Annotated in this window: 98 protein-coding genes and 1 pseudogene (1 of these 99 running past the window's edge); 80 read left to right on the top strand and 19 right to left on the bottom strand. The window is 41.4% G+C overall.

Annotation, left to right across the window (positions count from 1 at the left end; translation table 11 throughout):
• Positions 1-321: 321 nt before the first annotated feature.
• Together BSO02S_RS15225 and pgmB are read left to right on the top strand one after the other, a co-directional pair.
• The gene (locus BSO02S_RS15225; RefSeq protein WP_096190916.1) at positions 322-2,604 is read left to right on the top strand and encodes a glycoside hydrolase family 65 protein; all 2,283 of its coding nucleotides are present in this window, start codon (positions 322-324) and stop codon (positions 2,602-2,604) included.
• 13 nt (positions 2,605-2,617) lie between these two features.
• Positions 2,618-3,289, top strand: a complete 672-nt coding sequence (pgmB, locus tag BSO02S_RS15230) for a beta-phosphoglucomutase (protein WP_066068956.1) — start codon at positions 2,618-2,620, stop codon at positions 3,287-3,289.
• A 123-nt stretch (positions 3,290-3,412) separates the two neighbouring features.
• Here the strand turns inward: pgmB and BSO02S_RS15235 are convergent, their stop codons facing one another.
• Entirely contained in the window at positions 3,413-4,240 is an 828-nt protein-coding gene (locus BSO02S_RS15235) for a DegV family protein (RefSeq protein ID WP_066068962.1), read from the bottom strand.
• A gap of 340 nt (positions 4,241-4,580) precedes the next feature.
• Between BSO02S_RS15235 and BSO02S_RS15240 the strand changes: the two genes are divergently transcribed.
• The 20 genes from BSO02S_RS15240 (at position 4,581) to BSO02S_RS15335 (ending at position 27,724) form a co-directional block, all read left to right on the top strand.
• Complete coding sequence (locus BSO02S_RS15240; RefSeq protein WP_066068964.1) at positions 4,581-6,494, top strand: Xaa-Pro dipeptidyl-peptidase; 1,914 nt, start codon at positions 4,581-4,583, stop codon at positions 6,492-6,494.
• A gap of 172 nt (positions 6,495-6,666) precedes the next feature.
• Positions 6,667-7,047: a RidA family protein gene (locus tag BSO02S_RS15245; RefSeq protein WP_066068966.1), complete on the top strand. Its 381-nt coding sequence runs from the start codon at positions 6,667-6,669 to the stop codon at positions 7,045-7,047.
• 236 nt (positions 7,048-7,283) lie between these two features.
• Positions 7,284-8,885: an FMN-binding glutamate synthase family protein gene (locus BSO02S_RS15250; protein WP_066068971.1), complete on the top strand. Its 1,602-nt coding sequence runs from the start codon at positions 7,284-7,286 to the stop codon at positions 8,883-8,885.
• A gap of 202 nt (positions 8,886-9,087) precedes the next feature.
• Positions 9,088-9,936, top strand: a complete 849-nt coding sequence (locus BSO02S_RS15255; protein WP_066068976.1) for an MBL fold metallo-hydrolase — start codon at positions 9,088-9,090, stop codon at positions 9,934-9,936.
• A 234-nt stretch (positions 9,937-10,170) separates the two neighbouring features.
• Positions 10,171-11,169 (top strand): ornithine cyclodeaminase family protein, encoded by a 999-nt coding sequence (locus BSO02S_RS15260; protein ID WP_066068978.1) that lies wholly within the window; start codon positions 10,171-10,173, stop codon positions 11,167-11,169.
• The gene (locus tag BSO02S_RS15265) at positions 11,156-12,319 is read left to right on the top strand and encodes a dipeptidase (protein ID WP_066068981.1); all 1,164 of its coding nucleotides are present in this window, start codon (positions 11,156-11,158) and stop codon (positions 12,317-12,319) included. Before BSO02S_RS15260 ends, BSO02S_RS15265 begins: the two co-directional genes overlap by 14 nt.
• Positions 12,320-12,339: 20 nt before the next feature.
• On the top strand, positions 12,340-14,472 hold the full coding sequence (locus BSO02S_RS15270) for a CocE/NonD family hydrolase (protein WP_066068983.1): 2,133 nt from the start codon (positions 12,340-12,342) through the stop codon (positions 14,470-14,472).
• A gap of 74 nt (positions 14,473-14,546) precedes the next feature.
• Entirely contained in the window at positions 14,547-15,461 is a 915-nt protein-coding gene (locus BSO02S_RS15275) for a Gfo/Idh/MocA family protein (protein WP_066068986.1), read from the top strand.
• 81 nt (positions 15,462-15,542) lie between these two features.
• Positions 15,543-16,043, top strand: a complete 501-nt coding sequence (locus BSO02S_RS15280) for a hypothetical protein (protein ID WP_066068989.1) — start codon at positions 15,543-15,545, stop codon at positions 16,041-16,043.
• A gap of 319 nt (positions 16,044-16,362) precedes the next feature.
• Entirely contained in the window at positions 16,363-17,187 is an 825-nt protein-coding gene (gene dppA / locus BSO02S_RS15285) for a D-aminopeptidase DppA (protein WP_066068992.1), read from the top strand.
• 12 nt (positions 17,188-17,199) lie between these two features.
• Positions 17,200-18,132, top strand: coding sequence for an ABC transporter permease (locus BSO02S_RS15290; RefSeq protein ID WP_066068995.1), 933 nt, complete (start codon positions 17,200-17,202; stop codon positions 18,130-18,132).
• Positions 18,132-19,085, top strand: coding sequence for an ABC transporter permease (locus BSO02S_RS15295; protein ID WP_066068998.1), 954 nt, complete (start codon positions 18,132-18,134; stop codon positions 19,083-19,085). Before BSO02S_RS15290 ends, BSO02S_RS15295 begins: the two co-directional genes overlap by 1 nt.
• 4 nt (positions 19,086-19,089) lie before the next feature.
• Positions 19,090-20,088: an ABC transporter ATP-binding protein gene (locus BSO02S_RS15300; protein WP_066069001.1), complete on the top strand. Its 999-nt coding sequence runs from the start codon at positions 19,090-19,092 to the stop codon at positions 20,086-20,088.
• A 29-nt stretch (positions 20,089-20,117) separates the two neighbouring features.
• The gene (locus BSO02S_RS15305; protein WP_066069004.1) at positions 20,118-21,749 is read left to right on the top strand and encodes a peptide ABC transporter substrate-binding protein; all 1,632 of its coding nucleotides are present in this window, start codon (positions 20,118-20,120) and stop codon (positions 21,747-21,749) included.
• 65 nt (positions 21,750-21,814) lie between these two features.
• A complete protein-coding gene (locus BSO02S_RS15310; RefSeq protein WP_066069006.1) occupies positions 21,815-22,738 on the top strand; it encodes a S66 peptidase family protein in 924 nt (307 codons plus the stop codon).
• Positions 22,739-22,752: 14 nt separating this feature from the next.
• Positions 22,753-23,853 carry a mandelate racemase/muconate lactonizing enzyme family protein gene (locus BSO02S_RS15315; protein ID WP_066069009.1) on the top strand — a complete coding sequence of 367 codons (1,101 nt, stop codon included), beginning with the start codon at positions 22,753-22,755 and terminating at the stop codon, positions 23,851-23,853.
• Complete coding sequence (locus tag BSO02S_RS15320) at positions 23,846-24,760, top strand: C40 family peptidase (RefSeq protein WP_066069012.1); 915 nt, start codon at positions 23,846-23,848, stop codon at positions 24,758-24,760. Before BSO02S_RS15315 ends, BSO02S_RS15320 begins: the two co-directional genes overlap by 8 nt.
• Before the next feature lie 2 nt (positions 24,761-24,762).
• Positions 24,763-25,773 (top strand): ABC transporter ATP-binding protein, encoded by a 1,011-nt coding sequence (locus BSO02S_RS15325; protein WP_066069014.1) that lies wholly within the window; start codon positions 24,763-24,765, stop codon positions 25,771-25,773.
• 3 nt (positions 25,774-25,776) lie between these two features.
• Positions 25,777-26,553 (top strand): serine hydrolase, encoded by a 777-nt coding sequence (locus BSO02S_RS15330; RefSeq protein ID WP_066069016.1) that lies wholly within the window; start codon positions 25,777-25,779, stop codon positions 26,551-26,553.
• A gap of 163 nt (positions 26,554-26,716) precedes the next feature.
• The gene (locus tag BSO02S_RS15335; RefSeq protein WP_066069019.1) at positions 26,717-27,724 is read left to right on the top strand and encodes a DUF418 domain-containing protein; all 1,008 of its coding nucleotides are present in this window, start codon (positions 26,717-26,719) and stop codon (positions 27,722-27,724) included.
• A 153-nt stretch (positions 27,725-27,877) separates the two neighbouring features.
• Here the strand turns inward: BSO02S_RS15335 and BSO02S_RS15340 are convergent, their stop codons facing one another.
• Positions 27,878-28,360 (bottom strand): EVE domain-containing protein, encoded by a 483-nt coding sequence (locus BSO02S_RS15340; protein WP_066069020.1) that lies wholly within the window; start codon positions 28,358-28,360, stop codon positions 27,878-27,880.
• 176 nt (positions 28,361-28,536) lie between these two features.
• Positions 28,537-29,019, bottom strand: a complete 483-nt coding sequence (locus tag BSO02S_RS28025) for a redoxin domain-containing protein (RefSeq protein ID WP_268876009.1) — start codon at positions 29,017-29,019, stop codon at positions 28,537-28,539.
• Between the two features lie 222 nt (positions 29,020-29,241).
• On the opposite strand from BSO02S_RS28025, the gene BSO02S_RS15355 reads away from it, so the two are divergent.
• From BSO02S_RS15355 to BSO02S_RS15375, 5 genes are all read left to right on the top strand, one after another.
• On the top strand, positions 29,242-30,192 hold the full coding sequence (locus BSO02S_RS15355; RefSeq protein WP_066069028.1) for an ABC transporter permease: 951 nt from the start codon (positions 29,242-29,244) through the stop codon (positions 30,190-30,192).
• Entirely contained in the window at positions 30,185-31,135 is a 951-nt protein-coding gene (locus BSO02S_RS15360) for an iron chelate uptake ABC transporter family permease subunit (protein WP_066069031.1), read from the top strand. Before BSO02S_RS15355 ends, BSO02S_RS15360 begins: the two co-directional genes overlap by 8 nt.
• The gene (locus tag BSO02S_RS15365) at positions 31,132-31,893 is read left to right on the top strand and encodes an iron ABC transporter ATP-binding protein (RefSeq protein WP_066069034.1); all 762 of its coding nucleotides are present in this window, start codon (positions 31,132-31,134) and stop codon (positions 31,891-31,893) included. The genes BSO02S_RS15360 and BSO02S_RS15365 overlap by 4 nt, the downstream gene beginning before the upstream one ends.
• Positions 31,894-31,910: 17 nt before the next feature.
• Positions 31,911-32,867 carry a siderophore ABC transporter substrate-binding protein gene (locus tag BSO02S_RS15370; protein ID WP_066069037.1) on the top strand — a complete coding sequence of 319 codons (957 nt, stop codon included), beginning with the start codon at positions 31,911-31,913 and terminating at the stop codon, positions 32,865-32,867.
• Positions 32,868-33,080: 213 nt separating this feature from the next.
• Positions 33,081-34,553 (top strand): PAS domain-containing sensor histidine kinase, encoded by a 1,473-nt coding sequence (locus BSO02S_RS15375; RefSeq protein WP_066069040.1) that lies wholly within the window; start codon positions 33,081-33,083, stop codon positions 34,551-34,553.
• A 52-nt stretch (positions 34,554-34,605) separates the two neighbouring features.
• Here the strand turns inward: BSO02S_RS15375 and BSO02S_RS15380 are convergent, their stop codons facing one another.
• Positions 34,606-35,142: a ribonuclease H-like YkuK family protein gene (locus tag BSO02S_RS15380; RefSeq protein WP_066069314.1), complete on the bottom strand. Its 537-nt coding sequence runs from the start codon at positions 35,140-35,142 to the stop codon at positions 34,606-34,608.
• Positions 35,143-35,425: 283 nt separating this feature from the next.
• Here BSO02S_RS15380 and BSO02S_RS28720 point away from each other — a divergent pair, with 283 nt between their 5' ends.
• Positions 35,426-35,584: a hypothetical protein gene (locus tag BSO02S_RS28720; protein ID WP_501193485.1), complete on the top strand. Its 159-nt coding sequence runs from the start codon at positions 35,426-35,428 to the stop codon at positions 35,582-35,584.
• A 339-nt stretch (positions 35,585-35,923) separates the two neighbouring features.
• On the top strand, positions 35,924-38,311 hold the full coding sequence (locus tag BSO02S_RS15385; RefSeq protein WP_066069043.1) for a M14 family zinc carboxypeptidase: 2,388 nt from the start codon (positions 35,924-35,926) through the stop codon (positions 38,309-38,311).
• 142 nt (positions 38,312-38,453) lie between these two features.
• Here the strand turns inward: BSO02S_RS15385 and BSO02S_RS15390 are convergent, their stop codons facing one another.
• The 3 genes from BSO02S_RS15390 to BSO02S_RS15400 form a co-directional block, all read right to left on the bottom strand.
• The gene (locus tag BSO02S_RS15390; RefSeq protein ID WP_066069047.1) at positions 38,454-40,859 is read right to left on the bottom strand and encodes a M14 family metallopeptidase; all 2,406 of its coding nucleotides are present in this window, start codon (positions 40,857-40,859) and stop codon (positions 38,454-38,456) included.
• Positions 40,860-41,372: 513 nt separating this feature from the next.
• Positions 41,373-41,477: a methionine/alanine import family NSS transporter small subunit gene (locus BSO02S_RS26400; RefSeq protein WP_084375037.1), complete on the bottom strand. Its 105-nt coding sequence runs from the start codon at positions 41,475-41,477 to the stop codon at positions 41,373-41,375.
• A 1-nt stretch (position 41,478) separates the two neighbouring features.
• Entirely contained in the window at positions 41,479-42,984 is a 1,506-nt protein-coding gene (locus BSO02S_RS15400; RefSeq protein ID WP_066069053.1) for a sodium-dependent transporter, read from the bottom strand.
• A gap of 301 nt (positions 42,985-43,285) precedes the next feature.
• Here BSO02S_RS15400 and BSO02S_RS15405 point away from each other — a divergent pair, with 301 nt between their 5' ends.
• From BSO02S_RS15405 to BSO02S_RS15430, 6 genes and pseudogenes are all read left to right on the top strand, one after another.
• Positions 43,286-44,386, top strand: coding sequence for an amidohydrolase (locus BSO02S_RS15405; RefSeq protein WP_066069056.1), 1,101 nt, complete (start codon positions 43,286-43,288; stop codon positions 44,384-44,386).
• A 77-nt stretch (positions 44,387-44,463) separates the two neighbouring features.
• Positions 44,464-44,791, top strand: a pseudogene (locus BSO02S_RS26405) (enolase C-terminal domain-like protein); the annotation flags it as partial.
• 14 nt (positions 44,792-44,805) lie between these two features.
• Complete coding sequence (locus BSO02S_RS15410) at positions 44,806-45,525, top strand: GNAT family protein (protein WP_066069059.1); 720 nt, start codon at positions 44,806-44,808, stop codon at positions 45,523-45,525.
• A 278-nt stretch (positions 45,526-45,803) separates the two neighbouring features.
• A complete protein-coding gene (locus BSO02S_RS15420) occupies positions 45,804-46,877 on the top strand; it encodes a DUF2157 domain-containing protein (protein WP_066069063.1) in 1,074 nt (357 codons plus the stop codon).
• Entirely contained in the window at positions 46,870-47,400 is a 531-nt protein-coding gene (locus tag BSO02S_RS15425) for a GDYXXLXY domain-containing protein (protein ID WP_066069066.1), read from the top strand. Before BSO02S_RS15420 ends, BSO02S_RS15425 begins: the two co-directional genes overlap by 8 nt.
• A gap of 361 nt (positions 47,401-47,761) precedes the next feature.
• The gene (locus BSO02S_RS15430) at positions 47,762-48,358 is read left to right on the top strand and encodes a biotin transporter BioY (RefSeq protein ID WP_066069067.1); all 597 of its coding nucleotides are present in this window, start codon (positions 47,762-47,764) and stop codon (positions 48,356-48,358) included.
• Between the two features lie 63 nt (positions 48,359-48,421).
• Here BSO02S_RS15430 and BSO02S_RS15435 read toward each other — a convergent pair whose 3' ends face one another.
• Complete coding sequence (locus BSO02S_RS15435) at positions 48,422-49,033, bottom strand: TetR/AcrR family transcriptional regulator (protein WP_084375039.1); 612 nt, start codon at positions 49,031-49,033, stop codon at positions 48,422-48,424.
• A 183-nt stretch (positions 49,034-49,216) separates the two neighbouring features.
• Between BSO02S_RS15435 and kynU the strand changes: the two genes are divergently transcribed.
• The 3 genes from kynU (at position 49,217) to BSO02S_RS15450 (ending at position 52,670) form a co-directional block, all read left to right on the top strand.
• The gene (gene kynU, locus BSO02S_RS15440) at positions 49,217-50,503 is read left to right on the top strand and encodes a kynureninase (protein ID WP_066069073.1); all 1,287 of its coding nucleotides are present in this window, start codon (positions 49,217-49,219) and stop codon (positions 50,501-50,503) included.
• Between the two features lie 127 nt (positions 50,504-50,630).
• Positions 50,631-52,043, top strand: a complete 1,413-nt coding sequence (locus BSO02S_RS15445) for an amino acid permease (protein ID WP_066069075.1) — start codon at positions 50,631-50,633, stop codon at positions 52,041-52,043.
• A 156-nt stretch (positions 52,044-52,199) separates the two neighbouring features.
• Positions 52,200-52,670 (top strand): nucleoside deaminase, encoded by a 471-nt coding sequence (locus tag BSO02S_RS15450; protein WP_066069077.1) that lies wholly within the window; start codon positions 52,200-52,202, stop codon positions 52,668-52,670.
• A gap of 76 nt (positions 52,671-52,746) precedes the next feature.
• On the opposite strand, the gene BSO02S_RS15455 is transcribed toward BSO02S_RS15450, so the two are convergent.
• The gene (locus tag BSO02S_RS15455; protein WP_066069079.1) at positions 52,747-53,481 is read right to left on the bottom strand and encodes an IclR family transcriptional regulator; all 735 of its coding nucleotides are present in this window, start codon (positions 53,479-53,481) and stop codon (positions 52,747-52,749) included.
• Positions 53,482-53,661: 180 nt separating this feature from the next.
• Between BSO02S_RS15455 and BSO02S_RS15460 the strand changes: the two genes are divergently transcribed.
• The 20 genes from BSO02S_RS15460 to BSO02S_RS15555 all read left to right on the top strand — a co-directional run bounded on the left by BSO02S_RS15460 (position 53,662) and on the right by BSO02S_RS15555 (position 78,279).
• Positions 53,662-54,516 (top strand): dimethylarginine dimethylaminohydrolase family protein, encoded by an 855-nt coding sequence (locus tag BSO02S_RS15460; protein ID WP_084375046.1) that lies wholly within the window; start codon positions 53,662-53,664, stop codon positions 54,514-54,516.
• 17 nt (positions 54,517-54,533) lie between these two features.
• Positions 54,534-55,295 carry a dimethylarginine dimethylaminohydrolase family protein gene (locus BSO02S_RS15465; protein ID WP_066069085.1) on the top strand — a complete coding sequence of 254 codons (762 nt, stop codon included), beginning with the start codon at positions 54,534-54,536 and terminating at the stop codon, positions 55,293-55,295.
• A 40-nt stretch (positions 55,296-55,335) separates the two neighbouring features.
• Entirely contained in the window at positions 55,336-56,742 is a 1,407-nt protein-coding gene (locus BSO02S_RS15470; protein ID WP_066069088.1) for an amino acid permease, read from the top strand.
• Between the two features lie 150 nt (positions 56,743-56,892).
• Positions 56,893-58,500 carry a M20/M25/M40 family metallo-hydrolase gene (locus BSO02S_RS15475; protein ID WP_066069089.1) on the top strand — a complete coding sequence of 536 codons (1,608 nt, stop codon included), beginning with the start codon at positions 56,893-56,895 and terminating at the stop codon, positions 58,498-58,500.
• Positions 58,501-58,671: 171 nt separating this feature from the next.
• On the top strand, positions 58,672-59,052 hold the full coding sequence (locus BSO02S_RS15480) for a GntR family transcriptional regulator (protein WP_066069091.1): 381 nt from the start codon (positions 58,672-58,674) through the stop codon (positions 59,050-59,052).
• A complete protein-coding gene (locus BSO02S_RS15485) occupies positions 59,049-59,945 on the top strand; it encodes an ATP-binding cassette domain-containing protein (protein ID WP_066069094.1) in 897 nt (298 codons plus the stop codon). Before BSO02S_RS15480 ends, BSO02S_RS15485 begins: the two co-directional genes overlap by 4 nt.
• The gene (locus BSO02S_RS15490; RefSeq protein ID WP_066069097.1) at positions 59,932-60,678 is read left to right on the top strand and encodes a hypothetical protein; all 747 of its coding nucleotides are present in this window, start codon (positions 59,932-59,934) and stop codon (positions 60,676-60,678) included. The genes BSO02S_RS15485 and BSO02S_RS15490 overlap by 14 nt, the downstream gene beginning before the upstream one ends.
• Positions 60,675-61,388, top strand: a complete 714-nt coding sequence (locus BSO02S_RS15495; protein ID WP_066069100.1) for a hypothetical protein — start codon at positions 60,675-60,677, stop codon at positions 61,386-61,388. The genes BSO02S_RS15490 and BSO02S_RS15495 overlap by 4 nt, the downstream gene beginning before the upstream one ends.
• A gap of 247 nt (positions 61,389-61,635) precedes the next feature.
• On the top strand, positions 61,636-62,817 hold the full coding sequence (locus tag BSO02S_RS15500) for a galactokinase (RefSeq protein ID WP_066069103.1): 1,182 nt from the start codon (positions 61,636-61,638) through the stop codon (positions 62,815-62,817).
• Between the two features lie 110 nt (positions 62,818-62,927).
• Positions 62,928-64,415, top strand: a complete 1,488-nt coding sequence (gene galT / locus BSO02S_RS15505) for a UDP-glucose--hexose-1-phosphate uridylyltransferase (RefSeq protein WP_066069106.1) — start codon at positions 62,928-62,930, stop codon at positions 64,413-64,415.
• A gap of 219 nt (positions 64,416-64,634) precedes the next feature.
• Positions 64,635-65,693, top strand: a complete 1,059-nt coding sequence (locus tag BSO02S_RS15510; RefSeq protein ID WP_066069107.1) for an aldose epimerase family protein — start codon at positions 64,635-64,637, stop codon at positions 65,691-65,693.
• A 2-nt stretch (positions 65,694-65,695) separates the two neighbouring features.
• Positions 65,696-66,685, top strand: a complete 990-nt coding sequence (locus BSO02S_RS15515) for a LacI family DNA-binding transcriptional regulator (RefSeq protein WP_066069110.1) — start codon at positions 65,696-65,698, stop codon at positions 66,683-66,685.
• Positions 66,686-66,902: 217 nt separating this feature from the next.
• The gene (locus BSO02S_RS15520) at positions 66,903-67,904 is read left to right on the top strand and encodes a sugar-binding protein (protein WP_066069113.1); all 1,002 of its coding nucleotides are present in this window, start codon (positions 66,903-66,905) and stop codon (positions 67,902-67,904) included.
• Complete coding sequence (locus BSO02S_RS15525) at positions 67,904-69,382, top strand: sensor histidine kinase (protein WP_066069123.1); 1,479 nt, start codon at positions 67,904-67,906, stop codon at positions 69,380-69,382. The genes BSO02S_RS15520 and BSO02S_RS15525 overlap by 1 nt, the downstream gene beginning before the upstream one ends.
• On the top strand, positions 69,360-70,946 hold the full coding sequence (locus BSO02S_RS15530; protein ID WP_066069126.1) for a response regulator transcription factor: 1,587 nt from the start codon (positions 69,360-69,362) through the stop codon (positions 70,944-70,946). Before BSO02S_RS15525 ends, BSO02S_RS15530 begins: the two co-directional genes overlap by 23 nt.
• A 259-nt stretch (positions 70,947-71,205) precedes the next feature.
• Positions 71,206-72,267 carry a galactose/glucose ABC transporter substrate-binding protein MglB gene (mglB, locus tag BSO02S_RS15535; protein WP_066069129.1) on the top strand — a complete coding sequence of 354 codons (1,062 nt, stop codon included), beginning with the start codon at positions 71,206-71,208 and terminating at the stop codon, positions 72,265-72,267.
• Positions 72,268-72,481: 214 nt separating this feature from the next.
• Positions 72,482-73,984 (top strand): galactose/methyl galactoside ABC transporter ATP-binding protein MglA, encoded by a 1,503-nt coding sequence (gene mglA, locus BSO02S_RS15540; RefSeq protein WP_084375040.1) that lies wholly within the window; start codon positions 72,482-72,484, stop codon positions 73,982-73,984.
• Between the two features lie 12 nt (positions 73,985-73,996).
• Entirely contained in the window at positions 73,997-75,019 is a 1,023-nt protein-coding gene (gene mglC, locus BSO02S_RS15545) for a galactose/methyl galactoside ABC transporter permease MglC (RefSeq protein ID WP_066069135.1), read from the top strand.
• Between the two features lie 406 nt (positions 75,020-75,425).
• Positions 75,426-76,658, top strand: coding sequence for a Zn-dependent hydrolase (locus BSO02S_RS15550; protein WP_066069138.1), 1,233 nt, complete (start codon positions 75,426-75,428; stop codon positions 76,656-76,658).
• A 160-nt stretch (positions 76,659-76,818) separates the two neighbouring features.
• Positions 76,819-78,279, top strand: a complete 1,461-nt coding sequence (locus tag BSO02S_RS15555) for a PstS family phosphate ABC transporter substrate-binding protein (protein WP_066069140.1) — start codon at positions 76,819-76,821, stop codon at positions 78,277-78,279.
• A gap of 144 nt (positions 78,280-78,423) precedes the next feature.
• Here the strand turns inward: BSO02S_RS15555 and BSO02S_RS15560 are convergent, their stop codons facing one another.
• A complete protein-coding gene (locus BSO02S_RS15560) occupies positions 78,424-79,344 on the bottom strand; it encodes a DsbA family protein (RefSeq protein ID WP_066069142.1) in 921 nt (306 codons plus the stop codon).
• An 18-nt stretch (positions 79,345-79,362) separates the two neighbouring features.
• Entirely contained in the window at positions 79,363-79,677 is a 315-nt protein-coding gene (locus tag BSO02S_RS15565; protein WP_066069145.1) for a winged helix-turn-helix transcriptional regulator, read from the bottom strand.
• 206 nt (positions 79,678-79,883) lie between these two features.
• Here BSO02S_RS15565 and BSO02S_RS15570 point away from each other — a divergent pair, with 206 nt between their 5' ends.
• Positions 79,884-81,152, top strand: a complete 1,269-nt coding sequence (locus tag BSO02S_RS15570; RefSeq protein ID WP_066069147.1) for an MFS transporter — start codon at positions 79,884-79,886, stop codon at positions 81,150-81,152.
• Between the two features lie 93 nt (positions 81,153-81,245).
• On the opposite strand, the gene BSO02S_RS15575 is transcribed toward BSO02S_RS15570, so the two are convergent.
• On the bottom strand, positions 81,246-82,109 hold the full coding sequence (locus BSO02S_RS15575) for an RNA polymerase sigma-70 factor (protein ID WP_066069150.1): 864 nt from the start codon (positions 82,107-82,109) through the stop codon (positions 81,246-81,248).
• Positions 82,075-83,385 (bottom strand): phytoene desaturase family protein, encoded by a 1,311-nt coding sequence (locus tag BSO02S_RS15580; RefSeq protein WP_066069153.1) that lies wholly within the window; start codon positions 83,383-83,385, stop codon positions 82,075-82,077. Before BSO02S_RS15580 ends, BSO02S_RS15575 begins: the two co-directional genes overlap by 35 nt.
• A 266-nt stretch (positions 83,386-83,651) precedes the next feature.
• Here BSO02S_RS15580 and BSO02S_RS15585 point away from each other — a divergent pair, with 266 nt between their 5' ends.
• The 9 genes from BSO02S_RS15585 (at position 83,652) to BSO02S_RS15625 (ending at position 94,129) form a co-directional block, all read left to right on the top strand.
• Positions 83,652-85,280 carry an ATP-binding protein gene (locus BSO02S_RS15585; protein ID WP_235846926.1) on the top strand — a complete coding sequence of 543 codons (1,629 nt, stop codon included), beginning with the start codon at positions 83,652-83,654 and terminating at the stop codon, positions 85,278-85,280.
• Positions 85,281-85,455: 175 nt separating this feature from the next.
• Positions 85,456-86,112 carry an acetate CoA-transferase subunit alpha gene (atoD, locus tag BSO02S_RS15590; RefSeq protein WP_268876010.1) on the top strand — a complete coding sequence of 219 codons (657 nt, stop codon included), beginning with the start codon at positions 85,456-85,458 and terminating at the stop codon, positions 86,110-86,112.
• Positions 86,113-86,114: 2 nt separating this feature from the next.
• Positions 86,115-86,765: a 3-oxoacid CoA-transferase subunit B gene (locus BSO02S_RS15595; protein WP_280523554.1), complete on the top strand. Its 651-nt coding sequence runs from the start codon at positions 86,115-86,117 to the stop codon at positions 86,763-86,765.
• A 167-nt stretch (positions 86,766-86,932) separates the two neighbouring features.
• Positions 86,933-88,117 carry an acetyl-CoA C-acetyltransferase gene (locus BSO02S_RS15600; RefSeq protein ID WP_066069161.1) on the top strand — a complete coding sequence of 395 codons (1,185 nt, stop codon included), beginning with the start codon at positions 86,933-86,935 and terminating at the stop codon, positions 88,115-88,117.
• A gap of 318 nt (positions 88,118-88,435) precedes the next feature.
• Complete coding sequence (locus BSO02S_RS15605; RefSeq protein WP_066069166.1) at positions 88,436-89,875, top strand: GntP family permease; 1,440 nt, start codon at positions 88,436-88,438, stop codon at positions 89,873-89,875.
• Between the two features lie 56 nt (positions 89,876-89,931).
• On the top strand, positions 89,932-90,717 hold the full coding sequence (locus BSO02S_RS15610) for a 3-hydroxybutyrate dehydrogenase (protein ID WP_066069168.1): 786 nt from the start codon (positions 89,932-89,934) through the stop codon (positions 90,715-90,717).
• Between the two features lie 131 nt (positions 90,718-90,848).
• A complete protein-coding gene (locus tag BSO02S_RS15615) occupies positions 90,849-92,270 on the top strand; it encodes a sigma-54 interaction domain-containing protein (RefSeq protein ID WP_066069170.1) in 1,422 nt (473 codons plus the stop codon).
• A 153-nt stretch (positions 92,271-92,423) separates the two neighbouring features.
• Positions 92,424-93,098 carry a response regulator transcription factor gene (locus BSO02S_RS15620; protein ID WP_066069175.1) on the top strand — a complete coding sequence of 225 codons (675 nt, stop codon included), beginning with the start codon at positions 92,424-92,426 and terminating at the stop codon, positions 93,096-93,098.
• Positions 93,095-94,129: a sensor histidine kinase gene (locus BSO02S_RS15625; protein ID WP_066069177.1), complete on the top strand. Its 1,035-nt coding sequence runs from the start codon at positions 93,095-93,097 to the stop codon at positions 94,127-94,129. The genes BSO02S_RS15620 and BSO02S_RS15625 overlap by 4 nt, the downstream gene beginning before the upstream one ends.
• 114 nt (positions 94,130-94,243) lie before the next feature.
• On the opposite strand, the gene BSO02S_RS15630 is transcribed toward BSO02S_RS15625, so the two are convergent.
• A complete protein-coding gene (locus tag BSO02S_RS15630) occupies positions 94,244-95,305 on the bottom strand; it encodes a YeiH family protein (protein WP_066069178.1) in 1,062 nt (353 codons plus the stop codon).
• Between the two features lie 184 nt (positions 95,306-95,489).
• On the opposite strand from BSO02S_RS15630, the gene BSO02S_RS15635 reads away from it, so the two are divergent.
• From BSO02S_RS15635 to BSO02S_RS15655, 5 genes are all read left to right on the top strand, one after another.
• The gene (locus BSO02S_RS15635) at positions 95,490-96,395 is read left to right on the top strand and encodes a LysR family transcriptional regulator (protein ID WP_066069181.1); all 906 of its coding nucleotides are present in this window, start codon (positions 95,490-95,492) and stop codon (positions 96,393-96,395) included.
• Between the two features lie 200 nt (positions 96,396-96,595).
• Positions 96,596-98,788, top strand: a complete 2,193-nt coding sequence (locus BSO02S_RS15640; protein WP_066069184.1) for an alpha-galactosidase — start codon at positions 96,596-96,598, stop codon at positions 98,786-98,788.
• Between the two features lie 50 nt (positions 98,789-98,838).
• Positions 98,839-100,329 carry a glycerol kinase GlpK gene (gene glpK, locus BSO02S_RS15645; RefSeq protein WP_066069187.1) on the top strand — a complete coding sequence of 497 codons (1,491 nt, stop codon included), beginning with the start codon at positions 98,839-98,841 and terminating at the stop codon, positions 100,327-100,329.
• Positions 100,330-100,511: 182 nt separating this feature from the next.
• Positions 100,512-102,134, top strand: a complete 1,623-nt coding sequence (locus BSO02S_RS15650; protein WP_066069322.1) for a glycerol-3-phosphate dehydrogenase/oxidase — start codon at positions 100,512-100,514, stop codon at positions 102,132-102,134.
• Between the two features lie 259 nt (positions 102,135-102,393).
• The gene (locus BSO02S_RS15655) at positions 102,394-103,776 is read left to right on the top strand and encodes an L-cystine transporter (protein ID WP_066069190.1); all 1,383 of its coding nucleotides are present in this window, start codon (positions 102,394-102,396) and stop codon (positions 103,774-103,776) included.
• Positions 103,777-103,853: 77 nt separating this feature from the next.
• Here the strand turns inward: BSO02S_RS15655 and BSO02S_RS26410 are convergent, their stop codons facing one another.
• Together BSO02S_RS26410 and BSO02S_RS15660 are read right to left on the bottom strand one after the other, a co-directional pair.
• Positions 103,854-104,006 carry a DUF3934 family protein gene (locus tag BSO02S_RS26410; RefSeq protein ID WP_084375041.1) on the bottom strand — a complete coding sequence of 51 codons (153 nt, stop codon included), beginning with the start codon at positions 104,004-104,006 and terminating at the stop codon, positions 103,854-103,856.
• A gap of 93 nt (positions 104,007-104,099) precedes the next feature.
• Positions 104,100-104,336 carry a hypothetical protein gene (locus BSO02S_RS15660; RefSeq protein WP_066069193.1) on the bottom strand — a complete coding sequence of 79 codons (237 nt, stop codon included), beginning with the start codon at positions 104,334-104,336 and terminating at the stop codon, positions 104,100-104,102.
• A 204-nt stretch (positions 104,337-104,540) separates the two neighbouring features.
• Between BSO02S_RS15660 and BSO02S_RS15665 the strand changes: the two genes are divergently transcribed.
• Both BSO02S_RS15665 and BSO02S_RS15670 read left to right on the top strand, forming a co-directional pair.
• On the top strand, positions 104,541-105,071 hold the full coding sequence (locus BSO02S_RS15665; RefSeq protein WP_066069325.1) for a DinB family protein: 531 nt from the start codon (positions 104,541-104,543) through the stop codon (positions 105,069-105,071).
• An 87-nt stretch (positions 105,072-105,158) separates the two neighbouring features.
• Positions 105,159-105,920, top strand: a complete 762-nt coding sequence (locus tag BSO02S_RS15670; protein WP_066069196.1) for an NRDE family protein — start codon at positions 105,159-105,161, stop codon at positions 105,918-105,920.
• Between the two features lie 83 nt (positions 105,921-106,003).
• Here the strand turns inward: BSO02S_RS15670 and BSO02S_RS15675 are convergent, their stop codons facing one another.
• The 3 genes from BSO02S_RS15675 to BSO02S_RS15685 form a co-directional block, all read right to left on the bottom strand.
• Entirely contained in the window at positions 106,004-106,606 is a 603-nt protein-coding gene (locus tag BSO02S_RS15675; protein ID WP_066069199.1) for a DedA family protein, read from the bottom strand.
• A gap of 67 nt (positions 106,607-106,673) precedes the next feature.
• Positions 106,674-108,347, bottom strand: a complete 1,674-nt coding sequence (locus BSO02S_RS15680; protein WP_066069202.1) for a ribonuclease J — start codon at positions 108,345-108,347, stop codon at positions 106,674-106,676.
• A gap of 219 nt (positions 108,348-108,566) precedes the next feature.
• On the bottom strand, positions 108,567-109,976 hold the full coding sequence (locus BSO02S_RS15685; protein ID WP_084375042.1) for a sigma-54 interaction domain-containing protein: 1,410 nt from the start codon (positions 109,974-109,976) through the stop codon (positions 108,567-108,569).
• Between the two features lie 304 nt (positions 109,977-110,280).
• On the opposite strand from BSO02S_RS15685, the gene BSO02S_RS15690 reads away from it, so the two are divergent.
• The 5 genes from BSO02S_RS15690 to BSO02S_RS15710 form a co-directional block, all read left to right on the top strand.
• The gene (locus BSO02S_RS15690) at positions 110,281-111,606 is read left to right on the top strand and encodes a PLP-dependent aminotransferase family protein (protein WP_084375043.1); all 1,326 of its coding nucleotides are present in this window, start codon (positions 110,281-110,283) and stop codon (positions 111,604-111,606) included.
• 186 nt (positions 111,607-111,792) lie between these two features.
• The gene (locus BSO02S_RS15695; protein WP_425320408.1) at positions 111,793-112,602 is read left to right on the top strand and encodes an ABC transporter substrate-binding protein; all 810 of its coding nucleotides are present in this window, start codon (positions 111,793-111,795) and stop codon (positions 112,600-112,602) included.
• Positions 112,603-112,666: 64 nt separating this feature from the next.
• Positions 112,667-113,362, top strand: coding sequence for an amino acid ABC transporter permease (locus BSO02S_RS15700; protein WP_425320407.1), 696 nt, complete (start codon positions 112,667-112,669; stop codon positions 113,360-113,362).
• Positions 113,328-114,050: an amino acid ABC transporter ATP-binding protein gene (locus BSO02S_RS15705; protein ID WP_066069209.1), complete on the top strand. Its 723-nt coding sequence runs from the start codon at positions 113,328-113,330 to the stop codon at positions 114,048-114,050. The genes BSO02S_RS15700 and BSO02S_RS15705 overlap by 35 nt, the downstream gene beginning before the upstream one ends.
• 81 nt (positions 114,051-114,131) lie before the next feature.
• Positions 114,132-115,343: the 5' portion of a M20/M25/M40 family metallo-hydrolase gene (locus BSO02S_RS15710; protein WP_066069212.1), read on the top strand. 492 nt of this gene lie beyond the right edge of the window; 1,212 of the gene's 1,704 nt are visible here — the first part of the coding sequence; the start codon lies at positions 114,132-114,134; the stop codon falls past the right edge of the window.

Here is a 115,343-nt window from a genome sequence, read left to right on the forward strand (position 1 = left end):
CGCTCCAGTCCATAAGCCGCTAAACGGGCGCTTGCGCCTTTTGTTCTGTAGATTAGCCGAATTACCCCCTGTCCATAATCCAATGAAAAGGACAATCAGTGCAACCGTTTGCCTGAATATTCTTCCTGTCGGAGATAATATTAATTTTATATAAACTAGCATTAATAGAAGAATAGGCTGAATAACTCTTAATGTTATAGGATTTTTTGAACTTGAAATCTATGCAATTAGCAACTTTTCAGGTTTGACAAATGCAACCGTTTGCCCTACTATTTGCTTATATGATATGCTGTAATTTTTTTATGTGATGGAGGGGCCATAATGCAAATCAAACGGTTATTTGATATCAATCCATGGAAAATAACGACAACTAATTTGAATAAAGATGACAAAAGACTTCAGGAGAGTATTACAAGTATCGGAAATGGTTACATGGGAATGCGCGGTATGTTTGAAGAGATTTATTCTGGTGATAATCATCAAGGCATTTATCTAGGTGGCGTTTGGTTCCCAGATAAAACCCGGGTTGGCTGGTGGAAAAATGGCTATCCCCAATATTTTGGTAAGGTGATCAATACCGTTAATTTTATCAGCATGAACATCGCTATTGATGATCAGGTAGTGGATTTATACACGGAAGAAACCGTACAAGATTTTACTTTAGATTTAGATATGAGAAAGGGGATCCTTGAACGATCCTTTACAATCGAAAGAAATCATAAAAAGGTCCGCTTCACATTTGAACGCTTTGTTAGTTTGGCAACTAAAGAACTTTGTGCGATTCGCATGACTGTCACTAATTTAGGCGAAGAAGCGAAAATTACCGTTACCTCCTCACTTGATGGAAATGTAAAAAATGAAGACTCCAATTATGGGGAACAATTTTGGGAACTTGTTCAACAATCGGCTGGAGAAACTGGTGGCTTTCTAATGGTACGGACAATTGAAAATCCATTCGAAGTCCCACGCTTTACTGTGGGATTCGAAATGAACCATCTATTTTCTCAATTTCAAGCCGTCCATTCTGATAAAGCAGAAATGAAAGTAAGTAATCACTTTGAAGTTAATCTTGGAAAAAACGAAACAGCACAATTAGAAAAGAGAGTGGTTGTTACTACTTCTCGTGACTATCCAACAGAAGCTGAGATTATGGATTCTGCGAACCAAATCACCACTAAGGTAAAGGAAAAGTCATTTGAGGAACTAAAAAATGAACAGGCTCACGTTTGGGAAGAGCGCTGGCATCAAGCAGACGTAGAAATTTACGGGGATGCTGCGGCACAACAAGGAATTCGCTTTAATTTATTCCAGCTGTTCTCAACTTACTACGGGGAAGATAGCCGCTTAAATATTGGTCCAAAAGGATTTACAGGGGAAAAATACGGTGGTGCCACCTATTGGGATACGGAAGCGTATGCTGTCCCATTATATCTCGCTTTGGCAGATCCTTCTGTAACAAAAAATCTATTGCTTTATCGAAGGAATCAGCTGCAAGAGGCAAAGCATAACGCTCGTCAACAAGGATTGCAGGGTGCTCTTTATCCTATGGTTACCTTTACGGGTGTAGAATGCCATAATGAATGGGAAATTACCTTTGAAGAAATACATCGAAATGGCGCAATCGCCTATGCAATCTATAATTATACGAATTACACTGGTGATGATTACTATCTTAAAAATGAGGGAATTCACGTATTAGTGGAAATAAGCAGGTTCTGGGCTGATCGTGTTCATTATGCAAACTCAAAGAATGCTTATATGATTCATGGTGTAACAGGTCCAAATGAATACGAAAACAACGTAAATAATAACTGGTACACCAATAAAATGGCCGTTTGGACATTACAATACACATTACAATCACTTAATTTAGTTTCAGAAGAAAAGAAACAAGAATTACATGTAACGGAAGCTGAGCTTAACAAGTGGAATGATATCGTTGAAAAAATGTACTTCCCATATGACACTGATAGAGAAGTGTTTGTCCAGCACGATACCTTTTTAGATAAAGATATTCGTCCGGTTTCTTCTTTGCCAGCTGAGGATTTACCATTAAACCAAAATTGGTCATGGGATAAAATCCTGCGTTCACCTTTTATCAAGCAAGCTGATGTTTTGCAAGGGATCTATTTCTTTGGTAATGAATTCTCATTGGAAGAGAAACAGAGAAACTTTGATTTTTACGAGCCATTAACAGTGCATGAATCCAGCCTTTCCCCTTGTGTTCATGCGATATTGGCGGCCGAGCTTCGCAATGAACACAAGGCTGTTGAAATGTATGAACGGTCGTCACGATTAGATTTAGATAACTATAATAATGATACGGAAGACGGGTTGCATATTACGTCAATGACAGGAAGCTGGTTAGCTATTGTTCAAGGCTTCGCCGGTATGCGGACATTTGACGGACAGTTATCCTTTGCACCGTTTATCCCTGAAAAATGGGATGGATACTCTTTCCATATTAGCTATCGCGGCCGGTTAATTTATGTAGAGGCAGCAAAGAACACTGTTAGGTTAACATTGAAACAGGGAGATTCGATTGACCTTAATTTGTATGAGGAAAAAATCACCCTAAGTTCGACCTATTCGAAAAATATATAAGGAGGAACAAAGGTTGAAGGCGGTTATTTTTGATTTGGATGGCGTGATTACAGATACTGCTAGTTATCATTTTAAAGCGTGGAAACAACTAGCGGCTTCTTTAGAGATTGAGATGGATGAACAATTTAATGAACAGCTAAAAGGCATCAGCCGAATTGAATCCTTAGAAAAAATTCTTGCTAAGGGAAAGAAGTTGGACCAATATACAGAACAGGAAATCCATCAATTAGCGCAACAAAAGAATGAAGTTTATAAAGAATTAATTAATGGATTAACAAGCGCGGATATTTTACCAGGTATCCTCCCATTTTTGCAGGAATTAAAGGAAAATTCAATCAAAATAGCCATAGCATCAGCAAGTAAAAATGCACCTTTTATTCTCGAAAAGCTGGAAATAAATCAGTACTTTGATACAATTGTTGATCCTGATTCCCTTAAAAAAGGAAAGCCTGCACCAGACATTTTTTTAAAGGGGGCGGAACAATTATTTGTTCATTCTAGTGATTGTGTCGGAATAGAAGATGCCCCAGCCGGTGTGGATTCCATTAACGCTGCATCGATGGTTTCAATCGGAGTTGGCTCAAGTGACCAGCTTCGAAAGGCAGACGTAGTTTTATCATCAACAGAAAAATTAACGTATGAAATAGTGAATCAAGCGTGGAAGGACCATTGTAACAAAAGTTAATAAACATGATTGGGATAGTCTCTGTCCCCTTGTCATAACAACCTTATGGCTTATCCTTTTGGGTAAGCCATTTTTATGGCTGATGAAGAAGGAAGTGTAAAAAACCGTGCATAAAAGTATCTTTTAGAACGAGATAATCATCCCGTCTTTTCCTGCATAGGTTCCCATTGTTGCACCCATATAATTTATAATGATGTCCTTTGGATGGAATTTTTGGATAATTGCCTGTTTCATTGCTTCAACATCTTCTTTATTTCCAGTATGTGTAATTCCAAATGTTATACTAGAAAAGTCAGTTTTTCTTTCTTGAATGACTTCGAGCACTCTCTTTTGGAACCTCTTTTTCCCACGTATTTTTTCAAAAATTTCTACTTTACCTCCTTCGACCCTGTCTAAAATTACCTTGATATTTAGAATTTTTGCCAACGAGCCTTGAAATTTACTAAGTCGGCCGCCTTTGACAATATTCTCTAATGTATTTAAAAGGACAAGGATATTCATATTTTCTCTATAATCTGTAAGGTCAGCTACAATTTCATCCGCTGTATGCCCCTGTCTTGCAAGATCAGCCGCACGGATAATTTGGAGTCCATGGCCCAATGAACCAGCCAGAGTATCAAATACTGTAACATTTGCATTGGATAGTTCCTTGCCAATACAAGCTGATTGATATGTACCACTTAGTCCGGATGAGATGGTAAGACAAAGTAATTCGGTGTCTGTATCAAATTTGGAAAAAGCTTCAGCAAAAGAGGCAGGCGAGGGCTGCGAGGTCTTAGGAAGAACCTCTGTAGAAAACATTTTCGTGAAGAATTCCTGTGGTGTAAGGTCAATTTTTTCCAAATAATCGTGTTTATCAATGGTTATAGTCAATGGCACTAACGTAATTTCATAGCGCTCTATTAATTCTTTTGGCAAATCTGCTGAACTATCTGAAATAATTTTAATCATTTAGCACTCCACCTTTAGTATCTTTGAATAAATATTCTTATCTTAATTATAACAGTTCGCATTGTTTTTATATTAAATAAAGCCTAGTGAGGACGATCATTCATCGTTGTTATTATGCAGAAAGTGGTACAACAAATAAAAGAACTCAGCCTTTAGTATAAGTCCTACTTTTCAATTTTGGAAAAGTGGGACTTTTTCATTATAACCTTGTTCAAAAAAATAGTACCTTTCCCCTGGTTTTACTCATTCGACATGGTTTTACAAATTTTTCGAAAATTCGATTATATGATAAGGGATGGTGATAACAGCCAATAAAATCATGCATTAAGGGGGAAATCAAATGAGGAAAAAAATCTTGTCCATCGGTTTATGCTCTGTCCTTTCGCTTTCAATAGCAGTAGGAGTAGATACTTGGACAGTTAGGGCAGAAAGTAAGCAACATTACGCAAACACAACAGCATTGAAGTCGAACGGGAAAGTAAAGGTTCAGGAGTGGAAAGGGATTCCTTTAAATGGGCTGATCCCGGAAACAGCGTCAGACGCAACAAACATTGTACTTGAAAATGGAATGACCAAACCAATCTATTCTACCGACGAAGCAGTCATTGAAAACTTGTTCGTCGAGACAGAGATTGACAGCGACAGAGACGGTAAACGTGACCGGGTTTCCATTAAAGTATACCGTCCGAAAACGGAGCCTGGAATAAAAGTGCCTGTCATCTATGAAATGAGTCCCTATCGCTCGGGAATTCTGGATGTTCCTGTCTTTAATGTCGATGTGGATTTAATTCCGGCAAAGCACCCAGGTAACGGGAATGGACGTGGCGGAAAACCATTTGCGATAGCGGAAGGGCAAGCAGCCAATCTTGGATCGCTAGGAAATTACTATGTTCCCCGTGGATATGGTGTTATTCTTGCGGAGAGTATTGGGACAGGCAAATCAGATGGGTGTCCGACCACGGGCGACGAACGAGAAATTCTTGGTACCAAAGCGGTCATTGATTGGTTGAACGGCCGTGCAAAGGCGGTTACGGAGGAAGGTAAAGAAGTTTCTGCTGATTGGTCAACAGGGAATGTTGGAATGACGGGCACTTCCTACAATGGGACATTACCAAATGCGGTTGCCGCTACAGGTGTGGATGGACTGAAGACGATTATTCCGGTCGCCGCAATCAGCAGCTGGTACGACTATTATCGTGCCAACGGAGCGGTTATTGCCCCTGGAGGCTATCAAGGTGAGGACACAGATAATATGGCTGAAGCCGTGTTAACGCGAAAGACTCCTCAAGTATGTAAGGATGTCATTGCAGAGTTAAAAGCTGCGCAAGACCGAGATACTGGTGACTATAGCGATTTCTGGGCAGACCGTGATTATACAAAGGATGCCGAAAAGGTAAAGGCCAGTGTTCTTATTGTTCATGGGCTTAATGATTGGAACGTCAAGACAAAACAATTCGCACAGTGGTGGGAAGCATTAGGTGATAACAATGTTCCTCGAAGATTGTGGCTCCATCAGGGCGGTCATGCAAGCCCATCAGGAAATAACTGGCCGCAATTACAAAATAGATGGTTTGACTATTATCTGTACGGGATTGAAAATGGGGTAATGAATGAACCTGCCGTCGATATTCAGCGTGAGGACAAAACATGGAGCAAGGAAGCAAACTGGCCTGCACCGGGAACGGTATCGACAAAGCTTCATCTTACGGGCACAGGTAATGATTTAGGGGCATTACATCTAAAGCCTGTTCCTAATCAACCGCATAATACACAAACAATCATTGATGACCCTATGAAAAAAGCAAATACATTGATAGCTAATCCAGAATTAGATTCTTCAAACCGATTAGCTTATGTAACGCCGGATTTATCTAGTGAAGTACGGTTAAGTGGGACACCTAAATTAAGTTTACGGGCAAGCATTGACCGACCTGTTGCTAACTTAACAGCACTGCTTGTGGATTACAGCGGTTCAAATCCTGTCATTGTGTCCCGTGGCTGGGTTGATCCGCAGAATCTTCATTCAGCCAATCGTTCCGAATCCCTTGTTCCGGGTAGAGACTACACCTTCGAATGGGAGATGCAGCCTAAAGATTATGTATTTAAGGCGGGGCACCGGATTGGCGTTGTTCTCATCGCCAGTGATTACGACTATACAATTCGTCCAAAAGCCGGTACAAAAATTACTGTCACACCAACGAGAAGTGAAATTACATTGCCGATTGTTGACGGCCGAAACGCCTTTAATCAATAACCACTCAAAAAAGAAGGGTTAGTCTTTCTGGCTAGCCCTTCTTTTTACATTGTTATTTTTTCCAAAAGAAGGAGGAAGTATGAATGAAGATAAAGCTCGGTTGGTGATAAGGCTTGAATTGTTGTTTGAGTGTGGTACCATTTAACATTATAGGGAAATGGAGGGGTAAAACATGACAAGAACAACTTATAATGCAAAGGGGACTAAAGCATTAGGGCCGTATTCTCATGCAGTAGATGCGGGGGAATTAGTTTATTTATCAGGTCAAACACCGAAAAGTTCAGACTCTGAAGAAATAGTAACTGGTGGTGTTGGGGCGCAAACACAGCAATGTTTTGTTAATTTATTTGCCGTATTAGAGGAAGCAAACCTAACAGCGGATGATGTGGTCAAAGTCAATGTATATCTTACAGATATGAAAAACTTTTCTGCCATGAATGAAGTTTATGAAAGGCAATTTTCTAAACCCTATCCAGCACGGACCACGGTTGCAGTCCTAGCACTACCGCTTGGTGCAGAAGTAGAAATTGAAATGATTGCGAAAAGACCGTAGCAAGAATGTTGGAATCCATGAAAATTTTCTTTATAATATTTTTTTATTAAGCTCAGTCTTCGGACTGGGCTTTTGTTTTTAGGAAGAAAACCTTTCGGCAAAATTCGGGTGGTGCTTGCCACCGAAGGCATCTGTAATAAAAATTTTGGGTTTCTGGCAGTGACAACTGCCTTTGTATAAACTTTACCAATTCAGTCTAAATTAGAATGGAATCTATTCTATTATAGGGGGCTGTCATGAATATTGCAGATGTTTTAATCATCATCGGATTTGCCTTTTTTGCCCTTGTTATCTTAGTCGTTCTTATTTTTCTTGCCTATTTGTTTATGTTTGACCGAAATCAGAAGAGGCACTCGATTTTAAGGAATTATCCTGCATTAGGCCGGTTTCGTTACTTTTTTGAAAAGGTGGGCCCTGAATTTCGGCAATATTGGTTCAACAGTGATACGGAAGGGAAGCCGTTTTCTAGAGATGAATATGAACATATTGTAAAAGGCGCTAAATATATGCGTGATGTTGTCGCATTTGGTTCAAAACGTGATTTTGATGAAGAAGGTTTCTTTGTCCGAAATGATATGTTTCCAAAATTAACGGAAGAAATCAAAATGGATAATGAAACAATGGTTAAAACAAAAAGATACCTATTATTGAAGGATCCGCTTTTTTCACAAAGAGAGGAACAGTGGGAGGATGAGGAATCACCTGCTTATTTACTGCAAGATGACGATGCCGTTGTGATTGGTCCGAATACGAAACAACCTTTCGTTCTGCATGGTCTAATCGGCATGTCTGCGATGAGTTATGGGGCCCTTGGGAAAAAAGCTGTTACCGCATTGTCCAAAGGATTAGCGTTAGCAAAAGGGACTTGGATGAATACGGGGGAAGGCGGTTTATCTCCATACCATTTAGAAGGCGGGGTTGATATCATCATGCAGATTGGCCCAGCCCTGTTTGGCATCCGTGATAAAAATGGTGAAGTGGATTGGGATGAGCTCAAAAGGAAAAGTGAGATTCCGCAAATAAAGGCATTTGAACTGAAACTGTCCCAAGGTGCCAAAACGCGCGGCGGCCATATTGACGGCGAAAAGGTCACACCGGAAATTGCCGAAATTCGTAAAGTGGAACCATTTAAATCTGTCGATAGTCCGAATCGGTTTCACCAGTTTGGCGATGTTCCCTCGATGTGTGAGTTTATCGAAAAAATCCGCAATCATACGGGAAAACCGGTTGGGATGAAGATGGTGGTCGGTGGTAATGATAGTGTAGAAGATTTGGCCAAATATATGAAAGAAACAGGAAAAGGACCCGACTTTATAACGGTTGATGGGGGTGAAGGGGGAACGGGAGCATCCTATCAAGAACTGATTGATAGTGTCGGTTTACCGATTAAATCGGCTCTTCCTATTTTGGTTTCCACACTGCAAAAATATGGGGTCCGGGATCGCGTGAAAATCATTGCTTCAGGTAAACTGTTCACCCCTGACCGGATTGCTATTGCTCTTGCTATGGGGGCGGATCTAGTCAATATTGCCCGCGGATTCATGATTACGGTAGGATGTATTCAAACATTGAAATGTAATTCCAATGCCTGTCCGGTAGGGGTAACAACAACGGATCCTGAACTGCAAAAGGCCCTCGTTATTGACGAAAAGAAATACCGTGTGGTGAATTACCTTGTTACGTTAAGAAAAGGACTGTTTCGAATATCTGCGGCAGCTGGTTTAGATTCACCTGTTCATTTCCGGCCGAAACATATTAGTTACAAAGATGATAAGGGTGTCGTAGTCTCGCTCGAAAGAATCCTTAATGATATTCAACAGCATATAGGTGCAGGGTGAAAAGCGACTGAACCCTAAAAAGCATATGAACGACCTTTTGGGGAATGTTTCAGCAGTCTGAACAAGTGGCGGCTGTTTGTCGGTTGGAGCGAAAAATGAAGACACCAACAAAAAAGTAAGCGAAAATATATGGTTTTGCAAAAGGATTATGGCTATACTTGGTATCAATCTTATTAACAAACCAAGTTAGGAGAGTAAGGGATTGCAAAAACTACAACAAATTTCCAAGCGCATCTTATACCTACCACCGTTTCAAGAAACAGATCGGCCTATTCTAGCAGCAATCGTTGGAGAAGAGAAAACACTATTAATTGATGCTGGAAACTCTTCAAGGCATGCCAAATTATTTTTAGATCAACTAGAAAAACGTAAGATTAAAGGCGACTGGCTCGTCCTCACGCATTGGCACTGGGATCATATTTTTGGAACGAGTGAATTTCCAGTTCCGATTATTTCTCATAGCAAGACACGTGACAAAATCAAAGAATTACAGAAGTTGTCCTGGGAAGATAGGGACATAGATCTACGTGTCGATGAAGGAACAGAAATTCCATTTTGTGCAGATGCAATGAAAAAAGAGCTGGGAAATCAGCGGAATATTCTTCTTTCTGATCCCGATATTGCGTTTGAAACCCGAATGGAAATAAATTTAGGCGAATTGAATTGTGTGATCGAACATGTGGGTGGCGACCATTCAGATGACTCTAGCATCATTTATATTCGTGAGGAAAAATGTCTTTTTATTGGGGATTGTCTCTATGCAAATCTCTACTCAGAAAAATGGAATTATACCATTGAAAATATGCTTCAGCTGATTTCTCAAATTGAAAAATACGATGCGGAAGTTTTCATCCTATCCCATCACGAGGCTCCGTTAACCAAAGCGGAATTCAGGTCCTTTATCCAGCTTCTAAAAAAGACTGCTTTTCTAACAAAAAAGTATGAGGGAGACGAAGAAGCCATTTTCGGAGAAATGTCTGCGGATTTGCATAGGGGATTAAACGAATTGGAGATTGAAACGATTGGCTATTTTATAAATGGCTTTTCATGAAGTTTGATGGCATGCCCGCGGAAAGCCAAGCACCTGGAGCGGAAATCAACAGACAAGTTTAACACTGCCAAAAAATTTAAAATAAGCGATTAATTATCGCTTATTTTTTTATGCCGCTAAACACGGTTATCTAACTCCTAACCTACATAAAATTGAATTTTCATGAAATTATTCATACAATTAGTCTAATTATTAAAATAATTTTTCATAACAGCTTTTGGCAGGAGTGACACTATGTTAGTAATTAATCAAAAGGAAGTACGAGAAATGTTGCCAATGGCCTCATGTATCAGGCTAATGGAGGAGGTTTTAACGGATTTGGATGAGGGCGCGGCGGTGCACCATTTAAGGTCTGTTGTGCCCATCCAAAATCAAAATGTCCTGGGTCTCATGCCGGGATTCTTGAAGAAAGAAGAAGTAGTTGGTACAAAGGTGATTACGATCTATCCAGAAAATCAGCAAAACGGACTGCCTTCGCATCAGGGCGTTGTTTTACTTAATGAATCTAAGAATGGCAGTTTAAAAGCTGTAATCGATGGGACAGAAATCACGGCGATTCGAACCGCGGCGGTCAGTGCCGTTGCTACCAATCTTTTAGCCAGAAAAGATTCCAAGATACTTAGTTTGCTAGGTTCGGGTGAACAAGCAAGAACTCATTTAGAAGCGATTGCTTTGGTACGGCCAATCACCGAAGTGAAGGTATGGAGCCGAAATATAGACAAGGCAATCCTTTTTGAAAATGAGATGGAACAAAAATATGCAATCCCGATTGAAGTTTGTCAAACAGTGGAAAGTGCCGTGGAAGGGGCTGATATTATCTGCACCCTAACAGCTTCGACCGTGCCGATTTTAAAAGGGGAATGGGTGAAGGAGGGCGCCCATATAAATGCCGTGGGTGCTTGTCGGGCAACAGATCGAGAATTAGACTCCGAGCTTGTTAAAGGATCTTTATTATATGTAGATCGAGTGGAATCCGCTATAAATGAAGCCGGTGATTATCTGGTTCCTTTAAAGGAAGGGATGATTGAGCCAACCCATATTATTGGTGAAATTGGCGAAATCCTGACTCAGAAAATACCTGGACGCCGTTCAGATGCGGACATTACCATTTTTGAATCACTAGGATTAGCGATTGAAGACATGAAGGCAGCCAATTTTATTTTTCAAGAGGCAGCCAGGTTGAAAAAAGGTACAGATATCTCGATGGGAGGTGGCAGCGATGAGTCATTATAATGAAGGGTTATTTCCATTTAATTTAACAAAAGCAGAAGAAGAAAGAGCGAGAGTACTTCATGAAGACAGCATCATCATTGACCTTTTATTCCAAGGCCCATTGTCTCCCCGGGTCATTCCAGAGAATGTTTCTAGTAAATTGAAGGAGCTTTGTGATCCCTATAAGGATGATCCGATAGTCTATAGCGGCATGCCAAGCAAACTCCTTCGGCAAATGGTTGCAAGGGGCGAGCTAGCTGCTTTCAAGGAGGAATGGTATCAATCTGGAATTACGGCGGGTAATAGAGAACTAGAATTAACCAGCCCGGAGAGTATCATCATTAGTATGGCTGAGGTCCAGCAGCAATTCGATTCTGTTGACTGGTTAGTGAAAGCGTTAACGGCAGACGATATTCGCAACGCGAAAAGTCAGCATCTTAAAGCTGGGATTATCACAGCCCAGAACACTGTCGGATTAGGAGAAAATCTCGAGCTGCTCGAGGCATTAAATGCGTTTGGGCTCCGCGTTCTACAATTAACCTATAATCAACAAGATTATGTCGGTTCTGGATGTGCGGTCAATCCCGATAAAGGAATAACAGACTTTGGGATTCAATTGATTGAAAGGCTAAACAAGTATGGAATTGTCGTTGATACCGGACATTGCGGGAAACAAACGACATTGGATGCCTGTAAGTATTCTAAAGCCCCCGTTATTGCTTCCCATACAGGGGTCAAAGCTATTTTCAACCATATGCGCTGTAAAAGTGATGAGGAAATACAAGCGATTGCGGCGACTGGCGGTGTGATTGGTGTCTTTGCGATGCCATGGTTTATTCACGAGGATCCGAACGATACAACAATCAATCATGTGCTCAATCATATCGACTATAATATTAATCTAGTCGGAATCGACCACGTGGGGATTGGCACAGATTGGCCGATGAGTGACGTTACTTGGTCATTGGTCTATTTTAAAGAACAGATTGCCCCCCGATTAGGCTTCGCAAAAGGGAATGGTCCATCGACGGAAACCATTATTGGTCTAGAAAAATATAGTTATTTTATTAATTTTACAAGAGGGCTGATGGCAAGAGGCTATTCAGATGAAGATATTCGGAAAGTGATTGGGGGCAATTGGCTAAGGGTGTTTGAAGCTGTCTGGAAGTAAGAGAGGAGAGGAGAGATTAGATGAGTACATATTTGAATCAAACGGTTTTTCATTATTATTGTGCCGGAGTGTATGAGGGGAAGATTCAATTTACAGATCAGCAGATCATGCACCACAAAGTGGATCGGCGCAGGCGGACGCAAATGCAGGAAAATGTCCTTTCAGCCGATTTAAAAGCGAATCTCCCTTTTCAAAAAATCTATGCCAATCTTTCCGTTTACGCCAATACAGAATGGAGCGGCGATGAAGTTCGTCTTAGCAATGGAGATTGTTATCAGAAGCATCTGAACTATCAGGCGGAGATTGATGGTCAGCATATTCGCTCACAGGTTTGGGCCTATCGGAAGGAGACGGCTGTGGATGTGGTAACCGTTGATGGCCGGGTTGTCGCTTTTGTTTGCCCGAATCGTAATGGAATGGAGGTCATCGCCCAAGAGGGATATGTGACGCTGACGCCGCTTGCCCAATATGATGATCCGCTCCTTTCAAAATCCGAATATGGGATTAATGATTTAGGAACCTTTTTAGTTCCGATGCGAGATGGGGTCAAATTAGCTACCGATGTATACCTCCCTGAGGGGATGGCGAAGGGGATGAAGGTTCCGACAATCTTAATTCGAACCTGCTATGATCGGAATGGGAAAAAGGAGTCGCTGATGAGATGGGCCAATAAAGGCTATGCAGTGGTGTCCCAGGATGTAAGGGGGCGGGCCGATTCAGAAGGCGAGTTAGTTCCTTTTTATCATGAAAGAGACGATGGGTATGATACGATAGATTGGATTATTGCTCAAGAATGGGCAGATGGAAATGTCGGCATGTGGGGGGCATCGTATTTAGGGTATGTCGTTGTTGCTGCTGCCACTAGCGGTCATCCGAATCTGAAAGCCGTCGTTAATGAAGTCAATGTGGGTTCCCCTTTTGTTGATACTGTGAGAAGAGGGGGAACAGTTTGCTCCTGGCCATTGCTAAGCTGGACACTTGCTCAATCAGTAGGGACGAGAACGGACTTTGATATTTTTGCAGGCCAGACGGTAAGTGTGGAAGAGGCTGTTGATGCCAGGCCAATCAAGGATATACCGCAGCAAATGATTGGCAAGCCGTCAGGACCATGGACGCTATGGAGTGAACATCCGGAGTATAATGACTTTTGGAAAAATTGTACTTTTTCAGAACGTGGAGACCAAGTCCATGTTCCGATGTTTGTGATTTCAGGCTGGTATGATGGCGATAGCCCAGGTGTATCGGAAACATGGCGGATGTTAACCAAACACGATGTGCCGAACCGTAAAATCTGGTTAGGACCGTGGGAGCATAATCCAAACCGGGCTAGGGATTACCAAGGGGTAAGTTTTAGCAATGATGCGGTCGTGTATGATTATGATATTAAGGTTTTAAAATGGTTTGACCGCTTCCTTAAAGATATACCAAATGGAATTGACGAAGAGCCGCGCGCCGCCTATTACCTTGTGGGTGAAAATGAATGGAAAACCTCACATGATTGGACTCCTGATGAGGCGAAGGTTACGAACTTTTATCTGGCCAGTAGTGGAAAGGCAAATTCGAGTAATGGGGATGGAGTTTTACTTTCAGAACAGCTTGAAGAGTCACCATATGATACCTTCATCTATAATCCGGAGGATCCTTTCCATTACAGTGGAGAAAGAGACCCTGAGAATCTTCGGAAACATGAACTGAGAAACGATATTCTTGTGTTTACGAGTGAGGTCCTCCAAGAAGATTTGGCCATTGCGGGAGAGCTTTCTGCAGAAATATATGCAGCGAGTACGGGCGTAGATACCGATTGGGTTGTCACGTTAAGTGATGTGGATGAAAAAGGGAATTCAATTCTTCTGTCCAATTACATCGTACGAGCGAAATATCGAAAGGGCTATGATGCACCGGAACTGCTTACGCCGGGAAAAGTTGAACAATATTCCATGTTTATGCAAAATATTGCTCATACCTTCAGGAAAGGTCAGCGGGTGCGATTTTCGATTACGTCGTCAAGCAAATTTATTGCCTTTCCTAATTCAAATAGCGGCGGGGACCCTTATGAAGAAACAGAAGCAATCACTGTTACCCAGAGCATTTATCATGACCAAAAGCACCCCAGCCATGTAAAATTACCTGTTTTATATGGTAAGCTTTCTTAAGGTGAAACTTCTATCAGTGGGGGACTTACAACTAGATAAAAGGGACATTGTGAAGGAATATGGAGGGATTTTCAGTGCTTAAAATTGGAGTAATTGGGCTTGGGGATATTGCGCAAAAGGCTTATCTGCCGGTCTACAGCGGCATGAAAGATAGTGAATTTCATTTTTACACAAGAAATCAAGAGAAGCTAAGGTCAATAGGCGGGCAGCATCGCTTTGAAAATCTCCATGCTGACCTTGAGTCATTGCTAAACAGTGGAATTACGGGGGCATTCGTTCATTCCTCGACATCCTCTCATGAGGAAATTGTCGAGAAGCTACTCAATCGTAACATTCATGTTTTTGTTGATAAGCCGATTACCGATCATTACGATGGGGCAAAAAGGCTTGTGGAATTGGCCGAGCAGAAAGGTCTGATTCTAATGGCTGGTTTTAACCGAAGATATGCGCCGGCTTACAAGAAACTGAAGGAAGTTGCTGAGCCAAATATGGTCATTGTCCAGAAAAACCGTAAAGATCTTCCGGGTGAGCCAAGGACATTTATTTTTGATGATTTCATTCATGTAGTTGATACAATGAGATATTTATTCTCGCAGCCGATTGAGAAGCTGATTGTGAATGGAAGAATGGTGGATGACACCCTTTACCACGTAGTAGTTCAATTCATATCAGGCAACGGTGCAACGGCGATAGGGATGATGAACAGGGATAATGGGACGAACGAGGAAATTGCCGAAGTCATGGGGCCGTTAGAGAAGCGAACCGTTTATAATGTGTCGAAGCTGGTGATTTCTAAGGATATGGAGAATATTGAAGTCCGGGGTAGTGACTGGGAACCGACCCTAGTCAAGCGTGGTTTTGAGCAAATGGTCAGTGATTTCGTTAATGCTGTTCGAATGGGCACGAAGCCGGGAGTCTCTGCAATAGATGCACTGGAAACCCATGAAATTTGCGAAAAGATTATCAAGGAATTAGAAGGAGAGGAATAACTCATTCGATTAAAATAGGTAGTCAGCATTTTATGGTAGCAGTTGCCCATTGGAAGGGCGAAATCAGAAGGGGGAATCGCCGTGTACCATCGGCTTTGGACGTTTGGAAACATTGCTGTTATTGTCTTTTCAATAGTATATATTTGGTTTTTCCGTCCTCATGATAGTTCCTTGCTAATAACGGCTCAGCTACTGGCGCAAATGGGGGTTATTCTTTTTCTTATTAATATCAATATGTATTTCATCTTTCTAGTTATAAGAAAAACGTCAGTGCGGAAGGTCAAGATTCGCCTCGCAAAGTTTTCACGGCATTTAATGAAATGGCATATAAAAATTGCCCTCTTAGCGACAACAATCATTGTGGGACATGCAGCAATCAATTTCTATAAACTTGGTCCGCTGGTTGGATTTAATCACCTGAAATTGCTGAGCGGCTACTTATCGATTACCTTGCTTTTCTTAACCTTGATTGCGGGATATCTACGGCATAAAAAGGCATCAGGCTTTCGCCGAAAGTTCCATCTCCTAACAGCATTTACATTTCTGGGTGCATTTCTTTTGCATATGTTTGTTTTTATCTAGTTGGAAGGTGTCACATTAATGGTGTCATTAATGGTGTCAGGCACCATTCGTGGACACCTGTCCATGGTGAGCGGACAGTTAAACACTCTTATAGTAGAATAGCACCCAAGACGCTTTGAGCCTTAAACTCAAAGCGTTTTTTTTGTCTGTATTTTTCGGACATATGGCCCAAAAGGTTGTAAGATAAACGTTTTTAATGAATATTGTCGAGGAATAATAATAGAATATCAAATTCAAATATTGAGAACAATTTGAATAATATAGTTATTTATTTTATAATGTAAGAAAATCATAGTTTAGTAGTGGAAAGGAGAAAACAATGAAATTATATGTTTCCGTTGATATGGAAGGGATAACGGGTCTTGTTGACCATACCCATGTTGATTCTGATAAGCATAATTATGAACGAAGCCGTATCATTATGACGGATGAAGCGAACCACGTGATCACTGCAGCCTTTGATGAAGGGGCGTCGGAGGTCGTTGTCAATGATAGTCACTCGAAGATGAATAATCTATTAATTGAACGGCTCCATCCAGAAACACAGCTGATTACGGGTGATGTGAAGCCTTTTTCCATGGTGCAAGGTTTGGATGATTCGTTTGATGGGGCCATTTTCATTGGTTATCATGCCCGGGCTGCCTTAAAAGGGGTGATGTCCCATTCGATGATATTTGGCGTCCGAAACATGTTTATCAATGATGTTGCTGTTGGAGAATTAGGGTTTAATGCCTATGTTGCGGGCTTCTATGATGTTCCCATCTTAATGGTTGCCGGTGATGACAGTGCTGCTTTCGAGGCAGAGCAACTCATTCCGAATATTACGACAGCCATCGTCAAGGAGTCGATCTCAAGGTCAGCGGCTAAATCGTTAACGCCAGCTAAGGCCGGGCAGCTTATTCGTGAGAGAACCGCTTTTGCTATTAAAAATAATGCGGTGGTGAAACCGCTTACCCCGCCTGACAGACCGCTGCTAAGTATTGAATTTACTAATTATGGAGAAGCAGAGTGGGCAAATTTAATGCCGGGAACGGAAATGGTTCCGGGAACAACGATTGTTCGTTTTCAATCGAAAAATATCCTTGAAGCCTATCAAGCAATGCTTGTAATGACCGAGTTAGCGATGAGAACAACATTCTGTTAGGAAGTGACAAGCATGAGTACATATTTATTGAAACGTTTTATCGCCATGATCATCACGTTATGGCTCATCGTTACCGGGACATTTTTCTTAATGCACTCGGTACCTGGCTCGCCTTTCAATGAAGAAAGGACAACCAATGCGGCGATCCAAAAAAACCTGGAGTCCTATTATCACTTGGATGAACCTCTTTTAGTACAGTATGGAAATTATTTAAAGGCATTGGTCAAGATGGACTTTGGACCATCGATAAAAAAATCCTCACAAACAGTAAATGATTTGCTTGGCAGAGGGTTTCCGGTTTCCTTTGAACTCGGATTTTATACACTTATCCTTGCCATCCTATCAGGGATTACGCTTGGCGTGATCGCTGCACTTCGCCATAACGGAATCATCGATTATCTGGCAATGAGTATCGCTGTACTTGGAATATCGATTCCAAACTTTGTCATGGCCACGTTCCTAATTGAACAGCTGGCTGTAAATTTCCCGATTTTTCCCGTCGCCACCTGGTCAAGCCCTTCGCATATGGTCTTGCCAATCCTGGCCTTGGCGACTGGCCCGATGGCTATTATCGCACGGTTAACAAGGACAAGCATGCTCGAAGTTTTAACACAGGATTACATAAGGACGGCAAAGGCAAAAGGATTATCACCGGTAAAAATTGTTTTCAAGCATGCATTAAGAAATGCATTATTACCGGTTGTAACTGTACTCGGTTCCTTAGCCGCCAGTATTTTAACAGGGACCTTTGTGATCGAGAAAATATTTGCCATTCCAGGAATGGGAAAGTATTTTGTTGATAGCATCAATACCCGTGATTACCCGGTCATTATGGGTACAACTGTTTTTTATAGCGGCATTTTGATTCTGATGCTGTTTTTAGTCGACCTTGCCTATGGAGTTTTAGACCCAAGGATAAAACTGCATAAAAAGGAGGCGAAATAATGGAACTGCTTAAATATGAAGAACGAAATATTTCGCCCGAGATTCCAGATGAATGGTTTGTCCCAAAAGCCCGAAACAACCAAGCGGCGGAGGCGGTGGTAAGACCTAGCTTATCCTATTGGAAGGATTCGTGGCATAGGCTTTTAAAAAATAAATTGGCGATAGCGGGAATGGTATTCTTAGTTTTTCTAGCAATCTTGGCCATTTTCGGCCCGCTGATTTCTCCACATTCGGTAGAAACACAAAAACTAACCATGCAAAATTTACCGCCCTCTAGTGAATATTGGTTCGGGACGGATGATTTGGGGAGAGATGTGTTTACCCGAACCTGTTACGGTGCCAGAATCTCACTGTTTGTCGGATTGATGGCGGCCCTGATTGATTTTCTGATTGGCGTTGTTTATGGAGGGTTTTCCGGTTACAAGGGTGGAAGAACCGATAACCTGATGATGAGGTTTGTGGAAATATTATATGGCCTCCCTTATTTACTGGTCGTCATTTTAGTCATGGTCGTGATTGGACCGGGATTAACGACGATTATTTTAGCACTTTCGATTACAGGCTGGGTCGGGATGGCACGGATTGTCCGCGGTCAAGTCTTGCAAATCAAAAATTATGAATTTGTGCTTGCTTCCAAAACGTTTGGCACAAAGACAGCCCGGATTATCCGGAAAAATCTGCTGCCAAACACGATGGGTCCAATCATTGTCCAAATGACACTGACGATCCCATCAGCTATATTCGCAGAAGCCTTTTTAAGCTTCATTGGACTTGGAATTCAAGCCCCTCATGCCAGCTGGGGTGTGATGGCCAATGATGGCCTGTCTACGATTCTATCAGGCTACTGGTGGCGGTTGTTCTTCCCAACCTTGTTTATTTCATTAACAATGTTTGCATTTAATGTTCTAGGTGATGGGCTGCAGGACGCCTTAGATCCGAAACTGAGGAGGTAGCAGCATGGAAAAAGTACTTCAGGTTAAAGACCTTCACGTTTCCTTTTCAACGTATGGCGGTGAAGTAAAGGCCGTTCGCGGTGTAAGCTTTGATTTATACAAGGGGGAAACGCTAGCGATTGTCGGTGAATCCGGCTGTGGGAAAAGTGTAACCTCGCAGAGTATTATGAAATTAATTCCCGAGCCGCCAGGTAAGATTCGCAGCGGAGAAATTCTTTTTAAAGATATCGATTTAATCCAGTTAAAAGAACCAGAACTGCGAAAAATTCGCGGCGCCAATATTTCAATGATCTTTCAGGACCCAATGACCGCATTAAATCCCACGATTACCGTCGGGGAGCAAATTATGGAAGGGATTATCCAGCATGAGAAGTTAACAAGGAATCAGGCAAAAAGGGTGGCCCTCGAGATGCTGACACTTGTTGGTATTCCTAATCCGGAAATAAGGCTAAAGCAATATCCCCACCAGTTTAGCGGTGGAATGCGGCAGCGGATTGTCATTGCAATGGCATTAGTATGCCGACCAGATGTATTAATAGCTGACGAACCGACAACAGCTCTTGATGTGACGATTCAAGCGCAGATTTTAGAGCTGTTTCGCGATATTCAAAAGAAAACAGGGGTTTCAATTATTCTAATTACCCACGATTTGGGCGTCGTTGCACAGGTAGCCGACCGGATTGCCGTCATGTATGCCGGCCGAATCGTAGAAATAGGGACAAGGCGGGAAATCTTTTATCATCCGCAGCATCCCTATACAAAGGGACTGCTCCAATCTGTCCCACGATTGGATATGGAAAAGGGTGAGCTAATTCCGATACCCGGAACACCCCCAGATTTATTTTCACCGCCAGTTGGCTGTGCGTTTGCGGCACGTTGTCCTCATGCGATGGAAGTTTGTGAAAGAGTTTACCCGTTAAAAACACAGCTGAGCACGCAGCATCATGTCGATTGCTGGCTGCAGGACGAACGGGCTAAGAATTTGGTTCCAACATTAGTTTAACTATAAAAAATCTACTAGGGGGAAAGTGAATGAAAAAGTTTATTACCATGTTAGCCGCTGTAATGATGTTGTTTGCCTTGGCTGCCTGCACGGCAAATAAAGACGCTGGAAGCGAAACAAAAGACGATGGAAAAGGCAAGACAACCGAAAAGACGGAAAAGGTTCTTAATATGAACAATAGTCAAGAGCCGACATCGTTTGACCCGCCCATCGGTTTTGATGCCGTATCTTGGAATGCTTTGAACAATATCATGGAAGGATTAACGCGCTTGGATGAGAGCCATCAGCCCAAAGCTGCCACAGCTGAAAAATGGGATGTTTCTGCGGATGGCAAAACCTATACCTTCCATATCCGCAAGGATGCAAAATGGTCCAATGGCGATGATTTAACAGCAAAAGATTTCGTCTTTGCTTGGAAACGTTTATTAGATCCGAAAACAAGTTCTCCAGCAGCCTTTTTGGCTTACTTTATTGAAGGTGGAGAAGCTTATAACACAGAAAAGGGAACTGCCGATGATGTGAAGGTTAAGGCTGTTGATGACAAAACGTTTGAAGTAACCTTAACAAGCCCGCAATCCTATTTCTTAAGTGTTATTTCGAACCCATGTTTCTTCCCAATCAATGAAAAGGTGGCAACAAACAACCCAAACTGGTTTGCTGAAGCAAGCTCATTCGTGGGTAACGGACCTTTTACATTAGCTGAATGGAACCATGATAGCGATATGACGATGAAAAAGAATGATAAATATTGGGATGCTAAAAATGTAAAATTGGATAAAGTTCATTGGGCAATGGTGGATGATCCAAATACTGAATATCAGATGTATACAACTGGTGAGCTAGACTTTTCAGATGTGCCTTCAGATTTAGCTGATAAGCTGTTTAAAGAAGGAGATGTAAAGGTAGAAGACCAAGCAGGTGAATACTTCTATCGTTTTAATTTAACAAAAGCACCATTCCAAAATGAGAATATCCGCAAAGCATTTGCGTTGGCGGTTGACCAAAAGCAAATGGTTGAACTGGTAACAAAAAATCAAGAGAAGCCTGCCTACGGTTTTGTTTCGTACGGGTTTAAAGATCCATCGGGTAAAGACTTCCGCGAAACAGGTGGAGACCTGATTAAAACGGATGTTGAGAAGGCAAAAGATTTATTGAAAAAAGGAATGGAAGAAGAGAAATATACGAAGCTTCCTGAAGTTACCTTAACGTATAGCACAAGTGATACACATAAGAAAATTGCCGAAGCCCTTCAGCAAATGTTTAAGGAAAACTTAGGCGTTGATGTGAAATTAGCTAATATGGAAAGCAATGTATTCGCTACGGACCAAAAGGCATTAAAGTTCCAGCTGTCACGCAGTTCATTCCTTGCTGACTATGCAGATCCTATCAACTTCTTAGAAAACTTTATTACTGGTTCGCCAATGAACCGTACTGGCTGGAGCAATGCAGAGTTTGACCAGTTGATTAAGGATGCGAAAAACGAAAAAGATGAAAAGAAACGTTATGAGATGATGTATAAAGCTGAAAAAACTTTATTTGATGCAGCACCAATTATTCCAATTCACTTCTACAACCAAGTGTATATGCAAAATAAAAATGTAACTGGTGTTGTCCGTCACCCAGTCGGTTATTTAGAACTTAAATGGGCTGATAAAAAGTAAAACTGGCAAAGGGGTGTTCGCATTGAACATCCCTTTTGTCCTAGAAACCTTTTGGGGGATTATCAATGAATGTTGTAAAGCCAAATCGTCTGAAAAAAGGGGATACCGTAGGAGTCATTGCACCGGCAAGCCCGCCGAACCTTGAAAATTTAGAACGGGGAATTCATTTTTTAACGGAGTTAGGATTAAAGGTAAAACGGGGTAAAAGCATCACCAACGTTTACGGCTATTTAGCAGGGACTGATCAAGAAAGGCTCGAAGATTTACATGACATGTTTGCGGATTCAGAAGTAAAAGCAATCATTTGCGCGTGCGGGGGATATGGAACAGGAAGAATTGCCTCTGATATTCATTATGACATGATTAAAAAGAACTCCAAGATTTTCTGGGGTTATAGTGATATTACTTTTTTACATACTGCTATTCGGCAACAAACCGGTCTTGTCACCTTCCATGGTCCAATGTTAGGGTCTGATATTGGCAAGGAAGGAACGCATCGATTATCAAAAGACGGATTTTTACAGTTGTTTGATCCCAAGGAATTAACCTATGGCGAAGAAATTTCTCCAATAGAGGTGTTAATTGATGGAACAGCTAGCGGTGCACTGGTGGGTGGAAACCTGTCACTATTAGTTAGTACACTTGGCACGAAATTTGACATTGACACAAAAGGGAAACTATTGTTCATTGAAGATGTGAATGAAGAACCCCGGGCAGTGGACCGGATGCTGAATCAGCTTTATATGGCCGGCAAGCTTCAAGATGCGAACGGAATCCTGGTTGGAGACTTTTGTGACTGTACCTCCAAAAGAGATTTATCTCTAACGCTTGAAGAAGTCATTCGCCATTATCTTCAGTTGGCAAACAAACCTGCCTTAAAAGGTTTCCAAATCGGGCACTGTAATCCACATGTATCAATCCCTTTTGGCGTGAAGGCAGCTATGGATACCTTTGAAAAAAGACTAATTGTCGAAAGCGGCATTTTGTAAAGGATGGATTAACGATGATTATTGAGCAAATTGAAACATTTAGGGTGGCCGTTCCCCTTATTAAACCATTTAAAACGGCACTAAGGACCGTCACAACAGCAGAGGCTATTTTTGTAAAAGTTAGCTGCGATAACGGGATTGTCGGCTGGGGAGAAGCACCGCCGACAGTCGTCATCACAGGTGACAGCCTCTTAAGTATTGAATCGGCCATCCATCATGTCATCAAACCATTTCTAGAGAAGAAAAGTCTGTTAAACTATGAATTAATTTTTCAAGGACTAAAAACAAGTCTAGTAGGAAACTCCAGTGCAAAGGCAGCGGTCGATATGGCGCTCTATGATTGTCTTGCCCAGTACTGCAAGCTGCCGCTCTATCAATTCCTTGGCGGCCATAAAAAGGAATTAGAAACGGATTTTACGGTCAGTGTGAATGGACCGGAGGAGATGGGCGATGACGCCGTTTCTTATATTCAAAAGGGATTTAATGTTCTGAAGGTGAAGGTCGGCAAAGACGATATTGCCACCGACCTTGAAAGAATCCGTGAGGTGCGCAACCGAGTCGGCACCGAAATTAAAATCCGTTTAGATGCAAACCAAGGCTGGACAGCGAAGGATGCCATCCGCGCGATTCGCAAAATGGAGGATAGCGGCTTAGGGATTGAATTGGTAGAACAGCCTGTGAAGGCGGATGATATCGAGGGGCTTAAACAGGTAACTGATCATGTCGATACGCTCATCATGGCGGATGAAAGTGTATTTACACCTAAACAGGCTTTTCAAGTATTAAAAACAAGAAGTGCTGATTTAATTAATATCAAGTTGATGAAGGCGGGCGGAATTTATCAGGCCCAGATTATTAATCAATTGGCAGAAACCTGCGGTGTCGAGTGCATGGTGGGCAGTATGATTGAAACCCGTCTTGGCATTACGGCCGCAGCCCATTTCGCTGCAAGTAAGCAAAATATCACCCGTTATGATTTCGATGCGCCGCTGATGCTGGCCAGAGAAATTGTCGATGGGGGAATTCAATATAATAGCAGATTCATTACACTCTCAGAGGCACCTGGACTTGGGATTAAGCAGGTAAAGATGGAAGGGGGAGTTTCAGTTGGATAAATGGCTAGTAAATGTCCCGGTGGCAACAGTTTGGACATCTTTTGATTCCGCTCGGGAAATGGATTGGGATGCGGTAACCAACCCGGTGAACCTCGATGCATGGTTAAACGGATTAACTTATGAAACCCGGTTAGGCTTATGCGACCAAAACCTTGTGCAGACGCAGCTCTTATATGGTCAAGAGGTTTTGCTGGTAGAAGAGAAGGAGGCATGGGCCCATATCGTGATTCCAGACCAGCCTTCAAAGAAAAATAGCAGCGGCTACCCTGGCTGGGTTCCAATGGCGCAGTTAGTAAAGTGTGGTCCGGATTGGAATTTGCAAGAGGGCCCGGTCGCCGTTGTAACGAGGCCAAAGGCAATTTTGCTAAAAGAAGAGAATTTGGAACTATCCTTTCAAACGACGTTACCGCTAATTAGTGAATCTGGCGATAAGGTAGTCGTTAAAACTCCAGAAGGTACAGCTGAACTGAGCTGGGATCATATTGTTGTCTATGAATCGCTGGCGGCACGGTATAAAGGGACAGGAAGGGACATTGTTTCTGCAGGGGAACAATTTCTTGGCCTGCCATACCTTTGGGGCGGAATGAGCAGCTATGGCTATGACTGCTCAGGTTTTAGCTATTCGATGTGTAAAGCAAATGGCTACGTGATTCCCCGAGATGCCGATGATCAGACGAAGGCCGGCAAAATTGTCGATGTATCAGAAATAGAACCAGGGGATTTGTTGTTTTTTGCCTATGAGGAAGGGAAAGGCAGTATTCATCATGTTGGTATTTATTACGGTGATGGCAAACTGCTTCATTCCCCGAATACAGGCAAAACGGTTGAAATTATTTCATTGGCAGGAACCATTTATGAAAAAGAACTTTGTGCAGCAAGACGCTACTGGGGCGAGACGGAGGAATAACAATGGAAAAACAAGTTCTATTGCAAGTAAACAATTTAAAGAAGCATTTTGATATAGGGAAAGGCGAAATCCTGAAAGCGGTCGATGGTGTCTCTTTTCATATCCATAAAGGGGAGACGTTTGGGATTGTTGGGGAATCCGGTTGTGGCAAGTCTACGGCAGGAAGGACAATCATCGGGCTTTATGAAGCGACAGAGGGTGAGGTAATTTTTAACGGAAAGAATGTTCAATCCCTTAACACGAAGGAACGTTTTGCTTTTCATCGGCAAATGCAAATGATCTTTCAGGATCCGTATGCCTCGTTAAATCCAAGGTCAACTGTCAGTGAAATCATTTCTGAACCGATGGAAGTGCATGGCTTGTATCCTAATAAAAAGGACCGGTTAAAGCGGGTCTATCAATTATTAGAAGATGTCGGTCTAAATAAGGATCATGCGAACCGCTATCCCCATGAATTTAGCGGCGGGCAGCGACAGCGGATTGGCATTGCACGTGCCCTAGCCTTAGAACCGGAATTTATTATCGCCGATGAGCCGATTTCTGCCCTTGATGTTTCCGTCCAAGCCCAGGTGGTCAATCTGCTGCAGCGGCTCCAAAAGGAAAAAGGATTAACCTATCTGTTTATTGCCCATGACCTTTCCATGGTAAAACAAATAAGTGATCGAATCGGGGTCATGTACCTGGGCCACTTGGTCGAGTTAACATCAAGAAGTGAGTTATATGACAAGCCGATGCACCCTTATACCCAGGCCTTGCTCTCGGCGATCCCAATCCCTGATCCGGATATTGAGGATAAGCGGGAACGGATTATCTTAAAAGGAGAACTCCCAAGCCCAATCAATCCTCCAAGCGGCTGTGTTTTTAGAACAAGGTGCCCGATGGCCATGGAGGTTTGCTCGTTGGAAAAACCTACCTGGCAGGAGTTGGATGGGAATCATTTTGTTGCCTGCCATTTGTACGACAAAAAGAAAACCGGCGGCCAGGATTTTTCACAGGTTGCCGTTTCGAGGTAACCAATGTTGAAATTAGAAACGAAACTAAAGGAAGAGCTCCTTGGTTGTGATGGAAGACTGGGGTTGGCCATTGAGATAGGGAATGAGCAATTTTTGTATCAAAGTGAGGCAGTCTTTCAATCGGCAAGTGTGATCAAGGTTCCGATTTTAATTGAAGGACTTCGGCAAAGTGATCAGGGGAAAATAAAACTGGACGAAGTGACTGCCATTACGAATAAAGTGGGCGGGTCAGGGGTTTTACAGGCACTTTCTGGTCATGCAAGGATGACAATCAAAGACCTAATGACCTTGATGATTACCGTTTCGGATAATACGGCTACGAATATGCTGATTGATCTATTGGGGATGGAGTCAATTAATTTAACAATGGAGAAATTGGGACTATCAAATACCGTGCTTAACCGGAAAATGATGGACTTTGAGGCCATAGAACGCGGCTGGGATAATTTTACAAGTCCGATCGATATGATTACATGTCTCAAGGCTGTAAATGAAGGTTCTTTTCTAGCGAAGGAAAGTAAGAAGGCCGCTTTAGAGATGATGAATAATCAGCAATTTCTTGATAAACTTCCCGCGATGATGGACCTTGATAAGATATTTGTCGCTAATAAAACAGGCGGTCTCCCAGGTGTCGAGCATGATTGTGCTGTCATCAAGTACCGGGGGAAAACTGCCTATATAGCGGTATTAATGGACAAACTTAATGATGTGTCTGCCGGCACACAAACGATTAGTAGAATTGGCAGGCGCCTTTACGAATATTTGCTAGAAGAAACATAGAATATTTTTGATGGGATTGATTTGGAAAAACTCCGGATCAATCCTTTTTCATAGAGAAAAACCCAAAATAATAAGGTAAAATGAAATCAAATGAATGGTGTCAGGCACCATAGATGTACAAATGTCCACCTATGATGGACACTATCGAGGCGGGAGTTTAAATATGAATTCGGTTAAATTAAATAAACGAATTGATGTGCTTGATTATTTGCGGGGGGGTGCGCTGCTGGGGATTATTCTGGTTAATATTATTCCCTTGTTGTCTGTTAATCCGCCTGCATCGGGCTCGGTGGATGCGGCCTATTGGAGGTTTTTATATTTATTTGTAGAGGGCCGCTTTTATACGATTTTTACCTTTTTATTTGGTGTTGGGTTTTATATTTTTATTACACGAGCCAATGCTAAAGGGAAAAATGGTTATGTCTTGTTTTTACGGCGAATCGCTGTGCTATTCCTTTTTGGCCTGATCCACGTAAGGTTTCACCCAGGGGAAGCGTTAACGGTTTACGCTATTTGTGGGCTGATGATTTTACCTTTTTACAAGGTACATAAAGTGATCAACCTTGTGCTTGGCGCAGTAATGCTGCTAGTTTTTAGTATTTTTGCGGCAAAAATCTTCATGGTTTTTCCACTGATGTTATTAGGAATTTCAGCCGGGCAATATTGCGTCTTTGAAGGGACTCCACGCCACTTGAAAAAGATAGCTATCTTTACGGGCATTATGTTTTTATTGAGTATGGCCGGTTTAATCTATCAATATCAGTATGCTCCATTTGTGTTTGGTAAGGCTACTACGACAGTCAATTTCCTAGAAATGCAACAGTTTTTAAGGATTGGGATTACAATCGGTCCGATTGTCTCGGCCTTTTATGCGGGTCTGTTGATTTTACTGGTGCAAATCCCCTTTTTTCAAAAAATACTTTCGCCTTTAAAAAGCTATGGCCGGATGGCGCTGACAAACTATGTTTCGCAAACAGCGCTAATCTTACTGGCTGGGAAGGTGCTGCATTTAAACAATCATCTGACGTATCTACAAACCCTTTACATATGCGTAGTCATTTATGTAATCCAGCTGATTTTCAGCACGATTTGGCTGCGGTTCTTCCGGTTCGGCCCATTGGAATGGATTTGGAGAGCGTTGACCTATCTTGAATTGCCGCGGGTACGGTGAAAGCGGCGGGAATTCCGCTTGGTCAATATGATGAATGGACACAGTCCCCCATGGCAGTTTCCTATTTGCACATTGGGGACTGACCACGATTATGTCTTGCAGAGTAAAATCAGGTAGGCTTGCCGAAGAGGCGGATATTATGTGAAGATGATGTTATTTCTCAATTTTCACATCATGTTCCTTTGCGAGTTTTTCTAATTTTCTTTGATATTCTCGAATATGCTTCCTTGCATCTGCCAGCATGTCATTGGCTTCTTGGATCATACCTGCGTCCTGCTCTTCTAAGGCCAGAACAATTTTAGCAAAGGCATTAAACTGGGTGTCCGCACCCTTAATATAAATCTCGTGAATGTCTTTGACCTCATCCGTTTCAATCTTAGCAGAATCCAGCTCTTTAATAAATTCTCGGTATTTGGGGATGATATCGTTCATTAACGCGTCGTACATCGCTTGGTCATCCTGATAATTTGCCCCCGAGACATTCTCATAGGCAGCCACTGCGGCGGCTTCCAATTTCCCCGCGTTCTTCATTTCTTTGTTCACATAATTAAGTAAGTCATCTTGCACCGGGTCACCGAAGCATCCCGAGAGTAAAAAGATAAAGGGGAAGACAATTGCCAATAGCCCTTTTTTCACTCCATACACCACCTCCTATGCCCAATCTATGTGGCTAAGGAAGTCCAATATGAGTTGGAAAAGCAATATTTTATCCGGACATTGAAGAGGACCGATCCAGTTAGTGGAAAGGTCCTTCACTTGCTAATGGATGAGAGTTTTCGCTGATCTCTGAAAAAATACAATCATTCATTCTATTATTGTCTTACCAATTTCTCAAGCTCCATAAACACCGCTTCATAATCTTCCTTTTTATCGGCTTTAAAAGAGGTGTTTGTAAAGCAGATCACTCCCTCTTTATTCACAACAAAAACAGATCGAACCGCTACCTCCCCTTTTTCATTAAACACCTTGTAGTCTTTAACGGTTTGTCTATGCCAGTCCGACAATAACGGGTAGGGCAGTGTTCCAAGGCTTGCGGCAAAGACATTATGCGAATGGATGTGATCGACACTAATGGCTAGCACTTCTGCATCTAATTGTTCAAATCGTTTATAGTTCTCTTTCCAAGAGGTGATTTCCTTGATTCAGCCGGGTGTAAAGTCCATCCCATAAAAGGCGACAACAACATTCTTCTGCCCTTTATAGTCTGATAATGAAATCTTTTCTTTTGTTGTTGCAGGTAATGAGAACACAGGTGCAACATCGCCAATATTTAAAGATGCTTCCAAGATACACACCCTCCTTAATATAGATTCGTCACCTCGTTATTCTCCCCATTTTTAGATGATATTAGCCTTTAGGTCACCCTTTGTTTCAACTACGACGTTTTTATTGATAGAAATTCTCAATTAGCATTGACACAAAAATTAGTACTGTTATAATCAAAAGTATAAGAATAAATGATAATGATTTTCAATGTCATTTGAAACACTAGAAAAAGAGAAATGTTGGGGACAGCGATGAAGAAACGATATTTATTTCTTGCGTTACTTGCTCTATCCGGGGTCTCACTGTTTGTTGGAGTAAGCAGCATTTCACCAATGGACCTCCTTGATGTTCAATCCGAGGAAACACAAATATTCCTTATCAGCAGGGTACCAAGGCTTGTGGCGATTTTACTTGCAGGGGCGGGGATGAGTATTGCCGGTTTGATTATGCAGCAGCTCAGCCGCAACAAATTTGTCTCACCGACAACGGCGGGAACTTTGGATGCCACTCGTCTCGGAATTCTCGTTTCGATGTTGTTGTTTGCGAATGCATCCATGCTGGAGAAAATGGCGGTTGCCTTTGCGTTTGCACTTGCGGGGACGTTTTTATTTATGCAAATTCTTGATCGCATTAAGTTTAAGGATGCTATTTTTATTCCACTTGTCGGGCTGATGTTTGGAAATATCTTGTCCTCTGTGACAACGTTTTTTGCTTATCGGGCGGATGTCATTCAGAATATGTCGGCATGGCTTCAAGGTGATTTTTCGATGATCATGAAAGGGCGCTATGAACTGCTATACATAAGTATTCCGATATTAGTTATTGCGTATTTCTATGCCAACCGCTTTACCGTTGCCGGAATGGGGGAGGACTTTTCAAAAAATTTAGGTCTTTCTTACCGAAGAGTCGTTAACGTTGGACTGGCGATTGTTGCTTTGATTACGGCAACAGTCGTGCTGACTGTCGGGGTGATTCCGTTCCTTGGCTTAATTATTCCGAATATCATTTCCATTTTTAAAGGCGATCACCTCCAAAAGACATTGCCACATACCGCCCTTTTAGGGGCAAACTTTTTGCTGGTTTGCGATATTTTGGGCCGGGTGATTATTTATCCATATGAGATTTCGATTAGTCTCATGGTTGGCGTCATCGGCAGTGGGATTTTCCTCTTTCTTTTATTTAGGGGAAAGGCCTATGCGTAATTCGATGAAAATGACCATATTGTCTTTGATCGCTGCGGGATGCTGTATTCTTTACTTATTTCATGATTTAAATGGCAGTTTTGATTATGCCCTGCCAAGACGGGCGATAAAAGTGATTGCCATGGTGATTACAGGGTTTACGATTGCCTATGCGACGGTTGTATTCCAGACGATTACCCATAATCGTATTTTAACACCGAGCATTATGGGGCTCGATGCTCTTTATTTACTCTTACAAACAGTGATTATTTTCTTTTTGGGGTCTGCCCATCTGATTGTCGTCAATAAACAGGTCAACTTTTTACTTTCTGTTGCCGTGATGATCATGTTTGCCCTTCTTTTATATCGATTTTTATTTAAAAAGGGCGGGCAATCGATCTATTTTTTACTGCTGGTCGGGATTATCGTCGGCACGTTTTTCTCAAGTATCTCAACATTTTTCCAGGTGCTAATTGATCCGAATGAATTTCAAATTGTCCAAGATCGGATGTTTGCCAGTTTTAATAATGTCAATTCGGATTTGGTATGGATCGCGATTATCATTGTTGGGCTGGTGATAATCTATGCGTGGCGTTTTGTAAAATATCTTGATGTTTTGTCGCTTGGCCGCGAGATGGCGATTAATCTCGGTGTTCCGTACGATACGATTGTGAAACAAATGCTTGTGATTGTGGCGATTTTTATTTCGATTTCGACGGCACTCGTCGGGCCGATTACATTTTTTGGCTTAATTGTCGCCAACCTGTCCTACCAATTTTTCAAAACCTACAAACATAAAGTGCTGATTAGCGGGGCTGTGGTTATGAGTGTCATCGCTCTAGTCGGCGGACAGTGGGTAGTTGAAAGAGTGTTTACTTTTTCAACGACACTGAGTGTGATTATTAACTTTATCGGCGGCGTCTATTTCATTTATTTACTACTGAAGGAGAGGAAAACGGCATGATAGAAGTGAGGACATTATCGAAGTTTTACGGGAAGAAGTCGGTTGTGGAAGATGTGACTGTCACTATTCAGCCTGGCAAAATCACCTCATTTATTGGGCCAAATGGTGCGGGTAAATCAACACTGCTGTCGATGGTCAGCCGCTTGCTTGATGCCGATTCGGGTGAGGTGCTGATTGACAAGTCGGATGTTCGCAAGTTGAAATCACAGGATTTTGCCAAAAGAGTATCCATCTTAAAGCAGTCGAATTATATGAATGTCCGCCTTACTATCCGTGAGCTTGTTTCTTTTGGGAGATTTCCATATTCAAAAGGTCATTTGACTGAAGAGGATGAACGGATTGTCGAGCAATCACTTGAGTATATGCACCTAACCGAAATGCAAGATAGCTTTTTAGATGAATTATCAGGCGGACAGAGGCAGCGTGCCTTTATCGCGATGGTGATTGCCCAGGATACAGATTACATTTTGCTAGATGAACCGCTTAATAATTTGGATATGAAGCATTCTGTTCAGATTATGAAAATTTTGCGCCGGCTGGTGGATGAGCTTGGAAAAACCGTTGTTATTGTGTTACATGATATCAACTTTGCTTCCGTTTATTCGGACCGGATTGTCGCGATGAAGGATGGCAGGGTCGTGAGGGACGGACCGACGGAAGAGATTATTCAGTCAGAGGCTTTGAGCGAAATTTACGATATGGATATTCCGATTAGAGAAATGGATAACTGTAGAATCTGTGTTTATTTTAATTCATAAAAAGGAGAGATGGGCAGATGAAAAAGTGGAGTTTACTGGGATTGATATTTACGATGATTTTTGTTTTAGCAGCATGTGGAGGGGGCTCCAACGAGGACGGCAAGGCGAAAACGGCATCTTCCAATAAAGCGGAAACAGCAGAGAAAATGACGATTAAGCATCAATACGGGGAGGCAGTAGTTGGAAAAAATCCTAAGAAAGTGGTCGTTTTTGATTTCGGTGTTTTAGATACCCTAGATGAGTTAGGTATCGAGGTCACAGGTGTCCCGCAGGCAACCATCCCTTCCTATTTGAAAAAATATGCCGATAAAAAATATACGAACGTCGGCAGCTTAAAGGAGCCCGATTTCGAAGCTGTTCATGCGCTGAAGCCAGATGTTATTTTTATCTCCACTCGTCAGGCGGAATTATATGACCAATTCGCGGAAATTGCTCCAACCGTTTATGTTGGCATTGATTATACCAATTATATGGATTCCTTTGAGAAAAATATGAACCTGATTGGAGGAATTTTTGGAAAAGAAGAGCAGGTTGCAAGCGAATTAAAAGATATTGAAGCTAGTGTTGAAAAGTTAAACAAAAAGGCGTCCACACTCAATCAAAAAGGGCTTATTGTCTTAGCTAATGAAGGAAAAGTGAGCGCCTATGGCCCAAGTTCCCGTTTCGGTCTTATCCATGATGTATTTGGCTTCGGTGCGGCGGATAAGAAAATAGAAGTCTCTACTCACGGTCAAAGCATTACATTTGAATATATTAAGGAGAAAAATCCCGACGTCCTTTTCGTTATAGACCGCGCAACAGCTGTTGGCGGGGAAATTGGGGCCAAGGAAATCGTTGAAAATGAGCTGGTTAAGAAAACATCAGCTTACAAGAATGATCGAATTGTTTACTTAGACGCGGATGCTTGGTACCTAAGCGGCGGCGGCTTAAAGTCTATGAAAGTAATGGCTAAAGAGATAGAAGCTGCATTGTAAAACAAAAGAATAACAATCATCATAACGCTTGGACCAACATGGTCCGAGCGTTTGTTTCATCTACAACCCAATAGTGTCCTCCCAGGGTGGACAAATGAGTGAAAATGTCTTTTTGTGGTGCCTGACACCAAGTGAAAAATAAATCTTTTCTTTATCTTAAAATTCTGTAAAATGGAGATTGAAGGAATAATTGATGTGTTTGGAGAGATCTCTATGTCGAAGTGTTTCCCTATTTTTGGAAAAGGAAATGAATCTGTTATTTTTAACCCTGATGAATTAATTGACCTTTTTCTTGATTGTACGGCAGATGGAATATGTATTGTCGATATGGAAAACCGGTTCATTCGGGTGAATCATATGTATACGAAAATTTTCGGCTATACTGAGGACGATGTCATTGGAAGAAGATTAGCGGAATTTCCTAATCCCGACATAGTGAAGGATATAATAGGGGCTGTCAAACTCGGCAAAACCTTCCATAATATAGTTACACAGCGTCTACATAAAGATGGAACAATTATTGATATAGCGGTTTCCTATTCCCCTTTCCGAAATTCAGCAGGAGAAATTATCGCCATCATTGCCATTTACCGTGATATATCAGAAAATAAAAATATCGAAAGAGAATTGAAAAGAACCCGTGAATTGTATAAATTAATTACGGAAAATACATCTGATATGATCAAGTTGTATTCGAAAGAGGAAAAAAGGATTGTCTATGCGTCTCCCTCCCACGAAAAAGGGATTGGGTATACCCCAAAGCAATTAGTAGGCCGGACTGTATATGATCTAATCTTACCAGAGGAAAAAGACCATTTTGAAAGAGTTTATCAAAAACTAATCGAAACAGGAGAACCTCAACTGCTTCAAGTTAAATTGCGAACTGGTGATGGTAAGGTAATTGATTCTGAGACGACGATTTCCCCCATATTTAATGAACAAAAGGAAATTGACTCCTATGTCACAGTTGGCAGGGATATTACCGATAGAGTGAAAAATGATGATGCGCTCCGTAATTTAGACAGGCTTTCAATCATTGGCCAGTTAGCGGCTGGAGTTGCCCATGAGATACGAAACCCTTTGACATCCTTAAAAGGGTTTTCAAAGCTTTTAAAAAGTACAACCAATAAAGAAAAGCAAGAAGATTATTTGTCGATTATCATGAACGAGTTAGACCGGATTGATATGATAGTAAATGAATTTATGTCGCTGGCTAAACCGGAAGCTATTCGATTTGAATGGGGAAATCTTTTTTCCATTTTGGATAGCACGGTTTATATCCTTTATCCGCAAGCCGTTCTTCATAATGTACAAATCAAAAACCACTATCAAAATAACGATATTGATTTACTTTGTAATCCTAATCAGTTGAAACAAGTCTTTGTTAACTTTTTGAAAAATGCGATTGAATCGATGCCCCATGGCGGAAACGTCTATATTGATGTTCAAAAAATAGAAGGCAATCGAGTCCTGATTAGTTTTAATGATGAAGGCATCGGGATTGACACTGGTGTTATCCCCTATTTGGGGACTCCGTTCTATACAACTAAGGATAAAGGAATCGGATTGGGCTTAACCGTCAGCAATAAAATCATCCAAGAACATAACGGCACCATGAAAATCGAAAGCAAAATTGGCCAGGGCACCACAGTAAAAGTAGAATTAGAATGTTTAATGAGGGAATAAGGGTGTCAGGCACCACTTGTGGACAATTGTCCTTTCACGGTGCCTGACACCCTTATTTTGTGTAACGGTTTGCATAGCTTGAGGCAACAAAGGCGTTTGGTTTGATTTTCGGTTCTACACCCATGGATTCAATTCGCGTCACCATCTCTTTAACAAATTCCCTGGTTTTATTTCGTTTGCCGGCCCCGATATCGATATGTCCTTCCATTGTAAAGGTTGCTCCATGGTAAAGATAGGGGAGCACAATATTGATTAATTCACTTTTTCTTTCCTCTGTAAACAGGGAAACAATTTCCTCAGTTAATGACAGTTCAAGGGATATCCGCTCATGTAATTGGGTCATTTTTCTTGGTACAATTACTTTCCTAATGCACGCCCAGACACCCTTCCCCTTATTTTGGATGACAATTCCAGTGATAAAAATGGTTTGAAATCTATGAACCTGGGAATCTGTTCCCACCATTAGGCGGTGATTCCCTCCTGGCTCCATCTTCATAAATGTAACAATCCGTTCAAAGACCTGTTCAAAAGACATTCTATTTTCCTGAAGATTTTGAAATGAATGGTGACAATCCTCGGATTTTTCCATATTAAAGCACCACATCTTTCCCTTCCATTTAAAAAAGTTTAGGTTCGAATCTTATTGTTATCTTATGGAAAGTGGTTTATTGTCGTGCAGCCATTGAATGTATTTGACCTTCTTTGAAATGTATGAAGAAAGATGGGTAAAAATGCAATATAGGGTCAATAAGGGTCGCGGGACAAAATTCCTTTATTCCTCTGCCAAAAAACAATTATATGCCTATCAATTTTTACCCCTGTCCAACATTAGATAAAGAAACAAGAATTATTATGAATAGGGATGGATGGAAATGGCAAAGAGAAACCGGGGAAAAACAATCAGCTACCTGCCTTCAAATGGACGGGGGACATGCCCACTATGTGGACGAACGGGAGTAAAACTCCTATATCCACATAAAACAGAAACAAACCAAACCATCAAAGTCTGCAAAAACTGCCGAAAGAAATAACATTGGGTGTCAGGTACCATCAGCGTGAGGCACTGTCAGCGTGTACACGGTGGGTGGACAAATGTGTTTTTGTGGTGCCTGACACCATTTGTGGACACTTATATTCCTGGGGTGGACAATGTTGATTTGCCATTTCATTAACATGTAATAATATCTTACCTGGTTCATAGAATAATAGTGTGTGGGATTTTGGATTACTTTTATCCTAGTTAGGACTTTTATTGATTGCTTTGTTAGGAGAAAGGTAGGATGGTGTTTTGTTGGTTAATATATTAGAGTAAATATAACTTAGTGAAGATTCATAATAGATAGTATTTATACATAATAAGGAGGATATGAATGAAGAAGAATAAGAAAAAGACAGTTGCAGGGCTTTTGGCTGTAGGATTGCTTACCACTATTCCGATGACCACTGGATTTGCTGAGGGTCCAAAATGGACAAACGTCAATGTATACGAAGAGCAGGATGGGAGCAAGTTTAATAGTGAAAACTATGACTTTGTAAAATTTTCGCAAATCGGCTCCAAGTTGAAGGACATTGAGAAGCAATCAAATCGGATCAAGGTCGAGGTACGCGGAACATCTGCGGATGGACATCCTTTGTACGTGGTCACCATCGCAGATCCCACTACACAAGGGAAGTTTGGAAAATTCCAAGCTCTAAGAAAACAAATGTTTAAAAATCCGGGGAAAGCCCAGGATTGGATTGCCAACAATCAGGATTTTAAAGTCCCAATCATGATCAACGGTTCCATTCATGGTACAGAGTTTGCCGGGAGTGACGCCATTCTTCAGTTAATTGAACGTTTTGCAACACAAAATGATCAAGAGACGAAAAATATTTTGGCAAATAACATTCTCATTTTTAATGTCGTGCAAAACCCAGACGGACGTGTGGATGCTACCCGTTTTAATGGGGAAGGAATCGACTTGAATCGTGACTTTATCACCCAGTCCCAGCCAGAAACGAAAGAAACCGTGGGGCTTATTAAAGAATGGAACCCGATGGTATTTTTAGATACGCATGGGTACGTGAAAAATTACAGTCCAAACCTGCAAGGCTTAATTGAACCATGTACACCGCCGCATAATCCGAACTATGAGTATGATCTATATAACAAGTGGGCGTACCAGCAGGCAGAAGCGATGGAAGCAAACATCATGAAGAATAAGGGGCAATTCTCAAGTAGCAACCTATATCAAAACATGAAGGGTGTCTACGTTCCTCAGCGGAATGACAAAGATGGATGGGATGATTATCCCCCAATTTTCACACCAATGTATGCAATGTACCATGGAGCTTACGGTCATACGTTAGAAACACCAACGAATGATTGGGATGGTGTCCGCTGGATGTACAATGCCATAATAGGCGCTCTGAATTTTGCTACAGAGAACAAACAAGCAATGATTACCGACCAAATTGAAATGTTTAAACGGGGCATCAATTTTGATCATCCATTCCATAAGGACGGGTTCTTCCCTAAAGCCTATATCCTTCCAGTTGATGAAAAGGATCCGACAGTAACGAACAAGGCGGTTAATCATTTAATCAACAACGACATTGATGTGGTTCAAGCGCCGAAAGCATTTGTTGTGGATGGAAAATCCTATCCCAAAGGGACGTATATCGTTAAGATGGATCAGGCAAAGGCTGGCTTAGCTAATACGATGCTTTGGGCTGGAGAAGATATTACCAACGATATTGCTGCAATGTATGATATTTCTGCATGGAGTTTACCGGAGCTTTGGGGCTTTAAAGCAGTGGCTACACAAAGTTCTGTTGATGTGACCACAACTAAGGTAAATAAAATTACGGAACAAGGTTCGGTTTCCGGCAAAGGTCCATTTATGATTCCGAACAGCTCCGTCAAAGCTGTTGAGCTAGTAAATACTCTTCTTCAACAAGGTGTTGTAGTAAAACGTGATGCAGAGGGCAACTTCTACACAGAAGAAGTTGCGAATAAAATCTCTGCTGCTGTGAAAGCATCCGGATTGCAGATTGAAAGTACCACAAAAGTACCAACTGGTGCAACTGCATTATCTAGTTTAAAAGTGGCTATTTTTAAAGACGGCGGGATGGGTAAAGTCCAGTCCCACAGCGGTACAAAGCTTGCCTTGGAACGACTAGGCTTCGACGTTGCCGAAGTGTCGCCAGTTGAAGTAGTCGAAAACGGCCTTAAAGGTTTTGATGCCTTTGTTTATAGTGGTACAGCTAGCTTGATTTCCTCAAACTTAAGCGCAGCCAACAAGGAATTTGGTTTACAGGACAAGGCACAAGAAGCAAAGTTAAAAGCGAACATTACAGACTTTGTTAGCAAAGGTGGAAAGTATGTTGCAGTAGGATCGAGTGCTTCACAGGCCACAAAAACACTCGGTTTAACGGATGACACCATTAATGCGGGAGGATCCAATAGTAATGGGATCGTAAAAGTCAACTATGACGGTACTGGTTTAACAGCTGGTTATGGTCAGGATGATCTTGGGTTTGTCTATCGTCCAACATGGTATAGCAATACTGGAAATGATAAGGTTGTCGCGGCCTATGCAAATACGAACGATTTCTTCGTGGCAGGCCATTGGAGAGGTAACACCTCTGCCAAAGGTCAGGCTGTTATCGTCAAAGAGCAGGATAAAGACGTGACCATGATTGGCTTGGAGGCAGGCTTCCGTGACCATACTGATTACCTGTTCCGCCTATTATCCAATGCGATTTTTGAAAAATAAAATGAAGAACAGGCCTGGTTCAGCGATGAATCAGGCCTTTTTGGTGCATCGAGGGGTTATTTATTTTAAAAATGGAAGTTAGCTTTAATTTCAAGGGGGCAAATAAAAAGGTTGACCCCGTAAGGTCAACCCCTTCTACAAGTTATTTAATTGTAATGCTTACAGAGTTATAGTTTTTCCCATTGCCGAGTGGATTGTAATTTTTCTCAATATTTCCAGCGGCGTCAACGGCAAACCAGTTGATGGTAGTTGTTTTAGCAACTTTCAATGTTTCGGCACCTTCACGGGTACCGCTTAATTTAATATGTGCCGATTCAAAAGTAGGACGGCTGCCGTCAAGAGTATAGTAGATGGTTGCTGCTTCACTTGTATCAAATTTTACATCAACCGGGCCTTGGAATTTACCATTGCCAGGTACCGCTTTAGTGGAAGGCGGCTGGTGGTCTTTTGCGTTGTTATACGCTACTTTAATCATTCCAATCAGGCCGTTGGAAAATTCCATCGCTTCTTCATGGCCTTCAGAGAAAGCTGGCTGGAATCCAACCCCTTGCCATTTTTTCGTGTCCTTATTCCATAAATCTGCCCCTACTTCGAAATCCCAGGCATAAATTCCTTTTTCGTACCATAGATAATCAGCGGAATTACCTGCTGCTGAGTAGAGAACATCAGGAACTGGACCGGTACGACTTGGGAGAATGACAGTACCGCGGTGGTCCTGAATGTCGTTTAACATGATATCCGATACGGCCCAGTAAAATGCCTCTTCGCCGGCAGTTGGACGTGGAAGTGTCTTGCGGTCTGGATCGTACGCACCTGGTGACCACATAAAGTAACCGCCGTAGCTGTGAATATTCATCGCAAACTTAATGTTCGTAAATTTGTCAGCCAGCCAGACAAGGTTTTTTGCTTCAGGTTCAGAGTTTTCAGCTGGTCCTGCATATGTGCCACTTCTACATTGTGTTGTAGAGGCACCGACAAATCCATCAAAAGCTGAGCCGACAGAGTGGTTTCGATTTAAGTCTACTCCCCAGGAAGTGCGATACCCAGGATCTGACTCAGCTGGTCCGCAATAATTTGTCATATTTTTCCTCTGTGAATTGTAATCATAGAAGCTGTAATGGGCTCCATCGGGATTCACAGATGGTACAAGGAAAATATCAAGGTTATTGACTAGCTGCTTTGTCTCGCCGTCGCTATTATAGTTGCGAAGCAGGCGTTCTGCTGTTTCAATCGTTACAAGAGGGGTTACCCATTCACGGGCATGTTCTTGGGCGTACCCTAGCACACCTGGTTTTGAACCATCACGATGTTTTCCGATGCGAATCGCTTTTACCGTAAATGGATCACGGGATATGTTTGCTGGGGCTTTTAATCCGTCAGTTAACTTCGCAGTTGTTGGTGCAACCACTCCCGCACCAGCGTTGCCGCGATATGTGGTCGCGGATACAAGTTGTTTTGCATCAGAGTTTATGGCATCGACCACTTGTTTTGCAGTAGTTATTATTTTACCTGATGAATCAGTAGCTAAATCTACTAAAATATTTTTACCCACTACAGTGACTTTCAGTGAAGCATTATTAGCTGCAGGAATCTTGAATTCTACCGATACATCATTTCCACCTTCATGTCCCCATGCTTTAGATGTCACCACAACAGATGTATTGTTAGTAGTTCCCATTTGAGCCTGGGCAAGGCGTCTATATCCATTTGTTTTATTTGGCATTTCGATGATTTCTACCAAGTCAGGGAACTCTTTCGCTAGTTTTTCAGCTCGTTCATATAATTCTGTTGGATCCATATAATGGTCCACAAAATCTTTGACATAATGTTTTTTTGGGTTACCAGGCTTGTCCGCACCGAGCCACTGCGTAACAGCACTGGTAGCCGTTCCACCTAAATTACTTGTTACTTTTACAGATGAAGGTACGGCGCTAACCGGTACTTCAAACCAGTGATACATATATTCTCCGTAATCCTCAAACCTGTTAAGTGTTGCTGATTTTTCAACGCCGTTCTCTGTCCAGGTAGCCGTTAGAGCCGTGCTTGCTGTAGTGCCAGCACTAGATTTTGCCTCGACATAAAGGAATGTCTCAGATTGATTTGTATAATGGTTGGCGCGGAGGATTTTAACGGTATCCTCGCTAGCAGTTAGACTTGCTTCGACTTGCGCAGCTGCCTGCCGCTCTGCCGTTCTAGCATTCCATTCCTTCTCCGTGATTAGAGTGTCTTTCACCTTAATACCAAATGTCTTTAACATGGCAATCTCAGAAGGTGTAACAACTGCATCCACTTCAAGAATTCCATTGTGTTCAGTAGCCCTGTGGGTAAGGTCAATACCCAGTTCAAGCAGCTTATCCTTAGCTTTCTGATTAGGAACCTCTAGTTGAACAACTGAGACTGATTCTTCCTGAGGCAGTGGCTGGTCAGGCTGCCCGACCGCTGAAGTTGGAGTACTTAGTCCAGGGTAGAACGTCGAGAAGCCTAGACCGGTTATGGCAGTCATAACCATTAAATTCCTTTTCCATTTCTGCTTTTTTATTCTTGCCAAAATACTGCACCCCCAAAATTCTCGTAAAATTTTAATACAAGCTCATTGTAAACTCAATTTTCGTGATATTTTGTCAAAATACCAAAGTATAAATCAATATTCGTCCTACAAAAATTTCAGAACTCGAAAAATTACCTATTATATTAAAAGATTAATTAATAGGAGGAATTAACTATTATAAAAGTCTACTGATTCTTGGGGAGGCTAATGATATTGTAGGTTTAGATTTGAAAGTCCTTATTTTGTAATACCTTCCATGGAGAAGTCAAGGAATGGGCAAGTTGTGGTTCCCGAAAAATGCTGTCGATTTTTATCGTTTAATGGAAAAGCACTCAATTAATTTTTCCACCAAGCATCGGTTCATGAACCAATTTCAATCTAATTGTCCACCGTGGGTGGACAATTGTATTTTCGCGGTGCCTGACACCACATCAATGGACACCACATTATTTTCAAGCACAAAAAAAGATTGAGCGAAAAATGTCGCCCAATCCTTTTTAATGTGATCTTCGATTATGATTTCCTTGAAACTCTTACGACATTGTAAATACTTGCGGCTAGACCGCCCCATATGATGACTATTCCCACAATCATCATTGTAATTGCGCTTCCTGACATGTTAGGCGACCTCCTTTTCAGTGTCTAAACTTACATTAGCTTTCCATTTCTTTCTGGACAATAGGATTCCTGCAACTAGGGTCACCGCCACGACTAGCAGCCCGGCCCACATAATAAGCGATGTAGGATAGCCTTCGTAATTTTTCTGTAGGTTTTGGCGGATGTTGTCAAACATCATAAACCCTAGAACAAGTGGTGTTATAACCCCAAGACATACCTTCCACCATGCCCCGGTACGTAAGTCGGAAATGGCGTTAGCATGTGATTGTAACCCACCCAAGCCTTTAAAGACCCAAGCCATTAAAACTACTTCAGCCAATCCAGCGGTTACGACCCCAAAGTTATTGATGAAATAATCAACTACATCAAGGAAATACAAGCCGCCATTTGTTGCGAAAAGTAAAGAAATGACAGTTGCTGTTAGCCCGCCCATCAATACCGCCTTTGTCCGTGATACATGGAATTTTTCCTGAACTCCGGCAACAAACGTTTCTACAATGGAAATGAGTGATGTCATCCCGGCAAAAACTAGCGAAAGGAAAAACAATATACCGAATAATCCATTCAGGCCTGGGAATTCATTAATAATGCTTGGGAAAACCACGAAAGCTAGCCCAATTCCGCTGCTAACCACTTCATCAATAGGTACTCCCTGCTGTTTTGCCATAAATCCTAGTGCCGCGAAAACCCCGATCCCAGCTAGTAGCTCAAAGCCAGAGTTGGCAAAGGCTGTAATAAACGCATTGTTATTAATATCTGATTTCTTTGGAAGATAGCTAGAGTAAGTAATCATGATGGCAAATCCAATTGATAAAGAAAAGAATATTTGCCCATAGGCGGCAATCCATACTTTTCCGTTTAAGATCATATCCCAGTTCGGCTTGAAAAAGGCATTTAATCCTTCAACAGCTCCGTCTAGGGTTAAGGCACGAACAACGATAATCATAAACATGATGACAAGAGTGGGAATGAAGATTTTATTCAGTTTTTCAATCCCTTTTGAAACACCACGATATAGAACAAACAGTGCAACGGTCCAGACAAATAGCAATGGAATCACAACGCCAGGAACCAACCCGCCAATCTCACCAGGCTTTGCGGATAGCTTTAATACTTTTCCAAACAAGAATTTATTAGGGTCTGTTCCCCATTGGGTACCGACTGAAAAAATAGCGTATTTAACCGCCCATGCAATGATGACGGCGTAATAGGTACAAATGACAAAGGAAATTAGCACCTGCCACCAGCCAAGCCATTCTGCTTTCTTATTGAAGCGGAAGAAAGAAAGTGGCGCCGATCCTCTATATTTATGACCAATCGTAAATTCCATAATCAAGATGGGAATTCCCGCGGTTAATAGGGCGAATAAATAGGGTAAAAAGAAAGCTCCGCCTCCATTTTCATATGCAACGGCTGGAAATCGCCAAATATTCCCCAATCCGACTGCAGAACCAACGGCTGCCATAATGAAACCGTACCTTGAACTAAACTGCTGACGTTTCTCCATAATAATATTCCTCCTATAGTTAAACCATTATTCAAAAGATTCAGATAACTATTTAATTATCTTAATATAACTTTAAATGTTCAGGGTGTCAAAAGGTATTTTGTCGAAACTTTGGTTATTTTAAAAATCCATTTGAAAAAACGGGATAAATAATGGTGGATTTTGGATGCAATATCAATTATTTTACTTTGTTAAAAACCAAATTTAAAAGGATTTTGAAATTACTGAAAAGAATTGAAGCGTTAGCTTGTTTTGATGTACTATTTGTATATTAGTTTTTTTGAAAGGATAGGAGTGTTTTATGTTGACGGAAAATTTTGAAAAAAGAATACTAGCATGGTTTGATCATTTTCACGCCCATCCCGAAGTTAGTTGGAAGGAATTTAAAACTACAAAAACGATTGCAGCTATTCTGGACGAACTTGGTGTAACATACCGCCATTTCTCTGATGTAACTGGCCTAATTGCCGAAATTGGCGAAGGTGATGAAGTCATTGCAGTGCGGGCGGACATTGATGCCCTCTGGCAGGAAGTGGATGGAAATTGGCAGGGAAACCATTCATGCGGGCATGATGCCAACATTTCAATGGTGCTAGGTGCGCTTCTCTATTTAAAAAACAAACCGCTTCATAAAAAACTGCGCTTTATTTTTCAGCCTGCTGAGGAAAAGGGGAGCGGGGCAATTGCGATGATGGAACGGGGGGCGATGGACAATGTGACCCATTTGTTTGGTGTCCACCTTCGACCTGTTGAAGAACTTGTGATGGGCAAGGTTGCCCCTTCGATCCATCACGGCGCTGGTATCTTTTTAGAAGGGAAAGTCATCGGTGCTGATGCACATGGTGCAAGACCGCATCAAGGGAAAAATGCAATCGATGTGGTTGTGGCGTTACATCAATTTGTTAAATCTATCTATCTATCACCGTTCGAGCCTTATTCTGCTAAACTGACAAAAATCATGACAGGCGGAGAGAATTTAAATATTATCCCTGGTGCTGCTGAATTTGCTATTGATGTTCGTGCCCAAAAAAATGAGGTTTTAGAAAAGCTCAAAGACAGTATTGATAATGGGTTGAACGGCTTGAAAAACCTCTACGGAGTGGAAATGGATTGGAAATGGATTGATTTTACCCCTGGGGCTGAAGTTTCGGCAGATGCGGAGGCAATCGCCGATCAAGCCATCCGTTACATTGTCGGGGAAGAGGGCCTTGCCCCGCCGGTTATTACCTCAGGGAGTGATGATTTTCACTTTTATACCGTGAAGAATCCTGCATTGAAAGCGACAATGATTGGCGTTGGGGCCGACCTTCAGCCGGGATTACATCATCCAAAGATGACTTTCCAGAAATCAGCACTCGACGTTGGTGCGCGTATTCTTGCGGAAACCTTGTTGCGAGCATAAGTGAAAAAACCATAGATTCAATCAAAACAGCTTTGTTGTCATATTGTTTCTATTGCTGATTTAGGAGCGAAAAAGTTGCTGATATAGTAAATATTAACTTGATGAAATGCGGCGGAATCTATCCAGCCGTAAAGCTAGCCCATTAAGCCAAGCTCGCATGAATAGAATGTCAGGTCGGATCTATGGTTGAATCCTCCTTCGGTTCGGCGGCAGGTTTCCGGGTTGCTTTTTCAAAAAAAGTTAATACTAGTGGAGTTGACAGGTCCTTTGAAGTTTTCCAAGGATATCGGAAATTTAGTGTACGATGTGCCGTTTATTCGCTTAACCGCGAAGCCGTGATTAGGAATTGAGGTCATTGAAGAAAAGCTACGGGAGTTAACTGTTTTTCGGGATAGTGTTTATTAAAAGGAGGGCTATTTGTGGATTGCATTTTTGAAGGAATTGTTAAGCAGGGCGGCGGGAATATTGAGGTTCCATTTTATGTCCGAAAATTAACGGTAGATGATTTGCGGGATATTTTGCTTTTGCAGGAACAGGTGGTTCTTCAGTTAGAGGATAAATGGGTGTTGCAGCCGCTTTCGGAGGAAGAGTTTCAATTTATATTAACTGGAAACGGATTAATGATTGGCGCCTTCGCCGCCGGGGAACTCATTGCCTTTCGGGCGCTGCTCGTTCCTCCGCTAGATGAAGAGCATTTAGGCTGGGATCTCGGTTTAGCAGAGAGGGAGCTGCCGAGGGTCATCTATCAGGAAATTTCAAGTGTCCTCCCGGAATACCGTGGGAACGGGCTCCAAAAGACACTGGCGAAACTGATCATGGAGGAACTAGGCCGGCAGAACAATAAATTCCGCTATATTTGTTGTACAGTGGCGCCGTTTAATATTCCAAGTTTAAAGGATAAGTTTGCACAAGGCATGCAAATTGGGGCGTTGAAGGAAAAGTATGGCGGCCGGCTCCGTTATATATTTGTCAAGGAATTGGCGGAAGGGAATGAGGGGGCCATTCCGGTATGGAAGGAAATTACTACCATCCACATGGCCGATATTGCGGCCCAAAAAGAAAAACTCAGCCAGGGATGGCGCGGCTTTCAAATGGAAGAAAACCATGGCACCATCTCGGTCAATTACGGACGAAGATAATGTGGTGTTACATAACATGGTGTCAGGCACCGCTCGTGGACAAATTGCGCAATTTGTCCGTGTGGGGTGGACGGTTGATGGGAGGGGTTGCTTAACACTCGATTCAGGGTGTCAGGCACTCCTTTTTTTGTTGTTAAGGGGCGGGGCTACGCTGATTTTGTGTGGGATATGGAGGTTTTTTACAATATTTGTCGAATAATTTAATTGTAATGGATACGGTTTGATATGATTGAGCGGGCATAAGCTCAATTAATATAACGCTGGAAGGGGTGGGATGGTTGGCTAAGCGGTTGGTCAAGGAGAATGAGTTGAAATTCTTGAAGCGGGAACTACAATTTTTAGAAGAGTCAGAGCTTCTGCCGGCGGGAAAGGCCACGGAAATAGAAGAGATATACGAGGTGCAGATGCTTTCTTTTACAAAAACACTTTTGTATGTCGGTTCTATTTTGATTGGCGCCGGGATCCTCAGTTTTATCGCCAGCAATTGGGATGAAATCGGGAAAACAGTCAAATTCCTTTTTATACTTTGTCTGTTCATCGGCTGCAATTTCGCTGGTTATAAGATGGAAAAGAACTACCCGAAAACATCAAAAGGTCTTTATTATTTAGGTGTGCTCGTGTTCGGGGCAGGGATTTTCCTTGTCGAGCAAATGTTTCATCTGGGACGAAGTTTTCAGGTTGCTTTTTTATGGTGGTCGCTTGGAATTTTGCCGTTAGCATGGGTATTGCGGGATAAATGGATTCTCCTTGCAGCATCACTATTTGTGTTCGTGTCGATGATGGATGAACGCTATCTCCAGGGCGAAAGTATTCCATTTTGGACGCTGCTATTTATTGCAGCCATTTACCTGCTTAATGATAAAATTCATTTTTCAAAAGCAACCGGTTTTGTCATAGGTTTGCTGTCGCTAGCCTTTATTGGAACAGTGATAAGTTTCATTCTTAACCGGTACGAGTATAACGATGAACCCTATCTGTATGGTCTAATCTATCTAGGAATAGGTGTAGCTCTTGTTTTTGCAAAGGGAAAAATTAGGGACATCTATATTGTCCTAGGATACATCGTTCATGGAGTGGCTGCCCTTGTGTTATCTTTCGGGGAAAACTGGCCAATTGACTGGATGTATATTCCTTTTTCGATTCTCTATCTACTCTTTGTTTTGTACCTAATTAAAAGAGGGAGCTTGCTAAGTATCATCATCCTCTGCGTGCTAATTTTCCGCTTTTACCTGGATATTTCCTTTGATTTTCTGCCCAAATCACTCGTGTTTATCTTAGGCGGATTCTTACTGCTCGGCTTCGGTTTTTATTTTGAGAGGCAAAGAAAAAAAGGGGTGGGTGTGCATGAATAAACGAACGAAACAGTTGCTATTGGCCTGTTCGGTGCCAGTGCTGATTCTTTTAGGCATGTGCGTTACACCTGTTTATACATTGTTAACAGGGGAAGAAATTATTCTCCAAACTAAACCAGTTGACCCATCTGATCTATTTCGTGGAGATTATGTATCCCTTAGCTATGAGGCAGAAGAAGTTCCAAAACAATTAGTGGAAAAAGGGGTTGTCAATGAATTGAAAGACCGGTGGGGCGAGTTAAAAGTGTATGTGCTGTTAGAGAAAAAGCACGGCATCGATACCCCAAGCAAAGTCACACTGAATAAACCAAAAAAGGGAATTTACCTAACCGGAAAACTGGACTATATTGGAACGAATACGAATGAGGAACAGGTAGCCTTCATCCAATACAGCTTAGACAAATATTACGTGGCAGACAACACAGGAACAGAATGGGAAAAAGCCTCTGCCAAAGGCGAAATATTAGCAAAAATAAAAGTAAACAACGGCTACGCCATCCTAACCGATCTCGAAATGAAGTAAAAAAGTTGGTGTCAGGCACCCCTCGTGGACAGATGTCCTTTTGTGGTGCCTGACACCCTTTCTTTTTTAGAGTTCAAGCATTAACTCTTTGTTTATCCTTTCCACCTATATTCGGTTAATTAAAGAATTCTTGGAACATAGGAAAGTCTACTAATCATAATAGTTATGCTTTTGTGAAAGGTAAAAAATTACTACTATTTAAGAATAAACAGTCCATAATAAATTAATCTGCCTCACGAGGTCATAGCCATCCTTTCTTAAGATATAAATAGTTATTGTTAACCTAAAAAATATTTTGGTTGACAATATACCCCTCGACCATTTACTTTAAAGTTAAGACAATTTACTTTGGGGTGGGAGAATGGAAAGGAAATTAAGAGCTCTGGATTTAACACTTGTGGGGATGTTTGTGGCACTTATGGCGATTGGGGCTAACATAACCTCTTTTGTTCCATTTATGGTCGTGGGAGGGGTCCCCATTACACTGCAAACCTTTTTTGCCATTTTAGCAGGAGCCATTCTGGGCAGCCGATTAGGATCAATCGCGATGACCGTTTATATGCTAGTTGGATTAGTGGGGGTTCCTGTTTTTGCTAAATTTGGTGCAGGACCATCAACTATCTTTAGTCCAACATTTGGATTTATTATTTCGTATATTTTTACAGCGTTTATTATCGGAAAAATTGTAGAAAAGAAAAAGAGTGTGACTGTCTATATTATTGCGGCTGTAATCGGAATGGGCGTAAATTACGTTTTCGGCACAAATTGGATGTACTTGGCCTATAAACTTTGGTTTACAGCTCCAGAAGGATTTACATATAAAATGGCATGGCTATGGATGGTTGTCCCGCTGCCAAAGGATATTATCTTAGCGGCATTAGCTGGGATCATGGCCCATCGACTAGAAAGGACCGTTCTATCAAAAGGGCAGTTTAAGAACTTAAAGCGTGTATCCTAAACAGAAACTATGGGTGTCAGGCACCACGCGTGGACATTTGTCTTTTTGCGGTGCCTGACACCTTTATTCATATAACCCTGTTGTGTATGTCTCTGTAATATTCCCTGCAATTTCTTCGATAGAGTAGGGATAGCTATCGTTGTTTACGATGTCCCATAGGTACATTTCGTTGACGAAAAACCAGCTTTTCGCAATGATCTTAGAATTTACAGTTGTTTTCGCTAATCCAATTGCTTGGACATGTTTGATGTCTTCCTCAATTCGATTGACAAAATTCTCCCGAATCGACTTCCACTTTACCTCAACGGCTTGCGAATATCCTTTTGCCTCGTAAAATACTCGTAAAATCCTTTTTTCAGATTCACCCAAACTGAGAAAAAGTTTGACCTGATTAACAATCATGACTCTCGCTTCCGGCAAAGATGTAGGGTCATATGATTGTTCTGCTATCGTATAGAATTGCTCCATCACATCATCCATTAGGGCGATTAGAATGTCATCCTTTCCCCTAAAATAAGTATAGGCTGACCCATAACCAATCCCAGCCTTTTTGATAATCTGCGAGATGGTCGTTTTTTCAAAGCCATTTTCGATAAAAATGTCTCCTGCGGCATTTAGCAGCTTTTGTTTTGTCAGTAAGGCTCTTTTCGTCCGGCCATCGATTTCTTTCTTCACTACATACACGCTCTTTTCCAATAGCCAATTTACTTTTATTTATCGATTATACCAGTAAAATAATTTTATATGAATTTTATCCAATGAGTGTTAATTTTCTGAAAATAAATGTTGACACCATGTCAAAATCATTGTATTCTCCAATTAGTAAGATGCAAAAAAGAGAAAGGGTGTTTACTTAAAATGGAAGCGTATACATTTAATACGTCGGAGTCCTATGCAGAATCACTAGATGAAAAAGCTGAGTTAACAATGTTTAGAGACGAATTTTATCTTCAAAATGATCATTATTATATGGACGGCAATTCATTAGGCTTGCTCTCGAAACGGGCTGAGCAAACACTGCTAAACTCGCTTGAAGACTGGAAAAGACATGGAATCGATGGTTGGATGACCGGGAAGCAGCCTTGGTTTTACTTATCTGAAAAAATTGGAGCAAAGCTTGCGCCTTTAGTTGGAGCCAAGGAAGTGGAGGTCATTGCAACTGGATCCATCACCGCTAATATCCACCAGCTAATTGCCACATTTTATCACCCTGATGGAAAAAGGAAGAAAATTTTAGCGGACGAATTAACCTTTCCATCTGATATTTATGCACTTCAAAGTCAAATTAGTTTGAAAAACCTCGACCCAGTGGAAGATCTTATTCGAGTGAAAAGCAGAGATGGACGTACCATTAACGAAGAAGACATCATTGCTGCTATGACAGACGAAGTAGCCCTTATATTAATGCCATCAGTACTTTATCGCAGCGGTCAGATGCTAGATATGGAACGTTTAACCAAAGAGGCCCATCAGCGTGGCATCCTTATCGGTTTTGATCTTGCCCATTCGGCAGGTGCCATTCCGCACGAACTACACAATTGGGAAGTGGACTTTGCAATGTGGTGTAATTATAAATATTTGAATGGCGGCCCAGGCAGTGTTGGCGGATTATTTGTTCATGAAAAGCATTTTGGAACACTCCCTGGATTGACGGGATGGTTTAGTTCGAAAAAAGAAAAGCAATTTGATATGGAGCATGTTCTAACCCCAGCTGAAACTGCCGGTGCTTTCCAAATTGGTACCCCGCATGTGCTGAGTGCAGCACCGATTTTAGGGTCATTGGAAATCTTCCATGAAGCTGGAATGGAAAACATACGCAGGAAATCTTTAAGTCTAACACGTTACATGATGGATCTAATTGACCATGAATTGCAGGGAATGGGATTTGCCATCACGAATCCTAGCGATGATCGTTTTAGGGGTGGGCATGTCTGCCTGGAACACGATGAAGCTGCCCGAATCTGCAAAGCGTTAAAAGAAAAACATGTTACACCGGACTTCCGTGCCCCTAATGTCATCCGTTTAGCGCCAATTGCCCTATACACTAGTTACCATGACATCTGGAAAATGGTCCAAATCCTTAAAACTATCATGAAAGAAGAACAATACAAAAAATTTAAAAACGAACGCGAAGTCGTGGCATAAAGGGGTGTCAGGTACCGTTGGGGATAACGGGTGTCCCTCTCTCGTGGACAAGTGTCTTTCTGTGGTGCCTGACACCATTTTCATAGCACTAGTTTTATAAATTGATAGGGGACGAGGGGGAAGTTTTGTGGGTGGGAAGAATGATTTTCAGAGGATTGTGGAGCGCGAGCAGGGGTTGAAGAAAGGCTTGTCTACTGGCCAGATTTCGATGATTGCGATAGGGGGAGCAATCGGAACTGGGTTATTTTTAGGAAGCGGTTTTGCGATTGGACTAGCAGGTCCGAGTGTTTTAATCAGTTATGGAATTGGTGCGCTCATTGCCTTGCTATTAATGGGATGTTTAGCAGAGATGACCGTTGCTCATCCAACATCGGGATCGTTTGGTGCGTTTGCAGAGCATTATATCAATCCATGGGCTGGTTATGTTGTTCGATATTCGTATTGGGCATGCATTGTTGCTGCCGTTGGAGTAGAGGTTTCAGCCGTAGCCGTTTATATGGGTTACTGGTTCCCAAACGTGCCAGGATGGTTGTGGATTCTCATCTTCTCAGCCGTACTTATTTATGTGAATGCAACGAGCGTAAACTTATTTGGAAGCGTTGAATATTGGTTTTCAATGATAAAAATTGTTGCCATTGTTATTTTTATATTATTAGGAGCCTATGTTGTCTTTGGTCCAACTGGTGGAAATCATATTGGCTTCCAAAATCTTACGAATGATGGCGGTTTTTTGCCGAATGGAATTTCGGGGATGTGGGTAGCTGTTGTTATCGCTCTTTTCAGTTATCTTAGTATTGAGATGATTGCGGTTACCGCAGGGGAAGCAAAAGACCCGCAAGTGGCGGTGCCAAAAGCATTAAAGGCAACTGTTTTCCGTTTGATAATATTCTATATTTTCACACTAATACTAATGATTGCTATTGTTCCATGGAAAAAAGCTGGAATTGATGAAAGCCCGTTTGTAAAAGTGTTTGAATTCATGCATGTCCCTGGCGGGGCAGGTGTGATGAACTTTGTAGTCTTGGTAGCTGCGTTATCTGCCATGAACAGTCAGCTCTATATAACCACCCGGATGATGTTCTCACTTTCCCGTGCAGGCTATGCACCAGCGAAATTTGGGCATTTAAGTAAAAAGGGAATTCCTGCTTATGCCTTAGCGTTATCCACTGTGGGAATCGCTGTGGCAGCTATAATCAATGCAATTACTCCGGATAAAGCCTATTTGGTAATGATGGGAATCTCAATGTTTGGTGCTATGTTTACCTGGTTTATGATCTTTGTCACTCATTTATTCTTTAGGAAAAAATGGCGTGGCGGCAAGTTAGTTGTCCGGATGTGGGGCTTCCCATACTTAACCATTTTAGGTGCCGGATTAATGCTTAGTATTATTGTAACAACCTGGTTTGTCGATGCGTTTAAAATGACATTGTATATAGGGATTCCGTGGCTGGTCGTTATCAGTCTTGCCTATATGGTTCATAAAAAAAAGGCCGGACATTCTCTATCGAACGTTGAAAGGGAAGACAATAAAGTCATTTAATATCAAAGACAAAAGGTGCCTGACACCCGTGCGTTACAGAATAACGCCTCGGGTGTCAGGCACCTTTTGATATCTGTAAATAATTTACAATTCTTTTTCTCCCAATAAGATAATATCTTTATGTAAAAGGATATGTCGTTAAGGATGGGGGAGCTCATGAAAGAAGAAATGTTTATGAAGATGGCAGTTGATATTGCTTACGAAAATGTGGTCACAAACGGTGGTGGTCCTTTTGGGGCTGTTGTGGTAAAAAACGGACAGATTATAGGTGTGGGGCGTAATCAAGTAACGACAAAAAAAGATCCGACCGCACACGCTGAGATTAAAGCAATTCGAGCCGCAAGTAAGTACTTGAATAACAATGAATTGAAAGATTGCCAGCTTTATACGAGCTGTGAGCCATGCCCCATGTGTCTTGGGGCCATCTATTGGGCAAGACTAAAAGTAGTGTACTATGGGTGCACAAATAAAGATTCCGCCAAAATTGGATTTGACGATGAATTTATCTATAAACAAATTGCCTTACCCGTTGACCAACGAAGTATCCCAATGGTCCGGGTGGTCCCGCCCAATACCTACCAGCCCTTCCATGCCTGGGTAAACAAAACAAATAAGAAAAAATATTAACGGGTGTCAGGCACCACTCGTGGACATTTGTCCACGAGTGGTGCCTGACACCTTAATTGTTCGCACACCAGTAACCTTATCTGGATCGTAGTTTAGCGGAAATTCGCATGCTGTACTTGAGGACACTCTCTACTAGGAAGTTATGTCTTTCTTCAGTAATGTTTAGATTGACATAGCCGATGCTGATGGCCCCAATTAGTTCATTTATTTGATTAAAGATAGGGGCGGCTACTGATGAAGTGCCTTTTGTTCTCTCCCCGTGACTCTCCTCATAGCCCTTTTTCCTTGTTTGCATTAATCCAGTTAAAAACGCATCTCTATCACCTTCAGCTACTAAACCATTGACGATTTTTAATGCTTCGCTTTGTGGCATATGAGCTAAGATGACTTTATTTGCTGCTCCAATGTTTAGTGGAATGCGTAATCCTAATTGATCATAAATACGGATTGGGTTTTGCTGACAGTCAATTCTTTCAACGATTAATGACTCTAATCCCATTGGTTTGCTAAAATAAACACTCTCTTCAACCTCAAGCATTAATTTTTCCATTTCGGGGCGAATTAACCCGACAAAATCAAAGGTATCATACATCTGCAAGCCATATTCTAACCAGGTGTTCCCCATTGAATAAAGTTTTAGATTTGGCTCCTGTTGGATAAGTCCGTGCTGTTTCATTGATTGTAAAAGTCGATGCATCGTGCTTACAGGTAAGTCACACTCCTTAGATAAATCAGTAATTGAAAACCATTTCTTTGTTTCATTTCCAACGAGAACTTTGATCACAAGCATAGCCCGGTCGATGGTTTGCATAAAGGCATCTCCTTTCCAGATTCAATATTTAAAAAAACTTCAAAAACTAGTATTCAGTAAATTCAAAATTTATTGACATGCAATACTCGCTACTATAATATCATATTATAAGTTTTCCTGTCAGGGGAAATGCATTCCACTATGTGGAAAAGTAAAGGAGGAGTTGCTTTGGCAGCATCCATGTATAAAAAACTTAACACTGTTATCGTAAAACATCCAAAAGACGCCTTTTTTAGTCAAGAACATTTAAAGAAGGAATGGAAAAAGTTCAACTATATTCATGAACCTGATTTTACAAAAGCACAGCAAGAATTTGAACAGTTTCTTTCTATTATTAAGGAGCATGTTGATCATATTGAATATTTACCCGCATCCGAACGTGTTGGATTAGATTCTCTTTATGCCCATGATCCTGTTAAATTCACGAAAGAGGGTGCAATTATTTTAAAATCAGGAAAAAAATTACGTCAGCCCGAAGCCGAAGCATATAAACAATTTTTAAAAGAAAAGGATATTCCTATATTAGGTGAACTTACTGGTGAAGCAGTAGCCGATGGAGGAGATCTGGTTTGGCTGGATGATCGTACATTGTTAATCGGCCGTGGCTATCGGACGAATGATGAAGCGATCCGCCAAATTAAGAAGATTACCAAAGATGTAGTGGACGAATGCATTGTTGTACAGCTTCCGCATGACCAAGGGGAAGAGGAATGTCTTCATCTCATGTCTTTTATTAGTATCGTAGATGATAACCTGGCTGTTGTTTATTCGAGATTAATGCCAGTTTTTTTAAGACAAATGCTGATCAAGCGCGGCTTTCAACTGATTGAAGTTCCTGATGAAGAATATCATCGGCTGGGCTGCAATGTCCTTGCCTTAGCACCGCGAATTTGTATGATAGTTTCTGGAAACCCTTACACGAGGCAAAAATTAGTGGATGCGGGGGCAGCAGTCTATGAATATGAAGGCAACGAAATCTCTTATTTAGGTACAGGCGGTCCGACCTGTCTCACATGTCCTGTGATCCGCACTTAATTGAAGGAGGAAAAATTATGTTTAAAAATTCAATAGTCAAAGCACCTGGAGAAAGCTATATTCATGGCTTAACGACTTCTGATCTGGGGAGTCCTATTTTAGAAAAGGCACTAGAGCAGCATGAGGCTTATATTGAAGCCCTGAAAACTTGTGGGGTCGAGGTAACAGTCCTGCCAAGTCATGCGGATTTCCCGGACTCCACCTTTGTAGAAGATACGGCAGTGCTGACACCTGAGTTTGCCGTTATTTCAAATCCCGGAGCACCTTCTCGTAACGGGGAAATTTTCGAAATGGAGCCGGCGATAAAGTCCCATTATGAAAACATTTATTATATCAAGCTACCAGGAACTCTAGACGGAGGCGACATTTTACAAATTGATAACCACTTTTATATCGGACTTTCTGCGAGAACCAATTTGGCAGGGGCTGAACAGTTAAAGAGAATTCTAGAATTGGAACATTACCAGGCGACCATTGTTCAACTAGAAAAGGTCTTTCATCTCAAAACAGGTATTTCTTATCTTGGCAATCAAACGATTGTTGTCGCTGGTGAATTTATTGAACATCCAGATTTTCATTCCTATACAAAAATTATCGTTCCGCCGGAAGAGGAGTATGCAGCTAATTGTATCCGTGTGAATGACTTTGTCATCATTCCTGCAGGTTTTCCTCAAACGAAACAAAAAATTAAAGAGGCTGGATATCGGACGATTGAGCTAGATATGTCTGAATTCCGAAAATTAGATGGCGGTTTAAGCTGTTTGTCACTACGTTTTTAGGAACACGGCGGACTGCGAATATAAAAGGGGTGTGTGAGGGATGGTTGAACAAGAGGGTCAGCTGAATCAGCTAAATCGATCAATGAAACGTCGTCATTTGTTTATGCTTTCGTTAGGAGGAGTCATTGGAACAGGGTTATTTTTAAATGCGGGCTATACCATTAATCAGGCAGGCGCTGGTGGTGCTTTAATAGGGTATTTATTTGGCGGGATTATTTTATACTTGGTTATGGTGTGCCTAGGGGAACTTGCTGTTCACATGCCTGTAACGGGCTCATTTCAAACATATGCAAGTAAGTTTATCAGTCCTTCCGCTGGATTTTCGTTAGGATGGATGTATTTCATTGGTTCAGCTACAACGGCTGGGGTTGAATTTACCGCGGCAGGAATGATCATGAAACGGTGGTTTCCTGATGTTTCAGTCTGGGTCTGGTGTGCTGTTTTTATCCTACTGTTATTTGTCCTCAACGCTCTTACAACCAAAGGCTTCGCCGAGGCGGAATATTGGTTTGCCGGTATTAAAGTTGTTGCTGTAATTTTCTTTATTGTGATTGGTTTCGCAGCTATTTTTGGAATCATTCCATTGGCTGGCCGTCCCGCACCATTTTTAGATAACCTAGCACCATCTGGCTTATTCCCTGCAGGTTTTGTCATTCTTTTTGTAACGATGATGAATGTAATCTTTTCCTATCAAGGGTCTGAATTGATTGGAATTGCGGCAGGGGAAAGTGAGGAGCCGCAAAAGAATATTCCACGAGCAATCCGAAATGTCCTATTTCGAATTATTGTCTTTTATCTTGCTTCTATTATTATCTTATCCGCTATTTTTCCAGCAAAGGAATTGGGTTTATTGGAAAGCCCATTTGTAACCCTTATGGATATGGCAGGAATTCCTTTTGCTCCAGATATTATGAACTTTGTTATTCTAACAGCGATATTATCGGTTGGAAACTCATGTATTTACGCGTCGACCCGTTTACTGTGGGCGATGGCACAAGATGGAATGGCGCCTAAACGGTTTGGAAGACTATCAAAACGTAAAGTTCCATTTGCTGCGCTCGTGTTTACAATGGCCTTTTCTCTATTATCCTTGCTAACTAGCTTCATTGCAGCGGGCACTGTGTTTGTATTGTTAATGTCTATTGCCGGCATTTCTGTTACGATTTCTTGGATTGGTATCGCACTATCACAGCTGATGTTTCGGAGAAAATATCTGCAAACTGGCGGCAAATTAGCGGATTTACAATACAAAGTTCCGTTTTATCCAGTGATCCCAATTGTTTGTATCGTATTCTGTGTTTCTATCTTAATATTCCTGGCCTTTGACCCGACCCAATTAGTCGGTTTACTAGTAGGATTAGGATTCCTAGCTCTATGCTACATCTTTTACTATATTAAGAATAAAAAGGACAAAATGAGCACAAATAACCACGTAGACATTCGATAGTGGTGTCGTAGTGGTGTCATTGCGGTGTCATCATTGTGTGTCACATTGTGGTGTCAGGCACCATCCGTGGACAGTTGGTGGTATTTGTCCATCCCAGGCGGACAGTTTCAAGTTGCTATTTTGTAAATTAATTAAAGGGGTAATCGTGTAATGACACAACTATGTTGGGGGACACCTGAGGAACTTCGTGGGCTTTTGTGCGAAGTAGTGAGCTGGAGAAGCATGACATTGACAGAGGGTGAACGTAATTTTCCTTCGAAAGTAGAAGCCAAACTGCGAGGGGTGGGCTATTTTCAGGCCAATCCTAATCATTTACAACTTCACGATGCTGATCAGGGCAGGCGGTTCTTAACGGCTTTATATAAACATCCTGATGCCAAAGAAACCATCGTTCTTATTAGTCACTTTGATACAGTAAATACAGAAGAATATGGTGATTTGGAGGCTTTTGCATATCAGCCGGAAGAGCTGACTAAATTGCTTCACGGAAGAATGAATGAGTTACCAGAAGATGCCCAAAAGGACCTTAAATCTGGAGAATATTTATTCGGCAGAGGCACGATGGATATGAAAATGGGACTTGTTATGCATATGGGATTAATCGAAAAAGCAACGGTCGAACAATGGCAGGTGAATCTTCTTTTGTTAACCGTGCCAGATGAGGAAGTAAATTCGTCTGGTATGCGTGCCGCGGTACCGAAATTATTAGAAATAAAGGAAAAGCATGATCTCACCTATAAGCTTTTCTTGAACGGAGAACCGGTATTTACACAAGAACCGGGCGACGGAAATTATTATGTATATTCAGGTTCCATAGGTAAAATTATGCCATCTGCACTTTTCTATGGGAAAGAGACACATGTTGGGGAACCTCTCAGTGGAATCACAGCACCCTATATTGCATCGTTTTTGACGCAGAGGATGGAGTGGAATATGAGTTTGCAAGAAACAGTGAGAGGTGAAACAACCCCGCTTCCGGTCACACTTCAACAAAAGGATTTAAAACTTGAATACTCTGTTCAAACACCATACCGTGCAGCAGCATTGTATAATGTGTTTTTAATGGAGCGGAATGCGGAAGAAATCATGGATCTTTTTGAAAAAGTTGCCGTCAACGCCGCTAGATCCTGCAACAAGAAGTATATGGAGGTCTGCAAAGAGCAGTCTGTCGACCCAGTTGGTGAAGTGAGTGTATTACGTTATGAAGTTTTACTAGAGCATGCGATTAATAAATTTGGAACGGATTTTGTCGAAGCAATCAAGGCTGCCATTCATGCACATCCTGAATGGGATGACCGAGAGAAATCCTTCCGAATTGCAGATACTTTAATGATTCAGTGTCAGGAACTTGCACCGGCGATGGTTTTGCTGTTTGCACCGCCTTATTATCCAGCGGTAAACTCTTCAAATGATGAACTTGTTATACAATGTGTGGACTACCTTAAGGAGCAAGGTCCTGCAAGATTTGATTTGGCCGTTCGGCAAGTTCACTATTTTAATGGGATTAGCGACTTAAGCTATGTAAATTATCAGGATGATGGGGAAGGATGGACGGTTTTCAAATCAAATACCCCGGTATGGGGCACCAGCTACAGCATCCCATTCGATGCAATGAAAGAACTTAAAGCTCCTGTCTTAAATGTCGGCCCGCTCGGGAAAGACGCCCACAAACGAACAGAGCGTCTCCATATGAAAAGTGCATTTGAAGAAGTTCCGGTACTTGTAGAAGGTATGATAAAAATGATGATTAATAATTAGGAAGGAACTGATTCGCCTCGTCGAATCAGTTTTTTTGTTTATCTTTTGTGGTGCCTGACACCTGATGTGTATAGAAATGGAAATGTGCTTGAAACCTATTGCTTTTTATTTCCAGTTATAATATACTACATTACAACACTAATGCACTATATTTGGAGAGGAGGAGAACGTTTGATTCTTAATCTGGACGGGACGAAGCCGATTTATTTGCAGATTTCTGAGTGGCTGGAGCGGGAGATTTTAAATGGAAACTTTGAAAGTGATCAAAAGATTTACTCGCAGTATCAGCTGGCGGAGATTTTTAATATTAATCCCGCAACGGCAGCTAAGGGTCTCAATATATTAGCAGATGAAAATATTCTTTATAAAAAGCGCGGGCTTGGGATGTTTGTGGCGAGCACCGCCAAAGAAATGATTCTTGACAAGCGGAAAAACCAAACGTTAAAACGGTTAGTAACGGAAATTGTCCTGGAGGCTGAACGTTTGAAAGTGAGCAAACAGGAATTAATCGAAATGATCAAAGCGGCAGACATTGGGGAGGTAGAGCAATGAATGTGATCGAGTGTAATAGATTGACGAAAGCTTATGGGGGAGCCAAAGCCTTAAACAACCTATCGTTTAAACTAGAAGAAAATAAAATTATCGGGCTCATTGGCCGAAATGGGGCTGGGAAAACTACGCTGTTAAAAATTATAGCCGGTTTTATGAAGGAAACCTCTGGGGAGATACAGGTTTTAGCAGAAAAACCCTTTAACAATCTAACGGTTTCAGCCAATGTCATCTTTATTCATGATCAAATGAATCTTCCAACAGCATTAAATCTAAAGGAAATTTTACAAGCGGCAGCCCGCTTTTATGAAAATTGGGATGATGAGCTGGCCAACCGTCTATTTGATTATTTCTCATTCAACTCATCCCAGCATTATCAAGGGCTTTCGAAGGGAATGAAAAGTACCTTTCATATGATTTTAGGATTATCTGCCCGATGTTCGTTAACGCTTTTTGATGAACCGACGACAGGGATGGATGCAGCGGTAAGGAAAGATTTTTATCGGGCCTTATTGAAGGACTATATTGCCCATCCCCGCACAATCATTATTTCAAGCCATCATTTGAATGAGATTGAGGATTTATTAGAAGATATTCTCCTTATCAAAGATGGGAAAGAGTATCTTCATCTGCCGGTAGCCGATTTGAAGGAATGGGCCATCGGTCTTCAAGGGAAGACGGCTGTCGTTGATGAATGGACACAGAATCAAGAGGTTATTTTTACAAAAAGCATAGGTATTGATCAGTCGTATGTCGTTGTTAGGAATCATTTTTCCGAAGCGGATTGGCAAACGGCCCGTACTGCGGGGGTCGTCCTCACACCAGTTACTTCTAGTGATCTTTGTGTTTATTTGACTAGTAAAACGACAGGGGGAATTGATGATGTCTTTAACTAAGGTTCGTCTGACAGATGTGGTGAAAAAACAATATGCCTATAAGCTGAAGGCATATATTCAAGTATTCACCACCCTTATCGCACTGCAGCTGTTAGCCATTTTCTTTTCATTGAATGGTGTCGGGTCAATGGGTTCGAGCAGTGAAAGTTTGGAAATGGATGTCCATTATTATTCAGCGGATATTGTTGTCTTTTTTACGATGCTATGGAGTTTTATTATCGCCATCCTTATTACGACAAAGGCTTATCGAAATGACGATTTTGTCTTTGTTACGAATAGGGTCAGCAGTAATCTATCGAATGCTTTGTTTTTACTGACGGCTAGCGTCATCGGCGGGGTAACGGCGATAATGTCCTCTTATTTAATGAAAGTAATCATGTATTTCTTTGTTGATGCGCAATATCTTAACGGCACGAGTATAATGGCTGCCCCAATGGAATGGCTATTGGGCATTTTCTCGACTACCTGCTACGTGTTCCTCTTAGGTGCGTTAGGTTATTGGGTCGGAACGCTGATTCAAATAAATAAAGCATTCGCTTTACTTTTGCCAGCCTTATTTTTCGGGGCATTCATTGTCGAGGGTACCGGGACGGCAAAGCTTGTGTCGACCGTATATGACTTTATTTTTACGGAGTCATCTATCCTTTTATTTATCGTCAAGATTATCGTTATTGCGGGTCTGCTTTTTTCAAGCAGCATGGTTTTTTCAAATAGAATGGAGGTTAAACAATGATTATGATCGCACCTTTTCTTATTATTCTTGTCATTGTAATCGTTGCTTTTATGGCCATATTTATGAAAAAGTCGGTAAACAAAAAAGGGAAATACGTCTATAGCAATCGGGTGCGCTGGATAGTAGGCGGCTATCTGGCAGTCCTACTAATCTGTGCGGGCATCGATATGGTTCATCCTTTTAAAGGAATGGCTGACTTGAAAAAGGTTAATACCGAAAAACTAAATAAAGAAAGTACAGATTTATACGATGCGGCTGTAGCCGGGAGAATTGATACGGTGGACAGCAAATATATCGATAAAAAGTGGGATCTCAGCTTTGAAGACCAAAAGTTAAATATTGCCGTTGAAAACGACGAATACTTTTATACACAGATATTTGTTGATAGAAAGAATTCAAATGATGATAAAATTGAAGCCATTTTTTATAAAACAAGAGCTAGTGCAAATGGGATGGATATTACCAAGCTGACGCACCCGATTCGTCTAGAATTAGCGGGGAATACATTGTTCTTAAAAAATCCAAAGAAAGTAAAACTTGAATTCACAACGTTTAATAATGTCTTTACGGTCAACCAATTTACCGGAGAGGATTCGTTATTCTCACACCATTCGGAGTTTTCCGGCGGGCAAAGCATCCTGTACTTGCGAATTCCAAAGGATCTTCAACTAATCGACAAATCAAACCTAAACCTCGAATATGTTGAATAGTTGTGCCTGACACCACCCGTAATAGCGTCTTTTCCCAGTATGATGGAATTTGAATTTATCATTAATAGAATCTAAATATTTAAGGTAAAAAGGATTAGTTGTATGAAACAAGAGGACGGAATAGCCTGCCGTCCTTTTTTGTTGGAATTTAGTAAAAAATTTAGTAAAATAATTGAATTGTTTTACTGATGGACGTAAAATAGGGTTACCGATAATTATTTAATTGATAGGGTTGGAGGACCATAATATGAACGTCACAACATTGAACAAAATATTTTTAGATATGTATCATGTTTTACCAAGAAAAGCCTTTTTTGCTCCTGGAAGGATTAATTTAATTGGCGAGCATACCGATTATAATGGAGGTCATGTGTTTCCATGTGCGATTACCTACGGAACCTATGCAGTAGCTAGGGAACGGGAGGACAAGGTTATTCGCCTGTACTCAACAAACTTCCCTGAAAGAGGAATCATTGAATTAGATTTAAACGAGCTAAATTATGATAAAGAGCACAATTGGGCTAACTATCCGACAGGAATGATTCGTTACATTCTTGAGGCGGGATATGAAATTCCATCCGGGTTTGATTGTGTCATTCAAGGCAATATACCAAATGGGGCAGGACTTTCTTCATCAGCCTCTATTGAGCTTCTAACCGGGGTGCTAATAAACGGCCTGTTTCAATTAGAAATTCCTCGACTTGATCTCATCAAGCTAGGCAAAAGAGTAGAGAATGAATTTATTGGTGTGAACAGCGGCATCATGGACCAGTTTGCGATTGGCATGGGTAGGAAGGATGCAGGAATTTTACTAGATTGCCAAACGCTGAAATATGAGTACGCACCCATTCACCTAGAAGATTACAAAATTTTAATCATGAATACGAATAAGCGAAGGGAATTAGCGGATTCGAAATATAATGAGCGAAGAGGAGAATGTGAAGAGGCACTGTTACTGTTGCAGCAAAAGCTTCCAATTGAAGCTCTTGGTCAGTTATCCGAAGCAGAGTTTGATGAAAATCAATACCTCATTACCAATGAAACTGTCCGCAAACGGGCAAAACATGCTGTCTATGAAAATGTGAGAACCATTAAGGCGCTTGAAGAGCTTAAGGCAGGAAATTTAAAGGCCTTTGGACAACTGATTAACCAATCACATGTATCTCTACGTGATGACTATGAGGTTACTGGGGTTGAGCTTGACAGTTTAGTAGAAGCGGCTTGGAGACAACCGGGAGTTCTTGGTGCGCGGATGACGGGTGCAGGATTCGGCGGCTGTGCCATCGCGATTGTAGAAAATGAAGAGGTTGAAAACTTTATTGCGAATGTTGGTGCAGCCTATCTTGAGAAAATTGGCTACAAGGCAGAGTTTTATGTAGCCAGCATCGGTGATGGGGCAAAAGAAATCCAACTGAAAGCAGCGATTTAAAAGGTAGTGGGATGGTAACTAACGAGAACATCGATTGATCAAATGATTAGCAATGCCTATAACTGGCATCAGCACCACCCTAATGGATATCAGAAATAGAGGCGATTATGATGATTTATCAACTAATTCAAGAACTAATCAATCGGGCACTTGCTGTCAAATTAATCGAGCGGGAAGACGAAATATATGCGCGTAATCAAATTCTTTCGCTTTTACAGCTAGCGGAATTTAAGGAAGTGGAAACAACCGAGTTTGCCATCCATGAAATTCCTGATTTATTGGAGTTAATCGTTGATTACGCTTGCAAGCAAGGAATAATCGAAGCTATTTTCGATGAGAAGGAGATTTTTTCAAGCAAAATTATGAATTGTTTACTTGCACGTCCTTCCAGTGTTAATCAGCTTTTTTATGAAAAATATAAACAAGACCCAAAAGCGGCGACGCAGTATTTTTATGAGTTAAGTAAAAATAGCAACTACATTCAAATGAAGCGAATTCGTAATAATATCGAGTATAAAACTGAAACAGAATATGGCGAACTAGACATTACGATTAATTTATCAAAACCGGAAAAAGACCCTAGAAGTATCGCGCTCGAGCGGTCGGTGCAGAAAACGGACTATCCGAAATGCTTGCTTTGTGTAGAAAATGAAGGATATGCGGGGAGAATCGGGTACCCTGCCCGCTCCAATCATCGGATGATTCGAGTTAGTCTATTAGAAAAAACGTGGTACTTGCAGTATTCACCGTATGTCTATTACAACGAGCATTGTATTGTGTTGTCAGAAAAACATACCGATATGGTTGTTAGTTCAACATCTTTCTTACGGCTGTTAAGCTTTGTTGAACAATTTCCGCATTATTTTGTCGGCTCAAATGCGGACCTGCCAATTGTGGGCGGCTCGATTTTATCCCATGATCATTATCAAGGCGGGAATTATCAATTTGCGATGGCGAAGGCGGGAGATGAGTGGACATTTAAAATGGCTGGGTATCCGAAGGTGGAGTGCGCTGTTGTTAAATGGCCTATGTCTGTCATTCGCCTGCGCTCCAATCAAATTAACGCGTTAGTTGAAGCTGGCTCACATATTTTTGAAAAATGGAAAACCTACAGTGATGAGGGTCTTGGGATCTTGGCCAGAACTGGAGAGGCCCCGCATAATACAGTCACACCAATTGCACGCAAAAATGGGGATGTATTTGAATTGGACTTGGTTCTTCGTAACAACCGGACGAGTGATGAGCATCCGCTTGGCATTTTCCACCCTCACGCCGATGTTCAGCATATTAAAAAGGAAAACATTGGGTTAATTGAGGTAATGGGGCTGGCTGTTTTACCAGCACGGTTAAAGGATGAACTGGCGGAAGTGGCTCAATACATTCTGGGAAAAAGAGCGGTTGTTGCGGATTATCATTTAAACTGGGCTGATGAGTTAAAGGCGCGCTACCACGAAGTGGCAAACGAGGTAAATATAGAATCGCAGGTAAGAGAAGAAGTTGGAAAGAAGTTTTTGCGCGTGCTGGAGGATGCTGGAGTGTTTAAGAAGAATGAAAAAGGTACGGCAGGATTCCAGCGATTCATTCAATCCTTATCCTAGGTTAGCGATAGGTGCAAATGCAGAATGGAACCTAAAATTTGTTGAATAAGTCCTTGAATTTGTAGAATAGGCTCTAAAATTTGAAGAATAAGTCCTTAGATTTGTAGGATAGTCTCTTATTTTTGAAGAATATCTCTTAAATTATGTCGTAAATACCTTGGCTTTTGTAGTAAAGGCTTGGATAAAGGGGCCAGGATCTATTGAATGGAGTGAAAATCGATGGAAATAATAGATAAAATATTCGGCACTTACAAGGGTGAGCCCATTACGGAGTATACCCTAGTCAATGATTACGGCATGACGGTCTCTTGCCTTAACTATGGTTGTGTCATTACTAAAATAATCGTCCCTGACCGTCATGGAAACCTCGAAAATGTTGTGCTGGGATTTGAAAACTTTGAAGACTATCCAGAATGGTCCCCCTATTTTGGAGCAGTTGTAGGACGTGTAGCTGGGAGAATCAATGGTGCCAGCTTTGAGTTGGACGGTAAAGAATACCGGCTTGCAGACAATGATTATCCCAATCATTTACACGGAGGTAAAAAGGGCTTTAACTCCGTGATTTGGCAAACCGAAATAGTTGAGGGAGAAAACGCTGTCGGTTTGAAGTTCTTTTATCAGAGTCCAGATGGAGAAGAAGGCTATCCTGGTAAGTTAGACACCACTGTTACGTACATGCTAAACAATAAAAATGAACTCGAAATTAGCTATGAAGGAAAAACGGATCAGAAAACGGTTGTCAACTTAACGAATCACTCGTATTTTAACTTAAGTGGAAATTTAAAAAGAGATTGTTCTGAACACATTCTTCAATTAGACAGCAATCAATATTTAGAGTTAGGCCAAGATTTAATCCCTACTGGTAAAATGCTCTGTACTAGAAATACCCCCTTTGATTTTAAGCATGGCAGAAGGCTGGGTTCTGGGATAAATTCGTCTCATCCGCAAAATGTGATTGCGGGTAATGGTTACGATCACCCGCTTGTTTTTACAAAACAGGGTGAAAATACAATTATGCTTAGCGATGAGGAAAGCGGTCGTTCGCTGCTTATTACCACCGATCAGCCATGTGTTGTCCTTTATTCAGGGAATTATTTAGCAGGCCTTTATTCCATAGCAGGTGTCAGAGCAAGAAACTATTTGGGTGTCTGCCTCGAAACGCAAGGATTTCCTGATGCTATCCATCATCCCGAGTTTCCCTCTGTCATTTTAAACCCAGAGGAAGTATACTATTCCAAAACAGTGTATCGTTTTTTTGCTAATACAGTAGGAGATTGATTATGGCTACCATCAAAGATATTGCACAAAATGCGGGGGTATCGATTGCCACTGTATCCCGTGTTTTGAATTATGATACAACACTTTCTGTAAGTGATGAAACGAAGAAGAGAATTTTCGAAGCGGCGGAAGAATTATCGTATAAAAAGAAACCAGCCCGCAAGCAAGAATCGAGAAAAATTGCCCTTCTGCAATGGTATACCGAAAAGGAAGAACTAGAAGATTTGTATTACATGTCGATCCGGCTCGGGGTAGAAAACCGCTGCCGTCATCATAATATTCACGTGGATAAATACTTTCAAGATAATTATCAGGATTTGAAAGAGGCCGATAACAAGGGACTTATCGCCATCGGGAAATTTAGTAACAAGCAAGTGGGTGAGCTGGTTTCGATTACTAAAAATATCGTCTTTGTTGATACCTCTCCGGATGAAGAGCGGTTTGATTCGATTGTCATTGACTTTGAAAAGGCAACGATGAAGGTACTTAATCATTTTCTTGAAAAGGGTCATAAACAAATTGGCTATATCGGCGGAAGAGAAGTTTTTAAAGACAAAACTTCCGTCATCGATGACCAAAGGGAATGGACATTCAGGCGCTATTTAGATGAAAAAGGATTATTGAATGAGACGTATATGTACCAAGGCACCTTCTCAGTGGATGATGGACATTCCCTCATGAAGAAGGCGATTCACGAACATGGCGACAACCTGCCAACCGCATTTTTTGCCGGGAATGATTCGATTGCAGTCGGTGCACTCAGGGCATTACTGGAAGAAGGGATTGCTGTTCCAGACCGTGTCAACATTATCGGTGTCAACGACATCAGTGTCTCCAAATACGTCTTCCCATCCTTAAGCACGGTCAAGGTTTACACTGAACTCATGGGCGAAAGCGCCGTTGACACACTTTTGGAGAGAATCGAAGGCAGAAAGACAGCAAAAAAGGTAATCATCGCAACCGAACTCATCCTAAGGAATAGTAGCTTTTAAGTAGCAGCTCACCAAAAACGTTGGTGAGCTTTTTGTCCGCCTGAGGCGGACAAAAAGGCTAAAGTGTCTTTTTGTGGTGCCTGACACCACATAGTTACTCCACACAGTGACACCGTATAGTAGCGCCACAAAATGTCAGGATATTTTCCATTGTTGATTTTGGGGTTGTTCCGTATAATATCTTTAGCTAGTTATGCAGAGGGATTGGGGATGTTTTATGAGCAGGTTATCTATTATGGCTTATACGTTTGGCACGCTATTTTTTCTTGTGAGCTGCTCATTTTCGATCGTTTATGGATATAAGGTCGTTACCCATGATTTACCTGACAAACAAGCAACGGCAGAAAAGTATAATTATCATTTTGTGCTTGTTCCAGAAGAGCTTGATAATGAGTATTGGCGCCTTGTTGAGAAAGGCGCCCAAACGGCAGCAAAAGATTATGGAGTTATGCTCGAATATGTGGGGCCGAAGCAAGCCAATATTGATGATCATTTAAAAACAATTGAAATGTCAGCGGCCTCAAAAGTCGATGGAATTATGACACAGGGATTGAGTGACGAACAATTTACACCGTTAATTAATCGGGTGGTTGCCGGTGGGATTCCTGTCATTACCGTTGATACGGATGCAGCAAATAGTAACCGGATGGCCTATATCGGAACGGACAATTATTATTCGGGATTTTTGGCCGGAAAGGCACTTATCGCGGATAAACTGGGTAAAGCCAACGTTGCAATCATTACGGGAAGTTTTTATGCGAACCATCAGCAGCAGCGTGTGAAGGGTTTTAAGGATGCGGTAAAAAAAGAAAAAGGAATCCATATCATCGATGTAGAAGAATCGGAGATTAGCCGAGTAAAAGCGGCGGAAAAGGCTTACCAAATATTGAAGGATCATCCCGAGGTCAATGCCTTTTACGGAACAAGTGCCTTAGATGGGATAGGAATTGCTCAGGTGGTCGAGAAATATAAAAAACAGGACCAAGTTTACATTATTGGCTTTGATACACTCCCCGAAACCATTGATTACATACGAAGGGGAACCATCAAGGCCACCGTTGTTCAAGAGCCGTTTGAAATGGGTTACAGTGCAGTGAAAATGATGATTGATCTAATCAAAGGAGAGTCAGTGCCTTCGGTTGTTCATACGGATACCCGAATTCTGAGAATAGTTGACTTACCTGTAAGTCAACTGGACAGAAAGGTGGAGAACCGCTGATGTTATTTCGAATCCGGTCGAAATTGCTGCTGTATTTCATCGTCCTTGTCGTTCTATTAACATCAGTCGGGTTGATCTTTTACAATAGCAGTGAAAAACTTGTAATAGAATATGATGAAAGCTTTGAACGATTTCTCTTGTTAAATGATATCTCGCAACGAAGTAATTTAATTACGGAAAAACTGCATGCGTATATTTTAGATAAGGAAGAATCCTATCTAGAAGACTATCGAAAAGAAAAGGTAAAATTGATAAAGGATCAAAAGAATCTTTATCAAAAAATGGACACCAATGATATAACACTCATTAATTATAAAAATATGATTGATAGCTTTTTGGATGAATGTGATGCAACTGTTAGTGCTTTTCAAAAGGACGATATTAACCACTACTCGAATCATTTTAATGAAGTATTGAAAATTGCCGCTTTCCTCCAAGACCGCACACTGGCACTGTTAAATAATAAACTGACCGACTATCAAAAGTTCTATGATCAAATGGAAATGCAAAACCATAATTATAAACTGATGTCTGTTTCCCTTTTTGCTGCGGCATTCTTCCTTAGTACTTTATTAGCGTTATGGATTTCGGGCGGGATTACTAAGCCAATCAGTTTGTTATCACAGGCTGCCAAGCAAATTTCAAAAGGGAATCTGTCGGGCGAAGATATAAAAATTACGACCAAGGACGAACTAAAGCCCTTAACAGAAACCTTCAACCAGATGCGGGCGAATTTACGGCAACTCGTTACGGAAATTAAAGAAAAGTCAGAATTAGATAAGCTTTTAAAAGAATTGGAGTTAAGGAGTCTGCAAAATCAAATTAATCCGCATTTCCTTTTCAATACATTGAATACGGTCTCAAAGATGGCCTATTTGGAAGAAGCGGAACAGACAACTAGATTGATTGAAGCGGTTGCAGCAATCCTTCGTTATAACCTTAGTGATTTTGATAAAGCTTCCACACTCAGGGATGAAGTAAGAATTGTTCAGGAATATTTTTATATCCAGCAAACACGCTTTGGAGAGCGGATTAAATTTATAACAGATATCGAGGATGATTGTTTAGATATTGACATGCCAAGTTTAATTTTGCAGCCATTAATTGAAAACGCCTTCATCCATGGGGTTGAATCTTATGAAGAAAATGGGGTAATCCGCCTCCATATTTACCGTCATGAACACCGAATTCACGTCGAAGTCATTGATAACGGGGGTGGAATGGATGAGCCTGTTAAAAATAGATTGCTAAACTACGCAGCAGGAACAGAAACGGAAGAGGTATTCGAACCTGAAAAAACAAAAGGTCACTCGACAGGGATTGGCGTGAAAAATGTGATTAGGAGGCTCCAGCTCTTTTACCTAAGAAATGACATGGTTGAAATCGAATCAGATCCTATGCAAGGGACAAATTTCAGACTGACAATTCCTGAAGCTGCAAAAGGGGGAAGCGCGCATGTTGAAAATTCTAATTGTTGATGATGAAGTCCTAGAACGGACAGCCTTAACCAAAATCATTAACGGCTCTTTAGAGGATGTAATCGTGATTGGCGAGGCTCCTAATGGAAGAAAAGCCATTGAAATGGCCCAAGAACATCGGCCGGATATCATTTTTATGGATATAAAAATGCCTGGAATTGATGGAGTTCAAGCTGTTAAAGCGATTAAAAAGTTTGATCCGAGCATTCGATTCATTATGGTTTCCGCCTTTAATACGTTCGAATACGCGAAAGAAGTAATGCAGCAGGGGGTCAAGGAATACATTCTAAAACCAAGCAGAAAGCAGGACATTCTTGCGGGCTTACAACGGGTTTCGGACGAAATCAAGGAGGAGCGCAAGCTAGTGGAGGAGAGGCAAAGCTTGCGGGAAAATTTGGACCGTGCTGTTTCTATTGCACAAAAGGAATGGGTTTCATCCCTATTATTGAACCAAGTTCAAGATATTACCTTTGATGAATGGGGTCAGCTGTTAGGGGTGGAAATTACCTCTGGTTATATTATGCTTTTTTCCCTTCTGCCTATGGGGGAAGCTGAACTGTCGGCAAGTGAAAAACATAATTGGTATCTATGGCTCAAGGATGTCCTTAAATCAGTGGTGAAAAAACAAGAGATGATGATTGGACCGATAACGGATTCACAAGTACCAGTATTATTCCTTTATAAAAAGGCAATGGAGAAAATCCATTATAAAACGACCGCACAGAAGGTCATTGAAAATCTAAATAGCCATTTCTGTAATATTCCAATTCGTGCGGAATTAAGGATTGGGGTCGGCCTCCCCTACAACCATGCCCATGAGCTAAATCAATCCTACCATGAAGCGGTAACGGCATTACAGCAACTTTTAAAAACTCCGACTCGAAGGTATTTGTTTGCTGTTAAACAAGGACCTGGCGAAATCCCTTCAGTATCAGGTGTGCTGGAAATTGAGAAAAAGCTCTTAGATGCCGTCCGGCAGGGGGATGTCAATCAAGTCTTATTTATATTTGATTCGTTTGCAACGAAGCTTGCCGCCAACAAGGAATTAAAAGAATCATTGGTGAAGAAGTCATTTGATGAATTGTTTATTCTCGTTTCCCGTATGCTCCATGATTTAGGCATCAGTTATGAACGAATGCCAGCGGTCGATGTGACAGAGGATCTGGCGGTGATTTTTGAAAAGGGAAAAGCCCATTTATTGGCAGTCGTCCACCATGTCCAGGTGTGGCGAAACAATCACGCCAAGGGAATGCTCCATAAAGCAAAGGAATATATTGAAAATCATTATGCAGATTCGATTACGTTGGAATTAGTGGCCGAGTATGTAGAGCTTAGCCCGTTTTATTTTAGCAAGTTATTTAAGGATCGGTTTGGGATGACCTTTATTGATTATTTGACGGAGTTAAGGATTAACCACGCAAAAATTGAAATGGTCGATCAAGGGAAAAGTTTAAAGGAAATCTGTTTTTCAATCGGCTACAAGGATCCGAACTATTTTAGCCGTGTGTTTAAAAAGCAAACAGGTTTATCCCCAACTGATTTTCGCAAAGCGACTGTGGGTTAGGGGAACAATCACTTTTTATAGACTACAATTGGCCGCTTCGCCCCGCGATGTGGTCTTATTGTTTTGAGGAGTCCCTGGAGTGCTACATAACAGTTGCAAAATAATCTAGATAATCGCAATAATGTGCTATTCTTTGGAACTATTACAAAGAATCTCCCCATGCTACCATATTTGTAAGGGCTTACACTAAGGCTGAGTTAAGCGTTGTTAGAAGCTGCTTACCAAAGTCTTTACTAAATAGTAAAAGGAGAATGACAACATGTTTAAAAAGAAAAAAGGTTTAATTCTATCTTTAACAGTTGCGTCTAGTATTCTATTAGCAACAGGCTGCAGCAGTTCAACCAGCGGTTCTGATTCTGGAAAAGGCAAGGACGGCGACCTTCCAGCAGTCGGTGCAACCATCTACAAGTTTGATGACAACTTTATGTCTTATGTCCGGCGTGCCATGGATACGGCCGCAAAGGGAAAAGTAAATTTAATGCTTAACGATTCGCAAAATGATCAATCAAAACAAATTGAACAGGTTGATACACTGATTGCCAAAGGAGCAAAATCGCTAGCCATCAATCTTGTTGATCCAAAAGCTGCTCAAACGATTATTGACAAAGCGAAACCAAAGAGTATTCCTGTTATTTTCTTTAATAAAGAGCCGGATGCCAGCGTATTAAAAGGCTACGATAAAGCTTACTATGTTGGAACAACTTCATCAGAATCAGGTGTTCTTCAAGGTGAATTAATCGCAAAAGCTTGGGAAGCCAACAAAGATAAATATGACAAAAATAAAGATGGTAAAATCCAATACGTGCTACTAAAAGGTGAACCAGGTCATCCGGATGCAGAGGCCCGTACGAAATTTGCTATTTCCACTGTCAAAGAAAAAGGAATCGATGTAGAAGAATTAGCCATGGATACTGGTATGTGGGATGCAACGAAAGCAACGGAAAAAATGGATGCATGGTTAGCGAAATATAATGACAAAATTGAATTCGTTATTGCTAATAATGATGGCATGGCATTAGGAGCAATCGCTTCACTTGAAAAAGCAGGATACTTCACTGGTGATAAGTTCATGCCTGTTGTCGGAGTTGACGCGATTCCAGAAGCCCTCGAAATGATTGAAAAAGGCAAAATGGTTGGTTCCGTATTGAATGACGCGAAAAACCAAGGAAAAGCAACAATTGATCTAGCGGCAAATGCAGCAAAGAGCAAAGATGTTTTAGACGGTACTGAATGGAAGCTAGACGATTCCAAAGCGGTTCGTGTTCCTTATATTATTGTCACAAAAGATAACATCCAGGTTGGAAGAGACGCTTATAAATAGACAGTAAGGAATGATGAAGCGCCTTGTCCTGGGGCTGGAATTTCAGTCCCTTGGCGCTCTTCGAACGAAGGAAAAGATCATGCTTTTCCTTCGTTCGGGGCATGGCTTCAATTTTGAAGTTGGACACCGTTCATAAATTAAAAATCTGTACTTTAAAAAAATTTAATATGAGAAGCATCTCATTTTTTAAATGGTTCCGCGAGGAGGTTCGCTCATGTCAGAATCCAATTCTACCAATTTACTCGAAATGCTAAATATTACAAAAAGATTCCCTGGGGTACTCGCATTAGACAATGTTTCCCTGAAAGTGAAGCCCGGTTCGGTTCACGCCTTAATGGGCGAAAATGGAGCGGGAAAATCGACGTTAATGAAATGCTTATTCGGCATTTATTCCATGGACGAGGGCAAAATTCTTTTTGAAGGAAAAGAAGTGGCCTTTGCTAATTCTAAACAAGCGCTTGAAAATGGCGTTTCCATGGTACATCAGGAACTGAACCAAGTACGTCAACAAAATGTGATGGATAATATTTGGCTGGGGCGTTTTCCGAAAAAGGGCATTTTTATCGATGAGAAGAAAATGTACGAGGATACATTGGCCATATTCAAAAGTCTAGATATCAATATTGACCCACGCAGCAAGGTTAGTACGCTTTCAGTATCTGAAATGCAGATGGTGGAGATCGCCAAAGCGGTCTCTTATCATTCAAAAATTATTGTGATGGACGAACCAACCTCTTCACTAACCGAGAATGAAGTGGATCATCTATTCAAAATCATTAGAAGACTCCAAAGTGAGAATGTCGCCATTATCTATATTTCACACAAGATGGAAGAGATTTTGAAGATTTCTGACGAAGTGACGATTATGCGTGACGGTCAGTATATTGCCACCCAAAGCTCGAAAGAATTAACAACCGATGAAATTATTAAGCTGATGGTTGGTCGAGACCTATCACAGCGCTTCCCTGCAAAAGTTAATAAACCAGGGGATTTAATATTAAAGGTTACTGATTTAACAGCAGAAAATCAACCATCATTTTATAATGTTAACTTTGAGCTTAGAAAAGGTGAGATTTTAGGAATTGCTGGCTTGGTTGGGTCGAAACGGACTGAGGTTGTTGAAGCATTATTTGGAATGAGGTCGCTGAAATCCGGAACGATTGAATTGGGCGGCAAGGTGGTGAAAAATCATTCACCACAGCGTGCCATTAAAAATGGCTTTGCACTTGTTACAGAAGAAAGAAGAACCACAGGTATTTATCCAGATCTTAGCATCAGCTTTAACTCTATTATCGCTAACCTGGCTCAATATCGTAAAGGTGTCTTTCTTTCAGACCGCAAAGTCTATGATGACACCAAATGGGTGATTGATTCCATGAATGTAAGAACCCCTACCCAAAAAACGTCCATTGGCAGTCTTTCCGGCGGTAACCAACAGAAGGTGATTATCGGGCGCTGGCTCCTGACAAAACCGGACATTTTATTGCTTGATGAACCAACACGAGGGATTGACGTAGGAGCAAAGTTCGAGATTTATCAACTGATTAACCAGCTTGCTGCGGAAGGAAAGGGAATCATCATGATTTCTTCCGAAATGCCGGAACTTCTGGGTGTAACCGACCGAATTTTAGTAATGAGTAATGGAAGAGCAGCTGGAATCGTCGATACTCAGGCTACATCTCAAGAAGAAATTATGCGACTAGCAGCTTTGTATTAGGAGGAGATGTAAATGAATACTCAGGCTTCAAAAAAATCCAATGTATCAAAATGGCTTGTTGATAATGTTATCTACGTAGTTTTAGTACTTCTGGTCGTTGGGATTGTCATTGCTTCCCCAGACTTTTTATCGATGACCAACCTAATAAATATTTTAAGTCAATCATCATCACGGATTATTATTGCCCTTGGGGTTGCCGGTATCTTGATTACAGCAGGGACGGACCTTTCTGCTGGACGAATGGTTGGCCTAGCTGCCGTCATCTCTGCTTCCCTTTTACAAGCGGGTGATTACGCCTATAAAATGTATCCAAACCTTCCGGAATTACCGCTATTTGTTCCCATTTTAATTGCGATGGCCGCAACAGGTCTTGTCGCCACATTAAATGGTGTGATTGTTTCGAAATTTCACGTGCCGCCATTCATTGCCACTTTAGGTATGATGATTGGGGTGTACGGGCTGACTTCGATTTACTTTGACCGTCCGCCCTATGGGGCACAGCCAATCGGCGGACTAAGCTCAAAATTCACCACTTTCGCTCAACGTGGAATTCCCGTTGGTCAATATGAAATTCCTTATCTCGTAATCTATGCGATTATAGCGACAGCCATTATTTGGGTCGTATGGAATAAAACACAGCTTGGTAAAAACATGTACGCAATCGGCGGAAACCCTGAAGCGGCAAAGGTTTCCGGTGTTAACGTAGCTAGAAATCTAATTTTTATCTATATGATTGCCGGTCTTTTATACGGTTTCTCCGGTACGCTGGAGGCTGGCCGTGTTGGTAGTGCGACGAATAATACAGGGAACATGTACGAACTTGATGCAATCGCTGCCTGCGTCGTCGGCGGGGTCTCATTATCAGGTGGGATTGGAACCGTACCAGGCGTTGTCACAGGGGTTCTCATCTTCCAAATCATCAACTACGGACTTGCCTTCCTTGGCGTAAGCCCATACATTCAATACATCGTTAAAGGCCTAATCATCGTCGTCGCCGTAGCCTTCGACATGCGTAAACATGCAAAGAAAAAATAATAGCATTGGTATTGAATAGTATTGGTAAAGGTAATGGTGATAAAGTAATGGTGTCAGGAACCGCCCGTGGACATTTGTCCGCGTGTGGTGGACTGACCCTTTTTATTTTGAATCCTCCCCAAACTTCCCCCAATCTGCTGGATCGAATCATACAAACTATAAAACAATTTAGGGGGAAGATTTGATGTTTTGTCTAATGACAGTCATCTGTTATGGTGTATAATTAAATTGTTGACTGAATATTTACATAAATTGATTGCTTAGGTCCCGGGATGACGAGACAACGAAATAAACTTAAGGCCGTTTAAGGTTCCTTGCAAACATCATTTACGCATTATTACTCCATGAGACTTATTAAACAATGGAAACAAACGTATCTCATTTTTTAAAAGGGGAGTGTTTACTAATGCCGCGACAAAAGTTATTGATTAATGGGGAAAGGCTTAAGATGACATTAGAACAATTTGCTGACTTTGGCCGGACCGAAAACAATGGGGTCACACGTTTGTCTTTATCTGAAGAAGATCGTCGCGTAAGGGGCTACTTCCAGTCTTGCTGCGAGGAATTAGGGCTGTCGGTTAAGGTGGATGATATGGGCTGTATGTATGCCACCCTTGAAGGCACCGAAGATAAACCGCCAATTCTGATAGGTTCCCATCTCGATACGGTAAAAAAGGGCGGCCGCTTTGATGGCGTCTTAGGGGTAGTAGCTGGTTTAGAAGTGGTTAGAACCCTGGTGGAAAATCAAATCAAACCGCAACTACCAATTACGATTGTTAATTTCACCAATGAAGAAGGGGCGAGATTTGAGCCTTCGATGATGGCATCAGGTGTGCTCTCAGGCAAATTTGACAAATCAGTCATGCTTAAAAAGATAGATTCAGAGGGAGTTACCTTTGGAGAAGCCCTAACGGCGAGCGGCTATGAAGGAGATGTAGAGAATCGTTTAAAAGAGGCCTCAGCCCTTTTAGAATTGCACATTGAACAAGGTCCGATCCTTGAAAAGGAGGCACTCTCAATTGGTGTCGTTGAATGTGTAGTTGGGATGGCCTGCTATGAAATTGAGGTAACAGGGGAGTCTGATCATGCTGGAACAACCCCGATGAATATGAGGAAAGATGCCCTGTTTGCAACCAATAATTTAATTAACGAAATCCGCAAGCGCTTAAGTGATTTAGATGAAGAATTGGTATTTACGATTGGCAGGTTAAACGTGTATCCGAGTATCCACACCGTTATTCCCAACAGGGTTGTTTTTACCCTGGAGGCACGGCACAAAGATATGGAAATCGTCAATACCGTTAAAGATATCATCCAAGGACTTCCCAATTTGGGGGTTAATGAGGGCTGCGAAGTCAAGACGACGAAATTATGGGATCGGGATACTGTTTGGTTCGCCCCAGAAATTTGCAATCTATTAGAACAATCTACACAGTCGCTGGGGTATTCCAATAAGCGAATGGTCAGCGGCGCAGGACATGATGCGCAGTTCATTGCCAGTTATGTCCCGACGGCGATGCTGTTTGTGCCAAGTATAAACGGTAAAAGCCATTGTGAGGAAGAGCTAACCACATGGGAAGATTGTGAAAAAGGCGTAAATGTATTGTTAGATACAGTCCTGACGATGTTATCAAAATAGATAGAATTGGAGGCCTTTTCGCTTAGCGGAAGGGTCTTTTTTAGTTTTTGGAGATAGGGGGCAGTTTAAATAAAAAAGTACTATTGTAAACCGAATCCTAAAAGTGTAAAATTACACTAAGTCATATTGGCAGAATAGTATATTAGAGGGAGTGTCTTTAATGGGAAGAAAATTATTGAAATTGCTGTTGTATTTTGGTATTGCGCCGCTGGGAATTTCCATTTTATCAATCGTTCTTATGATGGCAGGAATAAATAATTTAATGCTCACTTCGCTTCTTCCTTTAATCATAGGCGGGGGTCTTGTCGGTTTTTTTGCTAGCAAAAGACTGTTGCAAACGGACCATTGTAGTGGGGGGTTCATCCTGTTCCATCTCCCGCTAGCATATACAGCCGTAATTTGGGCTGTGTTTATGTTGATTACTGGCGGGTTTTATGGGGCGGACGAATGGTTGTATTATTGTATTTTTCATTTCGCTTTGGCACCTATTTATTTTTTCGCGGCGTTTATGGGAGAAGGAAGATTGTATCTCTGGGCTCCGTTAGCCTATGAGCTTTCCTTTGTAGTAGGAATTATTTTTACCGTGTTACTAAAAATTGCACGTCCTACCTTCAATAAGAAGCAATTCCTGTCTGTTATGACAGTGTTCATCCTGGCAATGGGTACAGGTGCGGCTGTTCAATGGCAGCGGAGTAAAACAGTCTTGCCATCCTATGGCTTTGAATATGGGGGCGGTTATTCTAGTACGGACTTGACGCCATATGAAGTAGCTAACCCTGATAATAAACTGCCAAAACTCGGAACAGCGTCAACCTTTACCATCAAGGAGCGGAGTGAAATGCCGATTCTTGACGGGGCAGAAGCAGCGTTTCCAGTTTATTCTGCCTTTGCCAATGCAGCCTATGAAAATATCAATAAGTTTACTGGTGAAGGCAGGGAAGTCGTCAGTTTTACCAATACCATTTATGCGTATGAACGCCTGTTATCAGGGGAGGTTGATATTTACTTTGGGGCAGAGCCATCGAAGGAGCAGCGGGAAATGGCGAAGGAGCAGGGGAAAGAATTGGTAATGACGCCAATTGGAAAAGAAGCGTTTGTTTTCTTTGTCAATCATAGAAATAAAGTGGATAGCTTAACAGTTGCCGAGATTAAAGGCATCTACTCTGGCAAAGTAAAAAACTGGTCTGAGCTCCATGGGAACAATAAAAGAATTATTGCCTTCCAGCGGCCGGAAAATTCAGGCAGTCAAACGCTTTTGGAGAAAATTATGGGTGAAACACCGATTATGAAACCATTGAAGGAAGATGTTCCTGAAGGGATGGGAGGGATCATCGAACAAGTGGCTGACTACCGAAACTACGACAATTCAATTGGCTTTTCATTCCGCTTCTTTGCAACAGGAATGAAAGCGAATCCGGATATTAAACTGCTTGCAATCAATGGAATTGCACCAAGTCCCGAAAATATTGCAAGCGGTAAATATCCCTTCACTGCTTCACTTTATGCAATCACGGTGAAGAACAACCCCAAGCGGACGATTCGACCATTCCTAGAATGGATGCGTGGCCCACAAGGACAGGAAATTGTAGAAAAAATCGGATATATTAAAGCAGTTGAGTAAGGTGTCAGGCACCATTGAAATACATTTGTCCGCGTGTGGTGGACACTTTGGGTGGTTGATATGAAAAAGCGAGGAGCATCTTTTGTGTGCTTCTCGCTTTTTTTAGTTGATCCTGCCGATACTATAAATCGATACGGCTTTTTATTATTTTTTGGCTATATATGCTTCACCAAGGATTTCCTTGAGTTCGTACTCTTCGGATGATAGATTATCCTGTATAAATGCATTCGCTCCGGGTGTTTCGAGGTCGTACATGACTTCTATTTCTTTTGAGAACAATAAGCCTTCTTTTTCAAGAAGTTTATTAAGTGGAGGTAATGGCTGTGTTTTTACTTCGCCTGTTGCTCCCAGAACTTGTTCAAGTCCCGATACATAGTTTTCCAGCGGACGGGCGCCGACGATTTTGACGCCTTTATTCTCTGCGTTTACCATGATGATGGTTGGGAAGCCGCGCACACCAAGACTTCTTGCAAGGGCAAAATCTTGATCCAAGAGCTCATGTCCGTCTGAAAGGCCGGATTCCCTCACGATTTGTTCTCCATCAAGGCCTAGTTGATTGACGATGTTAATTAATACTTGTTCATCCCCAATATTTTCATTGAAAGCAAACACAGCTTCTCGTACGCGGCGTAGAAAGGTCCACGCCAGTTGCTCATTCGTCTGCTGAATGATTTTAAATACTCGAGAAGGGGGATAGGAGGACTGAACAGGATTATCGAGCCATAATGTACCATCGATTGGCATACGGGAATGCTCGCCAACTTCTCTCCAATGTCCGGCTACATCCGATGGACTGCCAATCCCATTGGCCACGTCAGCAAAGCCATTCCAATCCTTTAGCAATCCACCCATCACCGGATGGAATTGAAAATATTGTCCATACTGCGCTTCAAAACGGCGTAATACTGGTTCAAGTGCCCAGCAGTGAGAGCATATAGGGTCCGTTACATAATAAAGAGTAATCTTTTTTTGAGGTTGGTTTAAATCGATTAATTCCATTGCGTCTTCTCCAACTTCACCACATACGCCGGTTTCTAAGTCACAAATCATTTTGTTGTTTGTCATGTGAGTCTCCTCATTTCATTATTGTTTTTTATATTTTAGGGCCCATTGCTGAATTGGTTCGAGTGCCAATGTCAAAGTGCGTCCCTTTTCCGTTAATTCATACGAAATAATTACCGAAGGTTCCGTGGTTACTTTTTTTTCAATTAATCCGTGTTCGCCGAGCTCCGAAAGTTTTAATGACAGGGCTCTTGGCGTAATATCCGGAAGGTCCCGTTTTATTTCAGAAAAATGGGCCATCCCATCCGGACAGAGCGAAAGATAATGGATGATTAATCCATTCCACTTTTTACCTAATATTTCAAATGAGTATTGTAAATACGGGCAAATTTCCATCGTCAACACCTACCTTAATTACTTATTATAAGTGATATAAAAAATATATCAAGTATAAATAGTATACTAGGTAAAAAAATCATCATATTTTTACAAAGGGAAAACTTTCTAAGTAATGAAAACGCATCCACGAATCGATAAAGCCATTTTTGAAAAAATATAGAGTATAATGGTAAAAAACTAAAAGTTATCGGGAGTAGAGGCGATTGGAAAAACAAAATAGCAGGTATCGATGGGTTGTTTTTACGACCGTATTATTTACGTATTTAGTAATTGTCAGTCAAAGAACAGCACCAGGATTAATTTCAGATCAATTGATGAAGGATTTCCATGTTTCTGCATCAACGATTGGATTGCTGGCAAGTATTCAATTTTTGGCATACGCTGGTTTGCAAATTCCGATTGGAATCTTGTCTGACCGGTTTGGCCCCAACCTTTTTCTAATTGCCGGGGCGGTACTTACTGGTTTTGGTACGCTAATATATAGTTTTGCACCGAATGAATTTGTACTCCTACTTGCCAGATTGATGGTGGGAATGGGGGATGCGGCCATTTGGGTCAATTTGGTGTTGATTTTAAGCCAATGGTTTAAAGTAAAGGAATTTGTTGGATTGCTAGGTCTGGCAGGAATGGCCGGAAGTCTTGGGTTCTTAGTGGCGACCGTTCCATTTTCCTTATTGATTGCCATATCGGGCTGGAGGCCGCCGTTTTTTATAACAGGAATTATCTTATGTTTTTGTGGATTGCTTCTTTATTTTGTTCTTGTGAAAAAACCAAAACACCTATTTAAGGAACAATCAGTGAAGGTTAAACCGAAGAAAAAACGGGAAAAGACCTTAGTCATGTTGCGGCGGATATTTTCCGAACGTCAAGCATGGGCGACATTCTTCTGTCATTTTGGCCTTGTTGGAACATATGTCGGCTTTATTGGTTCATGGGCTGTTCCGTATGGGATGCATGTCTATGGATTGACCCGTTCGGATGCAAGCCAACTCATTATGATTGGGCTTATTGGGGCACTCATTGGTGCACCGCTGACCAGTTGGATATCGGGTCGTCTAGATTCAATCAAACGGCCCTATATTGTGGTACACATCATTGTTTTTTTAAGTTGGATCGCCTTTTTCATATTTAGCGGAAAGCCGCCGTACTTTTTACTCGTTATTCTTTTTTTAATCATGGGTTATGGAAATGGTGCCAGTGCCCTAACTTTTGTGGTCGTTCGTCAATCGTTTGCGATGAAAGAGGTTGGTGTGGTCTCGGGATTTGCGAATACAGGCGGTTTTTTAAGCGCAGTCCTATTGCCAATCATTTTTGGAAAGGTATTGGACCATTTCCTTACGTCTTCAGCTAGCGTGGGCTACCACTATGGTTTTATTATTCCGGTCATCTTCTCGATGATAGGTTTAATTGGAGGCATTCTGATTAAGGAACAGCGGCAGGAAACAAAGCAGCCAGGTGAATTAATGGCTTAGTTTTTAAAGGGGAGTGCGGTGAACCGTACCATAAGTAAATGAGGTTGTCCCTAAAGGGTATCATTAATTGCCTTTAGGGACAGTTTGGTCTTTTTAATGAATAGGTAATTTATCAGGATTCATTGTTAGATACATTTCGTTTATTTTTTCATGACTAATTAAAAAACTAAGGATACTTTGAATCTTGCCATTCATGTATATCGCGATTGCTGGTTGACCATTGACATTCTTCACTTCGAAATAAGAATCTTTAGGGGTCTTTTTTACGACTCCGTATAATAAGGCTAAAACGTTGGCTATGGATACGACTGGACGTACAGCAGCCGTGACTTTTCCGCCGCCATCAGAAAATAGTGTGACATTTTCAGATAGTAGTTCTAATAAGGCGTTCGTATTTTGCATTTGAAACGCTACAATAAAGCGATTAATCATTGACTTATTTTCCTCAAAGCTTAAGCTCTCACCTTCGACAAGCGAAATCTTTTGCTTAGCCCTGCTAAAAATTTTCCTACAGTTTTCTTCTTTCTTTTCAATAATGTTAGCAATCTCTGAGTATGGGAAATCAAATACCTCTCTTAAAAGGAGGACTGCTCGTTCAGCTGGTGCCAAATGCTCCATCATTCGTAAATAGGCAATACTCAATCCTTCCTTTTGGATTATCATTTCAGATGGATCCAAGGCATGCAATTTTTCTAGTAATAGCGGCTCAGGGTTCCATGGTCCCACATATTTTTCCCGTCTGTACCGTGCAGACTTAAATACATCAAGGCAGAGGTTCGTCATCATTTTACAGAGATAGGCTTTCTTATTCTCTATATTCTCCTCACTAATTTGGTAAGCTTTTAGAAACGTTTCTTGGACCAAATCCTCTGTTTCCCCTACTGAACCTAACATCCGATATCCTAGTGAAAACAACAATGGTTTAAAAAGCAGGTAATCTTCTTTCGTAATCTGCACCATTTTTCCTCTTTTCGATTAAAATGAGTTCTTCAGCTGCTTGTTTTCCACTGCTGACTGCTCCATCTGCCAAAATGGAGTCAGAGGAAGCCCAGTCTCCTGCTATATATAATCCCGGAATTTCTGTTTTAGAACGCTGCAGCTTTTGCTCATCACCTATTTGGGGTAAGCGCTGGTTCACCGAAATGTTAGGGATAAAACGTTTTGTAATCACATATTGCTGCCATCCTGGCTGCAGCTTTTCTAAAAATTGTTCAAGCTCGTTTTTAACACTTGTTCCATCGTGTGTGTCATCTGGATGATGATATTTAAATACATGAAGGATGGCACTCTTTGTATCATCAGAGAGGCGGGCATAGGTTGAATGCACGGAATAATAAAGAGGATCATTGACGGCCATGGCGAACAATCGCTTTGGGTTAGGAAGCTCTGTTAAAGCAACATCTAATGTTGAGCCTCTTATAGCCGTTATTTGGGCAAAAAAGCTGTCTTGATACTTTTCGACTAACATTTCATTAAGTTCGTGCGGGCCAGTTGTACAAATCACATACTTCGCAAGAATTTCTTCGTTATTTGATAGAACTAATTTAAATTCATCCTGCCGAGCGGAATCAATTTGTTTAACAACAGTATGCGATTGAACCTGAACACTTGAGAGGATGGCTTTATTGTGAAGCTGGTCAATGATCGTTTGCCAGCCGCCATCTAGATAAAGTACGCCACCCAGCGCATTTTTCATACTCGATACCATTACTTTAGCGCTCACCTTTTCAGGAGCATGACAATAGGTTGCCAGTCTGCCAAGTATATATAGTAATGACTCCACTTTTTTAGAGTGGGCTGCTTGCTTAACCCATTGTTGGAATGTTTGCTCTGCTAACTTTTCAGGATCTATGCTCATTACTTTGAACAAAACCGCGACCCACTCCATCCGTTCTTTCCCATTCAAAAGACTCGTTGTAAAAAGTTCGAAAGGAGCAAAGGGAGCAGCATATTCGATATTGTTTTCAATTAATATACCGCCTAATTTGGGTGATTTTCCATTCAGGTTAATACCTAATTCTTCGAGAATGGACCTTGCTTTTCCTTTTTTATTAAGGGCATGCGGGCCTAAATTCAAATACTGTTGATGGATTTTGTTTGTTCGAGCCCTTCCACCAACATTTTTTCCTTTTTCCACTAATAATATAGATGAATTGGTTTTAGTTAAATAATTAGCTGCAACATATCCTGCTAATCCACCACCAATAATGACAATATCCCATTTTTGAGTCATAAGATAGCCTCCCTAGGTTATTTCATAACTCAAGACGAAAAAGGGTGAATAGATGTGACAACGATTTAAATAAATAGTTTAGAAACTTGTTCATAAATGAGACTAGAGGACTATCAAGGGGCAGTTCCACTCTCTGATACTTCTTTTTTTATAACCTTACCTTGACTGGACCAAATTTCCAAACAAAAGCATGTATTGGCTATGGTAATCGTACCAACTCTGGTTTATGATAAAAGGAAATATTATGAAAACTACTAAGCGTGGGTGTGAACCAATTGATCCTTTTAGACTACATTATGAATCTCGCAATTTTTTCACTAATGGTAAGCACACCATTAGTCATCCGCTCGTTTATTAAACTAAAACCACTTAAACGGATTCACCTGTGGGTCGGCATTTATGCGGGAATAGTTTCCTCAATCCTCGTTATGCTATCATTCAACCAGCATGATTATTCTTACGACATCCGGTATGCCCCTGTTATTCTGACATTTGCCTATCTTGGACCAGTGCCAGGATTAATTGCCGGGGGATTTTCCTTGCTGACAAGGCTGTTAACAAGCGGCCATTGGTACCCAGCCATTATCGGATGGGCAACAATCATGATTACTTTTTCAGTCCTTCATGTGTTTATTTCAAAGTTTTCGGCAGTGAAAAAAAGTATTATTCTATTTGGGACTATGGCAGTCATTTATGTGATTTCTGTGCCATTCATTTTCAACGTTTTTAGGGATAAACCATTCTTTCATTTTCAGTATCTACTGTTTGTGATGTTAGGAACATTCATAGGGGTTTTACTAATTGAGTCATATATGAAGCTGCATAGATTAAATACTAGGTTATTAGACATGTACAAAATGGTGGAAGAAAGCGAAACTAAGTACCGTCTCATTGCTGAGAATACGTCGGATCTTATAATGGTGATTGATAAAGAGCATGCGATTAGTTACTTTTCTCCTTCCCACCACCTTGTTTTAGGGTTCCAGTATACTGAACTGGAAAATGCTGAAGTATATAAGTTCATTCATCCAGATGATGTGAATATGTTTAAAAATTCAATAAAGTCGATGTTTGAAAAAAAAGAATCCCAATCGATGGAATTTCGTTTGAATCACAAAGAAGGTGGCTGGATTGAATTTGAGTCCCGGTGTATGCCTGTACGGGGAGAAAAAGGTGCTATTGAAAAAATTGTTATAATAAGCCGGGATCTCTCGGAGCGGAAAAAGGCAGAAGAAATTCTTTTACAATCAGAGAAGCTATCAATTGTCGGGGAATTAGCGGCAGGGGTCGCACATGAAATTCGCAATCCGCTTACCACCCTAAAAGGCTTTATGCAGCTTTATAAAAAGGAAAATAGTTCGATTGATGAGTTGCTGCTTAGTGAATTAGAACGGATTGAAATGATTACAAGCGAGCTGCTCTCGTTGGGAAAACCTCAAGCTGTGCAGCTGAACCGGGCGAATTTACGAGAAATCATTGAAAATACGCTTGAGCTTCTTTCCCCTCAGGCGCTTATGAACGATATTCAGTTTAATTTGAGTGTGGAGGAATCCCCCTTCTTTATTACATGTGAGAAAAATCAATTAAAACAAGTCTTCCTTAATATTCTTAAGAATGCAATCGAGGCTATGGAGGATGGCGGGGAGATTCAAATTAACCTGCGAAAAGGGATAGATGATGAATGTATCATTTCTGTTCAAGATCAAGGCTGTGGAATTCCTGAAGAACTACTTCCCCGTTTAGGTGAGCCCTTTTATAGTTTAAAAGAAAAAGGGACTGGGCTCGGTTTGATGATCTGCAATAAAATTATTAAACAACACCATGGCAGTATTACATACAAAAGCAAAAGCAAAGATGGAACACTGGTCGAGATAAAATTACCATTGGCAAGTTAGGTGTTTTGGCTGTTATTTATTCGCCATTTCGGTGTCAGGCACCACCCGTGGACAAATGTCCACGAGTGGTGCCTGACACCTTTTTTAATCCTTTTTTGTTGGCGCAATTCTTGCATAATAAATAGCTATACGGGATTTTAAGGTTCCACTTAACTATTTCAGGAGGTGCATTTAAGTGAATAAAATTACTTCAATGGAGGAAATTTCTTCAATTCTGACTGATGGAATGACTATTATGGCAGGTGGATTTATGGGGGTAGGTACACCACAAGAGCTTGTGACTGCGATGCTTGAATCAGGGGTGAAGGATATAACACTAATTGCAAATGATACCGCCTTCACGGGAACTGGCGTAGGTCCCTTAATTGTAAATAGACGTGTTAAGAAGGTCATTGCTTCCCATATCGGAACGAACCCGGAAACAGGAAAGCAAATGATTGCTGGTGAATTGGATGTGGAACTGGTTCCCCAAGGGACACTTGCAGAACGTGTTCGTGCTGGAGGGTCGGGCCTTGGCGGTGTACTAACTCCAACGGGTGTGGGAACCGTTGTTGAGGAGGGCAAAGAAAAAATTACCGTCGATGGACGTGAGTATTTGCTTGAAAAACCGCTTCGTGCCGAAGTTGCCCTTCTTAAAGCATATAAAGCTGATAAAGCCGGAAATTTAATCTATCATCGTTCTGCACGTAATTTTAACCCATTAATGGCATTGGCAGCTGACACTGTCATTGTTCAGGTAGAAAAGATTGTAGAAATCGGGGAAATTGATCCGGATGAGGTAATGACGCCGGGAATCCTGGTTGATAAAATTTTCGTTCAGGGAGGTTGTTAATAATGATCAATACACTAATAAATCCGAAACAAATTATCGCCGCCCGGGTTGCAAAGGAATTGAAGGACGGCGATGTAGTAAACCTTGGAATCGGGCTTCCAACGATGGTGCCAAACTTCCTGCCTGCGGACGTCAACGTCATTCTTCAATCTGAAAATGGCTACATCGGCCTTGGACCTTTAGATGGTGACATTGATCCCGATTTGGTCAACGCAGGCGGCCAGCCAGCAGGGATTATTCGTGGCGGTGCTTTCTTTGACAGTCTTTTCTCATTCGAATTGATTCGCGGAGGACATGTGGACGTGACTGTGCTCGGCGGCCTGGAAGTAGACGTGCACGGTAACCTTGCGAACTGGATGGTTCCCGGAAAAATGGTTCCAGGCATGGGTGGGGCAATGGATTTGGTAACAGGGGCAAAGAAAGTAATTGTAGCGATGGAGCATATGGCGAAAAGTGGATCATCAAAAATACTCCAACAATGCCGTTTACCCCTGACTGGAAAAGGCGTTGTCGACATGATTGTAACGGAATTAGCTGTTTTTCGTGTGACCGAAGAAGGATTGATTATTGAAGAACTACAAGAAGGTGTCGACCTTGAGACTGTTAAGGAAAAAACAGAGGCAGTATTTAAAATAAATCCTTCAATAAAATAACGGAAGAACATCCATGATTGATTCACTGATAAACAGGCTGAATTCGCCGATAAACATTACAAATTCGCTGATAAACTTACAAAGTTCTAAAATGAGCAGCAAATTTGTGGGATAAAAGTCAACTTTCATAGATAAACCCATCATAAAAAGTACAGGAGGACAAATGTATGCATGATGTTGTGATTGTAAGCGCTGTTCGTACAGCAATTGGTAGTTTCATGGGAAGCTTGAGTAATATCCCGGCCCCTGAGTTAGGTGCGCTCGTCATCAAGGAGGCTTTAAACCGGGCGGGTGTCAGAGGAGAACAAGTGGATGAGGTCATAATGGGAAACGTTCTTCAGGCTGGTCTTGGTCAAGGCACTGCCCGTCAGGCTTCAATCAAAGCTGGTTTGCCCATTGAAGTTTCATCCATGGCAATTAACAAACTCTGCGGATCTGGCTTAAAGGCAGTCCATCTCGCAACGCAGGCAATTCAAACAGGCGAGGCTGAGATTGTAGTAGCTGGCGGTATGGAAAATATGAGTTTAGCACCATACCTACTCCCGAAAGGTCGGACAGGGTACCGGATGGGGGATGGGAAAATTATTGATAGTATGATCGAGGATGGTCTACAATGCGCCATAAATTCCTATCACATGGGTGTTACGGCGGAAAACATTGCTGAGCAGTACGAATTAACCCGGGAAGAACAAGATCAATTCTCTGCCTGGAGCCAGCAAAAGACGGAAAGAGCAATTGAAGAAGGGAAATTCAACGAAGAGATTGTTCCTGTGGTGATTCCACAGCGAAAGGGTGAACCAATTGTTTTTGAAACAGATGAATTTCCGCGCGCCGGAGTAACGGCAGAAAAGCTTGGAAATCTAAAGCCAGCATTTAAGAAAGAAGGAACAGTTACAGCAGGAAATGCTTCAGGAATCAATGATGGTGCGGCTGCCTTAGTTTTTATGAGCAGGGAAAAAGCAATTGAGCTGGGCATCGAACCAATTGCAGTCATCCGCGGTAATGGAACAGCGGGAGTTGATCCGAAAATTATGGGTGTTGGGCCAGTTCCAGCAACGAAAAAGGCACTTAAAAAAACCGGACTAACAATGGAGGATATCGATCTTGTCGAGGCAAACGAAGCATTTGCAGCGCAGTCTCTTGCAGTCGGGCGTGAACTGCAGATTCCAAATGAAAAACTCAATGTTAATGGCGGCGCTATCGCATTAGGTCACCCGATTGGTGCCAGCGGTGCACGTGTGCTGGTCACCTTGCTACATGAAATGAAACGCAGGGATTCCCGTTATGGACTAGCTGCCCTATGTATCGGCGGCGGACAAGGGATTGCAACAATCGTTGAAATGGAAAAGTAATGGGATTCCTCAACCCTATTTAAGATAAAAACCATTCCGTAAAAGTGGAAAATTCCATTTTTACGGAATGAAGTACCTAATATTTTCCGGACTTTCGGAAAACCAAGCCCAAAGTTACGCACTTGTTTTGAATTAAAATATATTTGGAAACTTAGACATACTCTTCACACTTGTAGAATTAAAAGAATATTAAAATTTTTTAAAGAGTAATAGTTTTGGCATAAAACTTGCATTTAAATAAAGGTGAGTTCTATTTTGCAAACGCTTACCTATAAAGAGCATTGCAAAGCTTACAAAAAATATCAAAGGGGGATTTAAATGCAATTAATTGTTATTCTTCTTGCACTTGGACTGTTAATGTTTGTCGCCTACCGTGGTTTTTCTGTTATCTTATTTGCGCCTATCTGTGCACTCTTAGCTGTTTTACTCATCGATCCAAGCCACGTTTTACCGTTCTTTTCCGGCGTATTTATGGAAAAAATGGTTGGGTTTATTAAATCATATTTCCCTGTCTTCTTATTAGGAGCTATCTTCGGGAAGGTAGTCGAAATGTCAGGGATTGCCGAATCGATTGCCAAGACCATTGTTCGCCTGCTTGGTGCGAAACGGGCGATGTTAACCATTGTTTTATTGGGCGCAATCTTAACCTATAGCGGAGTAAGTTTATTCGTAGCTGTTTTTGCTATATATCCATTCGCCGCTCAAATGTTTAGGGAAGCAAATATCCCGAAACGACTTATTCCAGGTACAATCGCGCTTGGGGCGTTTACGTTCACGATGGATGCCCTGCCAGGTACACCGCAAATTCAAAACGTTATTCCAATCGCTTTCTTTAAAACAGATATTTATGCGGCGCCAACACTTGGAATTATCGGAGCTATTTTTGTCTTAGGACTTGGTTTGCTTTACCTAGAGACGAGAAGGAAAAAGGCTGCAAAAGCAGGGGAAGGTTATTACGGATTCGGTTCAGAAAATGCGGCTGTGTTGGAAAAGACAATAGCCGATGAAAAGGAAGTAGCTGTCGCCGATGTCACTTCAAGTCAAACTGTTTTAAAACAGATTTTGGCCTTTGTGCCTCTTATTCTCGTAGGGGTTTCTAATAAACTTTTCATTACCTACATCCCAAAATGGTATCCGAATGGATTTGATTTTTCCGCGATTGGATTAAAGGCGTATGCGGTCGATGTTCCGGCTGTTGCGGCCATCTGGGCGATTGAAATGGCACTAGTCGTCGGAATCCTCACGTCACTTGCCTTTGATTGGAAACGCGTAACCCTTAATTTTAAAGAAGGACTAAATCTAAGTATTGCTGGAGCATTGCTTGCAACGATGAATACTGGGGCTGAGTACGGTTTTGGCGGGATTATTTCCTCACTGCCGGGATTTGCAAAAATCAGTGATGGCATCTCAAGTACCTTTACGAATCCACTTGTTAACGGCGCGGTAACCACCAGTTCACTGGCCGGGATTACAGGATCTGCGTCTGGAGGAATGGGAATTGCGCTAGGTGCGATGGCTGATAAATACAATCAGGCGATTGCCGCAGCTAATATTCCACCAGAAGTAATGCACCGTGTCGTTGCCATGGCATCAGGCGGTATGGATACGCTTCCCCATAATGGAGCCGTTATTACCTTGCTTGCTGTTACAGGATTAACACACAAGCAATCGTACCGCGACATTTTCGCTGTTACGGTCATTAAAACAGTAGCCGTATTTTTCATCATCGGTCTTTACACATTATTTGGTATTGTATAAAAACGCTGCACGTTAAGATTTGTATATTGTCTTAGTCATTAAAGGAGAGAGTTAGTATGAACAAGTCCTTGGAAGGAAAAATAGCCTTTATTACAGGGTCTGCAAGTGGTATTGGATTGGAAATTGCGAAGACTTTTGCAAAGGAAGGCGCAAAAGTGGTTATATCAGATATGAATAAGGAAAAAAGCGATCAAGTAGCCGCGGAATTAAACGGGCAAGGTTTTGTGGCACTATCCGCTCCTTGTGATGTAACCAATGAGGAAGCCTATAAAAATAGCCTTTTGCATGCGTATAAAACGTTTGGAAGAGTGGATATTTTAGTAAATAATGCAGGACTGCAGTATGTGGCACCAATTGAAGAATTTCCGACTGAAAAATTTGAATTACTCGTAAAAGTAATGTTAACGGCACCGTTTATCGGAATCAAAAACGTATTCCCACTCATGAAGGAACAGGGATTCGGAAGAGTAATCAATATGGCTTCCATCAACGGAGTTATTGGTTTCGCCGGAAAAGCTGCCTATAATAGTGCAAAGCATGGTGTCATCGGATTAACAAAGGTAGCGGCATTGGAAGGTGCTGCCCACGGAATTACAGTAAATGCCTTGTGTCCGGGATATGTGGATACTCCACTCGTTCAAAATCAGCTGAAAGACTTGGCCAAAACAAGGAATGTCAGTGTGGAAAATGTCGTTGAGGAAGTATTCTTCCCGCTTGTTCCGCAAAAAAGGCTGTTATCAGTAACTGAAATAGCCGATTATGCCGTCTTTTTAGCTAGTGATAAAGCAAGAGGGGTTACAGGCCAGGCTGTTATTCTAGATGGTGGCTACACAGTTCAATAATTTATGGCGAGAGAGTCCTATTCGGTTCGTTCGAATGGGACTCTTTCATTTTTGGAAGTATTTTGTGACAACATACATCGGACCACTTTTGCTATAATTAAATTAAATATTCGGACGAGGGCGGGAAGAGAATGGACCAAGGAATGGATGAAATCCCCTATCAATGGCATAAGCAAATTATTAATCTCTTAGCTGAACGAATCGTTGTGGTCAACCGTGACGGGATTATTCTCCATATTAATGAAGCGTATTGTGAATTCTTAGGAACGACGATTGAAAAGGCGCTGCAAAGGCCTGTTCAAGAGGTCATTGAAAACACGCGCATGCACATAGTCGTTAAAACAGGCCAAAAAGAGCTCGCCGCCATTCACCCCATAAACGGAAGTGAAATGATAGCAAACCGTTATCCACTAGTTGTTGAGGGAGAAATAGTAGGGGCGTTGGGAACGGTAATGTTTCGCAGCCCTGAGGAATGGCGGATGTATAAAAGTAAAATTCAGCATCTTGTCGAAGAACTGAAGTATTATAAAACAAAAGTGGAAAAGGATTTGAAAGGTAAGTACCATTTCAATCATTTAATTGGGAAGAGCTCCACATTCCTTGCTACAAAAAAACTGGCGGAAAGAATTTCTGGAAACAATTCCTCCGTTCTCTTGATTGGGGAATCCGGCACGGGGAAAGAATTGTTTGCGCATGCGATTCATAACCATAGCATGCGTGCCTCCTTACCATTTGTTGCGATAAACTGTGCTTCTATTCCCGAGCATTTACTAGAATCTGAACTGTTCGGCTATGAGGATGGAGCTTTTACAGGGGCCAAAAAGGGCGGAAAGAAGGGGCAGTTTGAAATTGCTAATAATGGCTCTCTTTTTCTCGATGAAATCGGTGACATGCCACTGACAATGCAAAGCAAGCTTTTAAGGGTCTTGCAGGAAAAAGAAGTACAGCGGGTCGGTGGACAAAAATCGATTGCTGTCGATGTCCGTATTATTGCGGCCACACATCGGGATTTAGAGAAGTTAGTCGAAGATGGAAAGTTTCGCCAGGACCTATACTACCGCCTAAATGTTATCAAAATAGAAATCCCCCCTTTAAGGAAACGAACGGACGATATTCCGTTGATTTCCATCAGCCTGCTAAAAAAAATAGAAAAGAAATTTTTTCGCAAGGGGATAGGGCTATCTGCGGAAGTGAAAGAAAGGCTCATGCAGCATTCGTGGCCAGGAAACATTCGCGAGCTTGAGAATGTGCTTGAGCGGGCCATCAATGTTTTAGATGGAAAAACGATTGAACCCGCCCACTTGCCATTATATTTACGAGATCAAGAGACGAAGAGTAATTATGTAAGCGAAACCATAGCAATTAACAATAATCCAACGACGTTAACCTCACACCGGATTCAACCATTAAAAGAAACGCTGGCGCAAGTTGAAAAACAATCACTTCTAAATGCCCTAGGTGTGACGAATGGAAATAAGCAGGAAGCTGCTAAGTTGCTGGAAATAGGAAAAACTAGTTTTTATGAGAAATGTAAATTGTATGATATTAAATAGCTTTGGCTTTTAGATCCACAAAAAGGTATATCTCCATACACTGAGATGTACCTTCTTTTAAAATGTTGAGAGAACGACTCCTACCCTTGTTCATATTCAATTCATATATTTTGTGTATAATCCTGTTTGTAGAATGGGAAGGAATGACGATAAATGGCGAAATTACTAATTGTCGATGACGATGCCAATATTCGCGAGTTGGTCCAGCTTTTTTTGAAAAAGGAAGGATTTGATTTGTATGAAGCTTCCGATGGGCTAAAGGCATTACAGTTAATGGAAAAAGTAAAGATTGATTTAGCAATCATTGATATCATGATGCCAAACATGGATGGCTGGGAGTTATGCCGCGAGCTGCGGGAATTCAGCGATATCCCCCTTTTAATGCTAACGGCTAAAGGTGAAACGGCCCAAAAGGTAAAGGGGTTTGAGCTTGGGGCGGACGATTATCTTGTTAAACCATTTGACCCGATTGAGTTAGTTGCTCGGGTAAAGGCTTTATTAAAACGCTATAAAATAACCACTTCACAAACATTAAATATTGGGGAGTTTATGTTAAATCAGAAAGCACATGAAATCTCTTTTGGAGATCGGGAATTGACAATTCCGTTAAAAGAATTTGAGCTGTTGTTTAAACTGGCAAGTTATCCTGGAAAAACGTTTTCAAGAGAAGTGCTTATTGAAGATATTTGGGGCTATGACTATGAAGGGGACGAACGAACCGTCGATGTTCATATCAAAAGATTAAGAGAGCGGTTTTCAGAAGTGGAGTTCCCGTTTCGTATCCAAACAATATGGGGGTTAGGATATCGGCTTGAGGTAAAATCATGAAGGGCAGAAAAGGTTTCCGGCATATCTATGGTTTCTTCATCTTTTTAGTAATGATCACTGTGAGTTTTTCAGCGGCTTACTTTATTGTCTCCTATTGTTATCAATTATTTGGTATTGAAACCTTCAATTATAGTAGGCACCTGATAACGACCATTCTTGGCTTTTTTATTTTTGGAGGTGCCGGGTATAGCCTTTCTAAAATCATCCGTTCCAAGCAGCGCCATCTTTTTCAAGAAATAATAGATGCCTTGAGGAGAATAGCTAGGGGAGATTTTAATATACAGCTTGAAACGCTGAGACGGGAGGATCCGTTTACCACGCTAATCGATCATATCAACCATATGGCAAAGCAATTAAAGCAAATGGAAGACATGCGCCAGGAGTTTATTTCTAATGTATCCCATGAAATTCAATCGCCGCTTACGTCAATCATGGGCTTTGCACGCGCCCTTCAATATGATCAGCTAACGCATGAGGAAAGGAGTCACTATCTCAGTATTATTGAAACGGAAAGCAAACGATTATCGAAATTAAGTGAAAATCTTCTAAAGTTAACCTCGCTGGAATCCGAGCACCATCCATTTGAACGAAAAAGCTACCGCTTAGACCAGCAAATAAGAAATATCATCTTGGCATGTGAACCCCATTGGATTGAAAAAGAAATGAATATGGATGTATTGCTAGACAAGGTCACCATCGTAGCGGATGAAGATTTAATGAGTCAGGTATGGACAAATCTTCTTCATAATAGCATTAAATTCACCCCGATTCAGGGAAGGATTCGTATTAAGCTCGAGCAAGTTGACGGCAAAGCGATTGTGAAGGTTTCCGATACGGGGATTGGCATTTCCAAAAAGGACCAAGTCCATATCTTTGAGCGCTTCTATAAGGCAGATAAGGCAAGAGATCGATCAAGAGGCGGAAGCGGATTAGGACTCTCCATCGTGAAAAAAATCGTAGAAATGCATGAAGGGACCATCTTTGTTGAAAGTGAAGAGGAAAAGGGAACTGTTTTTACAGTAACACTTTAGGTGTCAGGCACCAGCGAGAATTTTAGCCAAAAGAAAGGGCACCTTATCGATGAAAGGTGTCCTTTTCTTTTGGATGGTGTCAGGCACCAGTGTATTAAACTAGCAAACTCCTATTTAGGCAATAAAATAGGTGAGAACGGAAAGGATCACTGATATAATACACATCGCAATTAGCGGCCGAAGTGCCTTTGTCCGGAGATCCCGCAGGCTTACGTTCAATCCGAGGCCGACCATTGCTGCAGTTAGGATAAAAGTTGTAGCTGTTGAAATACTGTCTAATGCCCCTGTTGAAATCGGAATCGATTTGCCAAGCACATAGCTTCCAAACAAACTCATCAGAATAAAACCGATAAGGAACCAAGGAAATTCAATTTTTGTTTCACCTGTTTCTTCGGTATTTTTCCGTTTCATCCAATACATCAGGATAAAGCATAATGGAACAAGCAGCAGGACGCGGCCTAATTTTGCCAGGAGGGCAATCGCCAACCCATCCGGACCTGCCGGAGCACCCGCTAAGGCGACATGGGCAATTTCGTGAAGGCTAGTCCCGCTCCATATTCCGTAATCGATGGCCGACAACGGAAGAATTGGCCTTAGGATTGTATACGTAATTGAAAAAATCGTCCCCACAAGGGCAATGATTCCCACTCCAATCGCAGTATCCTCATCTTTTGCTTTCACAATCGGTGAAACAGCAGCAATCGCGGCCGCACCGCATACACCTGTACCAACACCAAGTAGTAGGACTAAAGAAGACTCCGCTTTTAATAGTTTGCCGAGCCATACGGTGGTTACTATCGCAAAGGCAATAACAAAGAGATCACGTGCAAGCAGTCCCAGTCCTTGGTGGAGAACGACATCAATGTTGAGCTTTAACCCATATAAAATAATTGCGAACCGTAAAAAACGCTTGGAAGAAAATTGAATCCCCGCTCGTATTTGTTCGGGGTATCCGAAGAATTGCCGGTAAAAGACGGCAATCACAATGGCACAGGCAAGCGGTCCAACATGATCAAAACCTGGTATTTTGGATAACGCATAACCCAATGCCGCAATAATGACAGTAAAGGCGATGCCTGCCAGCCATAAACCCGGAGAAGGTTTGGGCGCAGGCTTTGGTTGCTGCAGGTCGGCTTCATTACGTAAAGATAACGTTCTTGCACTTTGGCTCCCCATTAAGATCACCTCGTATATTTTTTTCTATAATCAGCATACACCTGTTTTATGTATAAGGAAAATAATGATATATAATATAGATGATAAGTAAAGTTGAATACATGATACTATTTTTAAAAGAAAGGCTGTAAAGGTCATTGGTGTTTTGTAACTATGTTGATGGAGCGGAAGGGGAATTTTAAATATGGACCAATATTTGGGGGTATTTATAAAAGTTGTTGAAAAAGAGAACTTTTCGAAAGCGGCAGAAGAGCTTCACATGACCCAGCCGGCAGTCAGCCAATATATTCGGGCATTAGAGGAATCCGTTGGAACAAGATTGTTGGAACGAAATAATAAGTATGTTCGGTTAAATAAGGCGGGTGAGATTGTCTACCATCATGCGAAAGAAATATTGGCACTCTATACCAAGATGCAGTATTTAGTCGATGATTTAACCAATAACACGAGCGGACCGATCGCCATTGGTGCGAGCTACACATTTGGCGAATATATACTACCGCATATTGTTGCTAGGCTTCAGGAGCAATATCCACTCATCAGCCCATCCATCAAGATTTATAATACAAAGGAAATCATTGAACTGGTGAATACCCATCAATTAGATATCGGAATTATTGAAGGCTTTCTGAAGGATGATAGTCAAAATTCAGAGGTGGTTTCTGAAGATAAAATGGTCATCGTGGCTTCATCGCGTCATCACTATTTAAAAAGGCAAGGCGAGATCAGCCTTGCAGAATTAGCGGAGGAAACATGGATTCTAAGGGAAGAGGGCTCAGGTACGAGGGAGGCTGCCGAAAATCTATTTCGAATGAATCGGTTTACACCGAAAAGGATCATGGAATTTGGGAGCACGCAGTTGATAAAGGAGTCGGTGGAGGCAGGGCTTGGAATTTCGCTGTTATCCCGCTGGGCTATTGTAAAAGAACTGACCCATGGCTACGTAGGGATCATTCAAGTGAAGGGACTGCCTTTTAAACGGAACTTTTCCATCCTGACCCATTCAGCCTTCCAAACCAAAGCATTAAAAACATTCATCGAAACACTGCGAGAACACCTAGCCAAAGCTGAACAAGAAAAACTATTCTAATGAACCGGGTGTCCGCCCCTGGTGGACAAGTGTACACGAGTGGTGCCTGACACCATTACTGTACCACCATTACTGTACCACCATTACTGACACCATTATTTTTATTCCCACTGTGCCTATTGGCGTAAGGTGAGTCATATGATTAGAAGAACGATTTATGCTTGTTTTGTTATCCAAGAATTGAGGAGAGGTGAGGTTCTATGCCGATTGATTGGAATGAGGAGGACCGGGTGTTTCATTTACACAATAGCAAGATTAGTTATTTGCTTCAGATTGTCCATGGGAAGTATCCTGCTCATTTGTATTGGGGCAAACGGGTGATGACGCTGCAGCCAGGTTCGATTCTCTCCTTTAAGGGCAGGGCGTTTTCACCGACAACGGAACCAAACGATAAAAACTTTTCACTTGATACGCTGCCGCAGGAGTATCCCGCGTTTGGAAACGGGGATTTCAGGACGCCAGCTTATCAGATCCGTGCTCCCGATGGGTCAACCATTACGGAATTTGTTTATGATTCCCATGAAATATTTCAAGGCAAACGCCCTCTCGAAGGATTGCCTTCAGCCTATGTCGAAGATGATACTGAGGCAGACAGCTTGGTGATAACAATGGTAGACTCCATGCTGGGGGTTGGGATGAATCTACACTATACAATCTACCGTGAACTTGATGTGATTACCAGATCCGTTTCCTTTGAGCACCTTGGCTGCCAGGCTGTTGAAATATATAAGTGTATGAGTATGTCGGTCGACTTTCATCAGTCAGATTGGGATTGGCTTCATCTTCATGGAACCTGGGGGCGCGAGCGTCACATCGAAAGACAGCCGCTACACCACGGAATTCAAACAATTTCATCAGCCCGTGGCTCAAGCAGTCATCAGCATAACCCTTTTATTGCGCTGCTTTCAAAAGATGCCAACGAAGAGTATGGCGGTGTTTTCGGTTGTACCCTAATGTACAGTGGGAATTTTCAAGCTTCGATTGAGGTAGACCCCTTTCAAACTTCTAGACTTAGCGTCGGCATAAACCCGTTTGATTTTACATGGCTGCTGAAGCCGGGGGAAACGTTTCAAACTCCTGAGGCTTTAATGGTTTATTCCGCCGATGGACTTGGCGGAATGTCGAGAACCTATCATAAATTGCTTCGCACGAGAGTGTGCCGTGGTGTATATCGGGACAAAACGCGGCCGATTCTCATCAATAACTGGGAAGCTACCTATTTTAATTTTAATGAAAAAAAACTTAAAAGTATTGCTGATGCTGGGAAAGAACTGGGGGTTGAGCTGTTTGTTTTAGATGATGGCTGGTTTGGGCAGCGTGATAATGACAAAAGCTCGTTGGGTGATTGGTATGAGAATAAGAAAAAATTACCGAATGGTTTAAAGGGGTTGGCTGATTATCTCCACACAAAGGGGATGCAATTTGGTTTATGGGTTGAGCCGGAAATGGTTTCACCTGACAGCGATTTGTATCGGAGGCATCCTGATTGGTGTCTTCATGTGCCAGGGCGGAATCGGACACTGTCTAGAAATCAATTAGTCTTGGATTTAAGCCGAGATGAAGTATGTGATTATTTAATCGAAACACTGACCCGCGTTTTTCGCAGTGCTCCAATCTCCTATGTAAAGTGGGATATGAACCGGAATATGACCGAAGTTGGTTCAGCGGCACTTCCTCCAGAAAGGCAAAAGGAAACGGCCCACCGCTATATGCTTGGTTTGTATCGAATTCTGGAAAAATTAACGGCCCGCTTTCCGGGGATTTTATTTGAAAGCTGCTCTGGCGGAGGCGGCCGCTTTGACCCAGGCATGCTTTATTACATGCCGCAAACATGGACAAGTGATGATACGGATGCGGTCGAACGATTGAAGATTCAATACGGAACAAGCATTGTCTATCCAGCCATTACGATGGGGGCCAATGTATCCGATGTGCCGAATCATCAGGTAGGAAGAACAACACCGCTTTTAATGAGATGCCATGTGGCAATGGCTGCCAATTTGGGATTTGAATTAAATATCGACAAACTTAGCAGTGATGATAAGAAAGTCATCATGACGGAAATTAACGAATATCATCAGATTAAGGACCTCGTCGGTTTTGGTGACCAATTCAGGCTGTTAAGTCCCTTTGATGGAATGGATACAGCGTGGATGTATGTTGCACCTAATCAGGAACATGCGGTTGTTTTTTACTATAAAATACTGGCGACACCGAATCCTCCTTTTTTTCGGTTAAAATTGCGAGGGTTAAATCCGCTGGAGAAATACAAAGTGAACAAGGGTAAAAAGAGGTATTTCGGTGATGAGCTGATGCAAATGGGGTTAACACTGCCGTTAATTAAAAAGGACTATACCTCTGCTATTTTTCAGATTGAAGCAGTCAAAAAGTAACTTAATAATAAATACAAGCTTATACTGTTAATAAAAGGGAGAGCTCTTCGATGGAAAAATACATTTTATCCTTAGACCAAGGGACCACAAGTTCACGTGCGATTCTATTTAATAAAGAAGGAAAGATTGTACAAGCAGCACAACAGGAGTTTCAACAATTTTTCCCAAAGCCAGGTTGGGTAGAGCATAATGCCAATGAAATTTGGGGCTCAATCCTAGCGGTCATGGCTTCCTGTTTAGCTGAGGCTAATGTAAAGCCAGAGCAAGTGGCCGGAATAGGAATTACCAACCAGCGGGAAACAGCCGTTGTTTGGGATAAAGAAACAGGGAATCCTGTTTATCATGCGATTGTTTGGCAATCCCGGCAAACCGCAGATATTTGTGAAGAATTAAAAGCAAAAGGTTATGACCAATTATTTAGAGATAAAACAGGCCTTTTAATTGATGCCTATTTCTCTGGAACAAAAGTAAAATGGATTCTAGATCATGTGGAAGGCGCAAGAGAAAAGGCGGAGCGTGGAGAACTGCTATTTGGTACGATTGATACATGGCTGATTTGGAAACTGTCTGGCGGAAAAGCCCATGTAACAGACTACTCCAATGCATCAAGAACATTGATGTACAATATTCATGAACTTAAATGGGATGAAGAATTATTGGATATTCTTTCTGTTCCTGCTTCGATGCTTCCTGAGGTTCGCCCATCTTCTGAAGTTTACAGCGAAACCGTTGATTACCATTTCTTTGGCTGTAATGTTCCAATTGCAGGAGTTGCAGGTGACCAGCAAGCTGCATTATTCGGTCAAGCATGCTATGAAAAAGGAATGGCAAAAAATACGTATGGAACTGGCTGCTTTATGCTGATGAATACCGGCGAACAAGCAGTAAAATCCGAGCACGGTTTATTAACAACGATTGCTTGGGGGATTAATGGAAAAGTAGAGTATGCGTTAGAAGGAAGTATCTTTGTTGCAGGGTCTGCCATTCAATGGCTTCGTGATGGGCTTCGTATGTTTAGAAATGCGGAGGAGAGCGAGAAATACGCAGGTAGTGTAACTTCTACAGATGGTGTTTATGTCGTTCCAGCATTTGTTGGGCTAGGAACACCATATTGGGATAGTGATGTACGTGGTTCGGTCTTTGGCTTAACTCGTGGTACAACGAAAGAACATTTTGTACGCGCCACACTAGAATCGCTTGCCTACCAAACGAAAGATGTTTTGACATCGATGGAAGCAGATTCAGGTATTTCATTGAAAGCTTTACGTGTGGATGGCGGCGCTGTTGCGAATAACTTCTTAATGAAATTTCAAAGTGATATGTTAAATGTTCCAGTGGAACGTCCGGAAATAAAAGAAACGACAGCATTGGGGGCTGCCTATTTAGCAGGATTAGCTGTGGGTTATTGGGAGAGCCAGGAAGAAATCGCTGCGCAATGGAATATGGATCATGCCTTTACACCGGATATGGTTGAAGAGGATAGAGATAATCTATATACGGGGTGGAAAAAGGCAGTAAACGCAGCTAGGGCTTTTAAATAACGTTTATTCATGATACACTACATTTAAGTTAATAATTGACAGGTGAAACCAGTGAGGCTAAACAAAGCGATGGATTTATTATCATTGTATTTGTGTGGTCTCTTTTTTTATCCTATTTGGAGGTATTCATAGTGGAAATTTATAAATTTTCAAGTTCAAATAGAGAAACGTTTCTACAGGAAATGGCTTCAGCACAATTGGATGTGCTTGTCATCGGCGGCGGAATAACAGGCGCTGGGATTGCGTTAGATGCTGTAACAAGGGGTTTGAAAACGGCCTTAGTCGAAATGCAGGATTTTGCTGCCGGTACATCAAGCCGGTCGACGAAACTGGTTCACGGCGGCCTTAGGTATTTAAAACAATTCAAGGTGAAAATGGTTGCAGAAGTAGGGAAGGAAAGGAAGATTGTCTATGAAAATGGTCCCCATGTAACCAGCCCAGAATGGATGCTCCTGCCTATGCATAAAGGCGGAACGTTTGGAAAGTTCGGCACTTCTATCGGCCTGCGCATCTATGACTTTTTAGCGGGTGTAAAAAAAGCGGAAAGAAGAACGATGCTCTCACCGGATGAAACCCTTCAGAAAGAGCCGCTCATTAAAAAGGATGGATTAACAGGCGGCGGGTATTACGTAGAATATCGCACCGATGATGCCAGGTTAACAATCGAAGTAATAAAGGAGGCAGTTGCACATGGTGTCAAAGCGGTAAACTATACGAAAGTGATTGATCTTCTTTATCGAGACGGAAAAGTGATTGGTGCAAAAGTTGAGGATTTATTAAATGGTACGATTACTGATATTTACGCGAAAAAAGTCATTAATGCGACGGGCCCTTGGGTGGATTCGCTCCGTGGCAAAGATCATTCGTTGTCAGGGAAAAAACTTCGGCTCACAAAAGGGGTCCATTTGGTAATAAATCAATCGAGATTTTCTCTAAGGCAGGCGGTGTACTTTGATACACCGGATGGCCGTATGGTATTTGCGATTCCAAGAGATGGGAAAACCTATGTGGGAACAACAGACACGTATTATGGCAACAATCCAATTCATCCGAAAATGACAGTGGAAGACCGGGCTTATATTATTCAAGCGATTAATTATATGTTTCCGAGGGCCTCTATTAAGGTAGAAGATGTTGAATCAAGCTGGGCAGGGGTAAGACCGCTTATTTATGAAGAAGGCAAGGATCCTTCTGAAATTTCCCGAAAGGATGAAATCTGGGCATCCGATTCTGGGCTGATTACGATTGCAGGCGGGAAGCTGACCGGGTATAGAAAAATGGCAGAAACTGTGGTCGACTTAGTTGTGAATCTCCTTCGGAACGAAAAGGCCCGCAATTTTCAAGCTTGTCAAACGAAGCATTTACCTATTTCGGGAGGACATTTTCATGGATCCGCCAATTTTGTTTCATACATTGAGGAAAAGGAAAAAGAGGGCGAGTTATGTGGATTAACGCTGGGGCAATACCAAAGGCTAGTACATCGCTATGGTTCCAATATTGAACGTATTTTTGAAATTGCCAAGACGTTTGACAGAAGTAACAAATACGGCTTGCCGCTTGAGGTGTATGTTCAAATTATTTATGGATTAGAGGAAGAAATGATTGTAAAACCAGTGGACTTTTTTATCCGCCGAACCGGGGCGTTATTTTTCAATATTCACTGGGTTCATGAGTGGAAACAGGCCGTCATGGAGTTGATGGAAGATGTTCTTGGATGGACATCGGAAGAGAAGCGCATCTATCAGGAAGAATTAGAAAGAGAGCTTAGGGATGCTGTTCATCCGAATGGAACGATATCGGAGTAATTAAGCAATCCAGGTCATAAAATATTTTAATTTCAAAACCTCCTGAAAATCAGGGGGTTTTTTGAATACTGTTTTTTCTATTACGAAGGCTAAATATGTATACTGGACAAGATATATGAAGTTCTCGCCTGGCATATGTATAAAATATCAAACGTTTGATTGATTGAGGATGTTGAAAATTCAGAATAATTATAAATCCGACTTGACTCATAGGAATATGTGTATTAAAATTTCATTAAATTAACTAGGGAGGAAAACAATGAATACCATTCTTATCATCGTCAATGTTGCTGTTTTACTATTACTCATTTTTGGTTTGTTTATGATGCAGAAAAAGCATGTTTCCTTTTCAAAGCGTGTGTTCACTGCATTGGGTTTAGGTATTATTTTTGGTTTTATTATTCATTTAATCTACGGTACAACACATGAAGTAACAATAGGTTCCATCGACTGGTTTAGTATTGTCGGTAACGGGTATGTAAAATTATTGCAGATGGTTGTGATGCCGCTTGTATTTATTTCAATTGTTGGGGCCTTTACAAAATTAAAGCTGACTAAAAATATTGGGAAAATTAGTTTTCTCGTTATCGGTATTCTGCTTGCGACGACGGCCATATCTGCGGCAATTGGTATTGGTTCGGCCTTAGGCTTCGGTCTTGACGGCATCCATCTAAATGCCGGTGATGCGGAAAAAGCAAGGAATGCCCTTTTAGAGGAAAAAGTGGTCGGGGTTCAAAATATGACAATCCCGCAACAAATCATCGAATTAGTTCCAAGTAACCCGTTTCAAGATTTAACAGGGGCACGCCCCACTTCAACAATTGCCGTTGTTATTTTTGCGGCCTTTATCGGTATTGCTTACCTTGGGGTCAGACGTAAGGACCCACAGCATGGAGAATTTTTTGCGAAGATTATTGACACTCTTTACGCGGTTATCATGAGGGTTGTCACGCTGATTCTTCGTCTTACGCCATATGGAATTCTTGCCATCATTACAAAGGTAACTGCGACAAGTGATTACCAAGCGATTGCGAAATTAGGGAAGTTTGTTATTGCTTCCTATGTGGCGCTCATTCTTATGTTCATTGTACATTTACTATTAATATCTTTTGCAAAATTAAGCCCTGTAAATTATGTGAAAAAGGCCTTGCCAACGTTAACCTTTGCGTTTACCTCACGGACAAGTGCGGGAACATTGCCAATGACAATCAAAACACAAACAAAAGACTTTGGAGTATCAGAAGGGATTGCCAACTTTGCCGGCTCCTTTGGACTTTCGATTGGTCAAAATGGATGTGCAGGGATTTATCCGGCGATGTTAGCCGTAATGGTTGCACCAGCTGCGGGCATTGATCCAACAAGCCCGACCTTTATTCTCACGCTTATTCTAGTAGTAGCGATTAGCTCCTTTGGTGTCGCAGGTGTTGGCGGCGGGGCAACTTTTGCAGCCTTAATCGTTTTATCCGTCATGAACCTGCCGATTGCCATTGTTGGTCTGCTCATCTCAGTTGAGCCCCTTATTGACATGGGCCGTACAGCCCTAAACGTCAGCGGTGCCATGACAGCCGGAGTCCTAACAAGCAAAGCAACAGGAGAATTAGAAACCGAAGTATACCAACAACCAAACGTTGTAGAAGCGTAAAAAAGAAAGGTGTCAGGCACCACGAAAAGACATTTGTCCGCTGTGGGCGGACAGACTTGTGGTGCCTGACACCATTTTTACTTAGTGGATTTTGCCTCATCTGATTTTTTGGTACTTTTGCTGACATATGGTTTGGCACTTTTTGCTTTGTTGGCACCTGCTTGCCAGCGATTCCAGCCCTTCTTGCCTGTTCCCCTGCCAGTTCCGCCTTTCCCTTTAGCGTTACTCATATAACCACAACCACTCCATTATTATTGTACGTTCGGCTAACCGTCGTTGGTTAGTTTAACACAAATTTTGTTGATGTGCTCTTAGAAGTTCGTTCATTTCTGGTCGAAAAACCCTAAGGCATATTTAATACCTTCTTCCACCTCAGTTGTTTCATAGCCTGATAAATCCTCATTGGTGATTTCTAACTTGGTCCTTGTTAAGGAATATCCGCTGTCCAAATTAATGTCAAGCATCACATCATACCCATTCGTTGTTTGCGTAATTTCAATAATGTCATAATCGCGAATGGCGGTTCCCGTTTCATATTCTAAGGGCTCAAGCTCTGACATCAAAACACCTCCAAATTTCTTTCCAACAAACATGTCTGAAATAGCTTATACAAAAAGCAGAAGGGATAAACATTTAATTTTTGGATTTTTAGCTGCCATCAAGTACCCATGGGATTTTCACAAATAAAAAGGGTTTTCTAAAAAAGCGCCGAATAATAGTTGAGTATTATATTTCCAAATGAAGGGGTTGAACGGTCAATGGAAATGGAAACATTATATTTGATTGATCAAAAAGCTGGCTTGGGTTTAGAGTTCAGCAAATTGGTTTCGATGATGAATTACACAAGAGTTACGACGATAGATGCGGTGAGAGAATTAACGATGGAGGAGTTAGACTTCCTTTATGATGACCAGGCAAATTCAATCGGAATGCTGTTAGCGCATATGGCTGATGTTGAAAAGGCGTATCAAATTATATCCTTTGAGAGCAGGGATCTAACAGATGAAGAGGTAAATCGGCTGAATCCTGGCTTAGACTTAGGAAGCAGTGCAAGAGAGCAAATTAAAGGGAATACGATTGACTATTACCTGGACCGGTTAACCGAGGTTCGGAACACAACAATCAAAATGTTTAAAACTCTGCCTGATGAATGGTTATTTGAGCAAACTCCTTTCTGGTGGAACCGGCCTGCAAACAATTACTTTAAATGGTTTCATGTATTTGAAGACGAGCTAAGCCATCGCGGGCAAATTCGAATTATCAAAAAAATGATGAGCAAGCGTAACGAGTCTTAAGCGGAAAAAGGATTCCACCGCTGGCAGGTCCCACCACTAAAAGGAATTAAAGCTGATTACATTTTTTAATTAAGGCGGTGATTGTCAATGTGCTTAATATTATTTGCCTATCAAGTTCATCCATCCTACAAGTTCATCGTGGCCGCAAACCGGGATGAATCCTTACAAAGGCCGACCGCCTCGGCTCATTTTTGGGAGGACAGTCCTGACATTCTCGCAGGACGGGATTTAGAAAAGATGGGCACATGGGTGGGGGTTACTTGCACCGGGCGTTTCGCTGCTTTGACTAATTATCGCAACCCAAAGGAAGTAACGGAAGGCAAGCGTTCACGTGGCGAATTGGTGGCGGGTGCCCTGAAATACAAAGGAAATGTTAAAGATTATATGCAAACTCTAACTGTGAACAAGGACCTGTACCCCGGCTATAATCTTTTGGCTGGGGATGAGAATGAACTATATTATTATTCGAATATGGGACAGAAGCTGCAGAGGCTTGAGCCTGGCATATATGGTGTCAGCAATCATTTGTTAAATACCGAATGGCCAAAAGTGCAAAAAGGTAAGGCGGGCTTGACCCAAATCATTAGCGATAAACAGGGGAATCTTGTAGAGGAGCTTTTAATTCTCCTCCAAAATGCAGACGTTGCTCCCGATGAACGCCTCCCGAACACAGGGGTTTCTTTTGAATTGGAAAGGATGCTCTCGCCGCTGTTTATCAAGGGGGAAAATTACGGGACGAGAAGCTCGACTGTTTTATTGATGGCAGATAAAGAAATGCACTACATAGAACGGGTCTATACAAAGGAAAGCTTCAATGATCAACGATTTACAATTGAACTTAAAAACTAATGGTGTCAGGCACCATCCGTTTGTGAATAAGCGAAAAGAGGGCGCCAAATTCAGTGGGGGGCGCCCTTTTCACGTCGTTTACCTTATGAGACATTCCTTAGTACCTTTTTTCTTTTCCAATAGGTATAAAAAATTGCGCTTCCGAGAAGTAAAGCGAGAATAAGATAGAGACTGTACTTGGAAAGATAGGTTTCAACCATAATCCAATTCTCGCCAAGTACTCTTCCAAGTGTAATAAAGGAGAAACACCAGATCATTGCCCCAATATAGGCAAAAAGGGCAAATTTTCTATAGGTGTAGCTGTTAATCCCCGCAAGATAGGCCGTGATGTGCCGTACCCCAGGAACAAAAAAGCCAATAACTAATAGAAAAGGGCCGAATTTCACAAATAACCTTTTTGTTCGATCCACTCTTTCTTCTGTAATATGAAGTTTAGGTCCAAACCTTTTTAAAAAGGGCAGCCCTAATTTGATCCCCAAGAAATAACTGAGTGAAATGCCTCCGCATGCCCCGGCGAATGCTGATAACAGCGAGGGGAGATAAGACATTTTTCCTTGAAAAACATTATAACCTACATAGGTGAGCAGAACCTCATCTGGTATCGGCAGTCCAATAATCCCGCCAACTAAGGCGATAATAATTCCAAAGTATCCGTAATGTTCAATTAGATGATTTAAATACTGCATAATTACACTTCCCTGCAACTTTCTAACTTAACTAAGCGGTAGACTGGACACCGTTTAATGAAACCATTTAAATTTCAATGATGATGGGGAGGATCATTGGTTTTCTTTTGGTGCGGGTAAATAGGTATTGGCCTATGGATTTTTTTATACTTTGTTTCATGACGTTCCATTGGCGAATGTTTTCTTCCTGCAGGCTATCAACTGTTTTTTTGACAAGAAGGTTTACCTCTTTTATAAGATCCTCGGAGTCTTTTACAAACACGAAGCCACGAGTAATGGTATCGGGTCCGGAAATAATCTGCCCCTCGTCCTTACTAAGCGTTAAAACAATGACCAGCATTCCATCTTCTGATAGCTGCTTGCGGTCACGCAGCACAATGGCTCCGACATCACCAACACTGATTCCATCTACATACGTTTCCCCTGATGGCACTTTCCGAGTCTGACGGGCAACGGAGTTTTCAATATCAACCACATCACCGTTTTTAATAATAAACGTATTTCCAGTCTCTACTCCAACGGACTCGGCTAACAAACGGTGATGGTGCAGCATTCGATATTCACCGTGAATCGGTATAAAATAGGTGGGTTTCATTAAGGTAAGCATCAGCTTTAAATCTTCCTGATAGCCGTGCCCAGAAACATGCATTCCGGTTGTACTGCCTGAGCCATAAATGACGTTGGCACCCAGCTGAAATAAGTTGTCAATGATACGGGAAACGTCCTTCTCATTTCCTGGAATGGGCGATGCCGCTAGGATAACGGTGTCACCCGGATAAATGGCTGCATCCCGGTAGTTGCCGGTAGAGAGGCGGGCAAGGGCAGCATTTGGCTCACCTTGACTTCCTGTACAAAGGATGGCTACCTTACCAGAATCCAAACTCTCCACATCTCGCGGTTCAATCAGCATCCCTTCCGGAACGTTAAGATAGCCGCGTTCCAGCGCAACCGAGACGACATTTACCATGCTTCGACCCAGCAGTGCAAGCTTTCGATTTGTTTTTAAAGCCGAATCGACAACTTGCTGAACACGACTCACATTCGAAGCAAACGTCGAGACAATCACTTTCCCCTCCGCCTTCATAAATGCCTCATCCAAATGACCGCCTACCATTTGTTCTGATGGCGTCAGCCCCTTGCGTTCAGCATTGGTACTTTCAGATATTAAAGCCAAGACACCATTTTGCCCGATATCGGCCATTTTATGAATATCCGCATATTGGTGATTCGCGGGGGTTAAATCAAATTTGAAGTCGCCGGTATGGACGACGTTCCCTTCGGGTGTATGAAAAACAATACCGAGACAATCAGGAATACTATGGCTGACTTTGAAAAAAGAAGCACCGATTTCCCCAAACTCAAGCTTCGAATCTGCGTCAATCGTAACAAGCTTTGTATCCCTTTTCAGACGATGCTCATCTAATTTTAATTCAATTAAACCTAAAGTAAAATGGGTCGCATAAATGGGTACATTTAATTTTTTCAAAAAGTAAGGAATACCGCCGATATGATCTTCGTGTCCATGTGTCACCACTAAAGCTCGGATTTTGTCCCTATTTTCTTCTAAGTAGGTAATATCAGGGATAATCAAATCAATTCCTAATAAACTTTCATCAGGAAACTTCCCTCCGCAGTCGATAATCACGATATCGTCGCCATATTGGATCACATACATATTTTTACCGATTTCATTTATGCCGCCCAGGGCGAAAATGGATAATGCATTTTTATTAATTCCCAATTTTAAATCCTCCCAATTTCAACTAAATTATTAGAAGTATTCCCAATTGGAAGCTGTTTATTTAAGATTACAAACAGTGTCAGCACTATCCATAGGTTATAGAAAATAAATGAAAAAAAACCCTTGTTTCGCAAGGGTTTTTCGTCTGGATAACATGGAGGCCAATCGTTATAAATCGCCACTCTGGAAGTCTTGCACGTTAAATGCAATGGATAATTGTTAATTAAATGGAAAGGTTATGCGGTATTTATCGATTTTTCTATACAATGTTCTTACGCTGACACCCAATTCGTCTGCAACTTGCTTTTTTCCATCATGATCATAACCATATCGATTGAGTTTTTGAATGATGAGTTCTTTTTCTGCTTCTTTTAATACCCCATGCTCTTTAAGAGAGTTGGAGGGCATAGTCCCCGGTTCCCTAACCAAAAAATTGGGTAGTGATGATTCTGTTAATTGGGTGCTTTTTTCCATGTTCATGCTGTACTCAATGACATTCTCCAACTCACGGATATTCCCTGGCCAATGATAATCCTTTAATTTCTTTAAAAATCCTTTACTATACGTTTGATTGAACTTGCCAGTACGTATTTGTAATTTGTCTAATAAAAATGGGAGTAACTCCTCGATATCCTCTTTTCTTTCCCTTAATGGTGCTAAGCGGAGTTGAATGACGTTTAGCCTGTAATAGAGGTCTGAACGGAACTGTTTTAATTCCATTAATTTTTCCAAAGATTGATTGGCGGCTGAAATAATTCGGACATTCACCTTTTTGGGGCTTGTTCCCCCAATTCTTTGTACTAAACCGTCCTGCAATACCTTTAGAAGCTTTGGCTGAAGATGTAGAGGAAGATCAGCAATCTCATCCAAAAAGAGTGTTCCTCTATCTGCCATCTCGAAGTATCCTGGTTTCCCTTTTTTTCTTGCGCCAGTAAATGCTCCTTCTTCGTATCCAAATAATTCACTTTCAAACAAGGATTCTGGAATACTGGCACAATTTATTTCGACAAATTCTCCCTTTTGAATCATGCTTTGTTCATGAATGAGCTTGGCTAGTAAGCTTTTCCCTGTTCCAGTTTCTCCAGTAATAACGATGGAGGAAGTGCTGTTTTTTATATTTTTAATAAGCTCTCTTATATTTTGCATTGCCGGACTGTTCCCAAGGATATAGTCGGTTTTTTCAAATTTTTTCTTATTTCTTGGGATTCCGCCTGTTTCGTGAAGGATACTCGTAATGATATCTGTTAATTTAGATATCCAGTAATTATATTCTTTTTTACGGGCAATCAATTTTTCTTGACCGTCTTGGGTAAAACTAACAAAAGAAAGGTATCCATAATTGGTGCCGTTTACCATTATGTTTTGCACGATTTCAGCCGTTGACGGACATTTATTTTGGAAATGACAGCCTTGACACATATGCATATGACCTGGCTTATGGACAAATTTAACAGGGTGTTCATATAGTAGTTTTTGAAAAAATGCATAATGAACACGATTTCCTTTCTTATTTCTATACTCTTCTGTTGTAGCAGTCAAACCCCCCTCACTATTGAAAAAAGCAATTTCTATCTGTAAAAACTCGGCAAATGTATGAATAACCTTGGTGATAGAAGTTATTGAAGGCAATATATCCCCTCCCAAATTTTTTCACTTTCAGGACCTTTCGTTCACTAAAAGTAAAAAGTATCGGTTGATAGTTACAAGGATGTCATACGTGCCTGAAAAATAGGGACCAACCACTTGGTATCTATTGTACGAAATAATTGGAATAATTGCAAAAGTGTCAATATTTTGTCAGTTGTGTCAATCTTGAATTGGACAATTTAAAAAACTTGTTGATTTTCCAACCTTTTTAAGTTGGCACGTATTTTGCATTGTAGTTTATATAGATAACTTTAAAGGATTTGCTTTATCAAATAGGGAGGTAAGTATGACAAAAAAGGAGCGTCCAAATATACCAACAATAATGCATAAGCAAAATGAAGAAATGTTATTGAGAATTAACGCTGAACCAAGTATGGAATCGGATTCATGCACACAGGGAGAATTCCATTTCATAAGAGAATGGAGCGAATTAGAAGCCCCAACTGACTTTGAATTAAAACCATATTTTGAGGAATCGCTAAAAAATAAAAATAATGTCAGCGTTGATAAGTATACTGACGTCCGTGGAGTTGGTTGCTGGCAGAATAATATACCACCTATTTATGATAAAGGGAATCAAGGACCAGAATTCATAACCTTTTATGCGGAAGAGTTCTATACGGTTCAGGGGCGATTTCAGGAATTTTTTGAATATCAAAGTTTGATAGCTGAGTTATTAGAAATGGATAGTGTAAAAATATCCACATTTGATTGGGGAAAAGCAGCAGCTATATCGATTAGAATGGCTTCCCGTATCACGGGGAGAAAAAAGATTCTTGTAGCAAAAATAGTTTCCCCAGAAAGATTTAAAATTATTCGCTATTATGGCTCTCCAGAATTAGAGTTTGCTTTTATTGACTATGACAAAGATACGGGTCTTCTAGATTTAGAGGATTTAAAGAAAAAAGTATCCAAGGAAACGGCCGCGGTCTATTTTGAAAATCCTGCCTATTTAGGATTTATTGAATCACAGGGCAGTGAAGTTGCAGAAATCATTAAGGAACATGGGGTACTGCTTATTGTTAACGTTGACCCTACCTCTTTAGGCGTACTCGCACCGCCAAGCCACTATGGTGCAGATATTGTTTGTGGAGAAATCCACCCGCTTGGAATGAATGGGAACCAACGTGGTGGTCAAGTGGGATTTATTGCAGTAGGAGACGAAGAGAAATTTTTCAATGAGCTACCCCCGCACTTAGTCAGTACTGTTCCAACAGGATTGCTCAGTCAAAATGAAATGTACGAGATTGGTCAAACCATTATGAAAAATTGTCAATATGCAGTTAGGGAACTGAATAAAATTCCGGGGGTAAAAGGCGCCAGATTCAGCTCACCTTTTGTAAAAAAATTTATTGTTGACTTTAATGGAACAGGTCTATCTGTGGAAACGATTAATGAAAGATTGCTAGAAAAAAGGATCTTCGGTGGCAAGGATCTTTCAATGGAGTTTCCGGAGAATGGTCAATCAGCACTATACTATGTAACAGAAATTCATAGCAGAGATAATATTGACGCTTTAATTGAAGCACTTAGTGAAATTATAAACAACGAAAAAAACAGGAAGAAAGGAGATTTGACACATGAAGGGGTTTCGGATGAGCAGCAAAGTTAATTATTTCTACCAGATATATGGGATTGAACCCCCAGGGAACATGCGGGCACGCGGACCATGAAGCCAAGCTAGGAGGATTTAAGATGGTTAAGAGAAACCGAACATAACATTTAGGACGAAAACCTTTTATCTAAGTCAATTTTTAAAAGCAAAGTTTTATGAGACAAATAACTTTATATGGGGTGAATTAAAATGAAGAAGAAGTCCTTAATTTTACTTATTGGTTTGCTGTTCCTTTTTGCTTTAAGTGGTTGTGGTTCAAATAAATCTAATGGTTCTGCAAAGACAGACGAAAAGAGCGAGAAAATGAAATTAGTAAGTGATGGGAAATTAACCTTTGGCATGAGTGGATTACTAAAGCCGTTAAACTATAAAGACCAAGGCAAACTAACTGGTTTTGATGTGGAAATCGGCGTGGAAATTTCGAAAAGGATTGGGTTGGATGCTAATCCAGTAACAAATCCATGGGAAACGATTATTCAAGGTCTAAAAGGAAAGAAATATGACGCAATCATCGGCAGTATGACGGCAACCGAAGAACGGGCGAAACAAGTTGACTTTACAGATCCTTATTATATTTCCGGCGCACAAATTTTTGTAGCTGATACCAATAATACGTTGAAGTCTAAAGAAGACTTGAAGGATAAAAGAATAGGCGTTGTACAAGCAAGTACGTATAAGAAAGTTGCCGAGGGATACACGAAGGACATAAAAAGTTATCCAAGTGATGTGTATGCGCTACAAGACCTTGGACCTGGACGTGTTGATGCAGTTATAACGGATAAAATCGTTGGATTTTCAGCAATGAAAGAATCAGGGTTAAAAATTAAGGATGTTGGCGGAATTCTTCAAGAAGAAAAAATCGCCATTGCGGTTAATAAGGATAATCCCGTGCTTTTGAAAAAAATAAATGAAGCAATTAAATCTATGGTTGAAGATGGCACTTACGAAAAGATAAGCGTGAAATGGTTCGGTAAGAATCTCCTAGAAAAATAACAGTAGGTGTTTTAGGAGTCGATTTTCCTAAGGGGGTTCAATAACCATGAATTTTGTAGAGAGTATTGTTTCTATTTTCCAAACCCATGGGATAGCATTTCTTAAAGCGACTGTTACTACCGTAGAGCTTACAGCTGTCTCCTTGTTAATTGCAATGATAATCGGGTTGATCTTTGCCTTTTTTAAAGTTTCTAACATGATCATCCTAGAAAAAATAGCCGATATATATATTTTCCTCGTTCGAGGACTTCCGCTGATTGTACAGCTTATGTTTTTGTATTATGGGATATCAAGTGTGTTTGTGCTAAGTGATTTTACAGCTGGAGCACTTGCGCTCGGGATTCACTCCGGTGCCTATATCGCTGAAATTTTTCGGGGAGCGATTCAATCGATTGACCGCGGACAAATGGAAGCTGCCCGCTCTTTAGGGATGCCATATGCACTCTCAATGCGCCGTATTATTCTACCTCAGGCCTTTAAAAGAGCCATTCCGGCATTGGGAAACCAATTTATTATTGGATTAAAGGACTCCTCCCTCGTAGCATATATTGCTGTTACAGAATTATTTAACAATGCTCTTTCTGCCCAAGCTGAGAACTATATGCCGTTTGAGACGTATTTTGTGGTTGGAATGTACTATCTATTCCTTGTTCTTATTTTCACACTAATCCTTCATAAAATTGAGAAGAAATTAGACGTAGGGAAGAGTAAAGGAGGTAAAGGGTTTGATCAAGGTAAAAAACTTATGCAAAGCGTTTGACGGACTACAAGTTTTAAAAAATATTTCTTTAGAAATTAAGAAATCTGAAGTAGTGGTACTGATTGGCGCCAGTGGTTCGGGGAAAAGCACCTTATTAAGATGCATTAATTTTCTAGAAATAAAAAATAGCGGAGAAATCGAGATTAATGGACAGCTAATCGACACAAACAAAACAGATCTTAACAAGGTACGGGAAAATATGGGGATGGTATTTCAGCACTTTAATCTGTTCCCGCATATGACAGTGCTGGCAAATGTGATTGAGGCACCAGTTCATGTAAAGAAGATAAGTAAGCCAGCTGCAATTGAAAAGGCAATGGAGATTTTGGAAAAAGTGGGGCTGGTGGAAAAGGCACATCAATATCCCGAACAATTATCCGGAGGACAAAAGCAAAGAGTAGCGATTGCCAGGGCACTGGCGATGGAGCCAGATGTAATGTTGTTTGATGAACCGACTTCAGCCTTAGATCCTGAGCTTGTTGGAGAAGTGCTTGAGACGATGAAGAATTTGGCGAAAGATGGAATGACGATGGCTATTGTGACGCATGAAATGGGATTTGCACGCGAAGTCGCAGACCGGGTGATTATGCTGGCAGATGGACAAATGATAGAAGAAGGCCACCCCTCTGTCTTCTTTACCAAGCCAGAGCATGAGCGGACACGCCGATTTCTACAACAAGTTTTATAGAGGAAGAATGGGAGTGGCCATTTTCTATTCATATTAATTCTACTAACCTTTTTTCAATATATTGAAGGAGCGTAAGACGATATGCTTTCTAGCCGTGAAGAAGTATTAAAATTAACGAATGAATTAGTAGAAGTAGAAAGTGTTGTTAATACCATTGGTGAGATTGATATGGCAAACAGTCTGTATCAACTGATAGGATCCTTGCCCTATTTTCAAAAAAATCCTTCCTATGTGATTAAGTCGGTAACAGAGCATGATGAAATCGAGCGGTATAATGTGCTGGCATTAGTGAAGGGAACAAGGGAGATAAGTAACAAAACTGTCATCTTAATGGGGCATATGGACACCGTGGGAATTGAGGATTACGGAAAATTAAAGGAAAAAGCGTGTTTCCCAAACGAACTTGTGAAAGCGCTATCTAATGAATCCTTGCCAAATCTTGTAAAGGAGCACTTAGATTCCGGTGAGTGGCATTTTGGTCGTGGTGTTTTGGATATGAAAAGTGGTGTGGCAAGTCATCTTTATCTATTAAAATACTATTCCGAGCATCCTGAACAATTAGCAGGTAACCTCGTTTTATTAGCAGAATGTGACGAGGAGGATAGTTCTCATGGCGTTTTATCCGCTCTAGGGGATTTCAAGCGGTGGAGAGATGAACATCAATTGGATTATCTTGCACTAATCAATTCGGATTTCGTCGCACCAAGATTTGTTGGGGATCCAAACCGATATATCTATAAAGGGACAGTCGGCAAACTGCTTCCGTCCTTCTTCATTACCGGTTCTGAAACACATGCGGGATCCTGCTTTGAAGGGCTGGACCCTAACTTTCTTGCTGCCGAGCTGACAAGACAGATAAGCTACAATCCTGATTTATGTGATGAATCATTAGGAGAAACCACCGTCCCGCCTGTTTCCTTAAAGCAAACGGATTTTAAGCCGACCTATACGATCCAAACAGCATTATCTGCCTATGTTTATTTTAATTTCTTTATCCACTCTTGGTCTCCAAGGGATGTCCTGATTAAGCTTAAGGATCAAGCAGAACTGGCGTATAGTCGTGCATTAAGTACCCTGGAAATGAGACACCGAAAATATTGTGAACAAAGCGGCCAGCCATTTTCCAAATTGCCGTGGAAAACAAGGGTCATTATCTATGAGGACATGCAAAAGCTCCTTGTCGACCAGCATGGTGAGGCCTTTTCGGAGCATATGGATCACTTTAAAGCAAAGCTGCTTTTAGATAAAACATTAGATACAAGAATGTTCGCAGCACGGGTCGTGGAGGAAGAA

The organism is Neobacillus soli NBRC 102451, assembly GCF_001591665.1.
Classification (GTDB): Bacteria; Bacillota; Bacilli; order Bacillales; family Cytobacillaceae; genus Neobacillus; species Neobacillus soli.

Excerpts from the sequence above, each read along its gene's own strand:
- BSO02S_RS15235 (WP_066068962.1), bottom strand. The coding sequence starts at position 4,240 with ATGATTAAAATTATTTCAGATAGTTCAGCAGATTTGCCAAAAGAATTA.
- BSO02S_RS15300 (WP_066069001.1), top strand. The coding sequence starts at position 19,090 with ATGGAAAAAGTACTTCAGGTTAAAGACCTTCACGTTTCCTTTTCAACG.
- BSO02S_RS15330 (WP_066069016.1), top strand. The coding sequence starts at position 25,777 with ATGTTGAAATTAGAAACGAAACTAAAGGAAGAGCTCCTTGGTTGTGAT.
- BSO02S_RS15650 (WP_066069322.1), top strand. The coding sequence starts at position 100,512 with ATGGCTTCAGCACAATTGGATGTGCTTGTCATCGGCGGCGGAATAACA.
- glpK (WP_066069187.1), top strand. The coding sequence starts at position 98,839 with ATGGAAAAATACATTTTATCCTTAGACCAAGGGACCACAAGTTCACGT.
- BSO02S_RS15555 (WP_066069140.1), top strand. The coding sequence starts at position 76,819 with ATGGGAAGAAAATTATTGAAATTGCTGTTGTATTTTGGTATTGCGCCG.
- BSO02S_RS15560 (WP_066069142.1), bottom strand. The coding sequence starts at position 79,344 with ATGACAAACAACAAAATGATTTGTGACTTAGAAACCGGCGTATGTGGT.
- BSO02S_RS15530 (WP_066069126.1), top strand. The coding sequence starts at position 69,360 with ATGTTGAAAATTCTAATTGTTGATGATGAAGTCCTAGAACGGACAGCC.
- BSO02S_RS15630 (WP_066069178.1), bottom strand. The coding sequence starts at position 95,305 with ATGGGGAGCCAAAGTGCAAGAACGTTATCTTTACGTAATGAAGCCGAC.
- BSO02S_RS15615 (WP_066069170.1), top strand. The coding sequence starts at position 90,849 with ATGGACCAAGGAATGGATGAAATCCCCTATCAATGGCATAAGCAAATT.
- mglC (WP_066069135.1), top strand. The coding sequence starts at position 73,997 with ATGAATACTCAGGCTTCAAAAAAATCCAATGTATCAAAATGGCTTGTT.
- BSO02S_RS28720 (WP_501193485.1), top strand. The coding sequence starts at position 35,426 with ATGGCAAAGAGAAACCGGGGAAAAACAATCAGCTACCTGCCTTCAAAT.
- BSO02S_RS15610 (WP_066069168.1), top strand. The coding sequence starts at position 89,932 with ATGAACAAGTCCTTGGAAGGAAAAATAGCCTTTATTACAGGGTCTGCA.
- BSO02S_RS15250 (WP_066068971.1), top strand. The coding sequence starts at position 7,284 with ATGAATATTGCAGATGTTTTAATCATCATCGGATTTGCCTTTTTTGCC.
- BSO02S_RS15620 (WP_066069175.1), top strand. The coding sequence starts at position 92,424 with ATGGCGAAATTACTAATTGTCGATGACGATGCCAATATTCGCGAGTTG.
- BSO02S_RS15625 (WP_066069177.1), top strand. The coding sequence starts at position 93,095 with ATGAAGGGCAGAAAAGGTTTCCGGCATATCTATGGTTTCTTCATCTTT.
- BSO02S_RS15640 (WP_066069184.1), top strand. The coding sequence starts at position 96,596 with ATGCCGATTGATTGGAATGAGGAGGACCGGGTGTTTCATTTACACAAT.
- dppA (WP_066068992.1), top strand. The coding sequence starts at position 16,363 with ATGAAATTATATGTTTCCGTTGATATGGAAGGGATAACGGGTCTTGTT.
- BSO02S_RS15305 (WP_066069004.1), top strand. The coding sequence starts at position 20,118 with ATGAAAAAGTTTATTACCATGTTAGCCGCTGTAATGATGTTGTTTGCC.
- BSO02S_RS15465 (WP_066069085.1), top strand. The coding sequence starts at position 54,534 with ATGTTTAAAAATTCAATAGTCAAAGCACCTGGAGAAAGCTATATTCAT.
- BSO02S_RS15475 (WP_066069089.1), top strand. The coding sequence starts at position 56,893 with ATGACACAACTATGTTGGGGGACACCTGAGGAACTTCGTGGGCTTTTG.
- BSO02S_RS15405 (WP_066069056.1), top strand. The coding sequence starts at position 43,286 with ATGTTGACGGAAAATTTTGAAAAAAGAATACTAGCATGGTTTGATCAT.
- BSO02S_RS15605 (WP_066069166.1), top strand. The coding sequence starts at position 88,436 with ATGCAATTAATTGTTATTCTTCTTGCACTTGGACTGTTAATGTTTGTC.
- BSO02S_RS15550 (WP_066069138.1), top strand. The coding sequence starts at position 75,426 with ATGCCGCGACAAAAGTTATTGATTAATGGGGAAAGGCTTAAGATGACA.
- BSO02S_RS15525 (WP_066069123.1), top strand. The coding sequence starts at position 67,904 with ATGTTATTTCGAATCCGGTCGAAATTGCTGCTGTATTTCATCGTCCTT.
- BSO02S_RS15595 (WP_280523554.1), top strand. The coding sequence starts at position 86,115 with ATGATCAATACACTAATAAATCCGAAACAAATTATCGCCGCCCGGGTT.
- BSO02S_RS15360 (WP_066069031.1), top strand. The coding sequence starts at position 30,185 with ATGCGTAATTCGATGAAAATGACCATATTGTCTTTGATCGCTGCGGGA.
- BSO02S_RS15430 (WP_066069067.1), top strand. The coding sequence starts at position 47,762 with ATGGAAAGGAAATTAAGAGCTCTGGATTTAACACTTGTGGGGATGTTT.
- BSO02S_RS15290 (WP_066068995.1), top strand. The coding sequence starts at position 17,200 with ATGAGTACATATTTATTGAAACGTTTTATCGCCATGATCATCACGTTA.
- BSO02S_RS15270 (WP_066068983.1), top strand. The coding sequence starts at position 12,340 with ATGAGTACATATTTGAATCAAACGGTTTTTCATTATTATTGTGCCGGA.
- BSO02S_RS15635 (WP_066069181.1), top strand. The coding sequence starts at position 95,490 with ATGGACCAATATTTGGGGGTATTTATAAAAGTTGTTGAAAAAGAGAAC.
- BSO02S_RS15365 (WP_066069034.1), top strand. The coding sequence starts at position 31,132 with ATGATAGAAGTGAGGACATTATCGAAGTTTTACGGGAAGAAGTCGGTT.
- BSO02S_RS15425 (WP_066069066.1), top strand. The coding sequence starts at position 46,870 with ATGAATAAACGAACGAAACAGTTGCTATTGGCCTGTTCGGTGCCAGTG.
- BSO02S_RS15335 (WP_066069019.1), top strand. The coding sequence starts at position 26,717 with ATGAATTCGGTTAAATTAAATAAACGAATTGATGTGCTTGATTATTTG.
- BSO02S_RS15370 (WP_066069037.1), top strand. The coding sequence starts at position 31,911 with ATGAAAAAGTGGAGTTTACTGGGATTGATATTTACGATGATTTTTGTT.
- BSO02S_RS15675 (WP_066069199.1), bottom strand. The coding sequence starts at position 106,606 with ATGCAGTATTTAAATCATCTAATTGAACATTACGGATACTTTGGAATT.
- BSO02S_RS15315 (WP_066069009.1), top strand. The coding sequence starts at position 22,753 with ATGATTATTGAGCAAATTGAAACATTTAGGGTGGCCGTTCCCCTTATT.
- BSO02S_RS15455 (WP_066069079.1), bottom strand. The coding sequence starts at position 53,481 with ATGCAAACCATCGACCGGGCTATGCTTGTGATCAAAGTTCTCGTTGGA.
- BSO02S_RS15265 (WP_066068981.1), top strand. The coding sequence starts at position 11,156 with ATGAGTCATTATAATGAAGGGTTATTTCCATTTAATTTAACAAAAGCA.
- BSO02S_RS15655 (WP_066069190.1), top strand. The coding sequence starts at position 102,394 with ATGAATACCATTCTTATCATCGTCAATGTTGCTGTTTTACTATTACTC.
- BSO02S_RS15665 (WP_066069325.1), top strand. The coding sequence starts at position 104,541 with ATGGAAACATTATATTTGATTGATCAAAAAGCTGGCTTGGGTTTAGAG.
- kynU (WP_066069073.1), top strand. The coding sequence starts at position 49,217 with ATGGAAGCGTATACATTTAATACGTCGGAGTCCTATGCAGAATCACTA.
- BSO02S_RS15565 (WP_066069145.1), bottom strand. The coding sequence starts at position 79,677 with ATGGAAATTTGCCCGTATTTACAATACTCATTTGAAATATTAGGTAAA.
- BSO02S_RS15515 (WP_066069110.1), top strand. The coding sequence starts at position 65,696 with ATGGCTACCATCAAAGATATTGCACAAAATGCGGGGGTATCGATTGCC.
- BSO02S_RS26410 (WP_084375041.1), bottom strand. The coding sequence starts at position 104,006 with ATGAGTAACGCTAAAGGGAAAGGCGGAACTGGCAGGGGAACAGGCAAG.
- mglB (WP_066069129.1), top strand. The coding sequence starts at position 71,206 with ATGTTTAAAAAGAAAAAAGGTTTAATTCTATCTTTAACAGTTGCGTCT.
- BSO02S_RS15500 (WP_066069103.1), top strand. The coding sequence starts at position 61,636 with ATGAACGTCACAACATTGAACAAAATATTTTTAGATATGTATCATGTT.
- BSO02S_RS15460 (WP_084375046.1), top strand. The coding sequence starts at position 53,662 with ATGTATAAAAAACTTAACACTGTTATCGTAAAACATCCAAAAGACGCC.
- BSO02S_RS15380 (WP_066069314.1), bottom strand. The coding sequence starts at position 35,142 with ATGGAAAAATCCGAGGATTGTCACCATTCATTTCAAAATCTTCAGGAA.
- BSO02S_RS26400 (WP_084375037.1), bottom strand. The coding sequence starts at position 41,477 with ATGTCAGGAAGCGCAATTACAATGATGATTGTGGGAATAGTCATCATA.
- BSO02S_RS15520 (WP_066069113.1), top strand. The coding sequence starts at position 66,903 with ATGAGCAGGTTATCTATTATGGCTTATACGTTTGGCACGCTATTTTTT.
- BSO02S_RS15490 (WP_066069097.1), top strand. The coding sequence starts at position 59,932 with ATGTCTTTAACTAAGGTTCGTCTGACAGATGTGGTGAAAAAACAATAT.
- BSO02S_RS15485 (WP_066069094.1), top strand. The coding sequence starts at position 59,049 with ATGAATGTGATCGAGTGTAATAGATTGACGAAAGCTTATGGGGGAGCC.
- BSO02S_RS15400 (WP_066069053.1), bottom strand. The coding sequence starts at position 42,984 with ATGGAGAAACGTCAGCAGTTTAGTTCAAGGTACGGTTTCATTATGGCA.
- BSO02S_RS15225 (WP_096190916.1), top strand. The coding sequence starts at position 322 with ATGCAAATCAAACGGTTATTTGATATCAATCCATGGAAAATAACGACA.
- BSO02S_RS15310 (WP_066069006.1), top strand. The coding sequence starts at position 21,815 with ATGAATGTTGTAAAGCCAAATCGTCTGAAAAAAGGGGATACCGTAGGA.
- BSO02S_RS15325 (WP_066069014.1), top strand. The coding sequence starts at position 24,763 with ATGGAAAAACAAGTTCTATTGCAAGTAAACAATTTAAAGAAGCATTTT.
- BSO02S_RS15495 (WP_066069100.1), top strand. The coding sequence starts at position 60,675 with ATGATTATGATCGCACCTTTTCTTATTATTCTTGTCATTGTAATCGTT.
- BSO02S_RS15385 (WP_066069043.1), top strand. The coding sequence starts at position 35,924 with ATGAAGAAGAATAAGAAAAAGACAGTTGCAGGGCTTTTGGCTGTAGGA.
- BSO02S_RS15295 (WP_066068998.1), top strand. The coding sequence starts at position 18,132 with ATGGAACTGCTTAAATATGAAGAACGAAATATTTCGCCCGAGATTCCA.
- BSO02S_RS15355 (WP_066069028.1), top strand. The coding sequence starts at position 29,242 with ATGAAGAAACGATATTTATTTCTTGCGTTACTTGCTCTATCCGGGGTC.
- BSO02S_RS15450 (WP_066069077.1), top strand. The coding sequence starts at position 52,200 with ATGAAAGAAGAAATGTTTATGAAGATGGCAGTTGATATTGCTTACGAA.
- BSO02S_RS15670 (WP_066069196.1), top strand. The coding sequence starts at position 105,159 with ATGTGCTTAATATTATTTGCCTATCAAGTTCATCCATCCTACAAGTTC.
- BSO02S_RS15660 (WP_066069193.1), bottom strand. The coding sequence starts at position 104,336 with ATGTCAGAGCTTGAGCCCTTAGAATATGAAACGGGAACCGCCATTCGC.
- BSO02S_RS15240 (WP_066068964.1), top strand. The coding sequence starts at position 4,581 with ATGAGGAAAAAAATCTTGTCCATCGGTTTATGCTCTGTCCTTTCGCTT.
- BSO02S_RS15600 (WP_066069161.1), top strand. The coding sequence starts at position 86,933 with ATGCATGATGTTGTGATTGTAAGCGCTGTTCGTACAGCAATTGGTAGT.
- BSO02S_RS15690 (WP_084375043.1), top strand. The coding sequence starts at position 110,281 with ATGACAAAAAAGGAGCGTCCAAATATACCAACAATAATGCATAAGCAA.
- BSO02S_RS15260 (WP_066068978.1), top strand. The coding sequence starts at position 10,171 with ATGTTAGTAATTAATCAAAAGGAAGTACGAGAAATGTTGCCAATGGCC.
- galT (WP_066069106.1), top strand. The coding sequence starts at position 62,928 with ATGATTTATCAACTAATTCAAGAACTAATCAATCGGGCACTTGCTGTC.
- BSO02S_RS15245 (WP_066068966.1), top strand. The coding sequence starts at position 6,667 with ATGACAAGAACAACTTATAATGCAAAGGGGACTAAAGCATTAGGGCCG.
- BSO02S_RS15375 (WP_066069040.1), top strand. The coding sequence starts at position 33,081 with ATGTCGAAGTGTTTCCCTATTTTTGGAAAAGGAAATGAATCTGTTATT.
- BSO02S_RS15510 (WP_066069107.1), top strand. The coding sequence starts at position 64,635 with ATGGAAATAATAGATAAAATATTCGGCACTTACAAGGGTGAGCCCATT.
- BSO02S_RS15580 (WP_066069153.1), bottom strand. The coding sequence starts at position 83,385 with ATGACTCAAAAATGGGATATTGTCATTATTGGTGGTGGATTAGCAGGA.
- mglA (WP_084375040.1), top strand. The coding sequence starts at position 72,482 with ATGTCAGAATCCAATTCTACCAATTTACTCGAAATGCTAAATATTACA.
- BSO02S_RS15470 (WP_066069088.1), top strand. The coding sequence starts at position 55,336 with ATGGTTGAACAAGAGGGTCAGCTGAATCAGCTAAATCGATCAATGAAA.